General features: G+C 65.9%; 73 protein-coding genes (1 of these 73 cut by a window edge). 24 read left to right on the top strand and 49 right to left on the bottom strand.

The annotated features are described in order from the left end of the window. Positions 1–271: the beginning of a ComEC/Rec2 family competence protein gene (locus ACPDIX_RS03375; protein WP_423430367.1), read on the bottom strand. 2,156 nt of this gene lie to the left of the window's left edge; the window shows 271 of its 2,427 coding nt (coding positions 1–271); it begins with the start codon at positions 269–271; its stop codon lies off the left edge, out of view. A 39-nt stretch (positions 272–310) separates the two neighbouring features. Further along, positions 311–832: a VanZ family protein gene (locus tag ACPDIX_RS03370; RefSeq protein ID WP_423430366.1), complete on the bottom strand. Its 522-nt coding sequence runs from the start codon at positions 830–832 to the stop codon at positions 311–313. Positions 833–1,380: 548 nt separating this feature from the next. On the opposite strand from ACPDIX_RS03370, the gene ACPDIX_RS03365 reads away from it, so the two are divergent. The 4 genes from ACPDIX_RS03365 (at position 1,381) to ACPDIX_RS03350 (ending at position 5,411) form a co-directional block, all read left to right on the top strand. Beyond that, positions 1,381–2,010, top strand: coding sequence for a hypothetical protein (locus tag ACPDIX_RS03365; RefSeq protein WP_423430365.1), 630 nt, complete (start codon positions 1,381–1,383; stop codon positions 2,008–2,010). 359 nt (positions 2,011–2,369) lie between these two features. Further along, positions 2,370–3,500 carry a tetratricopeptide repeat protein gene (locus ACPDIX_RS03360; protein ID WP_423430364.1) on the top strand — a complete coding sequence of 377 codons (1,131 nt, stop codon included), beginning with the start codon at positions 2,370–2,372 and terminating at the stop codon, positions 3,498–3,500. A gap of 24 nt (positions 3,501–3,524) precedes the next feature. After that, entirely contained in the window at positions 3,525–3,950 is a 426-nt protein-coding gene (locus tag ACPDIX_RS03355) for a hypothetical protein (protein WP_423430363.1), read from the top strand. A 3-nt stretch (positions 3,951–3,953) separates the two neighbouring features. Next, the gene (locus ACPDIX_RS03350) at positions 3,954–5,411 is read left to right on the top strand and encodes a sigma-54-dependent transcriptional regulator (RefSeq protein ID WP_423430362.1); all 1,458 of its coding nucleotides are present in this window, start codon (positions 3,954–3,956) and stop codon (positions 5,409–5,411) included. 44 nt (positions 5,412–5,455) lie between these two features. On the opposite strand, the gene ACPDIX_RS03345 is transcribed toward ACPDIX_RS03350, so the two are convergent. Continuing rightward, the gene (locus ACPDIX_RS03345) at positions 5,456–6,331 is read right to left on the bottom strand and encodes a hypothetical protein (protein WP_423430361.1); all 876 of its coding nucleotides are present in this window, start codon (positions 6,329–6,331) and stop codon (positions 5,456–5,458) included. Between the two features lie 390 nt (positions 6,332–6,721). On the opposite strand from ACPDIX_RS03345, the gene ACPDIX_RS03340 reads away from it, so the two are divergent. Then, positions 6,722–8,920, top strand: coding sequence for a tetratricopeptide repeat protein (locus ACPDIX_RS03340; RefSeq protein ID WP_423430360.1), 2,199 nt, complete (start codon positions 6,722–6,724; stop codon positions 8,918–8,920). Positions 8,921–8,924: 4 nt separating this feature from the next. On the opposite strand, the gene nagB is transcribed toward ACPDIX_RS03340, so the two are convergent. The 4 genes from nagB to ACPDIX_RS03320 all read right to left on the bottom strand — a co-directional run bounded on the left by nagB (position 8,925) and on the right by ACPDIX_RS03320 (position 16,188). Further along, entirely contained in the window at positions 8,925–9,725 is an 801-nt protein-coding gene (gene nagB / locus ACPDIX_RS03335; RefSeq protein WP_423430359.1) for a glucosamine-6-phosphate deaminase, read from the bottom strand. Positions 9,726–9,845: 120 nt separating this feature from the next. Beyond that, complete coding sequence (locus tag ACPDIX_RS03330) at positions 9,846–10,856, bottom strand: dihydroorotate dehydrogenase-like protein (protein ID WP_423430358.1); 1,011 nt, start codon at positions 10,854–10,856, stop codon at positions 9,846–9,848. Positions 10,857–10,931: 75 nt separating this feature from the next. After that, positions 10,932–14,546 carry a pyruvate:ferredoxin (flavodoxin) oxidoreductase gene (gene nifJ / locus ACPDIX_RS03325; protein ID WP_423430357.1) on the bottom strand — a complete coding sequence of 1,205 codons (3,615 nt, stop codon included), beginning with the start codon at positions 14,544–14,546 and terminating at the stop codon, positions 10,932–10,934. 196 nt (positions 14,547–14,742) lie between these two features. Continuing rightward, a complete protein-coding gene (locus ACPDIX_RS03320; RefSeq protein ID WP_423430356.1) occupies positions 14,743–16,188 on the bottom strand; it encodes a hypothetical protein in 1,446 nt (481 codons plus the stop codon). A gap of 209 nt (positions 16,189–16,397) precedes the next feature. Between ACPDIX_RS03320 and rfbF the strand changes: the two genes are divergently transcribed. Genes rfbF through ACPDIX_RS03295 form a run of 5 tightly spaced genes read left to right on the top strand, consistent with a single transcriptional unit; the run spans position 16,398 to position 20,970 of the window. Next, complete coding sequence (gene rfbF / locus ACPDIX_RS03315) at positions 16,398–17,177, top strand: glucose-1-phosphate cytidylyltransferase (RefSeq protein ID WP_423430355.1); 780 nt, start codon at positions 16,398–16,400, stop codon at positions 17,175–17,177. Beyond that, positions 17,135–18,304 carry a CDP-glucose 4,6-dehydratase gene (gene rfbG / locus ACPDIX_RS03310; protein ID WP_423430354.1) on the top strand — a complete coding sequence of 390 codons (1,170 nt, stop codon included), beginning with the start codon at positions 17,135–17,137 and terminating at the stop codon, positions 18,302–18,304. The genes rfbF and rfbG overlap by 43 nt, the downstream gene beginning before the upstream one ends. Further along, the gene (locus tag ACPDIX_RS03305; RefSeq protein WP_423430353.1) at positions 18,301–19,521 is read left to right on the top strand and encodes a methyltransferase domain-containing protein; all 1,221 of its coding nucleotides are present in this window, start codon (positions 18,301–18,303) and stop codon (positions 19,519–19,521) included. Before rfbG ends, ACPDIX_RS03305 begins: the two co-directional genes overlap by 4 nt. 4 nt (positions 19,522–19,525) lie before the next feature. Continuing rightward, positions 19,526–20,062, top strand: coding sequence for a dTDP-4-dehydrorhamnose 3,5-epimerase (gene rfbC / locus ACPDIX_RS03300; RefSeq protein WP_423430352.1), 537 nt, complete (start codon positions 19,526–19,528; stop codon positions 20,060–20,062). Next, the gene (locus tag ACPDIX_RS03295; RefSeq protein WP_423430351.1) at positions 20,059–20,970 is read left to right on the top strand and encodes an NAD-dependent epimerase/dehydratase family protein; all 912 of its coding nucleotides are present in this window, start codon (positions 20,059–20,061) and stop codon (positions 20,968–20,970) included. The genes rfbC and ACPDIX_RS03295 overlap by 4 nt, the downstream gene beginning before the upstream one ends. Before the next feature lie 4 nt (positions 20,971–20,974). Here the strand turns inward: ACPDIX_RS03295 and ACPDIX_RS03290 are convergent, their stop codons facing one another. The 3 genes from ACPDIX_RS03290 to ACPDIX_RS03280 all read right to left on the bottom strand — a co-directional run bounded on the left by ACPDIX_RS03290 (position 20,975) and on the right by ACPDIX_RS03280 (position 23,751). Beyond that, on the bottom strand, positions 20,975–21,778 hold the full coding sequence (locus ACPDIX_RS03290) for a class I SAM-dependent methyltransferase (protein ID WP_423430350.1): 804 nt from the start codon (positions 21,776–21,778) through the stop codon (positions 20,975–20,977). Further along, the gene (gene argC / locus ACPDIX_RS03285) at positions 21,775–22,836 is read right to left on the bottom strand and encodes an N-acetyl-gamma-glutamyl-phosphate reductase (protein WP_423430349.1); all 1,062 of its coding nucleotides are present in this window, start codon (positions 22,834–22,836) and stop codon (positions 21,775–21,777) included. The genes ACPDIX_RS03290 and argC overlap by 4 nt, the downstream gene beginning before the upstream one ends. Positions 22,837–23,013: 177 nt before the next feature. Then, complete coding sequence (locus ACPDIX_RS03280; RefSeq protein ID WP_423430348.1) at positions 23,014–23,751, bottom strand: tetratricopeptide repeat protein; 738 nt, start codon at positions 23,749–23,751, stop codon at positions 23,014–23,016. A 501-nt stretch (positions 23,752–24,252) separates the two neighbouring features. Between ACPDIX_RS03280 and ACPDIX_RS03275 the strand changes: the two genes are divergently transcribed. Next, on the top strand, positions 24,253–25,470 hold the full coding sequence (locus ACPDIX_RS03275) for a type II secretion system F family protein (protein WP_423430347.1): 1,218 nt from the start codon (positions 24,253–24,255) through the stop codon (positions 25,468–25,470). Positions 25,471–25,601: 131 nt separating this feature from the next. Here the strand turns inward: ACPDIX_RS03275 and ACPDIX_RS03270 are convergent, their stop codons facing one another. Next, the gene (locus tag ACPDIX_RS03270) at positions 25,602–26,957 is read right to left on the bottom strand and encodes a glutamate--tRNA ligase (RefSeq protein ID WP_423430346.1); all 1,356 of its coding nucleotides are present in this window, start codon (positions 26,955–26,957) and stop codon (positions 25,602–25,604) included. A gap of 185 nt (positions 26,958–27,142) precedes the next feature. On the opposite strand from ACPDIX_RS03270, the gene ACPDIX_RS03265 reads away from it, so the two are divergent. Next, the gene (locus ACPDIX_RS03265; protein WP_423430345.1) at positions 27,143–27,964 is read left to right on the top strand and encodes a type II secretion system protein; all 822 of its coding nucleotides are present in this window, start codon (positions 27,143–27,145) and stop codon (positions 27,962–27,964) included. Between the two features lie 228 nt (positions 27,965–28,192). Here the strand turns inward: ACPDIX_RS03265 and ACPDIX_RS03260 are convergent, their stop codons facing one another. Then, the gene (locus ACPDIX_RS03260; protein WP_423430344.1) at positions 28,193–29,980 is read right to left on the bottom strand and encodes a pectinesterase family protein; all 1,788 of its coding nucleotides are present in this window, start codon (positions 29,978–29,980) and stop codon (positions 28,193–28,195) included. An 850-nt stretch (positions 29,981–30,830) separates the two neighbouring features. On the opposite strand from ACPDIX_RS03260, the gene efp reads away from it, so the two are divergent. The 5 genes from efp to ACPDIX_RS03235 all read left to right on the top strand — a co-directional run bounded on the left by efp (position 30,831) and on the right by ACPDIX_RS03235 (position 34,972). Beyond that, entirely contained in the window at positions 30,831–31,391 is a 561-nt protein-coding gene (gene efp / locus ACPDIX_RS03255; RefSeq protein ID WP_423430343.1) for an elongation factor P, read from the top strand. Positions 31,392–31,552: 161 nt separating this feature from the next. Further along, entirely contained in the window at positions 31,553–32,131 is a 579-nt protein-coding gene (gene lspA, locus ACPDIX_RS03250) for a signal peptidase II (protein ID WP_423430342.1), read from the top strand. 101 nt (positions 32,132–32,232) lie between these two features. Then, a complete protein-coding gene (locus tag ACPDIX_RS03245; protein WP_423430341.1) occupies positions 32,233–33,213 on the top strand; it encodes an RluA family pseudouridine synthase in 981 nt (326 codons plus the stop codon). Positions 33,214–33,218: 5 nt separating this feature from the next. Further along, the gene (locus ACPDIX_RS03240; RefSeq protein WP_423430340.1) at positions 33,219–33,839 is read left to right on the top strand and encodes a CDP-alcohol phosphatidyltransferase family protein; all 621 of its coding nucleotides are present in this window, start codon (positions 33,219–33,221) and stop codon (positions 33,837–33,839) included. A 203-nt stretch (positions 33,840–34,042) separates the two neighbouring features. Beyond that, positions 34,043–34,972, top strand: coding sequence for a polyprenyl synthetase family protein (locus ACPDIX_RS03235; protein WP_423430339.1), 930 nt, complete (start codon positions 34,043–34,045; stop codon positions 34,970–34,972). Positions 34,973–35,026: 54 nt separating this feature from the next. On the opposite strand, the gene mutL is transcribed toward ACPDIX_RS03235, so the two are convergent. The 4 genes from mutL to ACPDIX_RS03215 form a co-directional block, all read right to left on the bottom strand. Next, positions 35,027–37,114: a DNA mismatch repair endonuclease MutL gene (gene mutL, locus ACPDIX_RS03230; RefSeq protein WP_423430338.1), complete on the bottom strand. Its 2,088-nt coding sequence runs from the start codon at positions 37,112–37,114 to the stop codon at positions 35,027–35,029. Positions 37,115–37,354: 240 nt separating this feature from the next. Next, positions 37,355–39,922 (bottom strand): alpha-L-arabinofuranosidase C-terminal domain-containing protein, encoded by a 2,568-nt coding sequence (locus ACPDIX_RS03225; RefSeq protein WP_423430337.1) that lies wholly within the window; start codon positions 39,920–39,922, stop codon positions 37,355–37,357. A gap of 80 nt (positions 39,923–40,002) precedes the next feature. After that, the gene (locus tag ACPDIX_RS03220; protein WP_423430336.1) at positions 40,003–40,884 is read right to left on the bottom strand and encodes a LamG domain-containing protein; all 882 of its coding nucleotides are present in this window, start codon (positions 40,882–40,884) and stop codon (positions 40,003–40,005) included. A 285-nt stretch (positions 40,885–41,169) separates the two neighbouring features. Beyond that, on the bottom strand, positions 41,170–42,531 hold the full coding sequence (locus ACPDIX_RS03215) for an SGNH/GDSL hydrolase family protein (protein ID WP_423430335.1): 1,362 nt from the start codon (positions 42,529–42,531) through the stop codon (positions 41,170–41,172). Between the two features lie 211 nt (positions 42,532–42,742). Here ACPDIX_RS03215 and ACPDIX_RS03210 point away from each other — a divergent pair, with 211 nt between their 5' ends. Continuing rightward, positions 42,743–43,285, top strand: a complete 543-nt coding sequence (locus tag ACPDIX_RS03210; RefSeq protein ID WP_423430334.1) for a nitroreductase family protein — start codon at positions 42,743–42,745, stop codon at positions 43,283–43,285. Between the two features lie 109 nt (positions 43,286–43,394). On the opposite strand, the gene ACPDIX_RS03205 is transcribed toward ACPDIX_RS03210, so the two are convergent. The 6 genes from ACPDIX_RS03205 to ACPDIX_RS03180 all read right to left on the bottom strand — a co-directional run bounded on the left by ACPDIX_RS03205 (position 43,395) and on the right by ACPDIX_RS03180 (position 52,215). Next, a complete protein-coding gene (locus tag ACPDIX_RS03205; RefSeq protein ID WP_423430333.1) occupies positions 43,395–45,386 on the bottom strand; it encodes a hypothetical protein in 1,992 nt (663 codons plus the stop codon). Beyond that, the gene (locus ACPDIX_RS03200) at positions 45,380–47,533 is read right to left on the bottom strand and encodes a peptidase M50 (RefSeq protein WP_423430332.1); all 2,154 of its coding nucleotides are present in this window, start codon (positions 47,531–47,533) and stop codon (positions 45,380–45,382) included. The genes ACPDIX_RS03205 and ACPDIX_RS03200 overlap by 7 nt, the downstream gene beginning before the upstream one ends. Before the next feature lie 7 nt (positions 47,534–47,540). Continuing rightward, entirely contained in the window at positions 47,541–49,415 is a 1,875-nt protein-coding gene (locus ACPDIX_RS03195) for an efflux RND transporter periplasmic adaptor subunit (RefSeq protein ID WP_423430331.1), read from the bottom strand. 7 nt (positions 49,416–49,422) lie between these two features. Further along, positions 49,423–50,217 (bottom strand): efflux RND transporter periplasmic adaptor subunit, encoded by a 795-nt coding sequence (locus ACPDIX_RS03190; RefSeq protein ID WP_423430330.1) that lies wholly within the window; start codon positions 50,215–50,217, stop codon positions 49,423–49,425. Continuing rightward, positions 50,214–51,941 carry a TolC family protein gene (locus ACPDIX_RS03185; RefSeq protein ID WP_423430329.1) on the bottom strand — a complete coding sequence of 576 codons (1,728 nt, stop codon included), beginning with the start codon at positions 51,939–51,941 and terminating at the stop codon, positions 50,214–50,216. The genes ACPDIX_RS03190 and ACPDIX_RS03185 overlap by 4 nt, the downstream gene beginning before the upstream one ends. Before the next feature lie 145 nt (positions 51,942–52,086). Then, positions 52,087–52,215, bottom strand: coding sequence for a hypothetical protein (locus ACPDIX_RS03180; protein ID WP_423430328.1), 129 nt, complete (start codon positions 52,213–52,215; stop codon positions 52,087–52,089). 72 nt (positions 52,216–52,287) lie between these two features. On the opposite strand from ACPDIX_RS03180, the gene ACPDIX_RS03175 reads away from it, so the two are divergent. Further along, on the top strand, positions 52,288–52,845 hold the full coding sequence (locus tag ACPDIX_RS03175) for a YqgE/AlgH family protein (RefSeq protein WP_423430327.1): 558 nt from the start codon (positions 52,288–52,290) through the stop codon (positions 52,843–52,845). A gap of 143 nt (positions 52,846–52,988) precedes the next feature. On the opposite strand, the gene ACPDIX_RS03170 is transcribed toward ACPDIX_RS03175, so the two are convergent. After that, positions 52,989–54,827 (bottom strand): transketolase, encoded by a 1,839-nt coding sequence (locus ACPDIX_RS03170; RefSeq protein ID WP_423430326.1) that lies wholly within the window; start codon positions 54,825–54,827, stop codon positions 52,989–52,991. 461 nt (positions 54,828–55,288) lie between these two features. Between ACPDIX_RS03170 and ACPDIX_RS03165 the strand changes: the two genes are divergently transcribed. Together ACPDIX_RS03165 and ACPDIX_RS03160 are read left to right on the top strand one after the other, a co-directional pair. Continuing rightward, on the top strand, positions 55,289–56,122 hold the full coding sequence (locus ACPDIX_RS03165) for a lysostaphin resistance A-like protein (RefSeq protein WP_423430325.1): 834 nt from the start codon (positions 55,289–55,291) through the stop codon (positions 56,120–56,122). An 8-nt stretch (positions 56,123–56,130) separates the two neighbouring features. Continuing rightward, positions 56,131–57,087, top strand: a complete 957-nt coding sequence (locus ACPDIX_RS03160) for a thiamine-phosphate kinase (RefSeq protein ID WP_423430324.1) — start codon at positions 56,131–56,133, stop codon at positions 57,085–57,087. Positions 57,088–57,103: 16 nt separating this feature from the next. Here the strand turns inward: ACPDIX_RS03160 and ACPDIX_RS03155 are convergent, their stop codons facing one another. The 21 genes from ACPDIX_RS03155 to ACPDIX_RS03055 form a co-directional block, all read right to left on the bottom strand. Then, positions 57,104–59,455: a hypothetical protein gene (locus tag ACPDIX_RS03155; RefSeq protein ID WP_423430323.1), complete on the bottom strand. Its 2,352-nt coding sequence runs from the start codon at positions 59,453–59,455 to the stop codon at positions 57,104–57,106. 197 nt (positions 59,456–59,652) lie between these two features. Beyond that, entirely contained in the window at positions 59,653–61,749 is a 2,097-nt protein-coding gene (locus ACPDIX_RS03150; RefSeq protein ID WP_423430322.1) for an ATP-binding protein, read from the bottom strand. Between the two features lie 255 nt (positions 61,750–62,004). After that, entirely contained in the window at positions 62,005–65,589 is a 3,585-nt protein-coding gene (gene mfd / locus ACPDIX_RS03145) for a transcription-repair coupling factor (protein ID WP_423430463.1), read from the bottom strand. Between the two features lie 58 nt (positions 65,590–65,647). Continuing rightward, entirely contained in the window at positions 65,648–68,476 is a 2,829-nt protein-coding gene (locus ACPDIX_RS03140; protein WP_423430321.1) for an FAD-binding and (Fe-S)-binding domain-containing protein, read from the bottom strand. A 187-nt stretch (positions 68,477–68,663) separates the two neighbouring features. Next, on the bottom strand, positions 68,664–69,095 hold the full coding sequence (locus tag ACPDIX_RS03135) for a DUF6941 family protein (protein ID WP_423430320.1): 432 nt from the start codon (positions 69,093–69,095) through the stop codon (positions 68,664–68,666). Between the two features lie 232 nt (positions 69,096–69,327). After that, a complete protein-coding gene (locus ACPDIX_RS03130; protein ID WP_423430319.1) occupies positions 69,328–74,502 on the bottom strand; it encodes a DEAD/DEAH box helicase in 5,175 nt (1,724 codons plus the stop codon). Beyond that, on the bottom strand, positions 74,502–74,660 hold the full coding sequence (locus ACPDIX_RS03125; RefSeq protein ID WP_423430318.1) for a hypothetical protein: 159 nt from the start codon (positions 74,658–74,660) through the stop codon (positions 74,502–74,504). The genes ACPDIX_RS03130 and ACPDIX_RS03125 overlap by 1 nt, the downstream gene beginning before the upstream one ends. Next, the gene (locus tag ACPDIX_RS03120; protein ID WP_423430317.1) at positions 74,657–75,856 is read right to left on the bottom strand and encodes a TIGR02391 family protein; all 1,200 of its coding nucleotides are present in this window, start codon (positions 75,854–75,856) and stop codon (positions 74,657–74,659) included. The genes ACPDIX_RS03125 and ACPDIX_RS03120 overlap by 4 nt, the downstream gene beginning before the upstream one ends. Then, the gene (locus ACPDIX_RS03115; RefSeq protein ID WP_423430316.1) at positions 75,844–77,139 is read right to left on the bottom strand and encodes a Piwi domain-containing protein; all 1,296 of its coding nucleotides are present in this window, start codon (positions 77,137–77,139) and stop codon (positions 75,844–75,846) included. Before ACPDIX_RS03115 ends, ACPDIX_RS03120 begins: the two co-directional genes overlap by 13 nt. Before the next feature lie 3 nt (positions 77,140–77,142). Continuing rightward, positions 77,143–77,886, bottom strand: a complete 744-nt coding sequence (locus ACPDIX_RS03110) for a hypothetical protein (RefSeq protein ID WP_423430315.1) — start codon at positions 77,884–77,886, stop codon at positions 77,143–77,145. Between the two features lies 1 nt (position 77,887). Further along, positions 77,888–81,619 carry an Eco57I restriction-modification methylase domain-containing protein gene (locus tag ACPDIX_RS03105; protein WP_423430314.1) on the bottom strand — a complete coding sequence of 1,244 codons (3,732 nt, stop codon included), beginning with the start codon at positions 81,617–81,619 and terminating at the stop codon, positions 77,888–77,890. Next, positions 81,616–84,555: a helicase-related protein gene (locus ACPDIX_RS03100; RefSeq protein ID WP_423430313.1), complete on the bottom strand. Its 2,940-nt coding sequence runs from the start codon at positions 84,553–84,555 to the stop codon at positions 81,616–81,618. Before ACPDIX_RS03100 ends, ACPDIX_RS03105 begins: the two co-directional genes overlap by 4 nt. Continuing rightward, positions 84,552–86,882 (bottom strand): helicase-related protein, encoded by a 2,331-nt coding sequence (locus tag ACPDIX_RS03095; protein ID WP_423430312.1) that lies wholly within the window; start codon positions 86,880–86,882, stop codon positions 84,552–84,554. The genes ACPDIX_RS03100 and ACPDIX_RS03095 overlap by 4 nt, the downstream gene beginning before the upstream one ends. A 1,052-nt stretch (positions 86,883–87,934) precedes the next feature. Beyond that, positions 87,935–88,432: a 3'-5' exonuclease gene (locus ACPDIX_RS03090; RefSeq protein ID WP_423430311.1), complete on the bottom strand. Its 498-nt coding sequence runs from the start codon at positions 88,430–88,432 to the stop codon at positions 87,935–87,937. 10 nt (positions 88,433–88,442) lie between these two features. Next, entirely contained in the window at positions 88,443–90,221 is a 1,779-nt protein-coding gene (locus ACPDIX_RS03085; RefSeq protein WP_423430310.1) for an ATP-binding protein, read from the bottom strand. Positions 90,222–90,224: 3 nt separating this feature from the next. Further along, the gene (locus ACPDIX_RS03080; RefSeq protein ID WP_423430309.1) at positions 90,225–91,403 is read right to left on the bottom strand and encodes a DNA double-strand break repair nuclease NurA; all 1,179 of its coding nucleotides are present in this window, start codon (positions 91,401–91,403) and stop codon (positions 90,225–90,227) included. Then, positions 91,400–92,545 (bottom strand): Druantia anti-phage system protein DruA, encoded by a 1,146-nt coding sequence (locus tag ACPDIX_RS03075; RefSeq protein ID WP_423430308.1) that lies wholly within the window; start codon positions 92,543–92,545, stop codon positions 91,400–91,402. Before ACPDIX_RS03075 ends, ACPDIX_RS03080 begins: the two co-directional genes overlap by 4 nt. 470 nt (positions 92,546–93,015) lie before the next feature. After that, positions 93,016–94,548, bottom strand: coding sequence for a xylulokinase (xylB, locus tag ACPDIX_RS03070; RefSeq protein WP_423430307.1), 1,533 nt, complete (start codon positions 94,546–94,548; stop codon positions 93,016–93,018). Between the two features lie 654 nt (positions 94,549–95,202). Next, on the bottom strand, positions 95,203–96,534 hold the full coding sequence (locus tag ACPDIX_RS03065) for a Gfo/Idh/MocA family protein (protein WP_423430306.1): 1,332 nt from the start codon (positions 96,532–96,534) through the stop codon (positions 95,203–95,205). Between the two features lie 85 nt (positions 96,535–96,619). After that, a complete protein-coding gene (locus ACPDIX_RS03060) occupies positions 96,620–99,031 on the bottom strand; it encodes an SUMF1/EgtB/PvdO family nonheme iron enzyme (RefSeq protein ID WP_423430305.1) in 2,412 nt (803 codons plus the stop codon). Then, positions 99,028–101,703: a glycosyltransferase gene (locus tag ACPDIX_RS03055; protein ID WP_423430304.1), complete on the bottom strand. Its 2,676-nt coding sequence runs from the start codon at positions 101,701–101,703 to the stop codon at positions 99,028–99,030. The genes ACPDIX_RS03060 and ACPDIX_RS03055 overlap by 4 nt, the downstream gene beginning before the upstream one ends. Positions 101,704–101,983: 280 nt before the next feature. On the opposite strand from ACPDIX_RS03055, the gene ACPDIX_RS03050 reads away from it, so the two are divergent. After that, on the top strand, positions 101,984–102,520 hold the full coding sequence (locus tag ACPDIX_RS03050) for an NUDIX hydrolase (RefSeq protein ID WP_423430303.1): 537 nt from the start codon (positions 101,984–101,986) through the stop codon (positions 102,518–102,520). Positions 102,521–102,534: 14 nt separating this feature from the next. Further along, the gene (gene tadA, locus ACPDIX_RS03045; RefSeq protein ID WP_423430302.1) at positions 102,535–103,101 is read left to right on the top strand and encodes a tRNA adenosine(34) deaminase TadA; all 567 of its coding nucleotides are present in this window, start codon (positions 102,535–102,537) and stop codon (positions 103,099–103,101) included. A gap of 413 nt (positions 103,102–103,514) precedes the next feature. Here the strand turns inward: tadA and ACPDIX_RS03040 are convergent, their stop codons facing one another. Both ACPDIX_RS03040 and ACPDIX_RS03035 read right to left on the bottom strand, forming a co-directional pair. After that, positions 103,515–103,982, bottom strand: a complete 468-nt coding sequence (locus ACPDIX_RS03040; RefSeq protein WP_423430301.1) for a hypothetical protein — start codon at positions 103,980–103,982, stop codon at positions 103,515–103,517. 308 nt (positions 103,983–104,290) lie between these two features. Further along, entirely contained in the window at positions 104,291–104,545 is a 255-nt protein-coding gene (locus tag ACPDIX_RS03035; protein ID WP_423430300.1) for a thioredoxin family protein, read from the bottom strand. Between the two features lie 1,585 nt (positions 104,546–106,130). On the opposite strand from ACPDIX_RS03035, the gene ACPDIX_RS03030 reads away from it, so the two are divergent. Then, on the top strand, positions 106,131–109,088 hold the full coding sequence (locus tag ACPDIX_RS03030; RefSeq protein ID WP_423430299.1) for an Ig-like domain-containing protein: 2,958 nt from the start codon (positions 106,131–106,133) through the stop codon (positions 109,086–109,088). A gap of 592 nt (positions 109,089–109,680) precedes the next feature. On the opposite strand, the gene ACPDIX_RS03025 is transcribed toward ACPDIX_RS03030, so the two are convergent. The 3 genes from ACPDIX_RS03025 to ACPDIX_RS03015 all read right to left on the bottom strand — a co-directional run bounded on the left by ACPDIX_RS03025 (position 109,681) and on the right by ACPDIX_RS03015 (position 115,101). Further along, positions 109,681–111,174 (bottom strand): sodium:solute symporter, encoded by a 1,494-nt coding sequence (locus tag ACPDIX_RS03025; RefSeq protein ID WP_423430298.1) that lies wholly within the window; start codon positions 111,172–111,174, stop codon positions 109,681–109,683. A 90-nt stretch (positions 111,175–111,264) separates the two neighbouring features. Next, positions 111,265–112,212: a dihydrodipicolinate synthase family protein gene (locus tag ACPDIX_RS03020; RefSeq protein ID WP_423430297.1), complete on the bottom strand. Its 948-nt coding sequence runs from the start codon at positions 112,210–112,212 to the stop codon at positions 111,265–111,267. 120 nt (positions 112,213–112,332) lie between these two features. After that, complete coding sequence (locus ACPDIX_RS03015; RefSeq protein ID WP_423430296.1) at positions 112,333–115,101, bottom strand: T9SS C-terminal target domain-containing protein; 2,769 nt, start codon at positions 115,099–115,101, stop codon at positions 112,333–112,335. Between the last annotated feature and the right edge of the window lie 242 nt (positions 115,102–115,343).

Below are 115,343 nucleotides of genomic sequence, written 5' to 3'. Positions count from 1 at the left end.
CCTGCACAGTCACCAACGCCGGCAGCCGCTCCGCCACCACATGCCGCAAATCCGCCGGACAAACCGGCGTCGTGTCCCGCACCAGGTTCAATGCGCCCACCCCGATGCATAACACGGGAATCAGCCAGGGCCGTGCCCGCGCCCAGAGGACGGAAAGACCCCACACCAGCAACACGGCCACCCAGAGGAGCTCCAGCGGGGGACGCAGCCTGTCTCCCATCCAGATCCCGCCCGCCACACAGAGCGCCAGCCAGACACCCGGACGCTTCATGCAACCCGGCCCGTCAGTCCGGCCGCAAACCCGGCCGCATCATTCGCGTGCGGCGGCTCCCCACGATGCCGGCGACGCGCCGCGCGCCACGGCGCGACCCGATCGCGGCCGGTACCACGCCTGCAGCCAGACCCGGCAAAAAACCAGCCCCAGAATACCGCCCGTCGTGTCCAACAACACGTCCCACGGACTCCCCTGCCGATCCGGCACAAACGTTTGATGATACTCGTCCGCGACCGCATACGAGAACACCACGAGCAGCGTCAAAACCGCCGGACGCCACTGCCAGGGACGCAGCTCGGGCCGGCGCGGACGCCACAAGGCCCGCCACAACAGCACGCCCAACACCGCGTATTCCGTCACATGCGCCAGTTTCCGCACCACCAGGACCACCGTGTCCACCCAGGCTTCGGGCCAATGCGGGAACAACCAGCGCACCAGCGGGGCAATGATCCGCGAGGACCGCGAAAACGACTCCGGATCGGCCGAGGCCGTGAAAATCAGCGCCATCCACACCCCCACCGGCAACCAGTACCCCAACCAAGTGACGACCCGTCGCACACACCCAGAAAACCAGTCAGCCCGCCCACCGGCAAGTGCACCCTCACCAAACCCACACCCCAGCTCACCCGGACACGCGCGCCACCCTTCGATCCACAGACCACCTCCGCCATCGGAAACTTCACATCGGTGCCGTTTTTCCCCTGCTTCTTCCACCGGCCGCCAGACCCCGGTCCGCAGATCCGGCCAGGTGGCAACGCCAGGGGAGACCGGTCCGATCGGTGGGCGCCGCTGATCTCCTCCCATCACCGCTTCCCCCTTCAAGGCGCAGCCGCCCCGAAGCACTTGCGGCAGCCGCGCCGGACCCCGGGCCGGGCGGGTCGGGAGCGGAAAACTTTGCCTGCAGATTTTGCCTCAAGTCCGGGCATGTTTTGCCGATAAATGGTCTGGCGGTACGGAGGCCAGGCATGGGGGAAGGGCCCTGGGCCCGAACAGATCCGGTCCCGACAACGGGCCGGATCGTTGCCCCTTGCTGCCCAAGATTGACCGGCAGGGACGCGGGCATGAACGCCAAGGACAACCACACGAAACGAAGCCGACATCGTCCAATGGCTTGTCGGTGGAACGGCCGCGGGATCTGCTGGGCCGCATGGACGGCGCTGGCGATCTACTTGGCCACGTTACCCTTGCAGGGGACAGGCTACCTATCCACCGTGGGCCCGCCGCCCCTGCGATTTCTAACGATACCTGAAAGACACGATGAGGATTACGAAGGCATAAATATCGTTATTGACCTTCCGGATCGCCAGAGCACGAACCTCACCGCGGAGGCCACTGCCCCTGCCCCTGACGAGGCAAACCTAACCAGCCCCGTCGTCTCCGCCCCGGCAGCCAGCGGCTCGACCAACGGCCCTGCCGTCGCCGCAGCCTCCACCAATGGCCCTGTCGTACCCGCTGGCGTAGCGTCCGCGCCGTCCGCGCCACCGTACGAGTTCGTCTTCGCTGATCCCCTCCTGGCCATCGGCAACACCAATCCCGCTCCCGCCGGCACGAACACCGCAGGACCGGCAAGCGATTTGCTTCTCGTGACACCGCAAATGCTGGTGGAGTTCTTCAAACCGGTACCGGGTGTCACCAACACGGCGCCCCTGCGCGTGGTGGTACCGATGGAGGTGGAGTTTCAACCGCCGTTGGCGCGACCGCCAGCGCCCAGCCAGGCAATCTACCGTTCCCCGTGAAAGAGCGCATGCCACCGGCCCACACTCGGTTGCAGGGCACAGTCAGTCCGTGGCCGAGGCTCGACCCCGCCCGATGGCTGGCCGTTGCGTGTGGGTTTGTGCTCGCGGTCGGCGCCCCTCCGGCAGCCGGGGCTCCCGACGGGCACGCCGCCGCCGGCCACGTGACCGGCAACACCGCCCCCCCCGATCTCGCCGCTTCTTCGACATCGTCCGGTCAGTCAACCAATCTCTCTGCCGGATCGGTCCACACCGTTGCCCCGGCAGGCCAACAGGCCGGTCCGCTGGCGGTTGCGACGGACACGGATACCAATGGTCCGGCCCCGCCGCTCATCTGGCCGCCCAAGAAACCGGAGGTGGCCGTGGCCGCGGAAGCATCCAGCCGGCTCAAACAGCTGGAGGGACAGCTCGAGCTGGCGCGGCACCTGCGATTGACCCGACAAACGACCCAGGCCACACCGCTGTTGGTGGAATTGCTCGCCGAGGATGTCCCCGAAGAAATCCAACGCTCCGCCCTGTTGGAGCTTGCCCTGGTGGCGCAGGACGAAAACGATCTGCCGCGCGCCCAGCAGGTCTACGCGCAATTCGTGCAAAAGTGGCCCGGCGACCCCCGGGTACCCGAGGTGCTGCTTCGGCAGGGGCTCCTGTTTCGTCGCATGGGCCTCAACAACCTCGCGCTCGCCAAGTTTTACAGTGTGATGACGGCGGCGCTGGTGTTGAAGACCGATCATTTCGAGTATTACCAGCGCCTGGTGCTGCAGGCTCAGATCGATATCGCCGAGACCCATTACCTGAGCGGCCGGTTTTCCGAAGCGGCCGAGTTTTACACCCGGCTCCTGCGGCAGAACAATCCGTTTCTCAACCGCCCGTTGGTGCAGTACCGCCTGATCCGGTCGCTCGCAGCGGTGGGCCGGCACGACGAGGCGGCCAGCCAGGCCTACGATTTCCTCGAGCGCTATCCCGATGCGCCGGAGCAGCCGGAGGTGCGGTTTCTCCTGGCCGGATCACTCAAACAACTGGGTCGGAACAGCGAAGCGCTCCAGCAGGTGCTCAAACTGCTGACCGAACAACGGGCACGCACGGCCGACCGGCCCGACGTGTGGGCCTACTGGCAACGGCGCACCGGCAACGAGATCGCCAACCAACTCTACCGCGAAGGCGATTACACCAAGGCCCTGGACATTTACCTCACCCTCGCTCAACTGGATCCCTCACCGGCGTGGCAGCTGCCGGTCCTCTACCAGGTGGGCATGACCTACGAACGGCTGCAACAGCCGCAACTGGCGGCGGAAACCTACCAGCGGATCCTCGATCGTTCCGGCGAGCTCGGGACCCATGCCACCCCGGGGCTCCAGGCCCTGGTTCAGATGGCGAAATGGCGTCTGGATTTCGTGCAGTGGCAGAGCAGGGCGGAGCTGGCGTTGCGCCGGCTGGCACCGCCGGTGCAGGCGAGTGTGACCCCTCTGGAATCCGCCTTGCCGGCCACGCCTTGAACAACCCCAACTCGAAACGGTCCCATGACGGCACCCCCACCCGACGAACTCCGAACCACGCTCCTGGAATACCGGGCCCTCTGCGAAGAGGTCCTGCAGCTCTACCGGGAGGAGCAACAGTGCCTGGGCAACGCGCGGGATTATCCGGCATTTCTCTTTTACAGGCGTAGAAAGGACTTGCTTCCGCGGTTGGAGAAGGCGTTGACTGACCTTCGGCGGTGGCGCGGGCACAGGCGGGACGGCGGTGCGCCGGGCCCCCATGTCTCCACCGAGCTGCGCGCCCTGACCGACGAAATCCAAACCATGCTGATGCGGATCCTCCAGTTGGATCGGGAGAACCGACAGGCCCTGCTGGGCCGGGGATTGCTGCCGTCCGAACACCTGCCGCGGCCGGCCGCCCAGCAGCCGCATTTCGTCGCCAACCTGTATCGCCGCCATTCCGTGGCCTGAAGCATGCCGATCGAGAAGATCATCGTTCTCGAAGACGACGCCATCCTGCGCAACAACCTGGCGCAGACCCTGCGGCGCCGCCGCTACGACGTGGCGCTGGCCTCCACCATCGCCGAGGCGCAAGAATACCTCCAAGCGGACAACTTCGACCTCATCATCCTCGACGTCCGGTTGCCGGACGGCGACGGCACCGACCTGCTGAAGGCGCTGCAACAACGGCCGCAACGGCCCCTGGTGGTCATCACCACCGGCTTCGGCAGCGTCGAATCGGCCGTCGAATGCATGAAGAACGGGGCGTTCGACTACCTCATCAAGCCATTCTCCACCGAACAGATCGAGGTGGTCCTGCGCAAGGCCGAGGAGTTCACCCAGCTCCTCAAGGTCAACCGGTTCCTCTCCCAGGAGACCGACGAAGGCGAGCAGGAGTTGCTCGGCAACAGCCCGGCCATGCAGGAGTTGCGGCAGTTGATCCGCAAGGTGGCCCGCACCCAGGCCACCGTCCTCATCCAGGGGGAAAGCGGCACCGGCAAGGAACTCGTCGCCCGCGCCATTTATCGCGAGAGCCCGCGGGCCAGCGGCCCTTTCATCAAGGTCAACTGTGCCGCCATCCCCGAGAACCTCATCGAAAGCGAGTTCTTCGGTCATGAAAAGGGGGCGTTCACCGGCGCCATTGCCAAGCGGGAGGGCCGGTTCGAACTCGCCCACGGGGGAACCATCCTGCTGGACGAGATCAGCGAGATCTCCACCAGCGTGCAGGCCAAGCTGTTGCGCGTGCTGCAGGAACGCGAGTTCGAACGCGTCGGCGGCACACGCACCATCAAGGTGGACGTCCGCGTCATCGCCACCACCAATCGCAACCTCGAACAGAGCGTCGAACGCAAGGAATTCCGGCAGGACCTCTTCTTCCGGCTCAACGTCGTACCCATCCACCTGCCCCCGCTCCGGGAGCGCCGCAGCGACATCGTCCCGCTGGCCGAGGAATTCATGCGCCGTTTCGGCCGCAAACACGGCGTCCACGTCAAGGGCTTTTCGGAAGCCGCCCTCTCCGCCCTCCAATCCCACTCCTGGCCCGGTAACGTGCGCGAACTGCAAAACGTGGTCGAACGCGCCGTCATCCTGTGCGGTGAAGACGGGCTGATCGAACCCGCCCACCTCGGCCTGGCCACCCCCATCCAACTCCACTCCCGTGCAGAGCCCCGGGATGAATCCGGTGCCGCGCCCGCCGCCCGGCCCGGCCCGGCCCCGGACGGTCACTTCCCCACGCTGGCCGAACTGGAAAAACAGCACATCCTCGCGGCCCTCGAGCATTGCAAGGGCAACCGCACCCACGCCGCCCGTCTCCTGGGCATCAGCATCCGCACCCTCCGCAACAAACTGCACGAAATCCACGGCACCCGGCCCCAGTCCGAAGACGCCGCCGAGACCGATTCGGAAGTCACCACGGCAGACTCCGGAAGCTGACACCTGCCCGCACCGTTTTCCCGCCCGGGCGCCCCGGCCGAGCCTCACGCCCCGGCCCCTGCGGCCCCTGCAGCCCCGCCGAATTGCTCTCGCAACCGCGCCATGTGGGCCTCGATCCGCGCCAGATACTCGTTCGGACCGTCCGGATACGGATCGTTGAGAAAGCGGTACATCCCCAGAAACTCCCGTTCCAACCGCGGTTTGGCCCAGTTCTCCCAGAAGGCGGGTGTCCGACGCAGCAAATCCTCCGGACTCCGGTACGACGCCACGTAACTTTCCGGATCCTGCGCGTAGGCCGCCGCCTCGGCGAACTCAGCGTACAACGCCGGCAGCTTCTCCAGATAATCCTCCGCCGCCATCTGCGCCAGCACATCGGCCGTGCCCAGCGCGCAACCCACCAGACGTTCCTGCTCGTTCTCGAACGGCAACCGCGCCGGTTGCGCGTCCGCCCCGGTGCACAGGATCATGTTCTGCACCGCGCGCACGTCCGCCTCGCCATAGCCCTGCGCTTCCAAAAAGCTCCGTGCGAACTCCGCACTCCGATGAACGTGCACCAGCGTGTACTTCGCCCCTGTCCCCTCCTCGTCACCCTCGCGCTTCAAATACCCCGTGTCATGAAACAACACCGCCAGCAACCCGAGCTCGAAACAACGACGCGTCAGCCGCGGCTCCACCCCGGCCCGATGCCGGCCCAGCAACAGACGCGCAAAACAGAGGGTCTCGCGCAGCGTGTGCTCCAGATCATGGTATTCCGTATCCGCCGGTTGATATCCCGGCAGCTCCCCCCGAAACGCCTGCACCGCCCAGGCAAACCCACGAGAGACAAACAACGGATCCCCATCCGGAAACATCTCCGCATACACCGCCTGCACCACGGCAGCCACCGCGTGGGGATCACCGGAACTGACCTGAACCGGCATGGCGATTCAAAACCTACAAGATCCGCCCCGTTCGCGCACGCCTTTTCCAACCCGACCCCCGGCGCGTCACCCGTCACCTCCCGACTCCCCCCGACCTGATCCGTCCCGTCCCCGCCCTCCCAACCCACACCCCGCCGGCGGTCGCCGCGACCGACCGGATCCGGGCCCCGTCGCCCTGCCGGCCCGGCGGCGGCCGGCTCGCCCCGTTGCTGGCATCGCATCCGGTTCCTCTCTATCCTCCGGCACGTGCAGGCGGGCAATTCGCACACCGCCGGACGCATGAAACACACGGGCGCAAACCGCCGGGGCGTTCAACCGTACGACCGCCCCTTCCCCCCATGGCGGGCGCTCGCGGCGGCCCTGGTCTGGCTCATCCTTCCTGGCTCTCCCATGCCGCGCACCGGCCTCACCTCGCAGGCGCCGGACTCTGCGCCGCGCCCCGCCGGACCCGACCGGGCCGAGTTCGCCCGCTACGCCGGTTCACACGCCTGCGCAAGCTGCCATCGAAGCGCCTACGACGAATGGCTCTACTCCCACCACGCCCGGGCCGAGCGCCCTCTCCATCCGGTCCGGGATGCCGAGGCCTTCGACCCACCCCGGCAGATCGCCCTCTCTCACGAAAGCTTCCTCCTCCGCCTCACCAACGGGGCCTTCAGCCTCACCGTGACGGCGTCCAACGGAGCGGACCGGACCTACCCGGTGCTCCGCGCCCTCGGGGTCCGGGCACTGGTCCAATACCTCGTGCCTGCGCCCGGCGGACGCCTCCAAATGACCCCCGTTGCCCACGATCCCATCCGCCGGGATTGGTTCCACGTCTTCGGGACGGATGAACGGCTTCCGGGCGAGTGGGGGCACTGGACCGGCCGCGGCATGAACTGGAACTCCATGTGCGCACAGTGCCACAACACCGCCGTGCGCAAGAACTACGACCCCGCCACGGATCGCTACGCCACGACCCTGGCCGAACGCGGGGTGGGTTGTGAGGCCTGCCACGGCCCCATGCGCGACCACGTCCTGTGGCAGCAACAACATCCCGGAAGCATGCCGGATCCCACCCTGCCCGCGCCGGAAACCCGCCGGACGTTCGACACCTGTGCCAGCTGCCACAGTCGTCGCACCGAACTGACCGGCACCTTCCGGCCCGGCGGGCAGTTCGAAGACCACTACCTCCCGGCCATGGTGGACGCCCGCGAGACCTTCCATCCCGACGGGCAGGTGCGAGACGAGAACTTTGAATGGGCCGCCTTCCTTGGCAGCCGGATGCACGACGCGGGCGTCCGCTGCACCGACTGTCACAACCCTCATACCGGCCGGGTCCGTCAAACCGGCAACTCACTCTGCCTCTCCTGCCATGCCACGGGCCGGCACCCGCGCGCCCCGGCGGTGGATCCCTTGAAGCATTCCCATCACCCGCCCAGCTCTCCCGGCGATCAATGCGTCCAATGTCACATGCCGGTCACCTTGTACATGCAACGGCACCCGCGTCATGATCACGGTTTCACCCTGCCGGACCCGTGGTTGACCGTGCGCCACGGCATACCCAACGCCTGCAACCGCTGCCACACCAATCAAACCGCCGACTGGTCCCTTCAACACGTCCGAAACTGGTACCGCGAGGAAAGGTTCACCGCCACGCGCCGTCGCACCGGCGCGGTGGTGGCTGCCCGAGCCGGTGAACCCGACGCCTGGCAGGCCCTCCTGGAGTGTCTGCAGTGGGAGACGAACGCCTATTGGCGGGCGGTCCTCGTGCAGTTCCTCGGCCAATACGCCGAACACAGCCCCGTGCAAACCGCACTCTCCCAAGCCGTGTGCGAGGTCTCTCCCCTCGTCCGACTGGGAGCCGTCCACGCGCTGGAACAGGCCCTGGACCGGCGAATACCCGGCACCGAAGGTCTGCTGCGTGCCGCCCTGAACGACACCACCCGCAGTGTCCGCGTGGCAGCCGCCTGGGCCCTGCGAGCGTCTCTCGAGCCGGGCCATCCGGCAGAAGCCGAGCTGCTGGACCACCTGGAATACCACGCCGACCAGCCATGGGGACAGTTCCGGCTCGGCCTCTACTCCTGGGATCGGCAACAGCCGGAGCGGGCCCGACAGGCGCTCGAGCAGGCCGTGGCCTGGGATCCCTCTTCCGTTGCTCCGCGGCTGGCGCTGGCCACCGTCCTGAGCGCACTCGGCGATCCGGCCGCCGCGGTCGCCCACTTGGAAGCCGCCGCGGAACGGGCCCCCACGAACGCCGAGGTCCATTTCCGGCTGGGCCTGGCCTGGAACGAAGCCGGCAACCCGGCCCGGTCACTCGAGGCCTTGGAAAAGGCTGTGAAGCTGGACCCGCGCCACGCCGCCGCCTGGTACAACCTCGGCCTGGCCCGCGCCGCCCACGGCCGGATCGAGGCCGCCCTTCAGGCCCTCCTCCGCGCCGAGAGTCTGGAACCCCGAAACCCGCGCGTGCCCTTCGCCCGCGCCACCGTCCTGGCACGTCTCGGCCGATGGCCGGAGACCCGCGCCGCTGCTGCTCGGGCGAGGGAGCTCGGTCTGGACACACCGGAGGTCCGGGCCCTGCTTCGCGCCGGTCCCGACGCCTCCGGGCCCTGAACCATCAGGGCCGGTCCTCGCGCCGGAACGCGTCCCATTCCGGCTCGTTCTCGAACAGCCAGCGACAGTACTCCTTCAGGGCCAGGCGCCCCCCGGCTTCTTCGTCCAGGATCACGGTGCAACGCGGATGCAACTGCAGCGCCGAGGCCGGCACCATGGAGGTGATCGGACCCTCCACCGCCCGCGCAACCACCTCCGCCTTCTCGCTGCCCAGCGCCAACAACACACACCACCGGGCCTCCAGGATCGTCCCCACACCCATCGTCACGGCACGCCGCGGCACCCGCTCCTCGCCCCCGCACCAGGCCGCATTCTGCCGGATCGTCATCGGTGTGAGCGCCTTCACCCGCGTGCGCGATTGAAGCGAGGACAACGGTTCGTTGAACCCGATGTGCCCCGCCACACCGATGCCCAACAGCTGCAGGTCCACCCCGCCCGCCGAACGGATCGCCTCCTCGTAACGACGGCACTCGGCCTCCAGATCCGGCGCCATCCCGTCCGGCAGATGCACGTTCTCCGGCCGCAAATTGACGTGGCGGAAAAAATGCTCCTGCATCCAGTGCCGGAAAGACCGCTCGTCGGTGGGCGGGACCCCCGCGTACTCGTCCAGGTTGAAGGTCCGGCAGCGGGAGAAATCCAGGCCCTCTTCCCGATGCAGCCGGATCAGTTCGCGGTACACGCCTTCCATGGTCCGGCCGGTGGCCAGCCCCAGAACGAGGTTCGGACGCGCGCGCAGCTCACGAGCCACGATCCGGGCCACCAGCCGGACCGCCGCCTCTGCAGAAGGCCGCAGAATCACTTCCACGAGCCCAGTACAGCAGGGCCGAAGGCGACCGCACAGCACCGAAACCTCCCGGCCCTGCCAGCAAGCCGCCCCGTGCCGGCGGGCTTGACAGGATGCACGTTCCCGTGCGGACCGGATCCGTCAGGAGCCGTGGAACGGTGGGATCGGATAGGTGGTCAGGGCCCGCATGTACTGGGCCCGTTCGAACGCACTGGGATCCGGACAGTTCTTCTGGCTCATGCTGCCCTTCAACTGGGCCACCGATTCGTACTCGTGCTCCTCCAGCCAGGCAATCAGGTCGCGTTTGACCGTCCCCAGATGGCGGTGTCCGTGCCGCAACAGGGCCGAGCACATCATGGTCACGTCGGCCCCAGCCATCAGCAGTTTGATGGCGTCGGTCGCACGGTGCACACCACTGGTCGCCGCCAGGCTGGCGTTCAGGCGCCCGTAGAGGATGGCAATCCAGCGCAACGGCAACCGCATGGCCATGGGCGTGCTCAACAGCACGTTCGGCCGGATTTCCAGCGTTTCCAGGTCAATGTCCGGCTGATAAAACCGGTTGAACAGCACCAGCCCGTTGGCGCCGGCGGCGACCAGCCGCTTGGCCACGTGGGCAAAGTTCGTGAAAAACGGACTGACCTTCACCGCCACCGGGATCGTAACGGCGCTGCGCACCGCGCGCACGATCTCCACATAATCGTCCTCGATCTCGGCCGAACTCCGGTCCGGATCGGTCGGGATGTTGTAAATGTTCAACTCCAGCGCGTCGGCGCCGGCCTCCTGCATCTTGCGGGCGTATTCCGTCCAACCCCCGAGCGTGGAGCCGTTGAGACTGGCAATGACCGGGATTTGCAGGGCCTTCTTGGCCCCGGCGATCAGCTCCAGATAGTCCTCCGGACCGAGCCGGAAATCCGACGGCTCCGGGAAATAGGTGAGCGCCTCGGGGTAACTTTCCACCCCGTGGGACAAATGATAATCCAGCTCCGCGCTTTCGAGCCGCAGCTGTTCCTCGAACAACGAGTGCAACACCACGGCGGCTGCGCCGGCGTCTTCGAGGCGTTTCAAGTCGTCCAGTTTTTCCGTCAACGGTCCCGCCGAGGGCACCAGCGGGTGCTCCAGCGGGATGCCCAGATAGGTCGTCTTCAGGTCCATGGTTTTCCCGTGCGTGGATGGGTTGGCATCGGCGCGGCGGCGCGCCGGCAGGGCGCCGCCGCACCCTCACACCGATCAGGCCGTGGTCGCGGAGACCGCCGCGGGCTCGGGATGCTGGCCGTTGCCGTTGTTGCGACGCGAGGCCAGGTAGGCAAACAACTTCCAACGGGCCTCCACATCGCGCTGCGCCTGTTCGAACAGCTTTCGCGCCTCCTCCGGCCGGCTCTTGAGCAGCATCTTGAAGCGGTTCTCGCTGAGCAGGTATTCTTCGAGTTTCGCACGCGCCGCGGGCGAATCCAGTTGCAGCGGGTTCTCCCCGGCCGCCGCACGCCGCGGATCGTAGCGGTAGAGCAGCCACTGCCCGGAATCGACCAGCAGCTTCTGCTGACGCGCCCCGGCGCCCATGTCGAGCGCAATGCCATGGGCAATGCAATGACTGTAGGCAATGATGATGGAGGGGCCGGGATACGACTCGGCCTCCAGGAACGCCCGCAGCGTGTGCTCGTCCCGGGCGCCCATGGCCACACTGGCGACGTAAATGTGGCCGTAGGTCATGCAGATCAGGCCCAGGTCCTTCTTGGGCATGGTCTTGCCCGCCGCGGCGAACTTGGCCACCGCACCGCGCGGCGTGGCCTTGGACATTTGACCGCCCGTGTTCGAATAGACCTCGGTGTCGAGCACCAACACGTTCACGTCGCGGTTGTTGGCCAGCACGTGATCCAGGCCGCCGTAGCCGATGTCGTACGCCCAGCCGTCCCCACCCACGATCCAGACGCTCTTGTGCACGAGCGTGTCCGCGATCGGCAGCAGCAGGCGGGCCTCCGGTGAATCATGGCCCCGGAGCTTCTCCTTCAGGGCCGCCACACGCTCGCGCTGCTCGTAAATGCCGGCCTCGTCCCGCGCACGACTGCCCTCCAGGAGCTCCCTGACGAGGTCATCGCCCAACACCGGGGCCAGCCTTTGTACCAGCTCACACGCAAACTCCCGTTGCTTGTCCAGACTGACCCGGAAACCGTACCCGAATTCGGCGTTGTCCTCGAACAACGAGTTGCACCAGGCCGGCCCGCGGCCGTGCGCGTCCACGGTGTAGGGCGTGGTGGGCAGGTTGCCGCCGTAGATGGACGAGCATCCCGTGGCGTTGGCGATCAACAAGCGGTCCCCGAACAACTGGGTCAGCATCTTGATGTACGGCGTCTCGCCGCAGCCGGCGCAGGCACCGCTGAACTCGAACAACGGCGGCAGGACCTGTTGACTGCGCAACTGGGTGAGTTTGACCTTGCGCCGGTCCACCTCCGGCAGGCGGAGGAAGAACTCCCAGTTCTCCCGTTCCTGCTCCCGCAACGGCGCCTGCGGCCGCATGTTGATGGCCTTCAGTTTCGGTTCCTGCTTGTTGCGCGCGGGGCAGACCTCCACGCAGAGCGCGCATCCCGTGCAGTCCTCCACCGCCACCTGCAGTGTGAACTTCATCCCTTTCCAGTCCGGATTGCGCGCGTCGGTGCTCTTGAAGGTCGGCGGCGCGTTCTCCAGGTACTTGGGCTCGTACACCTTCATCCGGATGGTGGCGTGGGGACAGATCGCCACGCACTTGGCGCACTGGATGCAAACCTTCTCGTCCCACACCGGCACTTCCAGGGCGATGTTCCGTTTCTCGTACCGGGCGGTGCCGGTCGGGAACGTGCCGTCCACCGGAAACGCGCTCACCGGCAGCTCGTCCCCGCGATTGAGCGCCAGCCTGCCCAACACGTTCCGCACGAACTCGGGCGCGTCATCCGTCACTCCCCCGCGCAGCTCGCGCGTGCTGGTGACCCGGTCGGGAACCCGCACCTCGTGCAGGTTGGCCAGGGCGTTTTCCACCGCACGGATGTTCTTCTGGACCACCTCCTCGCCCTTCCGACCGTAGGTCTTGCGGATCGCCTCCTTGATCTTCTCGATGGCCTCCTCCCGCGGCAACACCCCCGCCAGGGCGAAGAAACAGACCTGCATGATGGTGTTGATCCGCCCGCCCATGCCGCTTTCGCGCGCCACGCGCGTGGCGTCAATGACAAAGAACCGCGCCTTCTTGCGGATCAATCCCTCCTGCACCACGCGCGGCAGATGGTCCCACACCTCGTCCGGGCCGTACGGCGTGTTCAGCAGGAATGTACCACCCTCCACCAGCGGTTCGGTCACGTCGTACCGTTCCAGAAAGACCGGCTGATGGCAGGCCACGAAGTTGGCCCGGCTGATCAGGTAGGTGGACCGGATGGGACGCGGCCCGAAACGCAGGTGCGAGATGGTCATCGAACCCGACTTCTTCGAGTCGTACACGAAGTAACCCTGCGCGTAGTTGTCCGTCTCCTCGCCGATGATCTTGATCGAGTTCTTGTTCGCACCCACCGTGCCGTCCGAACCCAGCCCGTAGAACAGCGCCCGCACCACGTCGTCGCTCTCCGTGGAAAAATTCGGATCGTACGCCAGGCTCGTGTGGGTGACGTCGTCCTGAATGCCCACCGTGAAGTGGTTCTTCGGCACCTCGGCGGCCAGATTGTCGAACACGGCCCTCACCATGGCCGGCGTGAACTCCTTCGACGACAGCCCGTACCGGCCACCCACCACACGCGGCATCCGCCCGAAGTTCGCCCAGCCGTTCTGCTGCGCCTCCAGCAACGCCGCCACGCAATCCTGATAGAGCGGTTCGCCGGCCGAGCCGGGTTCCTTCGTCCGGTCCAGCACCGCAATCGCCTTCACCGTGGGCGGCAGGGCGGCCACGAACCTCCGGACATCGAAGGGGCGGAACAACCGCACCTTCACCAGCCCGACCTTTTCACCCCGCTCCACCAGGTAATCCACCGTCTCGTGCGCCGTTTCACAACCCGAGCCCATCAACACGATCACCCGCTCCGCATCCGGCGCCCCCACGTAATCGAACAGGTGATACTGCCGGCCCACCTTGGCCGCCAGCTCGTCCATCACCTTCTGCACGATATCCGGACACGCCAGATAAAACGGGTTGGCCGCCTCCCGCGCCTGGAAATAGGCGTCCGGATTCTGCGCCGTGCCCCGCAACACCGGATGATCCGGCGACAACGCCCGCTTCCGGTGCGCCTCCACCGCCTCCAGGTCCATCAGCGACAACATCACGTCGTCCGGGATCATCTCGATCTTCTGCACCTCGTGCGAGGTGCGAAACCCGTCGAAGAAATGCACAAAAGGCACCCGCGCCCGGAACGTCGCCGCCTGCGCCACCAGCGCAAAATCCATCGCCTCCTGCACCGAGGCCGACCCCAACATCGCAAAACCCGTCGCCCGCGCCGCCATGATGTCGCTGTGATCCCCGAAAATGGACAGCGCATGCGTCGCCACCGTCCGGGCACTGACATGAATCACCGTGGGCAACAATTCGCCCGCGATCTTGTACATGTTGGGGATCTTCAACAACAGCCCCTGCGAGGCCGTGAACGTCGTGGCCAGCGCCCCGGTTTGCAAGGCACCGTGCAGCGCGCCGGCCGCCCCGCCCTCACTCTGCATCTCCACGACCGTCGGGATCGTGCCCCACAGGTTCCGCCGCCCCTCCGCCGTCCATTGATCACACCACTCCGCCATCGGCGACGAGGGTGTGATCGGATAAATGCACATCACCTCGTTGAGGCGATAACTCACATGCGCAACGGCCTCGTTGCCGTCCACGGTGACAAACTTTTTGGTGCTCATGCTTCGTTCCCCGAAAAAAGCCGCACTCCAAACCGACACCCCGGGACCCGTGCGCGGGCGCCGCACCTGCGCACGGCATCCGCCCGACCTGTCATCCTGCCCTACCCTACCCCCGGACCGGCCGGTGGCCAGTCGTTTTTTGCCAAACAACGACCAAAGTTTGTCGGGTGCCCGGCCCGCGCCCTTCCGCCGGCCTTCAGCGAGTCACCTGACCGGACCGGGGACCCCCCATCAGGAAGCGCCAGTAGGTGGTACCCAGACTGCGCGCGCCCTCCCGCGGCCATTTCCAGTGATTGTAAGCCCCGTGAACCACAAGAGGCGCCAGCACCAGCGCGCCCAACCCCAGCGAACTGAACCGCAGCAACGCAAGCACAAGGGCGAAACTCAACAGGTTCGACGCAATGATCGGCCAGGTGAAGGGTGTCCGATTCTCCGTGCTGATGAGCGTGCCCCAGAAGATGTAGTTCATTTCCAGGAAGCCATGGAGAGCCAGCAGCCCCAACCACGGCATGGGCAACAGCTGCTTGTCCGGGTGCCAACGCTCCAGCAGCCAGGGCACGACGACCATCACCGCCGCCGCCAACCCCGCGTAGGTCAGGTACTGCAGCCAGATCCGCGGCCAGACCACACGCCGCATCCCTTCCAGGTCCTGCCGGATCCGCAACTGCCCCAGATACGGCCATTTCACCGACGTCCATACCTGCGCCATGCCCGAGCAGATGGTCAGCAACTGAAGGGTAAACCCGTAGCGGCCGCTGGCTTCCAATCCCAAAGCCGGCAGGCAGATGAGCGTGTTGGCCTGGCCCGCCAGGTAAAAGCTGAACAACTGCAACCCGACGCGCCAGCTGTTCGGCCAGAGGGTCGCAATCAAGCGCCGGACCGTCACGGGGTCCGCCGCGCCGGGTTCGGGTCCCAAGGTGGCCAGCACCTCCCGCCTCGCCAGTGCCCGCTGGACGAGGGATCCCACCAGCCCCGCCAACGGCACGCTCAACAATCCCCCTCCGGCCAGCAGCAAGCCGCAGCTGAGCAGGATCTTGATCACCTGCGCCAGGGTGATCTGCCGGGTGCTGCTCAGCACCCGGTCCATCCCCCGCAAAAACACGTTCCACCACCCCGTGTAGATCTCCCACAGGATGGACAACAGGGTCAGTCCCCAGGCCAGCCAGGTCACCGCCGGTTGACTCGTCTGCACCACGGCGCGCGACACCGCCCACGTGCCCAGTGCCCCCAGGAAAACCAGCGCCGCCAGGGTCAGCAGCCGGTACAACGCCCGCGTGGTGTGCAACAGCCGCCACAGGAGCTCGCGATTGGGCCCGGCCGCCCCGGGCTCCGGCACGTACCCCTGCGGCCGCAACTCCCGGGCGCCTCCCATGGCGTAGCTCACCGCCCGGCCGATGCTCGTCGAAAACCCCAGATCCAGGATCGGCACCAGCGAGGACAAACTGAGGAAAACGAAGTAGGTGTGGAAATCCGGCGTGGGCAGGCGACTGACCAGCAGCGGCAACACCACCACACCGGCCGTCAACCGCAGCCCGTTCATCACCCACGACCAAACCACGGCCGAGCCCCACAAGCGCCGTGCCCAGCGAACCCACGGCGCCGCGCCCGGCCGGCAGGCCGCATCACTACAAGCCCTGCCCACGGCGGCCAGTGGAAGGATCCGCACTCCGCGGGTCAAGCCGCCCGTTGCCGGCGCAATCGACCCGCCCACCCGGTCACCCGGCCCGGCCCCGCTCCCCCTGCGGGCCCGCCGGACCGGAATCGAAGGTTGTTTCCCCGCCGCCGGCCGCGTATTCAAACAGGGCGAACGGCCCCGGCCGGCTCTCCGGGGCCCGGGAAAAACAACGACGCATGAAAGTGGTGATCTTCTGCGGCGGGTTGGGCACACGATTGAGGGAGGAGACCGAATTCCGGCCCAAGCCCATGGTGCCGATCGGCGACCGGCCGATCCTCTGGCACATCATGAAGATTTACGCCCACTACGGGCACAAGGAGTTCATCCTCTGCCTCGGTTACAAGGGCGAAATCATCAAGGAGTACTTCCGCAACTACCAGTGGTTCACCAGCGACGTCACCCTGCGGCTCGGACCGCGCCCGCGCATCAAGTACCACAACCAACATCCCGAGGAGGATTGGATCGTCACCCTCGTCGACACCGGGCTCCACACCCAGACGGGCGGCCGGCTCAAACGCGCCCTCCGCTTCATCGACGACGACACCTTCCTCTGCACCTACGGCGACGGACTCACCAACAGCGACATCAACGCCTCCATCGCCTTCCACAGACGACAGAAAAAAATCGTCACCGTCACCGCCGTCCATCCCACCGGCCGGTTCGGCGACCTGGAGCTGCAGGGGGATCGCGTGGTCGCCTTCAACGAAAAACCCGAAAAACTGGACGCCTACATCAACGGCGGCTTCTTCGTCATGGACCGCCGCATCGAACGCTACCTGACCGGCGACGACTGCGTCCTGGAACGCGAACCGCTCCAGCGGCTGGCCGCCGAAGGCCAGTTGGCCGCCTGGCGGCATGACGGCTTCTGGCAGTGCATGGACACCTACCGCGAACAGCAGATGCTGACCCAGATGTGGAACTCGGGTCAGGCGCCTTGGAAGGTCTGGAAGCAGTGAATGCCCCCTCCTCCATCTTTGGCGGATTCTACACCGGACGCCGGGTGCTGGTCACCGGCCACACCGGTTTCAAGGGCGCATGGCTCTCGCTGTGGCTCCACCGTCTCGGCGCCGAAATCCACGGCTTCAGCCTGCCTGCGCCCACGCAGCCTTCCCTGCACGAGCTCCTTCCAGCCAACCTCTTTGCCAGCCAAACCCTCGCAGACGTGCGCGACCGGGAGGCGGTCGCCGCCGCCATCCACCGGATCCGCCCGGACGTCATCTTCCACCTCGCCGCCCAGGCACTCGTCCGGCGCTCCTACGCCGAGCCCGTCGAAACGTTCCAAACCAACGCCCTCGGAACCGCCCATCTGCTGGACGCCCTCCGCACCACCGAACATCCCTGTGTCACCGTCGTGGTCACCAGCGACAAATGCTACGAAAACCGCGAGTGGGTCTATGCCTACCGTGAAAACGATCCCCTCGGCGGGCATGACGTCTACTCCATGAGCAAAGCCGCGGCCGAACTGGTCGCCCAGGCGTGGGACCGCTCCTTCTTCCGGCCCCACCCCACCCTGGGCCCCGTGGTCACCGCTCGCGCCGGCAACGTCATCGGCGGCGGCGACTATGCCGAGGACCGCATCGTCCCCGACTGCGTGCGCGCCCTGTTGGCCGGCCGGCCCGTCCGCGTGCGCCGTCCCCATGCCGTGCGCCCCTGGCAACACGTGCTGGAATGCCTCAGCGGATACCTCTGGCTGGCCGCGTGCGTGGCCGGCCAGCCGAAAAACTCGCCCCTCCGGGGCCCGTTCAACTTTGGACCCGACCCCGCCGCGCAACAGCCCGTCCGGGTCCTCGTCGAGACCTTCCTCCACTACTGGCCCGGCCGTTGGGAAGACGTGTCCGACCCGCGCGCCCCTCACGAAGCCACGCTCCTCGCCCTGGCCATCGAAAAAGCCGCCGCACTCCTCGGATGGCGCCCGGTCTGGGATTTCGAACGTGCCGTCCGCGAAACAGCCACCTGGTACCGGCACCGGCACGTCCTCGGCCACAAGGACATGGTCTCCTTCTGCCTCGATCAAATCGCCGCCTACGAAGCCGATGCCCGGCACCGCCAGGTCGCCTGGGCCCGACCCGCCCAACCGTCATGAGCAGCTGTCGTTCTTGCGGACATCCGGACCTCCTACCCATTCTCGACCTCGGCCTTCAGCCGCTGGCCAACAACCTGCCGCGGCCCGAAGACCTCGGAAAACCCGAACCACGGTTCCCACTCTGCCTGGCCGTCTGCCCCGGCTGTTGGCTGATGCAGATCACCGAACTGGTCCCGCCCGTCACCCTCTTCTCCGAGTACCTCTACTTTTCGTCCTTCTCCGATGCCATGCTCAGGCATGCCCGCCTGGCCGTGGAACGCTACATCGCCGAGTTCAACCTCGGCCCCCGGAGTTTCGTGATCGAAATCGCCAGCAACGACGGTTACCTGCTCCAGAACTTCGTCGCCGCACGCATCCCCTGCCTGGGCATCGAACCGGCCGCCAACATTGCCCGGGTCGCCCGCCAGAAAGGCATCGAGACCCTCGAGGCATTCTTCGGCCTCGACCTGGCCCGCCAACTGGCCGCCGAAGGCCGCAGCGCCGACCTCGTGCTGGGCAACAACGTGTTCGCTCACGCGCCCGACACCAACGACTTCGTGGCCGGCCTGGCCGCCGTCCTGCGGCCACACGGCCGCCTCATCCTCGAGTTCCCCTACGGCGTGGACTTCCTCGAACACACCGAGTTCGACACCATCTATCACGAACACGTCTTCTATTTCACCCTCACCCCGCTGCTGCCCCTGTTCGAACGGCACGGGCTGGAAATCTTCCACGTCGAACGCATCCCCATCCATGGTGGGTCCCTCCGATTGTTCGCCGGCCGGCGCGGCGAACATCCGGTCCGGGAATCCGTCGCCGCACTGCTGGCCCGGGAGGAACAGCAGGGCGTCCGATCCCTGGACTGGTACCGCGGATTCGCCGAGCGCGTCACGCGCCTGCGGGAGGAGCTGGTCCGGCTCCTCCGCACCTTGAAACAACGCGGCCACCGGCTGGCCGCCTACGGCGCCGCCGCCAAGGGCAGCACCCTCCTCAACTACTACGGCATCGGCACCGACCTCCTCGATTTCGTCGCCGATCGCAGCCCCTACAAACAGGGCCGCCTCATGCCCGGCGTGCACCTGCCCATCCGCCCGCCCGAAGCGCTCCTGCAGGAACGGCCCGATTACACCCTCCTGCTCGCATGGAACTTCGCCGACGAGATCCTTGCCCAACAGGAGGCCTATCGCAGGGCCGGTGGCCGGTTCATCCTGCCCATCCCCGAAGTGCGCATCGTCTGAACCCATGAAGTTCCAACCCGCACGCCTGCCCGGTGTCTGGATCATTGACCTCGAACTGCGTGAGGACGAACGCGGTTTTCTGGCCCGGACGTTCTGTGAGCACGAATTCCAGCAGCACGGCCTCAACATCCGCTGGCCCCAGTGCAACCTCACCCTCACCCGCCGCCGCGGTACCATCCGCGGGCTCCATTACCAAGCCGAGCCCAAACCGGAAATCAAACTCATCCGCTGCGCCGTGGGCGCCATCTGGGATGTCCTGGTCGATCTGCGCAGGGACTCCCCCACCTTCGGACAGTGGGAGGCCTTCGAACTCACCGGGCAAAACCGCCGCATGCTTTACGTCCCCGGCGGGATCGCCCACGGATTCCAGTGTCTGCAGGACAACTCCGAAGTGTTCTATCACATGTCGGAGTTTTATCACCCCGAGCTCGCCCGGGGCGTGCGATGGAACGATCCCCAACTGGCCATCCCGTGGCCCCTGCCGGACCCCATCCTCTCCGAACGCGATCGCCAACTGCCCCTGCTGTCCGAACTCCCATGAGGCTCCTCGTCACGGGTGCCAACGGTTTCATCGGATCCGCCTGCGTCCGTACCGCACTCGCACGGGGTCACACGGTCGCCGGCTTGAAACGCCCGGGCCGGCCCGTGCCGCCCGACCTGCCACCCTCGGATCGTCTCCTCTGGCTGGAGGGCTCCCTGGCCGAGCCCCCCTGGCCGGCCCTCGAAGCCTTCCAACCCGACACCTGCCTGCACGCGGCGTGGATCGCCACGCCGGGCGTCTACCTGCACTCCCCGGAAAACGACCGTCTCGTGCGGGAAAGCCTCACCTTCGTGGACGGCCTGCTCCAGCGCGGGATCCGACACCTCGCCGGCGTGGGCACCTGCATCGAATACCAAATCACCGGCCAACCCCTCGCCGAGGACGCCACACCTGTTGCACCAGACACCCCCTACGCCCGGGCGAAAGACGCCCTCCGACGCGCCCTCCAAAGCCGTGCCCTGCAGGAGGGCTGGACCTTCACTTGGGGCCGCGTGTTCTATCCCTATGGACCTGGTGAACACCCGGCCCGGTTCTGCTCCCATCTCCTCCGGCAGTTGCTTCAGGGCCAGCCCGTCACCGTCAAGAGCCCCCACGCCCTGAAAGACTACATCTTCATCGAAGACCTGGCCCGCGCCATCCTTCTGACCCTCGAACATCGCTTGCAGGGCGCCGTCAACTGGGGCACCGGCACCGGCGTCACCGTCGGCCACATCGCCCGCACCGCCGCCGATCTCGTCGGCCGACCCGACCTCGTCCGCTATCAGGACCCGCCCCAACCGGACCCGTTTCACCCTGTGGTCGCCGATGCCACACGGCTGCGCCAACTGGGCTGGTCACCCGCGGTGGACCTGCGGGAGGGTCTGCAACGGCTGCTGGCCTCGCTCTCCGGCCGGACCGCCTCGCACTAGTCCTTCACGCCCGGACCCGCACCGCTTCCAGCTCCAGCCGCCGCATGCCCACGGTCACCGATCCGTCCGGTTCCGCCGGCCTCCGGGCCAGATACTCCTCCACCACCGCCGCCACAAAACCGGCCCGCCACGCCTCCGGCACCCGCTGCGTGTAGGGCAACCAGGTGGTCCGAATCCACCCGGCAAACGCCTCCACCCCGGCAAACCGCTCGCACCGGTCCACCTCCGCCAGGTGCACCACCTCGAAACCGGCAGCCACCAGCCACGCACCGTACTCCTCCAAACGGCAAAGCCGCCAGACGCGCGGCAAGTCCCGAAACCACGTCCGCCAGGGCCGCCGCCGCACCACACGCAACACCGCCCCCATCACCTCGGCGGCGTTCCCACGGGCGTTCCCGAACACCGCCAGCCGCCCACCGGGTCGCAGACATCCCGCCGCCGCCCGAAAAAACCCGGCCGGGTCCTCGATCCAGTGCAGGGTGGCATTGCAAAAGACCACGTCGAACGGCCCCAACGAACCGATCTGCCCGGCCGGACAAACCTCGAATCGCAGCCGGGGATGCCGGGACTCGGGAAACGCCCGCCGCGCATGGGCGATCATTTCCGGCGCCGCGTCCACCCCCAGCACACACCCCTGCGGCACCAGCCCGGCCAGCCAGGCGGTCAACCGGCCATCTCCACACCCGACGTCCAGGATCCGTTCCGCCCCGCGCAGTCCCAATCGGATCCCCAGTTCCCGGCCCCACGCCTCCTGCACCGACGAATGGGCCGCATAATCGGCCGGATCCCACCGTGGCAGCCCGCTCACAACAAGCCGGTCGTCTCCGGAAAACCGCACACCAGGTTCAGCGACTGTACCGCCTGCCCGCTGGCGCCCTTCAGCAAATTGTCCTCCGCACTCACGATCACCAACTGACCCGTGCGCACGTCCAGCCGCCAGGCCATCTCGCACACGTTGGTCCCCACCACGTTCTTGGTGTCCGGCAACTGCCGGTCATCCAACAACCGGACGAACGGCTCCCGCCCGTAAGCCGCCCGGTAACAGGCCTCGATCCGACCCGTCAGTTGAAACACCTCCCCGGCGGTGGTCACCGGCAAGGTCGGCCGCACCACGATCGTCGTCAGGATCCCGCGCCGCACCGGCACCAGATGCGGCGTGAACCGGATCAGCACCTGCCGGCCCGCCGCCACGGAAAGTTCCTGCTCGATCTCCGACAGGTGCCGGTGCTTCGGCACCCCGTACGCACGCAGGCTCTCCGCGCACTCGCAAAACAGATAGTCCAACTCCGCCTTCCGGCCCGCCCCGCTCACCCCGCTGAGCGAATTCACCACAATCCCATCCGGCTCAACCAATCCCTCGCGCAACAACGGCACCAGCGGCAACAGGATGCTCGTCGGATAACACCCGGGCGAGGCGATCAACCGGGCCTGCCGGATGGCTTCCCGATACAGCTCCGGCAGCCCGTACACCGCCTGCGACAACAACTCCGGCGCCGGATGTTGGTGCCCGTAGAACGCCTCGTACACCGCCGGATCCCGCAGCCGGAAATCCGCGCTCAGGTCAATCACCACCCGGCCCGCTTCCAGCAACGGCCGCACATACTCCGCCGCCACGCCGTGCGGCAACGCCAGAAACACCACCTCCGCCTCCCGCGCCAGCGCGGCCGCATCCGGTTCCCGAAACGCCAGCTCCCGCGCAGCCGGCCAGTGCGCAAACCGCGGGAACACCTCTCCCACCGTCCGGCCTGCATACTGCCGGGACGTCACCGCCACCAGCTCCACCCCGGGATGCGCCAACAGCAGCCGGACCAGCTCCTCGCCCGAATAGCCCGAGGCACCCACCACCGCCACTCGCACCTTCTTCATCTCCGACATGCCGCCCAGCAAACCAACACCCGCCACACGGTTCAATCCCGGGTTCGCACCGCCCGAAACCATCCCCATCGCCTCCGGACCCCGCCAATGATCAAACCCTCATTCCCCACGCCGGGCACGGCCACTGACGGAATCCCGTTGCCCGCCCACACGCCCCACCCGTCCCGCTCACTGTTCCTGGTCCGATTCCGTGCCGCCGTGCAGACCACCCGACCAGAGCTCACGCACCCTCGGATCGTCCAGGTCCGGCACCGCCTCCACCCGCGCGTAGTACAGGCCCAGATTGTGCTGGGCTGTCTTGTCGCCCTGCCGCGCCGCCCTGATGAACCAACGCACCGCCTCGTCCGTGTTCTGCGGAACACCACGGCCCAGCTCGTAGCACAGCCCCAGATTGCACTGTGCCGGCGCGCATTCCTGTTCAGCGGCAAACCGGTACCATTTCACCGCCTGCCGGTAGTCCTGGGCCACCACCCGACCCTGCTCGTAAAACACCCCCACGTTGAACTGCGCCTGCGGTTCCCCGCGTTCCGCGGCCGCCAGATACCACTTGAAAGCCTCCTCGTCACTCTGCGGCACGCCGAACCCCGTCTCGTAACAGACCCCCAGGTTGAACTGCGCCGCCGGATCCCCCTGTTCCGCCGCCGCCCGAAACCAACGCACCGCCTCCTCCGGATTCGTCGCCACCCCCTGCCCCGTCTGATAACAGTAGCCGAGATAACACTGCGCCCTGGCGTGGCCCTGCTCGGCGGCCCGACGAAACCACTCCACCGCCTCCTCGTGGTTGGCAGGCACGTTGTGCCCGGTGTGCAGGCAGATCGCGTAGTCACACTGCGCGTCCGGGTCGCCGGCCTCGGCAGCCTGCCGGAGCTGTTCGAACGTCAGCCAGTTTTTGACCCGTTTGGGCATGTTGCCAGCCACGGCCCTCTCTCGCCCGGGGACCTTGTTGCCCACCCGGGCCGGGACCGCACCCATACCTTAAAGACACCCCGTCCAATTGCAAGACAGCCGCTCGCCGACTCGTTGGGAATCCACCTGTCAAGCGCCACAAGGCACCCCGCCGCCCAGCACCAAGCCAGTCACCGCCACGGGGAAGGAAGCCGGGCACAAGCAGCGCATGGCGCGGCAATTCCTGCCGGGAGGGCAACCCGACCGGACTTGTCCAATCTCCGGACGTCCCTGCTCGAAATCCCCACACCAGCCCGGACCCGCCTCTTTCCACCTGTTTCTGCACCGTGGGACTTGTCCCCGGATCCGGGCCTTCCGGCCGCGACATCATCCGGGACACGCATTTGGAACGTCTCCTGCTGCGCTCACCGGCCGGAAGCGACGTGTCAGCCAGGTCCGGATCGGATCCGACCCGGCAAGCGGGTCCGGTCCGGCCAACGTCACCAACACGATCGAACAGCCATGCCGGCCTACGTGTATGTGGCCCGGGACAGTGTCACCGGGCGCGAAGTCAGGAGTGTGGTCGAAGCAGCCTCCGAACAGGCTGCCATCGCCGCCCTGTTGAATCGTAACCTGCTGGTCCTGTCCATCCAGGAACGGGTCGGGAAAAAAGGCCGCACCTCCGGTGGCAAGGTCTCCCTCCAGGACCTCGTACTTTTCACCCGGCAGCTGGCCACCATGCTCGACGCGGGCCTGGCCATGGTGCAGTCGCTCCAAGCCCTGGCCGAACAGACCACAAACAAGGTCATGCGCGACGTCATCCGCGACGTCTGCGCCCGCGTCGAAAGTGGCGACAGCTTTTCCGAGGCGCTCCAGAAACATCCCAAGGTTTTCAACCGCCTCTATGTCAGCATGGTGGCCGCGGGTGAAAAGGGCGGCTTGCTGGCCGAGATCCTGGCCCGTCTGGCCACCTACCTCGAAAACACCGCCCGGCTCCGCAAGAAGGTCAAATCGGCCATGATGTACCCCACTGTGGTCACCATCGTGGCCATCCTCATCACCATCTTCCTTCTGGTCAAGGTGGTGCCCGTCTTCGGCGAAATCTACAGCAGCTTCGACGCAAAACTGCCGGGGCCCACCCAGTTCATGATTGACCTCAGCCAGTTCGTCAAAAGGTACATCCTCCTGCTGCTGGTCGGCGGCGTGGCCCTGGCCTATGCCTGGCTCTACTTCATCAAAACGCCCGCCGGCCGCAAATTCTGGGATTCCTACCGCATCCGCATGCCCATCTTCGGCAGCCTGGCTCACAAGATCTGCCTGGCCCGTTTCGCCCGGACCATGGCCTCGCTGGTCCGCAGCGGCGTGCCGATCCTCGAAGTGCTCCAGATCGTCTCACAAACCGTCGGCAACGTCGTCATGGAGACGGCCATCAAGGCCGCCGCCGTGGACATCGAACGCGGGGAGGGCATCTCCACCGCAATCGGCAAACACCCCGTCTTCCCCGTCATGATCATCCGCATGATGACCGCCGGCGAACAAACGGGCAAAATCGACAACATGCTCGAGCGCGTGGCCAACTTCCTCGATGACGAGGTCGAAACCGCCCTCTCCGGCCTCACCTCACTGATCGAACCGATTCTGATCGTGGTGCTCGGCGTCATCATCGGCGGCATGGTCATCTGCATGTTCCTGCCGATCTTCAAGATGTCGGAAATCGTCAGCGGCGCCTCCCGCCGTTGACCCCGGAGGGACCGGCCGGCCCTTGCAGGCGGACGCGACCCACCCCACCTCCGTGGCCCGCCTCATGCCTCCTGCAAGGGAACCCGGTTCTGCAAGGGCAACCCGGCACTTCCACACCCCCGGCAGGGGCTTCAACCGGCCCACTCCGGCCGCGCCAGCGCCCGGTCCAACCGCTCCAGCACGCGCTCCCGGCCCAGCACCTCCATCAAATGATAGAGACTCGGCCCCGCCGTGCGGCCCGTGCACGCCAGCCGCACCGGATGCACCAGCACCGCCGGTTTCACCCCCAGCTCGGCCGCCACGGACTTCAACGTGGCCTCCAGCGTGGCTGCGTCGAACGAGCCCACCTGCGCCAGCGCATCCCGCAACCGCCGGATGCGCGGCGCGTTTTCCGGCACGAAATGACGTCGCACCCCCTCCGCATCGTACTCCAGCTGCCCGCGGAAATAGAACCCGCCGTACTCCGGCAGCTCGCAGAACCGCTTGATCTTGCCGTAACAGGTGTCCAGGGCCGCCTTCACATAGGCCACCGGATACTTCCGCGTGTCCAACCCCGCCTTGTGCAGCGCCTGCACACCCAGCTCATAAAAACGTTCCACCGGCAGCTCCCGCATGTACTCGCCCTGCAACCACAAAAGCTTCTCCGGATCGAACCGCGCATTGTGCCGGAGCACCTGCCCCAGATCGAACCGATCCACCAACTCCTGCAAACTCAGCTTCTCACGGTTGTCCTTGGGCGACCACCCCAGCAGCGCCAGGTAATTCACCAGCGCCTCCGGCAGGTAACCCTCCTCCCGGTAAAAATGCACCGCCGCCCCCCGGTCGCGCTTGCTCATCTTGCTCCCGTCCGGATTCAGAATCAGCGGGATGTGCGCGTAATGCGGCGGCTTCACCCCGAACGCCTCGAACAGGGCAATGTGCTTGGCCGTGTTCGAGAGATGGTCCTCCCCACGAATCACATGCGTGATGCCCATCTCCAGATCGTCCACCACGTTCGTCAAATGAAACACCGGCTGGCCGTCCGAACGCAGAATCACAAAATCCGGGTCCTGCTCCTCCCGGTCGGTCAACCGCCGCACCACCTCCCCCACGATCAGATCGTGGATCACCACCGGCTCCCGCCGCATCCGGAATTTCACCGCCCCCTCATGCTCGTAAGCCAGCCCGCGCGACAGCAACGCCTCCACCCGCCGCAGGTACAACTCCCGCCGCTGACTCTGAAAATACGGCCCCCGATCGCCCTTGCAGGGACCGGTCGCCTCGCCCGTCAACGGACCCTCGTCCCAGTGCAGCCCCAGCCAACGCAAACTGTCCAGGATCACCTCCACCGCCTCCTGGGAGTTGCGTGCCGCATCCGTGTCCTCGATCCGCAACACGAACGTCCCTCCATGATGCCGCGCGAACAGCCAGTTGAACAACGCCGTGCGCGCACCGCCAATGTGCAGATAACCCGTCGGACTGGGCGCAAATCGTACCCGTACACTCATCGCAACGATTTAACCATGCACCTCGCCGGCCGCACAGCGGGAAAATGCCGGTCATCCGACCCGCACCCGCTCAGAATCCACAATCCCGTGGACAGAATCGGCATTGACGGCCGCCATCGGTGGGTTAAGGTTGCCCTGGTGACCCTGGCGGAAGGTCCGCACACACCATGCACGCAGGCGTAATCATGAACCGACCGCCCCGCAGCCGGGCTCGCGGCTTCACGCTGCTGGAGCTGATGCTCGTGGTGGGCATTCTCGCCGCGTTGACCGCCCTCCTCCTCCCCGCCCTCGTCCGCGCCCGCCAACAAACCCAGGGCCTCTACTGCATGAACAACAGCCGCCAACTGGCCTTGGCCTGGCAAATGTACGCCGACGACCACAACGGCCTGCTCGTCCCCAACCGACACGGCTCGGCCGCCCGACACGCCGCCGAGCCCGACAACTGGGTCAGCGGCTGGATGGATTGGACCAGCAACCCCGACAACACCAACACCCTCTACCTCACCGACCCCCGCTACGCCCGCCTGGCACCCTACACCCTGCACGCCGCCCGTCTCTACAAGTGCCCGGCCGATCACTACCGCAGCCGCCAAAACCCCGGCCCCCGCGTCCGCAGCATCTCCATGAACGCTGCCCTGGGCGACGGCAACAAGGTCAATTTCGCCAACTGGGACCCGCCCTTCTTCTTCGCCACCAGACTTTCCGACATCCAAAGCCCGCCCCCGGCCCACACCTGGCTCTTCGTGGACGAGCACCCCGACAGCATCAACGACGGCTGTTTCTTCCTCAACCCGTGGCAGACCGGCGCCAACGCCACCTGGCGCGACCTGCCCGCCAGCTATCACCGCGGCGCTGCAGGGCTGGCCTTTGCCGACGGCCATGCCGAGATCAAGAAATGGACCGACCCCCGCACCCCGGTCCCCGTCCGCATGGCCGACTTCCCCGGCCTTCAGGCCCCCCACAGCCCCGACTACGCCTGGATGGCCCAACGCACCCCACGCCGCTGATCGCCCCGCCGGCCGCGCTCAAGTGCAAATCACCATCACCCGCTCACCACGCAAGCCGGGGTCTCTCCACCAGCGACCGTTGATCCGGGCAACAGGGTTCACGACGCCGGCCGACCCCCACGGGGCGGTCCCACCCTCCGCGCGGGAATCCTGCCAGAGGACCCGTCCGTCCGCGCCGGCCGGCGGCCGACCGGTGCCGATGCCCGGGTCGCGAGCCCTGTCCACCCTTCAGGGCGACGTCAGCAGGTAAAACCGCGCAGATGCACCCGCGGCCTGCCGGTCCTCTACGACCGCCGGCCCGGGACCGAACACGCCGGACTTCACCACGGTCCAGGTGGCCTCGATCGGCTTTTGCAGGAGATTCGTGGAAGACCACAGCCGATAGACGGCACCCTCGGCGCCGGAAATCTCCAGCCGGACCGTGCCATCCGGCAGGACCACGGGCTGCGCGAGACGGGGCCGGGGTTCGGTCACCACGCGGATGACGGCGGGCGGACTCAGATCGAAGCCGAACTCGTTGGTTACAGCCAGTCGGTAAACCGCTCCATCGGCCGGCTGAGCATCGGGGATCGTCAACACGGTCTGGTTCGCGCCCGGGAGCGGCTGATCCTCCCGATACCACTGGCAGACCGGTTCCGGCACGCCTCCCACTGCCGCAGCCAGCACGACGGTCTGCCCCGCGTACACCGTCTGATTGGTGGGCGGACCGGCCACATACGCGGCAAGCGCGGGAGTCCAACCCACCGGCGCGAACACCACGGCCGGGTCCTGCAACCGGGCCGCCAGCTCGTCACTGATCTGCCGGGACCAACGCACCCTCCGGTTGGTCGGAATCAGGTTGGTTCCCGTCAGGTCGGTGCTCCGGTACTCCCAGAAACGCAGGGCGCTCTTGTCCACCAACCCGCCGTCCGACCAACCGAGCGGACTGATGTGCGCATCCATCCGGCAACGGATCCAGGTCACGTTCCCGTACGGATGGGCATTGCCGCCGTCGCGGCCGAGCGTCCAGTTGGACATGCCCGGCGCCGACGCCGTGAGCACACAGTCCACAAACACCAGCCCATAGGTGTCCTGCGGAGTTCTGGCCTGGGTGTAGATGCCGGGCGCATTCCCCGCGCGGCGCATGGCCCGGATCTCGCACCGGTTGAAGTACGCCATGCCCGAGCCCCAGATGAAATCCACGTCGCCCTGGATGAGGCACTTGTTGAAGAACCCGGCACTGACGTACGGGCTGTTTACGAGAATGGTGTCCTGATAACTGCAGAAGTTGCAGTTGTCGAAAAGGATGCGGCTGCCCTGTACCCGGACCGCCTCGGCCTGCGAGCCGCCCTGGGGCGTGCTGTTGGTGAAGGTGAGGTTCTTGAACACGAGATCGTCCCCACCGGCGTAGAACATGCAGCGCGTGGCTGTCCCGGCGATCTCCAGCTGGAAGTTGTTGTTGTTTGCATAGGTCAGGACCGTTTCCCGCCATCCCTCCCCCACGAAGGTGATGCGGTTCTTGCCCGCCGGCACGCGATTGATCTCTTCGTACACGCCCTTTCGAATCCGGACCGTGTAGGAGCGGTCCGAATCGGCCGGGATCCAGTCGATGGCTCCCTGCACGGTGGCGAAATCCCCCGTTCCGTCGGCCGCTACGATCACATTCGTGACTTCCGCGGGATCCGGCAGCACCGCCCTGGTGGTGAACCGCCAGGCCGCCGGGTCTGACACACCCTCCACATCGGCTCCTGCGGCGTCCCGGAAAAAGCCGGTGTCCATCAGAACGTAGTAGGTCGTCTGAGTCCGCAACACGCCCGGATGCGGATACACCGTGGCCTCGTTCCCGCGGAGGATGACCGGATGGGCGTAGTAATCCGCGCCACCGATGGTGCGGATCTGGGCCCCGTTGGACGCGTTCAACCCAAGGTCAATGGTGTCCACGAGCCCGCCGCCGGCATCGTAAATCCGCAGCGTGCCCGCGCCCAGCCGCACATCAGAGGAACTGAACCGGATCCGCAACAGGGTGTCCGTGCACACGTTGGAACGCTGGTTCGGTGACAGATCCGTCCAATGAACCAGGCCGGCAGCCCGGATGACCGGACCGGTTTGGCTCCCGACCGCTCGATCGGAAGCGGTGCCCGGAGCCGGATGCGCATCTCCAACCGGCCGGCGGACCGCTGTCACGGCGGCCGGGCCGGCTGCAGACTGTCCTCCGGCCGGGATCAGGCTGTTCTGTAGCCGCGCCGCCAAGGAAAGACCCGAACCGAAAACGACCAGGGTCCCCACTGACAGGAGCACACGTGTCATGGCAAGGGTTTTCGAGTGCCAAACGCTGTTCCGGTGCGGGGTTCGTCTCCCGCCCTGCGTGTCGGGCAGGCCCGGACATGCACCGGCTTGCGCGACAGGGAGGTTCATCCTGTGAATCAGTCTACCTGTCTCGCCGCCTTCGCCGTACCACGAAGTTTTGCACGACCAACTGAAAAAGTTGCAGCGGGCCCTCGAACCCGGCGGGCGATGCAGTCCGAACACGGGCGAACAAGCCGGCGCGGGAGGGCCGCGGGACACCCGCAGGAACTTTTGAACCACCAAGGCGCGGTCGCCGGACACAACTCGCAGGCAGGGCCTGAGCAAGGCGGACCCAATATCAGAAAAAGCACCAAACCTCCGGATCCCACCGGGCCGTCAGGCCGACGCCCGCACAGCAGGATGACGGTGTCAGGGAGAGCACCCCGGCACGCGCAGGCGCGGATCCGGGCAGGAGGCAGTCGGCGGCGGCAGTTTGGTGGACGTGAATGCCCGGGCTTGCATCGAAGGGCGTTCGGTGTATGCTGATGCTTCCCCACCGGCAAGGCGGTTGGGGCTCAGCAACGATTCGCAGAGACTGACTATGGCAATTGCAGCAAACGACCTGCGCCGCGGCATGGCGATCGACTACAACGGCGACATCTGCGTCGTGCTGGACGTCCAGCATCGCACGCCCGGCAACCTGCGCGCCTTCGTCCAGGCCACTTTGCGCAGCATTCGAACGGGCAAATCGTCGGACGTCCGGTTCGGCTCCACCGAGAAGGTCGAGACCGTGCCGTTGATCAGCCGGCGCATGGAGTTCAGTTACAAGGACGGCGAGGATTACGTCTTCACCGATCCGGAGACATTCGAGACGGTCACGCTCCCGCCCGACCTGGTGGGGGATGCCCGGCAATACCTTGTGGAGAACGGTCCGGTCACCGTCACGTTCGTGGAAGACCGCGCCGTGATGGTCGAGCTGCCGCCCAGCGTCGTGCTCACCGTCACCGAGGCGCCCGAAGGCGTTCGCGGGGATTCGGCCAACAACGTGATGAAACCGGCCGTGGTGGAGACCGGTCTGACCCTGCAAGTGCCGCTCTTCATCAAGGCCGGCGAAAGAATCCGGGTGGACACCCGCACCGGCAAGTACATCGAGCGGGCCTGAGCCCGGATCCGGCATGGCCCGGCCCGGGGTCGTGCACCCTCCCGAAGCCCGGATCGCAATTCGGTCATGACGGCTGCGGCCGCCGTCGTTGTCCCTTGGGCGTGCCCGGGAAAATGTTTTCCCGGCGTCCGCGCTTGAGTACATTCCTGCCAGTGTCCGGGATGGCATGGGCAAAGCGACTCTGGGCTACACCGGGACGCCGGACCGCCACGGTGGCGGCGGGGCTCCTGGTCTTGGACCAGCTGACCAAGGCGGCCATCCTGCGCCGGCTCCATTTCGGGGAGGAACAGGTCGTCGTGGAGGGGTTCTTCAAGCTGGTGCACTGGGGCAACACCGGGGCCGCTTGGAGCCTGTTCCGCGGTTACAACGATCTGTTGGCCCTGGTCGCCCTGCTGGCCCTGGCCCTGCTCTGGTGGTACCGGCACCATTTCGAGGTCGGGTCCCTCCCCGGCCAGGTCGCCTTCGGCGCCGTGTTGGGCGGCATCGCGGGCAATTTGCTGGACCGCCTCCGGGTCGGGCACGTGGTGGACTTCCTGTACTTCTACCTGCCCCGGCCCGACGGCCGCGAGTGGGGGTTCCCTGCGTTCAACGTGGCCGACAGCGCCATTTGCATCGGCGTGGCCACGCTGTTCTGGCTTTCCTGGCGCGCAGAACCGAAGACCCGTTCCGCGCCCGCAGCCGGGGCGCCCGCGGATCACGGTCCCCGGCCCCCGACCCCGCCCGCGCCGCCCGACCCATGAAGCGGTCCTCCCCCATCCTGACGCGACACTTCCATCCGCCGGCGGCAGATTCCGGGACACCGCCGGATACCCCGGCTTGAACGCCACGACCGGTGCCCACCATGCCCATCCTCGAAACGTTCACCGTCGAACACTCGGCCCCGGGCGAACGATTCGACGTCTATCTCCGGCGCCGGTACCCCGCCCTCTCCCGGTCGGCCATTCTGCGGCTGATCGAGCAGGGCGCCGTGCGTGTGAACGGGCGGCCGGTCAAACCGACGCACAGCCCGCGGGCCGGCGAGGTGGTCGAGCTCGAATGGCCCGACCCCAAACCGGCGACGCTGGAACCGGTGGACATCCCCCTGGAGATCCTCTACGAGGACGACTGCCTGCTGGTGATCAACAAACCCGCGGGGCTGGTGGTGCATCCTGCCGCCGGCCACGAGACCCACACCCTGGTGCACGCCCTGCTCCATCACTGCGCCGGCCGGCTCAGCGGCGTGGGAGGCGTGAGCCGGCCCGGGATCGTCCACCGCTTGGACAAGGACACCAGCGGCGTCATGGTGGTGGCCAAGACGGACGCGGCCCACCTGGCGCTGGCACGACAGTTCGCCGACCGCCGGGTGCTCAAGGTCTACCACGCCCTCGTCTGCGGTTGCCTGCTGCACGACTCCGGCGAAATCCGCGCGGCCATCGCCCGGCACCCGTCTCATCGGAAGTGCATGACCGTCTGCGAAGAACGCGGACGCCTGGCCCATACCAGCTACCGCGTGCTCGAACGGCTGGCAGAGGCCGCCCTCGTGGAAGCGCGGTTGCACACGGGTCGAACCCACCAGATCCGCGTCCACTTCCAACACCTCGGGCACCCGCTGGTGGGCGATCCCGTCTACGGGCGCCGGGCCAATCGCCGCCTGGCCGATCGCATCGGGTTCGAGCCTCCCCGCCAGATGCTGCATGCCACCCTGCTCACCCTCGCACATCCCCGGACCGGCGAGCTTCTCACCTGGGAAGCACCCTGGCCGGCAGATTTCGAGGAGACCCTGCGCCGCCTCCGCACCCCACCCGCCTCCGAACGTGCCGCGCCCGCCGGGGAGGACATCTGAGTTCCATGTGGACGTTACCCAACCTGCTGAGCTTGTTCCGCCTGGCGTCGGTGCCGGGGCTCCTGTTTCTGGCGGCGCACGGATTCCGACGTGCATTCTTCACCCTGTTGCTGCTGGGACTGCTTTCGGACGCGGTTGATGGTTACCTGGCGCGGAGGTGGAACCAGCACAGTGAGCTGGGCGCCCGACTCGACAGTTGGGCCGATCTGACCACCTGGCTGGCCCTGCCCCCGTGCGGCTGGTGGCTGCGGCCGGAGGCCTTTGCCGCGGAATTCCCGTGGCTCTGTACGGGATTGGCGGCTTATCTGCTTTCGGTGGGGGTCGGCTGGGCGCGCTTCCGCCGCCTCATCGCCTATCACACATGGGGCGCCAAGGCATTGAGCATCCTCGCCAGTGCCGCTGTCATTTTGTTTTTCGCGAGCGGTCCGGGATGGGTCCTGCGGGCCCTGGTGCCCTTCGTCGTCCTCTCCGCGGCGGAGGAAATCCTCATCACCTGGCTGCTGCCGCAATACCGGTCCAATGTCCCCACCGCGTGGCACGCGTGGCAGTTGCGCAGGGCCTCCCTGCGCAAGGAGGCGTCCCTCCTCCGCGCCTCCGCCGCAGCGCCGGGATCCGAACCGCGCTGAGGACCGTGGCAGGGATCGCCCGCGCACTCGGCGGCCACGGCCTTCACGTGCAGGCCCCGCCAGCCTGATCAGGGCGGGCTCCTGTTGATCACCGGTGTGCACCACCCGGCCGTCGCGAGGACGCGGACATCGGTTGCCGGAAGGCCGTCGTCCCCCGCCGGAAACGGCTTGCCCCGCTGCTACCCCGCTCATTAACTGGGGTCATGAGCGCACAGTGCGTGCGGGTGGAATCTTCATCGTCCGACGGATCGTTCCCGCTCCAGGACTATCTCAAAGAGCGGAGCCGTTGGATTGACCGCGGCCTCCGAAAGTTCCTGCCGCCCCCGGGTACACGCCCGGCAACCATTCATCGGGCGATGCACTACTCCCTCTTCGCCGGGGGCAAACGCATCCGGCCCATCCTCTGTCTGGCGGCCGCCGAGGCCTGCGGAGGAAATCCCGTGGAGGCTCTGCCCCTTGCCTGTGCCATCGAGTGCATCCATACCTACTCGCTGGTCCACGACGATCTGCCGGCCATGGACAACGACGATTTTCGCCGGGGCCGTCCCACCTGTCACAAGGTCTTCGGCGAGGGCATCGCTGTGCTGGCCGGAGACGCCCTGCTCACCGTGGCATTCGAGATCGCCGCGCAAAGCCGCGGCTGGCCCCGCTACCCGCATCGCCAGCTCATCCTCGAACTGGCCCGTGCAGCCGGTTCCCGGCAGTTGATCGCCGGTCAGGTGGCCGACCTGGAGAGCGAAGGCCGGTCCATCCCACTGCGCGACCTCCGATTCATTCACGAACGCAAAACCTCCGCCCTGCTCTGCTGCGCCGTGCGCCTCGGCGGCATGAGCGCCAACTGCACACCCAAACAACTGGATGCACTCACACGCTTCGGCACCCACGTCGGGCTGGCCTTTCAGGTGATTGACGACATCCTCGACATCACGCAGACGACGGAAAAGCTGGGCAAGACAGCCGGCAAGGATCTCAAAGCCCGGAAGGCCACCTACCCGGCGCTGGTCGGGCTCGAACGTTCCCGTCAAATCGCCGAGCAACTGACCCGCAAAGCCTTTGCCGCCCTCGAACCGTTCGGGCGCCGCGCCGCCGCATTGCATGCCCTGGCCGAGTACCTGCTCCGGCGGGACCGTTGACACCTCGGGGCGCCCGCCCGTGCCGGCGGGCGCGGGCACGTGCCGGCGCATCCATCAGGTGGCGCGACCGAACTTCCGTTCCAACTCGCGGTAGCTCAGCTCGATCAACGTCGGGCGGCCGTGCGGGCACGTGTACGGCATCCGACAGCGGCGCAACGATTCGAGCAAACTCAGCAACTCCGCCTCCGACAACGGATCGCGGGCCTTCACGGCGTGACGACACACCGTTTTGGCCACGACCGGTTCGCCCAACCGCAGTGTGTTCAGTTCCCGACCGGCCGCACGCAGCTCGTCCAACAAATCCAACAGGAACCTGCGCGGATCCGAAACCTTCACGAACGGCGGCAGGGCGTCCAGCAGGAACGAGCGCGTGCCGAACTCGCTCACCCCCACGCCGAGCCGGCCCAATACCTCCAACTGCTCGCGCAAAAACGCGGCGTCCCGCGGCGGCAGTTCGATCGCCTCCGGCAACAGCAGCTTCTGTGACGGCGCGCGACCCTCCCGTTCCAAACGGTCGAGCATCTCCTCGAACAGGACCCGCTCGTGCGCCGCGTGCTGGTCCATCAGCACCAGGCCGCGATCGGACTCGAACACCACATACAACCGTCCCACCACCCCCAGATAACGCAGGGGGACATCCACCAATGGCACCGGCCCGGCGGGCCCGGCATCGGCCCCGCCCGACCGCACGGGGGCCGTCGGTCCGCAGGCAACCCGGGCCGGTTGCGCCTCACCACGCTCGGAAGCCGCGGTCCCGTCAGCCGGTCGCACCGCCCGTTCGGGCTCCGGAACCGCCGGCGCCGCCGACGCGATTGACGTACCGGACACCCGCTCGGCCGCCGGTGCACCAGCGGGTGCCGCCGGAATCGTCTCTCTGCGGACTTCCGGTCCGGCAGACCCGGCCGCGCTCCGGCCGGCCACGCCGCCCGATGCCGGGCCCCTGCTCCCACCGGGGCCTCCCCCTTCGACCGGCAACCCCGGGAGTCCGGGCTCCTGCGAAACCGGCGGGCGCGAATCCGAAGGCGTCCGCGCCGTGCCGGGGGCGTCTCGCGCCGCAGCCGGGCGGGCGTGAAAAGCCAAAAGCGTCTCCCGAACGGCGGCGGTGACCGCCCGGCGCACCGCCCATTCCCGATGGAACTTGACCTCACGCTTGGCCGGGTGAATGTTCACGTCCACGGCCGAGGGGGCGATTTCCAGGAACAGGCAGCAAACCGGGTAACGGCCCTTCATCAGGGCGGTGTGATAACCTTCCAGGAGGGCGTGATTCAGCGCGCGGCTCTCCACCGGCCGGCGGTTCACGAAAAGGTGCTGGTCCGCACGCGTGGCCCGGGACACACCCGGTGCGCCGATCAATCCCCAAATGCGCAGACCCGCACCCGGTCCCAAGCCGGCACCCGCCGCCCCCGGCTCTTCACCGTCTGCGTCCGGCTCGGCATGGTCCACCACCAGGAAGGATTCGTCCGTCCCGTAGAGGGCGCGCCAACGCTCGCGCAGCGCCGCCAGCCGCTCCCGCGGATCCGGCCCGCAAGGGACGGCCGGCAATTGCCAGAGTGTCCGGCCGTCCTTCACAAAGGTGAAGGCCACCTCCGGATGCGCCAGCGCAGCCAGCAACACCGCGTGCTGGGCATGGGCCGATTCGGTCTCGTCACTCCGCAGGAACTTGCGGCGGGCCGGCACGTTGAAGAACAACTGACGCACCTCCACGATCGTGCCCGGGGCCGCTCCTGCCGCCTGGACATCCACAATTTTCCCTCCCTGCACCACGATGCGCGTGCCCTCCGGGGAATCGCTGCCCCGTTCGCGCGTCGTGAGGGTGAACCGACTGACGCTGGCAATGCTCGGCAGGGCCTCCCCACGGAATCCCAACGTCCGGATCGCAAACAGGTCCTCCGCCGACCGAATCTTGCTGGTGGCATGCCGTTCGAGCGACAGCAAAGCGTCGTCGCGGCTCATGCCCGTGCCGTCATCGGAAACCCGGATCAGGCTGCGTCCGCCAGCCTGGATCTCCACCACGATGCGCCGGGCATCGGCGTCGAGCGCGTTCTCCACCAGCTCCTTCACCACGCTGGCCGGGCGCTCAATCACCTCCCCGGCCGCGATCTGGTTGGCCACCGTCTCGGGTAACAGCCGGATGCGATTCATGCGCCTGGGACGGGAAGCCGGTCGGGCGAAAACCGTGTGCCATTCGATGCCGCCATTGCCGGCCATTGTAAGGTGCTCCCCTCCCGGGTAAACACCAGACCGGTCAGAACCACCGGACCGCGCGGCCGGCGCCGGCCAGGCGCAGCCCTTCGTGCCGTGCGCGAGGCAAACGCGCGCCCGCACCGGCCCATCGCCGCAGAACCGTCCCCTGGAGACAAAAGGCAGGGAGAAGTCTCCGGGTCAACGTTCCACCGGAACCCGCAGCACCACCAGGGCGTGCGAGGGCACGGTGAGCTCGGCCCGGGGCGATCGGATCTCCACCGGCCAGTCCCGGGGCGCCACGCGCTTCGGGTGGTCGAAGTCGTTCTCGTCATCCAGCGTTTCGCCCCGCAGGATGAGACCGCGGCTGCCGGGTCGCACCTGCTTGACCCCTTGGAGGTCGATCCGGACCGGCCGCTCGTAGGGCGCGGCATTGACCAGCTTGAGGATCACCTCGCCGGCGGCATCGTCGGAGACGGCACTGGCATAAAACCCGTCCTGAACGGGCACCGGCACCTCCACCGCGTGAATCAGACGGTTGTCCAGATAACATTCGATCCGTGGCCCGCGCAAAACCACGCGAATGTCGTACCACCGGCCGGTCTCGATCGAACCGGGCTCCCGGGTGACCAGCCGCTCCTGCACGCCCAACCAGGATTGTATGCCGTGCCGGGTATTGCCCCAGCCGCCCAGGTTCCACTGCACGCGGGTGTTCTGGAAGGCGTCGCGGAAGACGATCAGAAAACCTTCGTCTCCGGCGATCTTCCGGGCCTTGACTTCGAGGGTGTACTCGGTCCAGTCCGGCCCGCCCACGAACGCGGTGCTGACGGCCCGCGGATCGCCCTGGCGCAGCGCGCCGTCCACGGCTTCCCACCGGCCCGCCGACGGCCAGCGCCAGCCCTCCGGCAGCTTCGAGAAATCGCCACGATACAGGATCTCGTCGCCGCGCCGCACCACCAGGTCCTTGAACTCCGCCGCCGTGCGGTAGGTCCCCAGCCCGATCCCGCCCCGGGCTAGCGCCGGCGCCGCCACGTCGCCGGACAACCGCACCGGCAAGACGTGATCGCCGCGGTGATGCGAAAAGACCTGCTGCACGTAATAATTCGGCGTCCCGTAGACGCGGAGGTTGTCGAACCAGATCAAATTCGGCCGCCACTGCCAGCCGTCCACATGCCCGAACAACGGCGCATAGGCAGCCATTACCACCACCGCGGCATTGCGTTCCATGCCGGTCATGAAGGCCGCCTCGGACAACGCGCACTCCCAATTGTTGCGATTGTGCACGCTGACGATCCGGTCACTCTGCGCGGCGTACTCGCCGAAGAACACCTTGGGCCCGGCCGGATCGTAGGAATCGAACCGGTCCGCACTGCTGAAAAACCAGATCGGGTTGGCGTAACAGTGCTGGTCCACAATCTCCGCCTTCATTTCCACCAGGCGCGGCCAGAGGAAGTCGAACCGTTCATCGTGCGGCGAGGGACCCGAACTGGAAACCAGCACGATCTCCGGATGCCGTTCCTTCAGCACCCGGGCAAAGGCGGCGTACCGCTCCAGATACTGTGGACCCCACTGCTCGTTGCCGATGCCGATGTACCTGAGGTGAAACGGTTCGGGATGCCCCATGGCCGCCCGGCGCGCCCCCCACGGACTCTCCACCGGTCCATTGGCAAACTCGATCAGGTCCAACGCATCCTGGATGTACAGCTCCAACTGGTCCATCGGCACCAGTTCGCCGCTGTTGAACTGGCAGGCCATGCCGCAGTTCAGGATCGGCAGCGGCTCGGCCCCCAGATCCTCCGCCAGCTGAAAATACTCGAAGAACCCGAGGCCGAAGCTCTGGTAATAATCAGGCGTGGGCCGGTGTTTGAACTCGTAGTTCCAGCGGTTGATCAACAGCCGGCGCTGCTCCACCGGACCGATCGTGTTCTTCCACTGATAGCGCTTGTCCAGCTCGCTTCCTTCCACGATGCATCCGCCGGGGAACCGCAGGAACCCGGGCTTCAAATCGGCCAGCATCTGCACCAAATCGGCACGCAACCCACCCGGCCGCTGTTTCCACGTGCTCCGCGGGAACAACGACACCACGTCCACGTCCACCGTGCCACCACCCTCCACCAACACGTTCAACCGGCCGCGTGCCGCCGTCCGGTCGGGCACCAAACGCAACGACCGCTTCTCCCACGTTTGAGGCAGATCCCCGATCCGACCCTCCGCCAACGTCTCGCCCTCGTCGTCAACCAGCTCGATCAACAAGCGCGGACGACCCGAGACCCGCCGCACGCGCAACTCCAGCACATACTCCTCCCCGGCATGGAAGCCCATGCCCCGAAACCCCTCGTTGCTCAAGCCCATCGCCGTGGACGCACGCGATTCGATCCGCGCGTAATGCGGATTCGCCGGGTCAAAAGGCTCCTCCGTCCGGATCTGCACCTCTCCCCGGCCATGGCTGGTCCGGAGCATGAACCAACCCAACATCGGATCCGGAAACTCGAACCCGCGGTTCTTCACCAGCTCGGCGTACAAGCCGCCGTCGGCCCCCAGGTTGATATCCTCGAAAAAGATCCCCCACATGGTAGGCGAAATCCGCGCCCCGGCACGGTCCACCTGAACCGCAACCTCCACCGGCCCGGCCCACACGATCCCGGCCCGGCCCAACCCCACCGCGGCCACAGCCGCGCAAAAGATGCGCACCATCGCCTTCACGGCAGAAGCCCCGGAACCCATCCCCCAGCGGAGCGGCCCCGACCCTGTCTCGAACGGAGTTTTCATCGCTCTGAACCTTTCCCGGGAAAAACGAAGGCAGGCCGAAGCCTGCCTTCGCGTCCTCAACCAACTCACGAGACCTCGCCTCAGTTTTGGAACCGACGCGGCCGGACGAACAGCGCCAGACCGCCCAGTCCCAAAAGCGCCAAAGCCGAAGGTTCCGGAACCTGGAGAAACTGTGCCGGCGTCAGAGCCTCGTCACTGAACCGGATGTTGTCCAGGTTCCCATCGATGTGATCCACGAACCCACCGTTGAACCAGCCGCGGCCGAACGTCCACGTGCCGGTGGCCATCAGCCGGTTGTCGTTGCCCGGATTCAGGGCCAGTGAACCCGCCAATTGGAAGCCGTTGCCATCCAGTTTGTCGGCCCACAATTGCAGCGTGCTTCCGTCGCTGACCGCCGCCAGGTGATACCATTTGCCCGCCTCGGCCACGAAGTCCGAGTCCAACGAATAACGAATGCCCCCGGCCGACATGAAGTTGATGCGGAAGCGGTCATCGATTCCGTTGTTCTGAAAGTAGAATGCCGCCGCCACATCACCAGAGACACCCGTCGACCCGTCCCGGCCGATCATCGTGTTCCAGCCGGCCAGGTTGTTGAGCCGGACCGACAGCTCGATGGTCCATCTCAACGGAGACCACTGAACCAACCCCGCGGACGGGACGTAGCCGTCGTCGTGCCCCGCGTGCTGGGAGCTGAAACCCACTCCGGTGGGCGTATTCCCTACCGCCGACCACTCAGGGCCCCAGTAATTGTCCCAGGCAAGCATGGTGTAGCCGTTGCCGGAAAGATCGGGAATCGCAGGAACCCCTCCGGAGCCGCCCTGCGCCCAGGAACCCAACGGAACAGGCGATCCGTTCACTGCACTGTCGAAGTCCCACCAAGCCACGGTCGCGGCCCGCGCCGTCAGCGCCAAGCCGACCAACCCGGCCACCAACAGCCCTACGCAAGGTCGGGTCTTTCGCATAGTGTTCCTCTTCGCGGTATCCAGGTTTTTTACGCTGCCACGGCGGCATCCATCGTGCCCGCGGACACTGAACGGGGCCATCATGACCAAGCGACCCCTCCTTCGGCAACGCCACTTTGCGTCTTTCGATCGCCATTTTGCGAACGCCGCAGACACCTCCTCACCTGCCAGCCACGCTGAAGTCGGGTAAAAGGGCAGGCATACCCGGCTGATTCCGGAGAGAACAAAGGCGTTCATTTGCGGCTCACCCGGGAGACCGAAACTCGGAGGTGGCGCCTTTGGAGGTCATTCGGGTCGCCAGCGCACCCGAAAGAAAAGCGGTCCGGGGCCGGAATCCGGCACGGCCCACGTGGCGTGGGTGCCGTCGCCCGGGCCGGCCTGCACGAGGGTCCATGAAGCAAGATCGGAAGAGGCCCACAATTCATGAACCAGATTGGACCGTGTGGCCCACTGCAGGTGTACCCCGCCGGCACCGGGCACTGCCCGCAGCCGCCGGTCCAACCGTAGCGTGCCCCAGCCGAGCTCGCGCCAGATCAGATCGGCCAGCACGGCGTTCCCTGTGTCACTGAGGTGAAGCGCGTCCACCAGATAGCCCTGGGCACGCATCCACGAGTAGGACACCATGGGGGTCATCCCGTCCACGTAACAGCGGCCGTGCCGGGCGGCCAGGGCGCGGACCAGCCGGTTCTGGGGTTGGGTGACCGGAGTGCCGGCTTCATCACGCGCTTCGTAAGGTGTGCCGAGATACACAACGTCCGCCCCGGGCACCGCCGTTTGCCAGAGCTCTTCCAATCGTTCGAGATCGTTGCTGAGGGCCGTTTCCGCCGCTGCCGGCCCCACGAGGTTCCAGTAATCCGCCAGTTCCTTCATGTGCCAAAGGATCAGGTGGGGCCGGATCTGGCGGATGATGGGTTCCAGAACGGAGCGGGGCGTTTGGAACACCGCGCGCAGATGCAGTCCATCCCTTTGCAGCCAGACGGTTCGGAGCCCGTTCGAACCACTCAACCAAAGCTCCTGCCAGAGGACGAGGTTCGTGCCACTGCGCGCCTGGACACGTACCCGGTACAGGTCGGGCCGCAGCACGGCCTCGACAAACCGGCCTTCCGGCGCCGCCGCCCAGCCCGAGAAAGTCCGCACCGTCTCCCACTCCTGGCCATTTCCGGAGACCTGCAGCCACAACTCCCCGCCCGGCGGCCAGGCCACGTAGTACAGCCCCGCACGATCCGCGAGCAGGGATCCACCGGCCGGGTACCCGCGGTTGGTCCAAAACACGGCCCCGCCGGCCGGCACAAGAAAATGTTCCAGGAACCAGTTCGTCCGGGCCCACGCGGTGTCCGCCGCCCGCGTCGTCAGGGCGCCGCCTTCCAACACCGGCGTCGACACGGGCGGATATTCACCATCGAAAGACCGACCCGCCTGCCCCAACAGTCCGGCCAGGCGCGGAAACAGGAACTTGGGAACGGACCGATACGTCGCCTGCAACGAATCCCCAAATGCCACCACCGTCACCGGGCCGGTGCCCGACTCGGCCCTCGCTCGAAACCGCTCACACCGGTCCGTATTCAGCGAGGACCAGTCCTCCCGGGCCCCGCCGGTTGTCAGCCCGGCGCCCAACAGGAAGATCACCACCGCGGTCCCGCCCCTCACGCGGTGAATCGTGTCCGGGCCCGTGCCCGGAGGTCAACGCCCCGTTACCGCCATGCCGGCGGCGCACCGGACCGCGCACAGGGGAAAAAGAACGCGCCCCGGGCGCACGCGTGCTGACACCCACCCCGGCATCGTACGGGGCAGCGTCCTTCTCGAACCCCCAACGATTTCGCATTGCCCCGGCGGAGTCGGGCCGGGCACTTCTCTCGACATGAGCGAGGTTTTTGATCCTCGGTCACGAGAAAAGTTGGACTTCATTTCCGGGCGGCGGAGTATTCGTGCCCACCGATCCGATCCTGTCCCGGACTCGTACGTGCGGATTGTACTGGAGGCTGCCATGGCGGCGCCGTCCGCGGCGGGCCGGGATCCGTGGCGCTTCCTGGTCCTGCGGCAGCGGGAGCGGCTGCATGCACTGGCGGACGCACTGCCGAACGGCGCCATGCTGCGCGAAGCGGCTCTGGGCATCGCGGTGTGCGGGGACCTCGAGACGGCCCATGATCGCCAGCTCGGTTACCTGGTGCAGGATTGTGCGGCGGCAACGGAAAACCTGCTGCTGGCCGCGCACATTTGCGGGCTGGGGGCCTGCTGGCTCGGGATCTACCCGCGCGAAGAACGCATGCGGAAGGTCCGCGCCCTCCTGCGGTTGCCGGAGGCCGTGATCCCGGTGTCCGGCGTGGCGATGGGGTGGCCCGCGGAATGGAAGGAACCGCGCACCCGCTTCCGGGAAAGCTACGTGCACCACGACCAGTGGTGAGGCGGTTGGGTAGGGGCCCTGCGGGATCTTCCGCGGCCGGGCAGGAAGGGAGGCACGAAACCGCCGTGCCCGCCCCTCCCATCCGACCGACCACACGGCGTCAGCGGCGTCACAACCGTTCGGGGGGGACGAAACTGAGCGATTCGTCCAGCCAGGTGTCGTACCGCAACACCCGCAGGCGCTGGCGGTACGCCTCCCGCGCGGCCCGGCGCTGGGCCAGCGCACACGCGGCCGCAGCAGCGGCTTGTGCGCCCGGCAACTGCTGCCGGATCATCCCGGCCAGGGCCCGCCGGACTGCAACAGGCAGAAAACGGCGGAACAACTCGTCCTCCAGACTCAGGAAACATCGTGCGCTGCCGGGGTCGCCCTGCCGGCCGGCCCGACCGTAGAGCTGGCGGTCAATGCGCGGGCTTTCATGTTTCTCGGTGGCGATCACGTGCAGTCCGCCCAGGGCCGCCACGCCGGGGCCCAGTTTGATGTCCGTGCCGCGTCCGGCCATGTTGGTGGCGATGGTGATGCGACCCGACTGCCCGGCCTGCGCCACGATGGCGGCCTCTTCACGGTGACGGGTGGCGTTGAGGAGGTTGAAGCTGAACCCCGCCTCCTGGAGCCGCCGCGCCAGTTCCTCGCTGGCAGCCACGCTGCGCGTGCCGACCAACACGGGCCGGCCCGTGGCGTGGACACGGCCGATCTCCTCCACCACCGCCCGCCACTTGGATTCCGCATCCGCGAACACCCGGTCCGGCCACTGCTGCCGGATGCAGGGACGGTGTCGCGGGATCACCACCACCGGCAGCCGGTACAGGTGCCAGAATTCAGCCGCGGCTTCGGCGGCCGTCCCGGTCATCCCACACAAATGGCGGTACAGCCGGAAAAACCGCTGGAAACTGAGCCGGGCCAGCGTTTGATCCGGAGGCGTCAGCCGCAACCCCTCCTTGGCCTCGATGAGCTGGTGCAGGCCCGCGCGCCAGCGCCGGTGCGGCATCAGGCGGCCGGTGAATTCATCCACCAGGATCACCTGACGATCCTGCACGACATACTGCACGTCCCGGTGGAAAAACTCGCGGGCCACGAGCGCCTGACGCAACAATTGTTCACGGCGCAGAGGGTGGCGCCAGTACTGTGGCGCGTCGTTCCATGATTCTTCCAACGCGGCCCGCGCCGGCGGCAGCAGTTCCACCTCGCGATGCCTTGGGTCCACCCGGTAGTCGCGGCCCGGTTCCAGTTGGCTGGCGAGTGTCCAGGCCCGGCGGTAAATCTCCTCCACCAGGGGCGTGTCGGTTGCGGCCGAAATGATCAGCGGGGTCACCGCCTCGTCAATCAATACGCTGTCGGCCTCGTCCACAATGGCCGTGTGCAACCCGCGTTGCACACAGCGGTCCGCAGGACCGCCGCCGCCCAGCAGTTGCCGGAGCCAGACCCGCACCGGATGCACGCCCAGTGAACCCAACTGAAGCCGGTCCCGGAGAAAATCCGCCACCACCTCCTTGCTCGTGGTGTAGGTCACGTCGCATGCATACGCCCGCCGCCGCGCCGGCGCGTCCATCGGGGCAACCACGCATCCCACCGTCACCCCGCAAAGGTCGTAGAGCGGTTTCATCCAGGCCGCGTCGCGTTCGGCCAGGTAGTCGTTCACCGTGACCACGTGACAGGGCCGGCGTGTCCAGCCGAACAACACCCCGGCCAGGCCGGCGGTGAGCGTTTTCCCCTCGCCCGTGGCCATTTCCGCTAGAAACCCCCGGTACAATGCCAGGGCGCCCAGCACCTGCTCGGGAAAGGGTTCGAGTCCCAGGGCACGTGAGGCCGCCTCCCGCACGGCCGCCAGCGCCCGGTGCAAGAGCGGTTCCTCCACCCGTACCGGCCGTCGAAAGCGTTCCCGGAACAGCTCCAGTTGGCCCCGCAGGGCAGCGTCCGTGCAGGCGCGGAACTCCGGGGCAAGTCCGCACACCTCCTCGGCCGCGGCGCTCAATTGGTGCAATCGCGCCCGCCGCCGCCGCCAGCGTCCGATCCAGCGGTCCACCTGCGCGTCCAGCCCGGTAGGCAGCGGGGGCAGGTGTGCCGGCGTCCATACCGGCATTTGCAGCGGGGTTGCGGTCACCATCCGTACTCGCGTTGCAGGAGTTGATGCAGGCGCCGGAACCACTGCGCCAGCAGCGGCCGCGCCGGCAGGTCGTAACGAATCTGCCCGGAACGCCCGTGCAGCAGCACCGCATCGGGATGCGCCTGCAGCAAGGCGCGAACCAGGAAGAACGGCTCGGCCGCCCGTTCGCCCGTCGGATCGTCCAGTGCCACGGGGATGTCGCCACCGCCGCGCCAGCCGAGCGCCGGCGAAGGCAGGCGCCGGTGCTCGGCCGGGACGATCCGCTGGCGTCCCACAAGCAGCTCGCATCCGGCCTGACCGCGCAACCGCACGGCGGCATGTTCCAGGGGCTGGGCGAACAACCAGGCCGCCTCCCGCTGGGTCACCACGGCCTCGAACATGAAACGTTCCTCCTCCAACACCATCCCCAGCGTGGTACCACGAGGCACCCATCGGCCCACCGCCTGTTCCAGATCCGGCGCCACCCAACGACCCGCATGAGGCGCGCACACCACCTGCGCCGCCCGCTCTTCTTCGATCTCCTGCAGCCGCTTTTCCAGAGCCGCGCGTCGGGCCGACAAGGGACGCAAATCGGCCGTCGCGTCGTGCAGCGCCCGGCGTTCCCGCGCCACGGTTTCCTCCCACTCGGCCTCCACCTGGAGGCGTTCCAGCTCCAGCTCACGGTTCTCGAACCGCACCAAAGGTTGCCCGGGCTCGACCCGTTCTCCGGGCCGCGTCAGCACCTCCGCCAACCGCCCTTCGAGGGGCGCGGCCAGCAACGTGTAACGCTCCGCCCTCACCACGCCCTCGGCACGGAAATGATGGGGGAAGGGCACCACCCCGAGGAGCACGAACCAAACCGCCAGGCTGCACAAGGTCACGGCCCAGGCCCGCCCCCGACAACGTTCCAACCGCGGGCTCGTCGCCAGATAGGCCAGCGCGCGGACCAGTGGCGCGATCACCCAGCCGACCAGGCAGACCACCGCCATCAACAGGCCCAGGATCAGGAAGCGCTTGCCCACAAAGAGCAGGATCCCCCCAAACACCACCACCCGGTATACATGCCCGCACACCGCATACAAAGCCAGCCAGAACGCCTCGCGCCGGCTTCGGGCCGGACTCACCGCCGCCCGGCGCCCGAAGGCGTATCGTTCGATCCAGTAGCCGAGCATCTGGTTGGCCCGCCCGTACAGGTTGGGAATGTCCAGCAGATCGGACAGGATGTAATAGCCGTCGAACCGCATGAGCGGGTTGGCGTTGAAAAGCAGGGTGGAAACCGAGGCCACGAACATCATGTTGAAGGCCAGGCTGTGAATCGTGCCCGGCGCCGTGCCCGCCCAGACGAAGGTCATCAGCGCCGCCACGAACAGTTCCACCCACACGCCCGCGGCCCCCACCCAGATCCGATCCCGCCGATTCCGGAACCCCCACGCCGAGGTGACGTCCACGTACGGCACCGGCGTGAAGATCAGGAACATCACACCCATCGTGTGGACCTCGCCACCCAGATGACGGCACACGTAGCCGTGACCGAACTCGTGCACGATCTTCAAAAGGGCAAAACCGGCATAGAGAAGGAACCAGTTGTCGGGCGCCAGGATGCGGTCGGTCTGCCGCATCAACTCCGGTGCATGGTCCACCGCCACCTTCACGGCCCAACCCACCGTCACCAACCACAGGGCCCAACCCGCCGGCCCGAAAAACCATCGCACCCACGGCAGGCTCCGCTGCAGAAACCGATCCGGATCCAACAGCGGGATGCGGGCGAACATGACCCCCAGCAGCCGGGCCTGCCACTGTTTGCGCTCCCGGCGGCGCATCCGCTCGAACAGCCGGGCGCTGTCCGGCGGCTGATCCGACTGCAGCAGGTTGGCCTGGTGCAACTGCGCCAGAAGCCGGACCACCTCCTCCTGAGACGGCGCGGTGTCGGGTTGGGCCCGCACGCAATCCTCCCACGCCTCCTGCACGGTGCGCTCGGGCCGTAATCGGGCCACGAATGCGTAAGCCCCGGAAGGCAGGCGGAAGAACTGGTTGGTCAATGGATCCTCCAGCACGTACCAGAGCTCGCCCCGGAAAAACTGGCGGCGCACCCGCACGTCAGGTCGGAGCGTCAACCGTTGATCCGCCAGCCGGTGCCAGCTTTCGCTCGGGATGCTGCCGGGGTCCATGACGGCTTCAGATCCAGAAGAACATCCGCAGGAAGTCCACCGTGCGATGGGTGAGGATCCAGAAGAAACTCCTGTGCCCCACCTCCAGTTTGGCCACCCCGGTCATGCCGGGTCGCCACCAGTCCGGCGGCGGATCCGTGCTGGTGCACCGGACCAGGAACACGTTTTCTCCGTCGTGGGTTTGTGCCACGGGTTCAATCCGCTCGATCCGCACCGGGAACTTCAGACGCGGCCGGCTGAGGAAGGCCACCTGCCCCTCCGCACCGGCGCGCAGCTCGTGCACGTCCGTCTCGCGCACGCGACACTGGAAATACAACCGGTCCAACCGCGCGACGCGGAACAAGGGATCGCCGGCCCGCACCGGCGCGCCGAGCCGCTCTTTCAAATCGCCCTCCACCACCACCCCCTCGAACGGACTGCGCAACACCGCCTGCGCCAACCGATGTCGCACCAGGTCCAACCGCGCCCGGGCCTGCCGGGCCTGGGCCTCCGCCACGCGCATGTCGGCCAGCGCATCGGCGGCCCGCGCCTTTTCGGCCTCGCGCAGGGCCCGGTCCAGATCCGCCAGTGCGGCCGCCTCTTCCAACATCAGGTCCCGCGTGTCCAGTGCCAGCAACGGCTCGCCCGCCGGCACCACATCCCCCACCTCGTGGTGCACCCCGGCAATGTAGCCTGCAAAGGGCGCCGTCAGCACCGCCACATCTTCCGTGCGCACTTCGAAGGGGGCCTCCACGCGGTAGGTCATCCCGCCGAAAAACAACACCCCCAGACCCACCGCACCCGCCAGGGCGCCGAGCTTGGCCCACGTGTGTTCCGGACCCAGCCACCTTGCCAACCGCTTGCGCAACGCCGTTGCCGCTCGGGCGCCGATCCAACGGTCCGCCTCGAACCGTTCCGCCAGCCGCCGCACCACCAGCTCGGCCGTGAGGGCCAGAAACTGCTGGTCCGCCTCGGTGAACGGGCGCGCCGCCCGCTCGCAGGTCAACACCCCGACCACCCGTCCCTCCAGGCGCAAGGGCACGGAAATCACGTGCGCCACACCCTGAAACGAAGCCAGCGCCGCGTGTTCACGCGTGACGCGCGGGTCGGCCGGATCGGTCGGCCACACGATCAGGTCATTCTGATCCATGGCCTCTTCCATGGCCTGCTCCAGCCGGCGCACCGCCTCCATCTTTTTTTCGAACCGGTCGGTGTGACTGATGGCCTGAAGCCGGATGTAGGGACCCGTGCGCCATCCCAGGCCCACCCGCGTGCAGGCCAGTCTGCCAGCCAGCTCGTTCACCAGCACCAGGGCCAGCGCCGGAAAACGGTCATGCGCGTTCAACAGGGCCACCAGATCCGTGGCCGACGCCAGATGGGTCAACGTGCCCTGGGCGTCCTGGACACGGCGGCGCAACTGGTACAGCCGGGGCGTGTCGGCAACCAGTCGCAGATGCCGCAAGGCCGCGGCCGCCTGCGCTTCCGTGGCGGCCTCCAGATGAAATACCGAGACCAGCCGCGGCCCCGCCTCGGCCGTTTCCCACCGGATCGCCAGCGCATACGGCGCCGGCCCCTTGGCCACACCATCCAACGGCGCCAGCGCCGCCTCCCGGTCGGCCGCCGCGCGGGCCACCTCGGGCGCAGCCCGCCAAAACGTCTGTACACCGGGCTGCACATGCGCCGCGTCGGGCCACTCCCGGACCCGCTGCAGCGGACCGCCATCGTCCTGCCGGAACAACAGCCCGACGCGCGCCCCGGCCAACAAGGTCGCCGCTTCAAGAAAACTCGTCCAGAACTCCTCCGGCGCGCCGCTGAACCGGCGCACCTGTTCGAGCCGTTCCAGACCCGCTTCAAACCGTTCCGCTGCCGAACCGGGAGTGCCTGAACGATGCGTCGTGCTCATCCTTCCCTCACGGTTGAACCGGACCGCTCACAGCCGGGCCAGCACCGATCAGCCGGCCCGCCACGCCGGGGGCCACCGCACCGTCCGGATTCTCGAACCAAACCTCCACCCGGCGGAGGCCGCTGGCCGGATCGGCCACGGGCGAGACAAAAGCCACCCGGCCCCGCACCCGCACCGGCGCAGGCGCGGCGTCCAGCTCCACCGTCACGGTCTGGTCCGGACGCAGGCCGGTGCACCATGCCGGCTCCACATTGGCCACGAACCGCACCTGCCGCGTGTCCACCAACCGGATCAGCGGCTGGTAGGCCTGCACCGCCTCGCCCACCTCGGGCCGCACCTCCACCACCACACCGTCGCACGGCGCCACCAGCCGGCGCCGGCGCAGTTGTTCCTCGGCAATCTTCAATTCGGTCTCGGCCACCTGATAATCCGCGCGGGCCTTGTCCAGTTCCTCCTTCTTCACCGAAATGCTGTTCTGCTCGAACAGGCGCTGCAGCGCCTCGTAATCCATGCGCCGCGTCTCCAGGATCAGCCGGCGGCGTTGCACCTCGAGTTCCTCCAGGGTGCTGTCCAGCTCCAGCAGCACATCACCGGCGCGGACGCTCGCGCCCTCCCGGCTCGGACATCCGGTCACGATCCCCGCCACCGGCAGGCTGAGCGTGCCGTCGTATATCGCCTCCGTGATGCCCGCAGCCGGCTCCAGTGCCCGGGCCGGCACAACGAAAACCCACAGCCCGAGCACCCATGAGAACACCGGCCCGCACGCCGGGCCTCTGCGGTGAAAACGGTTGATGGTCATCATGGTTGCCTTTCGGATGAACGTCGGAGCACCTCCAACGCCCGGCGTTGCGCAGGGCTTTCCCGACCCGCGGGCGCGGTCGCCTCCCGCGCTTCATCCCCCGTGGAGGCCGGCGCTGCGGCAAGTTCGGCACCCTGCATCGTCCACCGTCGCACACCGGCTGCCAGCAGGGCACGGTCCGGTTCGCATCCGCGGGTCTCCAGAAGCCGCCCGCTGACCACCTCCAGCTCCAGCAACGCCCGCTGCCGCTGGACCAGCATGTCCAGAAGTTGATTGCGTGATTCGAACAGGTCCTCCTCGATCTCCAGCACCTTGCGACTGTCCAGCTTGCCCACCTCCAGCCGCGCCAGGGCAGAATCCAGCAGCGTGCGGTTGAAGCGGACCAGGGTGTCGTACCCTGCCACGGCCGCGCGGGAGGCGCGCAGCTTCTGCCGGGCCACCTCCAGCGCGTTGGCAATCTGACGTTCCAACTCCCGCAAGCTCAGCTCGGCCGCCTCGTATTGCAGCCGCGCCGCACGCAGTTGGTTGCGCGCCTTGACGCCGCCGCCCACCGGGAACCGCAGCTCCAACCCCAGCGACCAGCTCGGGTACCCGCCATCCTCCACCACCGCCCACGAATCGCCCGGGGTCTCGCCCAGACCGTTCCAACCATAGCTGCCCACCAGGTTCAACTCCGGCAACCGTTGGTTGCGCTGGTAACCCACCCGGTTCGCCTCCTGCATCAACCTGAGCCGTTGAATCTGATAGTCCGGGTTCATCTGCCAGGTGGCCTGCCAAAGCGACAGCAGGTCGGGCTCGTTGACCTCCGCCGGCGGGGCTTCCACCGCCCGGACAGGCGTCCGCAACCCGGCGGTCGTCTCCGAACAAAAGGCCAGCACGCGGGCCACCGCTTCCTCGTGTTTCTGCCGGGCCTCCTCCAGCCGTGCCCGGCGCAACGCCACGCCGGCCTCCGCTTCCAACACCTCCAGTTCCGAACCGCGCCCGGCCTCCAGACGCTTGCGATTGTCTTCCAAGAGTTTCTCGGCCGTGGCGAGCGATTCCTCAAAAAACCGCACCTGTTCCTGAGCCATGTACAGGTTCCAGTACGCATCCTCCGCCTGGGCCAGCGTCAGCATCAACTGGCGCCGGTACTCCTGAAACGCGATGTCCGAATCCAACGCCGCGATCCGCAACGCCGCCAACGTCGCCGCCGGCCCCGCGTTCTTCAAAAGCGGTTGCGTGACGGACACACCCACGAACGTCACAAACTCGCCGTTGGTCAAGCCCCGCGACACGAACAGCGGCTGACTCTGCAGATTGTTCTTCAGGTCGCGCAGCGTGTAGCCGAGCCGGATCCGCGCGCCACTGGGCAGCAGCCCTTCCAACCCGCCCTCATAGATGTTGTTCCGCTCGCTGAACACACTGCTCAACGTGCTGCGTTGCTGCTCCACCGTGTTGAGTCGCTCGTTGATCTGCCGCTGGATGGAGGCAAACAGTTCCGGCTCGAATGTGCCGCGTTCGGCCCGCGCGCGCCGCCAGGCCGCCACGCTTTCCAACCACCGGGCCTGCAGGGTCTCGTTGTCCTCCAGCACCGCCTGCAGGTAGGACCCGAGCGTCAGTTCCCACACCTTCCGCTCACCAGCCTCGCGTCGGCGGTCCGACTCCGCCCCCGCAACGCCCGGGCTCTCCAACACCCCCGCCACACACACACCCACGGCCAGGATCCATCCGATTCGCGTTCGCTTCACGCCCCCGCAAGCTACCAACCCCCACCCATCCCGCAAACTTCGGTCCTTTACGGAGGGCATTTCCGAACCTCACGGGACATTGCCTGCGGGACCGCCCCGGGAGCGTTCCCCCGAATCGGACCCGACGAACCCGATCGCCGCGAGCTCACCGCGCCGGGACCCAACCCTGACCCGGACGATACTCCCGGGCCCCGCTCTCACGACAGCAACGGCAGCCGGTCGCCACTGTCAACAACACGACCAGCCCCAACAGCCACACCCATCGCGTTTTCACGCCAGCAATGTAAACCGGGTTGTCAGACGCACAAGGTTGCGCGACATTCGAACCGGAACGACACACGTCGCTATGGCAGTGGGCAAATCGTTGCAAGGCTATCTCCTGCTGGACAGCGGACAACTGAGTGGCTCGTTCTTCGCCCGGACGGTCATCCTGATCTGCCGGCACGACGAAGACGGCGCGTTCGGCCTCGTGTTGAACCGGCCCACCGGCACGCGCGTCGGCCAGGTCATCGTCGCCGACCTCCCCGACGCCCTGCGCGAACAACCCCTCTACCTCGGCGGGCCGGTCGAACCCACCACCGTCTGTTACCTCCATTCCGATGCCTGCCTGCCGAACGCCGACGTGATGCCCAACCTCAGCCTGGGCCATTCCCTCGATCAACTGGTCGAGATCGGCGAGTCGTTTTCCCCGCAGAAAAAACTCAAGATCTTCGCAGGTTACTCCGGCTGGGCCCCGGGTCAGTTGGAAAGCGAACTCCGCCGAAAGGCCTGGATCACCCACCCGGCCTCGCTGGACATCGTCTTCGCCGAGGACACCGACACCCTGTGGGCGCGTGTGCTCCGCAAAAAGGGCTGGCGCTACCGGCTCCTGTCTCAAATCCCCGACGACCCCTCCCTGAACTGAGCCGCCCCTGGCGACATCCTCCCGCAGGCGGCGGCCCGGTCCCGAAAAAACCGGCGACGGAACCGCACGGACCTCCCGCGCCGTTCCGCCGCTCCAGAAACCGCGACCCGATGGCCGGGGCAGATCCCCGGGCCCGGCCGGGCTCAGGCCAGGGCCCTCACCTTGGCCACGATCGCATCGGCGTCGATCCCGTAACGCGCCAGCAGTTCTTGAGGCTTGCCAGACCGCGGCAGCTCGCGCACGGCCAGCTTGTGAACCTGCACGCCCTGCGCGCTCAGTTCGCCAGCCACCGCGTCGCCCAAACCGCCCTCCGCATAGTGGTCCTCCACCGTGACCACCAGGTTGCGCGTCCGCCGGGCCGCCTCCAGGATCACCTCCGCCGCCAACGGCTTGATGCTGTACGCGTCAATGACCGTGATCCCCACACCCTCCTGGGCCAGGCGATCCGCGGCCTTCAACGCCTCGTGCAGCGTCACGCCCGCGGCCACCACCGTCACCCGGTCGCCCTCCTTCTGCCGCAGGACCTTCGCGCCACCGATCGGGAAGGCCTCGTCATTGCCGTAAATCACCGGCGTCTTGGGCCGCGAGGTGCGCAGATAACACAACCCACGGTGCAACGCCATCTGCTCGACCAGCTTCTCCGCACTCACCGCGTCGGAAGGATACAACACCACCGAGTCGGCCACCGCCCGCATCATCGCCAGGTCTTCCAACCCCATCTGCGACGGGCCATCCTCGCCGATGCTCACCCCGACGTGCGACCCCGCCAGCTTGATGTTGGCCCGCGAAATGCCGGCCACCCGGATGTGGTCGTACGCACGCGTAAAGAAACACGCAAACGTAGAGGCAAACGGTACGAACCCGCGCGTGCTGAACCCCACCGCCACCGCCACCAACGTCTGCTCGGCGATGTAACACTCCGTGTAGCGGTCGGGGAATTTCTTCGCAAACTTCTCGGCAAAGGTCGAATTCTTCGTGTCCCCGTCCATGGCCACGATCCGGAGATCCACCTCGCCGATCCGCGCCAGCGCGTTCCCGTACGCCTCGCGCGTGGCCACCATCTGCCCGGGCTGATACTGAACGGGCGGATAACTCGCCGGTACCGGCCGTTCCGGCGGCTGCTTGTCCGACGGCGCCGGAATGCTCACCCCGGAAGCCGGCCGTGCCGAGGGCACCAGCTCCGCAATCGCACGTGCCGCCTCGTCCTTGCTGAGCGGTTTGCCATGCCAACCGTCCTTGTCCTGCAGGAACGACACCCCCGCGCCTTTGTACGTGCGGGCCAGGATGCAAAGCGGTTGCTCGCCCAGCCCCACCCCGCTCAGGACCTCGAGGATCTCCTCCAGATCGTGTCCGTCCACATCCTCCACCCGCCAGCCAAACGCCTCGAACCGGCGCCGGTATGTCGCCAGATCATGACCGAAAGCCGTCGCCTCGCTCTGACCCAGCCGGTTGACGTCCACAATCCCGATCAAATTGTTCAGCTTCTTCACCCCGGCCAGCGAGGCCGCCTCCCACACGGCCCCCTCGGCAATCTCGCCGTCGCCCATCAACACGTACGTCCGATAGTCCAGCCCGTTCTGGCGCGCAGCCAGCGCCATGCCCACCCCGATGCCCAGCCCCTGGCCGAGCGATCCGGTCGCCACATCCACAAACGGCAGCCGCGGCGTGGGATGCCCCTCCAGATCGGACGTGATTTGCCGGAGTTGACCAAGCTGTTCGACCGGCAGGAACCCGGCCTCCGCCCAGGCCGCATACAACAGCGGCGCGGCGTGGCCCTTCGAAAGGATGAACCGGTCGTTGTTCGGATGCTTCGGATTCTTCGGGTCAAACCTCATGTGCCCGAAGAACAGCGCCGCCACCAGATCGGCCGCCGACAGACACGAAGTGGGATGCCCACTGCCGGCCGCCGTGGTCGCGGTGATGCAGTGAATCCGCAACTGATTCGCAATTCCCCTCAGCAGTTCCAAGTCGGTCTCAATCATGCGAGCTGCGAGCATAAGCAGACGCCCCCCGCAGGGGAAGCAGGAAAAATCTCCCGGCCTGCGCCGGGCAAGGATCACATCGCGCGGCGTGCGCTCCCCGACGGCGGGGCCCCGGCAAATTGTCATTTCGGTTCGTCAGCGCCCCGGGAATCTCCTAAGTTGCCGTGCGGCCCGGACGGGGCCTCCGTCCGTGCCGTGTGCGGGCCCCGGAAAAAGCGTCCCGCATCCACAGCGGCCGGATGACCGTGCTCCGGCACGGCCATGAAGCCAACCGGATGACCGGCCGGTGGCACATGAGACGGCCGTTCCCGGACAAGTTGCAACGCCCATGACGATGGGATGCCGACACACTCCGCAAGCCCCGGCGGCGCCCCCGCCGGCAACACGATAAAATGGACCGCGCCTGTCCATGGTCCGGAGAGGCACTCATCCGCCTGTTCGCGGCTGTGCTGACCTGTGTCATGATCGGATCCTGGGCCGGCCTGCTCACCCGCGAAGGCCCCGGCGCCGTCCCCTCGCGGGTTTTCTGGCTGGCCGTACCCGGTCTGCTCGGCCTGATCGCCGCGCTCACCTTCACCCTTCAGCAATGGACCTGGGAACGGTTTCGCCGCCAGCTCATCGGGTTCACCGTCACGTTCTATCTGGGGCTGATCTGCCTGAGCATGGCACACCAATGGGCCGGGCCCGCCGAACGACCGTCCGGGTACCGGCAGGTCCTGTGGGCCGGGTTGAGTTTCCAGGGTGCCGCCCTGATCCTCATCACACGGTTTCTCCACCAGCATGGCACCACCTGGAGCGACGCCTTCGGCCTGCGCGTACGGCCCGGACGCGCCCTCCTGCTGGGCCTCGCCGCCGCGTGCGCGGTCCTGCCCGCCGCCTGGGCTCTTCAGTTGCTGAGCATGGCCCTGCTCCAACAACTGAACCTCCCCGCGGACGTCCAGGTGGCCGTGCAGGTCCTCCAGGAAACCACAGATTGGCGCCGGCAACTCGGCCTGGCCGTGGTGGCCCTCGTCCTGGCACCGCCGGCCGAGGAAGCCCTCTTCCGCGGCCTGCTCTTCGGCACCCTGCACCGCGCGGGCCATCCGCGCCTGGCATGGATCGGCACCACGCTGCTCTTCGCCCTCGTGCACGCCAACGCCGCCTCCTTCCCGGCGCTGGTCTTGCTGGCCCTCCTGCTCACCTGGCTCTACAGACAGACGGCCAATCTGCTGGCACCCATCGCCGCCCACGCCGTCTTCAACGCCCTCAACTTCCTCGCCGTCCAGTTCTATCAACAAACCTGGGCCGGACCCTGAAACCTGCCATGGACGAGTTCGCACTCATCGAAAGCCTCCTCCCACACCTGCCGCAACGCTCCGAGGTCATCGTCCCCCCAGGAGACGACTGCGCCGTGCTTCGTCCCCGGGACGGGGACCACGACTGGCTGTTCAAAACCGATGCCGTGGTCGAGGGCGTCCATTTCACCCCGGACGCACCACCCGAAAAAATCGGTCACAAGGCCCTGGCCCGCTGCCTCAGCGACGTGGCCGCCATGGGCGGTCAACCCTTCGCCGCACTGGTTACACTCGGCCTGCCGGAGCGACCCGACCCGGACCGCGTCCACCGCATCTATGCCGGCCTGACCGGGCTGGCTCGACGCTACGACGTCGCCGTGGTGGGCGGTGAAACCACGCGCAACCCGGGCGGCCTCTTCCTCTCCGTAGCCCTCTGGGGCTGGGTCCCCCGCGGCCGCGCCGTCCTCCGATCCGGCGCCCGGCCCGGCGACGCCATCTTCGTCACCGGCGAACTCGGCGGCGCGGCCGAAGGCAAACACCTCGAATTCGAACCCCGCCTGAACGAGGCACGCTGGTTGACCCAACACTTCCCCATCCACGCCATGATTGACCTCAGCGACGGATTGGCCGGCGACCTCCGACACCTGCTCCGCGCCAGCGGCGTGGGCGCCGAATTACTCAAACGCGCCATCCCCATCAGCCGCGCCGCCAGACACGCCGCCCTCCGCTCCGCCACCGCCAAACCACCACTCGTCGCCGCCCTCACCGACGGCGAGGATTTCGAACTCCTCTTCACCGTCGCCCCGCGCGACGCCGTCCCCCTGCTCGACGCCTGGAAACAAACCTTCCCCAACCTCCGCCTTTCCTGCATCGGAAAGATCCTCGCCGAACCCACCCTCCTCATCCGCGACCGCCACGAGGTCCAACCCCTCACACTCCACGGCTACCGCCACTTCGCCGAACCCGAACCGGGTGGAGAGCCGTGAAGCCCGGACCGGCCGGTCAGTCCCGGATCCAGGCCAGGTCCCGGAACTCGTAACGGACCGGGCCCCGACCGTTCCCACCCACCTTCAACACGCGAACCTCGCCCGCGTCCAACCGCCCGTTCGGATCAGGCGGGCTCCAGCCCGAGCCCAACACCCCCTGCTCGAACCACACGTACACCTGCCGCCATTCCCCGGCCGGCACCTCCTCCAGATCCAGCACGTAGGCCGCACCCGACGCCTCCTCCGCTATCACACGGTACACCGCCTCGCCGCCCTCACGCCGAAACCAGAACGACAAACCCCGCGCACCCGCAGGCGCGTACTCGTCCGGCCCCAGTCGCAGCTCCGGATAAAACCACGGATCCGCCCCGCCCGGCGCCGCCACGACCCTCACACCATCCGACCCGCCGACCACCTCGCACCGACCCGGACCCGACACCCGCGCCGCCCAGCGCCCCGCCTCGTCCGCCCCCGGCAACCGCTTCAGAACCGCCGAGTCCGGCATCGGCACCGGCATCAACCGAAACGACAACAGCGCGTCCGGCTCGCCATCCAGACGCGCCACGATGCGCACCGGCCGGATCCAACGCAGCCCGCCCGCATGCGCCGTCAGTCGCAGCCGGTGTTCCTGCATCTCCCCCGGCCGCAACACCAGGTCGCCCGCAAACCGCGCCTCCCAACCTTCCGGCACCTGCACCACCAGCCGACCACGCACCGACCGCTCCCCAAAATGATACAGCCGCACCGGCACCTCCACCGGTCGACCGCTCTCCACCCGGTACGCCGACTGCGCCAAATCCACATCCTCCACCGGCCACAACGCCTGAAGCACCACCGGCGATGCCCCGCCCGGCCGCCAGACCGGCCGCGCCGGCGGACCCTCGTCCACCCAGGCCGCGCCCTCCCCGGACCGAAACACCACAAACAACGGCGCCTGACCCACCCTCAAGGTACGCGTAACCGGCAGACGCCGCCCCAGCCCGTCCCGAACGGTCTCCGGCCGAACCGGCAGTTCCAACGTGCGTTCACCGGATTCGCTCCACACCACCCCCACATCGCGCGCCCGCCCACCGGGCCGGGACCGAAACATGTACACCCGCACCCCCTCCGGCCCGCCAGCCAGCCGGCCCAGCGGCCGCGCACCCGCCAACCAACGACCCACCGCCGCCAAAGCCACATAACCCGGACGCGGCGTCAAATCCCGCCGCAACAACCCGAATTGCGTGGCCCCCTCCACATAATGCGGCAACAAAAAGTAAAACACCGCATCCGCACCCTCGAACAGCGCGCACGCAAACGTCTTGACCACCCGCTCCGCCTGCACCCTCAGATCCTCCTCCGCCGGTTCCTGCAACCGCGGGTCCCCACTCCAACGCACCGGCCACGCACATTCCGTCACCCAGATCGGCCGCCCGGCCGAAACCGCCCGATGCCTGGCATACAACGCCGGATACCGGTCGAACGGCTCGTAATGGTGAAAGTTGTACGTGTCGAAGTACGGCCACACACCGTTGGCGTCCACATCCGCCAGATGCGGCATGCGCGCCCCCGCAAAGACATTCCAGCACACCCGCGTGTCGGATGACCCCGATCGAATCCCCCACCAGGCCGCCTTCTGATACGTGGCCATCTCCGAACCCGTGTGCCCGCCGAATCCCCGGATGTCCGCCTCGTTCCAAGGCTCGAAAGCCCGGACCTGCCCGGACCACCGGCGCGCCATCGCCTCCCAGAAACGGTGCACCACACGCAAATCGTCGGGAAACCGGCGCGGATCCGGCCCCGCCCAGGGCGGGGCATCATGCACCACCTGCAACACCTCCAAACCGGCCGCACTCTGCACCCGCGCCGCCGCGTCGTACCGGGTCGGGCCCGCCCACCCGCCCGGCTCAGGCTCCAGCTCCGCCCATCGCATCCGATCCCGCACCCGCACCACCCCCGCCAACCGACACAGCCGCGCAACCGATTCCATACGCGATTCGTCGTAAAACCACGACATCGCCACGTCCACGCCCACAGGCGAATCCGCCGCCGGCGGCTCACCCATCCGCTCCAGCACCGCCAACGACACCCACCGCGACGGCGCATCCACCGACCGCAGCCGATAGAAACCGATCGGCAACCGCCCCAGCTCCACCACCGAACCTTCTCCTCCTTCGACCCGGCGCAACGCCCGCCCCTCGTAATCCTCCAACACCCACGCCGTCGCTTCCCCACTCAGACTCGCCCGCACCGGTTCCCCCTCCAAGAAGACCTGTCCGGGCGGCACCCGCTCCCCCGCCTGCACCCACGGTACACCGAACAGGAACCAGGCCAACAACCGCCCACCCAACCCCACACCCATCCGAGCAGGCTTCCACACGCAGTTCATGGCGAAACTCTCCGGGCACCCCCTCCCATCCGCCACCCCAACCAAACGGCGCAGCCCTTCGAACGCAACGCGCCGTCCCTTCGCCGCACGACCCTGCCCCACCACACGCCCTTCGAGCCCCACCCGTGCGCCCCGCGCACCCACCGGCGGGCGCGCACCTCCAGCCCCGACTCAAGCGGCCGCCCGCGTGCCCGCCTTCAAGCGCCCGTGACTTCCGCCAGCGGCAGCGTGATGCGAACCACACCCGCCGCCGGTTCGGCAGCCGGTACCACCTCCAACCGACCCCGGTGCGATTCCACGATCCGGCGCGTCACCGCCAGGCCCAGACCCAGGCCCACGTTCCGCGTCGTGAAGAACGGTTCCCCGGCCTTCTGGGCCGTCTCGGCATTGAACCCGCTGCCCTGATCGCGCACCTCCAGCGCCAGCACCGGATGCCCCGTCCCGTTCGTCTGCGTCACCAGTTGCACCTGCACCTTGGCCTCCTCCGGCCCGGACTGCAGCGCGTTCAACAACACCTCCGTCAACGCATGACGCAACGCCGTCCGATCACCCCGGACGAACACCGGCCGGCCCGGATCGCGAAACTCCAGTTCCGCGCGGCTTTGCGGCACGTGCTTCCGCGCCTCCTGAAACGCCTCCTGCACCAACGGCACCAACGGCACAGGCTCGTCCCCCAGCGCGGTCTCGGCCGCCAGAAACCGCATCTGCTGCAGCAACCGGCTGATCCGTTGCACACCCGTGGCCAACGCCTGCTCCAGCGAACGCCGGAACTCCGGATCGTCGAACCGTTCCGCCATCAACTGTTGATGCGTCGTCAGCGGCACCAGGGCATTGCCGATCTCGTGCACCAGCCGGTCGGCCATGCTCCGGATCAACCGCAGGTGCGCCGCCTCCAGCTCCAACTTCTGCAACCGTTCGGCCTGCGTCCGATCGTCCGCGATCAACAGGGCCGAGGTCAGTGCATCCCCGGAGCCCTGGCTCCGAAACGGCACAATGCTCACCATGTACACCGTCCCGGACTGATCCTCGGGCGTGTAACGGAACGTCGGCAAACCCGCCCCCGTCCGGAGCACCTGATACACCTTCGCCCCCAACGCCGCCGGCAGATCCGAAAAATCCGGCTCGCCCGTCCGCCGACTCCCGCTCCGGAACAATCGCCGGGCCGCACGGTTGGCGTGCAGGATCGTCAGATTCGGCCCCACCACCACACACGCACTGTTCAGCTCCCGCAGGATCTCGGCCAGCATCTGGTGATTGGCCTGCAACTGATCGTGCAACCAGATGTTCCGCAGCGCCAACCCCACCTGCTCCAGCAGATGAAACACCAGTTCCAGCTCCGCATTGCTCAGCGGCTCACCCGTGATGTGCCCGTCGAACATCGCCACCCCCAGCAGATGCTCCCGGTCCACAATCGGCACCGCCACCTGCATGCCCAGCAGCTCGAACTCCTTCTGCGCCTCCGGATCCTGCAGCAGCTCCGGACTGTTCCGGCGCAGGATCCGACCCCACTGCTGCAACGCACCGCCCAACCCCGCCTCCAGCGACAATTCCACCTGTTCCACCAAACTGCCCGGCATGCTCAACCAACACGCCGCCCGCAAACGCTGCTCGGAACCCTCCGCCGGCAGACCCACCGCCGTCAGCGCCGGCCGCCGCAAAAACACCACCGCACGGTTCACACTGAACAGCTCCCGCAACAAAAACAGGAACTGCCGCAACAAACCCTCCGCATCCAACGAATGCGTCAAAATCGCCGAAAACTTCCGCAGGATCTCGAACCCCTGCCGGCCGGCGGCAGCACCCCCCGCCGCATCCCCCGCCACCTCCGCCAGCGTTCGCGCCCCACTCAACGGCACAAAATCCGTCCCCGGCGAGGGCTTGGCCGACAATCGGGCCGTGTGCCCGTTGGACGGAGCCGGCTCGGCCGGCGCCTTCCCGCCACCGGCCAACCGTTCCACCACCGCCTGCAGCAGACGCGGCCGCACCGGCTTGCTCACCACCTGGGCCACCCCCTGCAGCACCGCCTCCTCCTCCCACTCCGGCTGGCGCGCCCCGGCCAGCACCACCAGCGGACACTTCGCGCTCCGGCGCCGGATCCGCTCGATCATCCACAACGCCTGCACCCCCGTCAGATCCGCGTCCAACACACACAACTGCACCAGGCCATGCGCCAGTAAAGGCTCCGCCTCCTCCAACGAAACTCGATGAACCACGCGGTATTCCTGGGGATCCAACGCCGCGCGCACTGCCTCGGCCGTATCCGGATGATCCGCCAGTACAAGAATGGTTTTCATCCCGTCTCCACACCGCCAGGCGGTGCCACTGCCCGATTCGCCGCCCGCGCACCCGGCAACCTGGCCCGACGCCCCTCCGGGGACCGGAGCCACCGCCACTGGATGCTTGCTGTCAGCTTTGCAGTTAACCGCCTTCGCCGCAGGCCGTCAATGCTCCGACATCGTATCCCATGCACTCCCGTTCCCCCATCGGGCCCCACCCGAAACCACGGCTCCAATCCTCCACGGACCCGCCCCGGGCCCACCCCGGGTCCCTCACCCGTTTCGCCCCGGGACCGGCCCCGCCGCGCCTGCCCCGACCAGCAGACCCGTGGTCACCTCCGGCAGACCCTCCAGGAACTTCAGGATCTCCCTCAACCGCGCCCCGGGCGACTTGCGCGTCAACCGCGGAAACCGCCCCTCCCATTGGAGCCATTCGCCCTGCCGGCTCAACATCAACCGGCCCTCCCGCACCTCCACATGCGTGATCCCCCGCGCCGCCGCCGCCAGCCGGATCCGCACCGTCATCAACAACCACTCCACCGGCTCCGGCAACGGACCGAACCGATCCCGCAACTCCGCCGCCAGCGCCTCCAACTGCCCCCCATCCGTCACCTGCGCCAGCCGGCGGTACACCTCGATCCGATGCCGTGGCTCCGCCACATACCCATGCGGCAGATACGCCGCCGGACCGCCCCCTTCACACGCCCCGCCGGCCGCCACCTCCAAAAAATCCAGGCGCAACGCCACCTCCACCCGGCGCGGCACCGGCCGGCCCTGCAACGCCGCGATGCTCTGCTGCAACAGCTGACAGTACAGCTCGAACCCCACGGCCGTGATGTGCCCGCTCTGCTCCGGACCCAGCAGGTTCCCCGCACCCCGGATCTCCAGATCCCGCATCGCCACCTTGAACCCGCTGCCCAACGACGCATACTGCCGCATCGCGCTCATCCGCTTGCGCACCTGCATCAGCAACCGCCCGTGCCGCGGCAGCAGCAGGTACGCATACGCCTGATGCTTGTAACGCCCCACCCGCCCCCGCAGCTGATACAGATCGCTCAAACCGAACCGGTCCGCCCGGTCAATGATGATCGTGTTCGCGTTCGGAATGTCCAATCCGCTCTCGATGATCGTCGTGGACAACAGCACGTCCGCCTCGCCGTTGATGAACCGCGTCATCACCTCCTCCAGCGCCTCGGCCTTCATCTGCCCGTGCCCCACCACAATCCGCGCCCCCGGCACCAGCGTCTGCAACCGCGCCCGCATCGTCTCGATCGTGCTCACCCGGTTGTGCAGGAAATACACCTGCCCGCCCCGGTTCAACTCCCGCAAAATCGCCTGCCGGATCACCTCCTCGTCATACGGAATCACGATCGTCTCCACCGGCAGCCGATCCTGGGGCGGCGTCTGGATCAGACTCAGGTCCCGCGCCCCCATCAACGCCAGATACAACGTCCGCGGGATCGGCGTCGCGCTCAACGTCAGCACGTCCACCTGCGTCCGCAGCTGTTTCAACCGCTCCTTGTGCAGCACACCAAACCGCTGCTCCTCGTCCACCACCACCAGGCCCAGATCCCGGAACCGCACGTCCGGCTGCAACAATCGGTGCGTCCCGATCACGATGTCCACCGACCCACTGGCCAGCCCCTCCAGCACCCGGCGCTGCTCCCCGCGCGTCCGAAACCGCGACAACAACTCCACCCGCACCGGATAATCGGCCATCCGATCCCGAAACGTGTTGTAATGCTGCTGCGCCAGCACCGTCGTCGGTACCAGCACCGCCACCTGTTTGCCGTCCATCACCGCCTTGAACGCCGCCCGCAACGCCACCTCCGTCTTCCCAAAACCCACATCGCCACACACCAGCCGGTCCATCGGCCGCGGCCGTTCCATGTCCGCCTTCACCTCCGCAATCGTCCGCAACTGATCCGGCGTCTCCTCGTACGGAAAGGCCGCCTCAAACTCACGTTGCCACGGCGTGTCCGGCTTGAACGCATGCCCCGGCTGCGCCGCACGCGCCGCCGCCACCGCCAGCAACTCCGCCGCCACATCCCGAACCGCCCGCTCCGCCTTCTCACGCGCCACCCGCCACCGGTGCCCGCTCAACGTGTGCAGCGGCGGCCGCACCCGGCCCGCCCCCACGTACTTGCTCACCAGATGCGCCTCGCTCACCGGCACGTACAACCGCGGCGGCGGCTGGCCCGGCTCCTCCGGCGCATACTCCAGCACCAGACACTCCATCCCGCGCGACCCACCGGCACCCCCCTCCGGCAGCGTCTCCAAACCCAGGTACCGGCCGATCCCGTAGTTCAAATGCACCACCAGATCCCCCACCTCCCACTCCGAGAAATCGATCTCGAACACCGACCGCATCGCCGCCGCATGACGCGACTTCATCCGCCGCGGCCGCGGGATGCGCGTCCGGCCGAACACCTCCGCGTCGGACACCACCACCAACCCCGCCGCCTCACACCAGAACCCCCGCCGCAACGCACCCGCATGCACCTCCGGCCGCAACCCGTCCGCCCCCGCCTCCCCCGGCACCCACTCCCGCCACAGCTCCTCAAACCGCTCCCGCTCGCCCGCGCTCGGACAAAACACCACCACCGCCTGCCCCTGCCGCAGCCAGCGATGCATCTGCTCGAAAAACTCCCGCCGTTGCACCTCCGCCACCTCCGCCGGCGGCGGCCGCTCCGGCAACGGCCGAAACGCCTCCAGATCCTCCCAAACCCATGCACACCCGGCCCCCTCCTCATCCGCCGCCACGGCCACCCAGGCCGCTCCTTCGCCACATCGCCCTCCACCGCCGGCCACCTCGCCCCGTTCCGGCGCACCCTCGCCCATCCACACCTTCGGCCCCGCGTGCGACGCCAGTTCCCGTTCCACCTCCGACCACTCCGCCCACAGCGGGTCACCGCCCGCCCCGCCCTGCAGACACTCCCCCACCCGCAACCGCACCTCATCCGCATCGCTCCACACCACCACCGTCCCCGCCGGCCAGTGCGCCGCCGGCACGCTCAACCCCGGAACATCGCCCTCCCCCGCTGCCGCACTCCGCAATGCCCGCCGCAAAATCCCCAGCTCGCCCGCCGGCCCCAACACCACACCCCCCAGCCGCCCGCGCGAAACCTGCGTGAGCGGATCGAACACCCGCACCGACTCCACCGTGTCCCCAAAAAACTCCAGCCGCACCGGCCAGGGCTCCGTCGGCGGAAACACGTCCACAATCCCCCCGCGCAACGCCACCTCGCCCTTCTGCGTCACCTGCACCTCCGGCTCGTACCCCTGCGCCTCCAACCACTCCACCAACTCCAGCGGATCCACCCGGCCCCCACAACCCACCACCCGCAACCGCCGCTCCAGCTCCCGCGGCGCAAACGTCCGCTGCACCAGCGCCGCACCGCACGTCACGATCACCGGCGCCGGGCCCGCGCCCGACCGCACCTGCGCCAGCCGCACCAACACCTCCAGCCGTTCGCTGATCGTGTCCACATGCGGCAACCCCTCCTCCACCGGCAACAACTCCCACGCAGGAAACACCAGCACACCCGCAGGACCCACCTCGCCCCCGCCCGCATCGCCATCCGCCGGAACCTCACGCCCCTCCAAAACCCGCAGCCAGGTCTCCAAATCCTGCTGAAACCCCTCCATCCGGCGCGCATCCGGCGTCACCACCACCAGCGGCCGATCCGGAAAACAACGGTGCAACCACGCCACCAGAAACGGACGCGCCGGTTCCGCCACCCGCGGCAAACCCAACACCCCGCCCTCCTCCACACGCCGCACCAGCGCCCGTGCAGCGGGAGTGCCTTCCCACCGGGTCCAACCCGGCCTCTCTGTCCCCGCACCGACCTTCTCCACCAAAAACCTGCCGAACCTCCACCGGGTCGCCCCACCCGTCAAGTCGCCCCGGCACCAATCACCCCTCCACCAGCGCCCCCGCCAGCAGCTGCGCCATGTGCATCACCGGCACCGCCGACAAATACGCCACCTGCTGCCGGCAACTCGTCCCCGATGCCACCACCACCGTCCCGTACGGCGTGTGCACCACCTGCTCGATCAACGGCTCCGCCACGCGCAACGACAACTCGTACGTCGCCGCCATCGCACCAAACGCACCCGCCATCCCGCAACAGCCGCTCTCCAACAAACGCACCCTCCGACCCGGCAGCCGACCCGCCAACCGCGCCATCAACGGACCCCAACCCTTCACATGACAATGCGCATGCACCAACACCCAACCCCGACCCGGCTCCCACGCCACCCGATCCGGCTCCGCCTCCAACGCCCGCTCCACAAACTCCTCGAACAACACACACCGCCGCGCCACCTCCGCCGCACCCGCCAAACCCAACTGCTCGTAATCCTCCGCGAACATCGTGTAACATGACGGCTCCAAAAACACCACCGGCACACGCGGATCCTCCCCGCGCAGCAAACCCAGATTCCAACTCCCCAGCTCCCGCGCCCGGTCCAGATCCCCCTGGCTGAACGCCGGCCGGCCGCAACACCGCCGGCCCCGCACCAGCTCCACCTCGTACCCCAGCGCCTCCAACACCCGCACCGCCGCCCGTCCCACACCCGGCTCGTGATACCGCACAAACGTGTCATCCCACAGCCACACCCGGCCACGGTCCCGCGCACCTCCCCGGCGCCGCCGCGCAAACCAGCGATCGAACCGCTCCCGCGCAAACGCCGGCAACGGCCGCTCCGCCGCAATCCCGAAAAACCGTTCCATCCCCCATCGCACCCAACCCCATCGCAACACCGCATTCGCCAGCCTCGGAAACCGCGTCCCCCACTCACCCCACCGGTCCACCCGGCCCACCAACCATGCACCCGCCGGCATCCCCTCCGCACGATGCCGCGCATGCAGCAAATCCACCTTCAACAAACCCAGATTCACATTCGACGGACACTCCACCACACACCCCCGGCACCCCAGACACGTCTCCACCGCCTGCCGCAACTCCTCCGAATGCCACAAGCTCCGACCCTCCAACCCCCGCCCCTCCAACGCCGCTCGAATCAGGTTGGCCCGGCCCCGCGTCGTCAAACCCTCCCACCCCGTCACCGGATACGTCGGGCACATCACCGGCGTCGGCTTCCGGCACCCGCCACACCCGTTGCACTGCTCCAGATTCCCCACCAACGACCCGTCCCGCGGCAGATACGACAGCACCGGCTGAAACGGCAGCTTCAACTCGTACCCCGGCCCCTGCCGCAGATCCCGGTCACACGCATACCGCCCGTCCGGAATCACCTTCCCCGGATTGAACAACTGATGCGGATCAAACGACCGCTTGATCTCCCGCATCGCCTCCAGCAAATCCTCACCCAGCTGCTCCGGCATGAACTCCGTCCGCGCTATCCCCACACCATGCTCCGCCGCCAGCGACCCCCCGAAACACGCCACCAACCGCGACACCCCCTCTGCCACCTGCCGCAGCCGCCGCACATCCTCCGCCCGATGCAAATCCAGCACCGGCCGCACATGCAGCAGGCCCGAACCCGCATGCCCGTAAAACGACGCCTCCAAACCCAGCTCCCCCAACAACCCCTCCAGCGCCTCCACGTACGCCGGCAACCGCTCCGGCCGCACCGCCGCATCCTCGATGATCGTCGCCGGCTTGGCCGGCCCCTTCCGACCCGTCAGCAACGACAGACCCGCCTTCCGCAACGACCACACCAGCCCCATCTCCTCCTGCCCGCGCAACACCAGACAACCCCGGCCCAACCGCCGCTGCTCCAGCGCCGACAGCTTGTCCCCCACCGCATCCAGAAACTCCACCACCAACAACGATTCGCACCGCCGCTCATCCAACCCCAGCAGCGCCCGCGCCCGCGCAAAGGCCGGCTGACCCCGCGTCTGATCCAGCAACAACCGGTCCAGATGCTCCACCGCCGCAGGCTTCAAATCCAGCAACGCCACCGCCGCCTCCATCGCCTCCCGGCGCGACTCGAAAAACAACACCCCCAACCCCTTCTCCGAAGGCAGCGGCACCACCCGCAACACCGCACTCAACACCCCCGCCAGCGTCCCTTCACTCCCGCAAATCAACTGCGTCAAATCCCCCGGCCGCTCCAGATACCGGTCCAGCGCATACCCCGGCCACCGCTTCAACAAACCCGGCGGCATCCGCTCCCGAATCCGCAACCCGTGCAACTGCACCACATCGTCCGCCACCCGCCGCTGCACCGGCAACGTGTCCTCGCCCGGACGCAACCACCGAACCCGCCCGTCCGACAACACCACCTCCACCGCCACCACATGATCCGCTGTCGTCCCGTACCACGGCGCCCGCGCACCCGACGAATTGTTCGCAATCATCCCCCCGACCGTCGCCCGGTCACTCGTCGCCACATCCGGCCCGAAACAGAAACCGTGCGGCCGCAAAAACGCGTTCAACTGATCCAGCACCACCCCCGCCTCCACCTCCACCGTCTGCGTCTCCCGATCAAACCGCCGGATCGCCCGCAAATACCGCGAAAAATCCACCACCACACCGTCGCCCAACGCGCCCCCCGCCAGACCCGTGCCCGCCCCGCGCGGAATCACGCTCAAACCGGCCTCCTGCGCCGCCTTCACCACCGCACTGGCCTGCCGGCTGTTCCGCGGAAACGCCACCGCCGCCGGCTCGATCCGGTAGATCGAAGCATCCGTCGCGTACAACTGACGCGTCACATTGTCGAAAGCCACCTCACACGAGGTCGCCGACAACACCGCACGCTGTTGCGTCGTGGCCATTCTTTCCGCGCCTGCTGATGCCGTTTCCAGACATCCCCCGCACCCGGGCCGGAACCGCGCCCCCGCCATGCCCGCACCTGCCGCCCCCCACGCACACCGACAGACACCCCGGCCCCACGCCAGCCCACGCCCATCCCGCGCCGAACCAGCTCCGGCAACCGCCCCGCCAACGGCAGCCCCCGCACCGTCAGGACGAGGCCGAATCCTGCGGATCCGAATCGCCCGACCCCGACAGCTTCCGCACCTGCAACGGAATGCTCACCAGCGCCTCGCCGTCCATCCGGATGTCCACCGCGTACAGCCCCGGCGCCGGAAACGACACCTGCTGCATGTTGAAGATGAAATTCCGCGTGGCAAAGTGCGTCTCTTCCGGCAGGTAGATCTCGAACCCGATCTCCAACGGCGGCACGATCGGCCGCCCGTCGGCGTCCATCAGATTCAACTGCAGTCGGTGCGCCCCCTCGTCGGCCGTTGTGAACGTCAGACGCAGCGCCACGGCGCACTGGGGGTGCACCACCGGCATCCGCGGCGCGCAGATCGTGTCGAACGCCCCCAGCAGATTCAACTTGCCGCGATCGTCCGTGGCGGCATCGCACAACACGGCCACCTGCACGTTCATGGCCCGAGTCTACAACCCCGCCCCCCGCTGCACCAGCCAGAGCTCACCCCCGCGCCACTCCCCGCCGCAGGCCCACCCCGGCCCCCGCCCACGAAACTACCCCCGCACCAGGCTGATCTCCACCCGCTCCCCCAGCCCGCCGGCACACAGCCCACGCGGCCATACCTGCACCGCGCTCCCCCTATCCACCTGCAGGGTCTGCCGCCACGGACCCCGCCGCACTCCGAACCCCTCAGGCCGTCACCGGTCTCCCAAACACATCGGGGTACCTCGCCAGTTGCTCCGCCAGATCCTGATCATACCGAATCACCACTACCCGGTAACCACGCGCAACCAACTCCGACCGGATCTCGCGGTCCCTGGCCGCCTGCGCCGGCTGGTCGTGGACGGCACCGTCGCAGAAGACACAGACATTGGGCTCGTAAAAGAAATCTGGAATGCATGCCGGCACGGCGATCGGCTTCTGCGCCTCGTCGGGCAGCCGGTAACGGCCCTGGGCGAGGACCTCGAGGAAGCGCCGCTCGAGCTCCGAACGGGAGTCGGTGAGCAAGCGCAACCAGGCGAGGTGCTCCTCTCGGGAGCGGCCTTTCACACGCGGCTCCGTGCAACTTTCGGCCAAGGAAATCAGAACCTCTCGGATGCGATGCCGGTCGAGTTTCAGCGCTTCGTGCTGGTTCGCGAAGCTGAGCAGGCACTCGTAACACGCGGCGCGGCAGTCTGGGTAGAGGTCATTGCCGGCAGGGCCGAAGTGGCAGATTTCAAGTGCACGTTGAGCCACTTCTCCAAGTGCATTGGGCTCCTCCACCAGCCGCCTCAGCACACCGGCCCCGCCCTCGGTTACCTCGTAGAACAGGATCGCCTGGTGCTCGCCGGATCCGATCCGTTCCGCAGCCAGTTCACTCTCCTCGAGTTGAAAGGCTTCTTCGATGCCCCGCTTGAGCGCGTACTGCAGGGTGGTCATGAGCGCAGAGTCGTTCCGCCACTCCGATCGAAGGGGGCGCAAAAGCATAAGGTTCTGAGTGGAGGTAACCGCCAGACGTACCCGCTCCAATCGTCTTGTTCTGCCTGAGTGGCTTCGGCTGTCTTCTGCTGAGGATAAGACTTCGCCGCTTTCAAAATCCACCAGAAATCCTTTGAAGCTGGCGCCCTGCCAGCCGTGATTGAGCCGCAACACCGTCGCCGCCGGCGCGTAGGTAAGGCGCATGACTTCCCTTCCCTGCACTACGACGTCGGCCTCCTGGACACGGTAGCCTGCCCCTTCGGGGGCGAACTGGAACAACGTCTCCATCTCGTAGCCTCGGCGCCGCCGTTCTTCCTCGTCGGCGGTGATGCGACCGCGCCGGCGCATCCGCACGTTCGGCATGTCCAGTGTGGTGACGATCAGGCTGTTCTCCCCGTCGAACCGGGTTCGGCAAACCGCGCAAAGATCCAGGTGGGGTTCACAAAAAGCCCCGCAGGTACGGCACAGGCGCCGCTGGCTCTTTCGTTCGTCCAGTCCTCCGGGCGGTGCCTGAAAAGCCACCGACTCCCACAGGGCGCCCTCGTGGTAAAGGAAGTTTTGGGGTGCAAACTCCCGAATGGCGAGGAACCGCGGTCGGGCAATGAATTCCCCCTCGCCCCGTGGCACCCAGGCGCGCACGGGAAGCGCGGGGAAGTTGTAGCCGGGCAGGAAGCCTTCACTGGCGAGATAGCGATACGGGTAGAAATCCCCCTCTTCCCGCGCCACATCCACTTGAAGCAACAGGTTCAACTGGTGGCGCGCTTCATCCTGCCGTTCCCTGGCTCGCCATTGCTCCTCCCGGGTGCGTGCCCGGTCTTCCTCAGCTCGGGCAGCGTCCAGTTGCCGCCTCGCCGCCCGGTAGAGTTCCCGCCACCGGTCGAAGGCACGGTCGAACTCGCGTGGCGCTTCCTCCACAACCTGTTCGATCCAGCGGTCGCTGAACCACCCCGCCGATGCAAGGGTCCCTTGGTCTGCGGCAAGGATCTGTCGCACGCGCGCCACGATTTCAGAGCGCCCGGCTCCGCCAAGCTGGATCTGTTCAGCGGCGTTCTCCCGCAGCGGCAGCTCGTCCTGGTCAGTATCAATCACTTTCTCGATCGAGTGACCGAGCGGCAGGCGGACATGCGCCAACCACACCGCGTGGATGTGGGCACGGAGCAGCGCCTCGTTGGCGAGATCGAGCCGCGGAGGCCGCACGCTGCCGGCTACCATCTCCGCGCGACGCCGAAAGAAGTATTGGTCGTGGCTGTTGAAGGCGCCACAGTAGGTCACGATGAGACCGGGCTGACCTTGACGGCCGGCGCGACCGCTGCGCTGGGCATAGTTTGCCGGCGTGGGCGGGACGTTCCGCAGATGCACCAGATCCAGGTCCGCGATGTCCACGCCGAGTTCCATGGTGGGCGAGCACACCAGGTATGGAAGGCGGCGTCCGAGTTCAGCCTGTTTCGTGCGGTCGTGCTCATCCCAGCGGAACCGCCGCTCCCGCCGCTCTCGCTCACCGGGGGCGACCACCTGCGCGGTGTGTTCCCGGGCTTCCAGGGCGGCAAGGCTTGCTGCCGATTGCTCGTAGAGGCGCTGGAAGAACCGATTGACCGGTGGAGTTACTTCCGCGTAGCCACCCCCGGTGGCGCGACGGGAATAGAGCGGATCGGGAGGCGGGGGAGACCCGTCACCCAGGCACCAGCAAAGGCAGGACGCATCCAGCTGGTATGGCTGATGGCCGTCTATGGGAGCCAGTCGAACCAGGAGCCCATGCCTCACCAAGAGGTCAAGCAGTCGGTCCAGAACTTCCCAGTACTCGTCACCCGGCACGCCAAGTTGACCGCAGAGGAAGCGACCGATGCGGCTCCGAGCGCCGAGGCTGAAACCGTCGATCGGTCGGGATGGACGTCCCGGTCGCACGAAGCGGTTGCCGGTTCGCAGCACATCGTGGTCCGGATCCAGTCCCCAGAACTCGTTCAGATGCTGCTCCGCCCTGCGGCGCAGTTGCTGCTGAAACGTCTCCTCCAGCACCCGGGCGCGAATGGCGAGTTTGCGGCGAAACTGATCTAAGATAACCCGCAACAGGCGCTCCCGCTCTTCGGGAGCGCTTTGCGCGAACCAGGGATGAACCTTCGCCAGTTCCCCGCCTTCGCACAGCGCCTGCAATCCCCGATATTCGATGCGGAGCAGCCCCACCTGTTCCAGATTGGGATGGACAATCCGCCAGCCTCGCCGCAGGTCTTCGTACAAGCGATACTCGGTGAGCTCGGTGAAGACCTTCCACACTTCGCGTGCAGCCTCCGAGTTTGGGTCCAGTTCCACGTTCCTGGCGATGTCGGCGATCGTCAGCCCCGATGCCTGCACCACCTCGGACGCCACCTGATAGAACGTGAGCTCTCCTGCCTTTTGGAGTGCTGCATATAGAGCGGCGCGCAAGAGCGCGACGTGCACGAAATCGTTGAAGTGTCCTGCCTGCAGAGAGGCGTCCTGCCGGTTGTCGGTGAACGTAAGCACTTTATCCCGAGCAGTCCCCGTCTGGGCGGCATGCCGCAGGAGCGAGGTTGCCAGAATCGTGGTGGCGCTGGAGCGCCCTTCGCTGGAAAGCGAGGCAAGCTTGATGAACTCCCGTTCGCGTGCCGTATAAAACTCGCCGCATGCCAGACACAACGAGAACGGCTCCGGCTGCCACCACATTTTCAGCGCACCTGGGACTTCCGTCTCCGAAAACCGCCCATCTGGGCGCACCCATACCGGTTGCGGCACCCGGTCCCTCCAAGGGCGCTTGAGCCTGCCGTTCGTGTCGTACCACTCCTCGGGCAACTGGTCGGGAGACCAGTCCTGTTCACGGGACGCCAGCATGAGATATCCTGCCTGGTCTCCTTCTTCCTCGTCGGGCTCGATCCCAACCGGATGGGGGAGGAAGCGGTCTTCCCTCCGCATGACGTGGTAGTAATCCTGACCACATTGCCGGCAGAACCTGATCGGCAGAAACAATTTTCCCTCCCCCGCCAGAAGCTGACCTTCCAGAGAAAACTCCCGTTGGTTGGCTTCCTCGAGGGTTGCGTACAACGCGCGGCCCTGGCTCACGAACTGATGCAGCTTGAAGGCGAATGCCCGATTACCCTCCGGTCCGGGGAGCGAGCCGCCACGAACCAGCACCTCGCGGAGCCGTTGCTCACAGATGTCCCGATCCGCCCCGGTCGCCTCCGCAAGCCGCTCCGCCACCTCCGACAGCGGGCGCGGCACACGGCGCTTGAGGCGTCCATCAGCCTCTTGTTCGATTCCCAGTTCGTACCCCACCCAGCGCACGAGGGGATGGTGGCGAAACGCCTCAAAATCATCGGGGATCGGCGTCTGAAGTGCCGCGCGAAGTTCCTCGCTCGAGGGCATTCCCCCCTCGCTCAGGGGTGCCAGCGTCTCTTCCACCACATCATCGGGTGTGAAGGGGTGACCGAAAAACAGGCTTGCGAAGTCGGCTACCGCCTGCCGTCGTTCCAGGGAGGTGGCGTCCGGTCGGGCGATCATCGTGGCGCTGGCTCCGATGTGGACCAAGTCGGGTCCCGCACAGCGCTCCTTGAGGCGACGAACGAGCATCGCCACATCTGCCCCTTGACGCCCACGGTAGGTGTGAAGTTCGTCGAACACCAGGAAGCACAACCCAGAGGTCGCCAATGGCGAATGGCGTGATTCGGCGAATGGCGAATGGCGAATAGCGAATGGTGGTCCGGCATCATCTTCCATTCGCCATTCGCTATTCGCTATTCGCTCCAAAAAGCGCTGGTCTTCGGGCCGAACGAGCAACAGCTCCGCCATCACGTAGTTGGTCAGCAGGATCTGCGGCGGCCGGCGTCGCATCTCTTCCCGCTCCGCGTCACTGGTGTCGCCGGTGTATTTGGCAAAAGTCACTGGGAATGGCTTTCCCGTCCGCTGCTCGTACCGCTTCTTCAGGGCCACGAGCGCCTGAAACTGGGAGTTCACCAGGGCGTTCATCGGGTAGATAACCAGGGCGGCAACCCGCTCGCCGGTGTTGGGGTTGCGGATCAGGCTGTCCACGATGGGCAGAAAGTAACACAGGCTCTTGCCCGAGCCGGTGCCTGAGGTTACCACGAAACTTCGGCGTGCCAGTGCCTTCCGGATTGCCTCTTCCTGGTGGCGGTAGAGGTGGAAGGGGCGTCCGTCGCGCAGTCGGAAGACCGCTGCCGTCTCCGCTGTGATCAGCCCCTCGCGTGCAAGGTCGTCCACCGTCCCTCCGAGGGCGTAGGCGGGGCTGAGTTGCACCAATGGCTCAGGCCAGAGCTGTCCTTCCTCCGCCAGCACCCGTTCCACAAACTCCCGCGCCCGCTCGTCGGCGATCAGAAGGAACGAGCGAACGAAGTCGCGGTAATCCGCCAGCGCCCGCTCATGAAGGTCAAAAATCGTGCTCATCAGGCTTCCTCCGTTTGCGTACGCAATAGCTTGCCCGTTTGCTTCGCCTCCTGCATGGCATCGTACAGCTCCAAAATTACCCGCTTGTTGTGGCACTCGCCGGATTGGTGCAGCTCTTTATCTTTCAGCACTCGGAAGGTTTTGCCGGAGCCGTTCATGGCTCTATTCCCGTTGCTTTTTGTAACCGTTTTATCACCAGACTGATAACTACCAATTGGTCAAGTGCCTCGTAAGGGTCAATTTCGACCCAGGTTTTGTCTTTCGGTTGATGCCCTTTAGGGTTACGAAATGCCAGGAAAACACCAGTCACTAGTGACGAAAACCCTCTCTGTTCATCCAGTTGTGAAATAAAATCTGGAGATTCTTTTTTCAACTCATTTATTTTTACAGGTGGAGCTGAGAAGTTTTTGGAACCCATATCTGGTCTGCCAAGCACCTCTTTGACCAGATCGACACCTATCCTCGTGGAGTCAGATACTTGTTTCAGGTAATCTTCTAGTACCTTACAAGCTTCAAATACTGCACCAAAATAGTTACCCTTCTTGAAATCTCCTTCGGCAATCTTCTTGATTCTGGGATGTAACGGGTGATAGTCAAATAACATCATTGGATCAGGCTGGCTGGTTTGACGTATGAGAGCTTCATAGAGCATCGCTAATTCCCATTCCGATAACACACGCCTGGTATCGAATTCTTTTATCCTATCAAGCAAAGCGGTGTCGGCGATACCTTCGAATCGCGACCAATAAAGGTGTTTGTCCGTTCCTTCACCGTATCTTTCTGCCCACCACAATTGCGCAAGGACATCGGTGACATCGGCTGGCTCCGCTGAAGGAAGCCGGTTCTCCTTTCCCAGTTCTCTGAGCGCCGCGATGAACACAATCTGCCGCGCCAGCGCCCCTCTCGTTTGTGAAGCAAGAATTTGGGCACACTGCTCTCGCAGTTCATCTCGTTCCAGGGTTGAAATCCCCAACGCTATTAAGAACACCTGCTCTGGAAAACGAAAAGGGGAAAACTTCTCATCTACGTTCAGGCGCAAGCGGTCGAACATTTGCGCCGCCTTTTCAGCATAGATTGCCTCTAACTCAATACCTTGCTTCTTGCGTAGCCAGACAAGAAAAAAGAGTGGACCGATATTGCGCCGTGACTGCCAAACATCCTCTCTTTGCGTCCAGACTTCCAGACATTGAGAAAGTTCTTCAAGCAACAAAGAATGCGAGCTATTTTCGCAGACAAACGCATAGGCTAGCCAAGAGGCCACCATCGGGTCCCATTCGAGATCCAGGTCATTTTTGCGCGCAAGCAAAGCGCGTTTTACCTCATCCTTGTACTGGAATATGTTTAGAGAAACCATGCCTTATCTGCCAATCGTCCAAGTTGACCAATCGCCTGGCTCCAATTGTCAGCACCAATTTCGGCAATCATATTCGCAATCAAGCGTGAGTAATTGAGCGTTGCTGGAATGGTTTGAGCATTGAAACCGCGCCAGTTAACCGAGGAAAACTCGTAAATCTGGCGTATCAATCGGGGAAATTCGTTCACCTCCATTGTAGACCTGCGGTCAAAACCAATCTCAAATAAACGGGGAAGGCCTCTTCTGTTGCGGATTTCCTCCCCTGTTCTGAAATCCTTTTTGCGGCCATCCAGAAACAGCAGCGCATCGGTATCGGACAAGGTTACTTTGATACCGGGTCGAGGGACATAACTAGAATGCGCTGTATCGAACAAACGGTAATTGCTGTATTCATTCAGATACAAAATGGCATAACGGAGATTGCCCCCAATGATTTTCATAGCCTGCTCTGCTGCCGGGAACTCACGAAATTTGCTTGGCTTTTTACATAAATGAACTACAATCTCATCGGGCTGTCCATTGCGAGACGAGTAATCTCTACATGCCTCTACAATGACATCAGCTAATGCCTCTCGATAATCCTCCGGTTGATCCCAATAAACGGGTTTGGGGGCAATCGTAGAAAAGAACAGGTAGTCCCCATCGCTGCTAAAGAGGGTCACAAAGCCCACAACCAGCCTCTTTTGCGTATCCTGGGCGCGGCCTATGCCTAAGACCAGACTCTTTTGCTTCTGTGAAGATAACACCGTCCAAGGCGTTCCGCCAATTTTGGCATACATTTGCAGGGCAACATTTTCTAGCAGCCAAGGCAGTTGCGAGGGGTTTCCCAGTTTTTCCTGCGTGATGAACTGGCTGGGAATGCCATTCCCCAGCAAAATGGACTTGGCTTTTGCATAATAAGCCGGATTGCGCGTGGAGGCAAAGATAAGGACAATGTCTGGTGTGCTATCGCGCAACAAGTTTGGAAGCACAGCGTTTAATTGTTCCGGTGTTTCTGTGGCGATGCTACGCTCACCGCAAATCGTCAAAGGAAGTCGAAACAGTTTTTGGAAACCCGCAAAAGAGCCGTTGCCATTCTGCAAGCCGCTGACGACGGTTTGCTTTGCGCGTTGCAATCCGCTGGGGTAAACGACCACGCAGTTGACCTGGTTCTTCGCTAACGTCATCCCATCGTATGGCCCATAGTTCTGAATGCCACGACGCGGGTAGTAATCCCGCTGACTGGTTGAGGAAACGCTGAAACGCAAAGCTGGGGGGGACAGTTGTTCGCCAACAAAGTACATGCCCTACCTCCCTAAAATGACTGAGAACGGTTCGAGTTTAAGATGCGCTTGCCCGCCGCACGGCAGAGGAATGGTATGAAATTCTTGAGCGAAAGGAAGCAAATAATCGTGCATGCGAATTTGGGAAATCTGTAAGTTGAAACGATTCGTTCCGCGCAGATATTCCTCTTGAATCACCCATGCCTCATTCATCGCATTTTGACCTCGCATCTTTGGTGTGTTCAGCGGCATTCCGTTCTCATCCTGGTAAGTCCAAATCACGTCTACAACCAGGCCAAAGGACTCTACCGTCGGGTAATATGCACAGCGCAAGTCGTAGCCAGCGAAAACTTTGACCCTGCCTTGTGTCGTTGTGCCCTTTGGCTCAGGACGAAAAATCTCTGTTCTGGCTTCCACTCCCTTGAGCGACATTTTCCATCTCTGCCAAAACCCTTTTTCCAGCGCCAGGTCAATCACCCCTTGTAGCACCATATGTGCCGTAAGTGCGGGAACTTCCTGGAAAGACACAGTGGTTGGACTGAAGCCTTTGGTCGAGAGAAAGGTGTTGGCCCCTTGACCGTAGCCGTAAACATGGTCTTTGTAAGCATACACATGGACGCGCAAATTGGCCCGCTCAATTTCCTCCCTTAAAGCGCGCAGGTCTTGCGCAAGGGAACGCTGGATTTCCATCAATGTTACCGGCTCAGCAGGCAACACAGCGGGGAAGATGTTGGTGTAAATACCGGGTTGAAGTTGCACGCCAACCATTTTACTTGTTCTCCTCCGCAATCTTCTGATTCCAATCCAGCAACCGCCGCAGCAGCTCCCGCCGTGCCTCGGGCGAGACGGTGTAGCGCATCTGACCACGGTCGTTCTGGTAGAAATCATGACGCAAATCTACATCCTCCCAGCCGTAGCAGGCAAGGATGGCGCGGTCCATCTCGGTGTGCATCTCCCGCAAACGCACGATGTCCCCATCCGTACAGGCAGGGTCGTGGAAGAGGTTGTAGGTCTTGGTGAGGCCGCGGCTGCGGGCAAGCATGATCTGCCGGCGGTGCTCGTGATATTCAGCGCCCACCTGCGCCGCCCGCTGAAACGCCTCCGGCATCCCCTCTATTCGCCATTCGCTATTCGCCATTCGCTCATACTCCTCTGGCGGAAACGGAAAGGTGTCAAAGCAGTCGGTGGGTGTGTAGCGAACGTCGGTGCGCAGGCTGGACGCTTGCTTGCGAAGCCACACCTCGTGGACGCCGGATTGCAGCAGGGCGAAGTGGTAATCGTCGTCGAAGGCGAAGACGATGAGCATGTGCGAATAGACCCAATCCTTCGGTACAAACGACACCATGTGCAGTTGGCTAACCTCGGCTCGCACCAGCACCCGGCGCAGGTGGGCGATGGCGCGGCGCATGCCGGCCCGGTAAGCGCCGAACTGCCACCAGTATTGCCGATTACGGGCGTCGCCCGGTCCCCGCAGGCGCTCGCGCTCGGGTTTCACCCGCTCCTCTACGATGCGCAAGAGGTCGGGATACTGCTTGGCGCGTTCCAGGCTCCAGTCGTGGAAGCAGATCACATAGCGGCTGGGCTTTTGCTCCGGATGGCTGTTGAGGTCCTCGCCGTTGAGATAGGGGAAGAGGCAGTCGGCGTTGCGGGGGTCTTTCGCCAGCAGCGCTTTGGCTTCGTCGGGGTCGAGAACGAAGCCGATGCCGCGCACGATGTCGCCCTGAAACGCCTTCGCCTCGTTTTGCGGCAGGCGTTTGGGTTCGCCCTCAGGCTCGGGGTCGAGGCGGGAGGAGATGAAGGGGACGGGATGGCCATCGAGGATCGGCGAGTGGCGAGTAGCGAGTGGCGAGTGGTGGGGTTTGTGGATGGCAACGAGGTTCACTTCCACATTGGCGGCGCCGGGCCACTTGATGAAGCGGCGGGCAAAGGTGATGACGCCGCCCTGGCGGAGGATAACTGCGAGGCCGCTTTCGCGGGTGTCGCCTTGCCCAATGGTGTTGGTGGCGACCATCCCCATGCGCCCGCCCGGCTTGAGGAGACCAAAGACACGGCGATAGAACGCTGCACAGAGGTCGGCCGTCCCGCCGTAAGGAGCGTACTCTACTTCCAGCCAGCGGCGGTATTTGTCGCCGAAGTTGCCGCTGATTTTCAGCCCGCCCATGAAGGGCGGATTGCCGAGCACCACATCGAAGCCGCCCTCGGCAAACACTTCGGGGAACTCGAGCGGCCAGTGGAAGAAGCGGTGCTCGGCGGCGAGCGCTTCGGCGTGGGCGACGGCCTGGGGATCGGAACGGCCCGCGAGATGGTCGGTGACGACCTGCGTGGTAATGCCCTTTTCCATTCGCCATTCGCTATTCGCCATTCGCTGAAAAAACGCTGCGGTCCAGAGGTTGCACGCCTGGAGTTGGCGCAAGGCAAGCGGCGAGCAGCGAGCCGAGTCGAAGCGACGCTGCTTTTCTTTGACGTGCGCGGGGGTGTCATCGGGAATGTTCTCCAGTGCGGCGTACTCGGTGGCAAGCTCTGCGACCGCGCTGCCAAAGTCGAACGACATCGAAAGTTGCCCAGTCTCCAGGTCGCGCCGTTCGCTGCGATTGCGTTTTTTCAGCTGATTTGCAACCGTTTTGTCGTCGCCGCTTGCGGGCGTGAAGGCTTCGTCAGGGATGCCCTTTTCCAATACCTTGAGGTCGAAGACGCCGACCAATGAATCGCCGCAGCGGATGCGGTGGTCGAGGAAGGTGAGCGGTTTGCCTGCGCAGTGGGCCTCGAGCCACAGGGCCACGCGGCAGAGCTCCACCGCTAAGGGGTTTTTGTCCACACCGTAGATGCAGTGAGCAACCACATCGCGGATCGCCTCGCGCACCTGCTCCGGGGCGGGCTCGTCCTCGCCGGTGCGGATCCTCGCGAGTTCTTTCCCCAGCCTGCGGGCGGCGGCGAGCAGGAAGTGGCCCGAGCCAGCCGCCGGATCGCAGACGCGGATGGAGAGAATCGCCCGTTCTTTTTCCTCTGACGTGCGAGCAGCTTTGAGTCGCTCTTCGATGACGGGTTCCAGCGCTGAGCGAATCAGTTCCGCTACCAGCTCCGGCGGCGTGTAGTAGGAGCCTGTGGACTTGCGCTCCGAGCCAGGAGCGAGCGCGAACCTGGGGACGGTGCCAGAGGTATCCACCTGCGGGTGGTATTCGAGGAGGCTCTCGTACACCGAACCGAGTTCCTCCACGTCGAGGGCGGCGTAGTTGACGCGGCGGGGCGGCTGGGAGGGGCTTTCGCGGTAATACGCCAGGTGCCAGAAAGCTTCCAGCAGATCCCGGTTGGTGATCGTGCAGTTGTCGAGCGCAATCGGCTCAAAGAGTTCGCCGTTGAGCGGCGCCGCGCCCAGCAACCTGGCAAGTTTCTCGTCAGAGAGCACTTTCCAGAGGACGCGCAGGCTGCACCAGAGGTCGTCGTGCTCGGTGTAGGCGCTGCGGCGGTCGAGCAGGCGCCTGAGGCGAGCGATGCCGTAGTGCTCGCGGTAGAGCGGATCGGCACTGATGAGCCCACGATCCTCCGAAACGAGGAGGAACAGGAAACGATAGACCAGGCGCAGGAGCTGTCGGTAGAACTCTTCCGGGGCGAGTGGGGAAATAACCAGTGGGGAGTGACGAGTGTCGAGTGGTTGTTCCTCCTGACCACTCGCTGCTCGCTGCTCGCTACTCGCCAAACGGGTTCGCAGCCCCCCATTGTCCGGATGTGCCAGGAATCCGTTCGCCAAGCGCTTGATGCACTCCTCCACGCCGTCGCGCAGGTGCTCGCGCACGCGCCCGCCCTGCTCGAGCGCGTGCTGGTGGTACTGCTCGAGGAGACAGTCCCGGGCATCGGCTGCAGTGCGCGGCAGGCGCGTGCGGTGCAGGAGGCGGTAGAGAACGGCAAAGTCGTTGAAGCGCTGCTCCTCGAAAATCTGACGGAGGTCGAATTCCACGTACGCCTGGCGGCGGATGTAGGTCGAGTCGCGCAGGAGTCGCAGCGTGAGCCCGTTGGTGACGATGCCCCAGAGATGCTCGCTGCGGTTCAGGAACTCCTGCAGGAGCGAGTGAGGCGCCAGCCGGGGCCGCCCGCTGGGCGCCACGCGCCCCAACTCTTGCCGTGCGCCGACGATGTGCACGGGCGGGGCGTCTTCAGCCTCCCCTGCCCGGTGGGAGATGGCAAAGGTGGCGCTATCCACCTGGTAGGCGCGCGGGTTGTATCGGACCTCGTAGCCCAGCAGACTCAGGAACGGAATCATCCACGCATCGCGCGTGACTGAGGTGCCCGGGTCCCCCTCCAGCAAACGCTCCAGCCGGCGCTTGAACACCTCCCACTGGGCGCGCGCATCGGCAAAGACGCTGGCAATCTCGTCAGTGAGCGTTCGCCGCCCATCCAGTCCGAAGTCGGATGGCCTCTGCCCCGGAAGCTCCCCGGCGAGGATTTGGTCCGGGGTGTCCGGACCGAGTAAACCGCCTTCAACGCGAATTCCGGGAAACGCGCTCATGGCTGCACCACCGGTTGCAACACCAGAATTCCCAGGAGATCCGGCGGGAACTGCGGCTTGACCTCGAGCCCGCGCACCTTGAGCGCCACGGTCTGGCGGATGCGCTTGTGCGATTTTTCCAGTTCCGAAGCCCGCTCTTCGATCTTCCTCGTGATCCCCGCCAGAATCCCATCCCCTCCACTCGCCACCCGCCCTTCGCTACTTGCCCTTCCCCACTCGCCCAAGGCTTCCAGGCCGCGTTTCACCAACTCTCGCTTCTCCGCCATCGGGATGTTGGCATCGGGCTTTGCCTCCGCGAGCAGCCGCAGCGCCTCGTTGCCCTCGAGCCACTCCACCTCGTTTTTCCCACGGTCGCGATACCCCACCACGAGCACCTCTTCGGAAAGCAGCGGTCTCCTCTGGGGCTGTTCGACCAGGTACCGCACGCGCAGCAGAAGGATCGTTGTAAGAGCTGCCACTGCACGTGTGCGGATCACCCCACAGCGACTGACTCTCTTGTCACTACTCGCCGCTCGCCACCCGCTACTCGCTCCCCGCAGCGCTTCCTCGAAAAGGAACCGCGCCAACGTGGCCACAAGGCGGTGATTGCGCCCCACATACTCGGCACCTTCGGGTGTGGGCGAGTCGAAGCTGATAAGCCAGTGGGAGGGCGAATGGCGAATAGCGAATGGCGAATGGGGAGACAGGGCAAGGCGGATGGGTTCGGGAACGGTCGCCAACGCTTCCGGTGATATGGCCACGCGAAACACGCCGGCACGGCGATCCTTCGTGATCGACAAGCCCACGCGCTGGGCGACCGCAAGCACGAACTCACGCACGGCGGCCGGGTCGCCGAGGACCGCGTCGGTCGCCTCGAGTTCACGTTGGACTTCCTCGGGCTTGAGCGCCCGCTGGGCAAAGCGGGTGCGGTTGATGCGCTCGCGTTCTGCATCCCGTTCCCACCGCTTGTGGAGTTCGGCCACCTCCGGGACCCCGAGGTCCAGGACCAGCTGCTGCGCGTCCCGCCGGTGCCGCGTGCGAAGGAAGAGCGCTTCGAGCACGGCCTGGAAGACGCTTTCGCTTTCCTCGGGCACGGGCACGTGCGTACCCAAGGTGCGGTGGATCTCCCGCGCCTTGTCGAGAAGAACCTCAATCACCACGCCGTCCACGGGGTTGTCCCGCCCGAAAAACCGCACCGCCTTGACCCGTTTGGCGCGCTGGCCGTAGCGGTCCACGCGCCCTTCGCGCTGCTCGAGGCGGTTCGGGTTCCAAGGGAGGTCGTAGTGGACGACCGCCGTGAACTTTTCTTGCAGATTCACCCCTTCGGAGAGGCAGTCGGTCGCCACCAGCACCCGCGGACGCTCGGTGTCGATCTCCTCGATCTTGGCTTGACGCTCGTCATCGCCAAGGCGCCCGGTCACACAGACCACTTGCGTGTCATCGGACAGAGCTCGTCGTAAATGCTCGGCTACATATTCTGCCGTGGCGATGTAACGGCACCAGAGGATCGGGTGGAAGCCTTCTTTGAGGAGTCGTTGCACGAGTTCCGTGGCCCGGGCGAGTTTGGTGTCGTGCGCCGGCCCATGAAGGTCAACAGCTAGCCGTGCGAGATCGCGCAGCCGACGGGTTTCGGCCTCAGCGAGGGTAACCTCGGCGGCTTCGACCGGCGGCGTGGGTGATTCGTCCTCGGTGCGATCGTCCGCCGCCTCGAACACGAAGGGGCGAAACGCGGCTTCGTCTTCCCCCTCCAACGCCACTTCGCCCTGCCGTTTGGCGAGTGCTGCGGTTGCCGCCGCCGGGCTCGACATCACGCAACGCAACAGAGCCAGCGCGCCCCAGTAGCGCACGCGCCGCTTGCGCTCCTCGAGCCGCTTGCCGGTCTCGACGATCTCGGAGCAAAACTCGTAGGTGCGCTCGAAAAGTTGACGGTAGCGGGGCGACAGTTCATAGGTCTCATCCTCCGGTTCGCGTTGCGGAAAGACGCTGCCCGCCTCCCAGCCTTGTTCGATATCCCGCCGCGTCCGCTGGACGAAGTGGCGGGCGAGCTCGATGCGCTGCTCTTCGTTCAGGTCCGCGATGTTCCAGTTTGCAAACTCAGGTCGCAGCAGACCAAGAAGGGAGCGGAACGCCTCTTCGATTCCCGAGTGCGGTGTGGCCGTCAGCAAAATCAAGTGCCGTTCTGGTCGTTTTGCCACCTCGCGCAAGAGCGCGTGGCGCTCCTGCTGGTTGCGTCCTTGAGCGGCTGCGGCGCCGTGCGCCTCGTCTACGATCACGAGCTCGGGACAAAACTGGAGAAACTGGTGACGGTTGCGGTCGGTCTTGATGAAGTCAATGCTGGCCACCTGGACCGGGAAGTGTTCGTAGATGCTTTTGCCGGGTGGGACCTGACGCTCCAGTTGGCTCACGGTGCCGGAGCGAATGACTACCGGCTCCAGGTTGAACTTCTCGGCCAGCTCCTTCGCCCACTGCTCGCACAGGTACGGAGGGCAGAGCACACAAAAACGGCGGATCTCGCCCCGATCGAGAAGCTCCCGGGCGATCAGTAGAGCCTCGATTGTCTTACCCACACCCACATCATCCGCGATGAAAAGGCGCACCGGGTCGAGCCTGAGCGCCATGAGCAGCGGCACAAACTGATAGGTGCGCGGGCGAATCGAGATGCGGCCGAGCGAGCGGAACGGGGTGGCTGCCTCGCGCAGCGTCAAACGCGCAGCTTGCCAGAGCAAATGCGCACCGGCGGCATCGGCAATGTCGTCTGGTGTGGGCAGGGGAAACGACGCCGGCGTGACGCGCTCGAAGGGCAGCTCGTAGCCGACGACACTCGCCAGGCGCCGGTGGACCTTGACGACGTCGTCAGTCGTACCGGTGAGGGGCCGGAGCACGAAGACCTCGTCGGTGTCTGCCGGCAGCAGGACCCATTCGCGGTTGCGGCAGCGGACGATTGATCCGGGAATCATGGAAACACCTTCTTCGTGTCGTTCTCCAAGCGGGGCACATAGCGCCCTCCACCGATGCGGGTACGAACCCCGTCCCCCGACTGCTCTCGATGGTCGCTCGAAAGGCGAACATCACCCCTCGCAACCCAGCGAGGGGTCGCCGTGCCCACCCACTGTGACGATGTCTGATATGAAGCCGATGGATCTTCTGGTCCCGCACACACATTTGCCGTATGGACATCCTCTCTCGGCGACAAGCTCTGCGACGCCCCGCGATCGGTTTTTGCAGACTTCCTCTCAGCGATCAGCCGCACCAGCGGCACGTCCTCCAGCCACTCGTCGATCACGTCGTAGACCCGGTCGGACCCCATCTGCTCCCGCATGACGTCCAGCTTCGAGAGAACCTTCTGCAGAACCGCCCCCTCGCGTGTGTTTTGGGCGACCAAATTGTAGACCCAGACGTCGCCGGCTTGACCGTACCGATGAATGCGCCCCATCCGCTGTTCGAGCCGGTTCGGGTTCCACGGGATGTCCCAGTTGATGAGGTAGCGGCAGAACTGGAGGTTGATGCCTTCGCCAGCAGCGTCCGTGGCGACCATGATCTTGGCCCGTGTCCTGAACTGTCGCTGGGCCTGCTTGCGGGATTCAACATCCATGCCGCCGTGGATCGTGGCCACCGTGTATCCCTTCGCCTCGAGCCGCCTGGCCAGGCTCTCGAGCGTGTCGCGGTGCTCCGTGAAGATCAGGAGCTTTTCGTCCTCGTCCCGGATGACGTCGGAGGAGTCGAGCACGGCGAGCAGTTCGGCGAACTTCGCTTCCGTGTGGTGCTCGAGACTCTTTGCCAGGCGAAAGAGGCGCTCGACTTCGTCCCGTTCCTCCTCGATCTTGTCCGGGTCATCCGTCAGGACTTGACGGAAGATCCGCTGATCGATCCGCTCGCGTTCTTCTTCGGTCAGGTCCTCGTATTCCGTGATGTCCTGCGGATCGCTGGGATCGGGGGTCCCCCGCAAGAGCCTCTTCTTCTCCGCGTCCGATCGGCTGGGATCCCGCAGGATGGACAGGACCTCCTCGAGGGCGCGCAGCCGGTTTTCCAGTGTCCGCGTGATCGCATAGAGGCTCGAGGCCAGCCGGCGCTGCATGACCATGAGGGTCAGCTCGACGTTCCGATTCTTCTTCGCCCTGGCCTCCTTGCGCATCGAGCGGACGTAGCGCGTCACCTCGTCGTAGAGGATCTTCTCCTCTGGAGTGAGGTCGTAGCCGATGGTCTTGGTGTGCCGGGGCTTGAAGAGGGGTTGCCCGTCCCAGTCGACCATCTCCTCTTTCAGGCGGCGCAGGAAGAATCGGTTGCGCGCCTTCGTGATCGGTCGCTCGTCCTCGAAGTCCTCCTCGTCCGCAGCCCCGTAAGGCGCGGCCTGCTCGCGGACACGGTCAGCCACGTGTTCATCCTTCTGGAAGAGGTCCTCGTCGAGGAGCAGGAGCAGGCGGCGGAACGTGTCCTTCCGTCCCCGGTGGGGAGTTGCCGTGAGGAAGAGGAGATGATCGGTCTGGCGGGCGAGCGCCTTCACCGCCTTGTACCGCTCGCTTTCCTCGAGCTTGGTGCCGTACTCGTAGGCCGAGAGCTTGTGGGCCTCGTCGACCACCACGAGGTCCCACTGGGTTTCCGACGCAGCCTTGAGACAGCCCTCATTGCGCGCCAGGAAATCGATGGACGTGACGAAGATGCCCTCTTCGTAGCGGGAGAACTGGCCGGGCTCGGCTTCGAAGGACGCTCGGTTCACGAGCCGCGCGTGGAGGCCGAACTTCTCCTGGAGTTCCTCTTCTGCCCACTGCTTCGTCAGGCCGCCCGGTGTGATTACGAGGATCTTCTGAATCACTCCCCGGAAGAGCAGCTCTTTGATGAGGAGGCCGGTCATGATGGTCTTACCGGCCCCCGTGTCATCGGCGAGCAGGAACCGGATTCGCGGCAGGGGGAGGAGGTAGCGATAGACCGCTTCCACCTGGTGAGGAAGCGGATCAACGATGCTGGAGTTGACCGCGAAGAGCGGGTCGAACTGGTGCGCGATGCGGATGCGCTCGGCCTCCGCGCCGAGGAGAAAAAGCTGAGCATCGCCATCGAAGGTGTGCTGTTGGCCCCGCACCTTGACGAGGCCGGCCAGCTCCTCGGCGGCGAGGGGCCGCTTCACCAGCCGATGGGACTGGAGCCCGACGCCTTCGACCAGTGTCTTGTTGCCGAAGGGGGCCACACGCCGGATCTCGACCAGCTCGGAGGGTTCCAAACCCGCGACCACGTCGCCCGGGGCCAAGTTGTTGTCGCCGTTGCAGGGGGACATGGGCTCGTTCCCTCTCATGCCAGCCAACCCTGTTGCTGTACGCGAAGGACATCCGCATCGTCCCCGGGATGGGCGCCAGATTCCAGACGCCGGTCCTCGCGCGCCCCTTGCCTGCCCCCGCCCTTCAGGCCGAACAGCGGAAGGGCGAGTAGGTCGTCCGCTTTGAGGTCCGGGAAGCGGTCGTTCAAGAGCGACGCGCCCTGATCCAGTTCCGCCTTCGGCTGTCCATGGCCCGCCCGGAAGGCTCCGGGATGTAATCGAGGAAGATGTGGCGCAGAACGACCTGCTGATACTCGGCAGCATTCGAGGAGCCACCCAGGGCGCGGGACGTTTGCCCAAACCGGGCCTCGAAACCCGGCTTGGTGGAGGTTGGGGTTGTTTTGCCTGACCATGCCCCTCTCTTCTTCTCCAGTGGCGTGCCGCCGCAAACTTTAAACGGATCTCCCCTCCCCGACAAGATGTCTCTCCCACCCCCGCTGCTCGGGCCTGCGTCCTTTCATCCTCACGGGCTGCGCGGGCTCGAAGGCGCAATGTCCTGCGCTCAGAGACCTCCCCTGAACCTCGGCGCGCTGGAAACGACACTTCCGTCACCAACCTTGGCCGCCGGATTGCCCGGCGGGCGGGCTCGAACCCTGCCAACAGTGTTCCCCGGCCCTGCAGGACCAGCCGCGGACAGCACCCCACCGACTCGACCACGCCGGCACGATAACAACTGCACCGCCACCGGCTTTCGTCCAGATAACTCTGGACCAGCAACAACGGATGGCCCCACCGCTGTCGCCAGTCCTCATTGAACCGCTTCAGACACAGCCCCAACGCCCGGGAGGCCACGCTGGGATGGCAACCCCGGTCGGTCAGAGCCAGGCATCGGCACTTGTTGACCACCAGATGCAGGCGCCGGGCCCGTTGCCGTGGCGTCGAACCGATCTTCCGCTCGCGGGCCCTGGTGTGCGGGGCCGCCCCGCCCACGGCGGTGAGGGCCACCCACTCGTCACCGACCTCGGCCACGTGGCACGGGCTGCGCCCGCCCGGCCGGGCACGGTACCGCACTTGCGGTCCTCCGGCTGGTCTCACGGATTCCATCCCGTCTGGGCAGCCTCGATGAGAATACGGGCGCAGGCCTCTGCGTCGGAATCGGCCCGGTGATGACAGAGAGGGATGCCCAGCCGCGCGCATACGTTCGGCAGCCGCGTCGGGTGGATTCCCCACACCTGCCGCGCGAGCTTGACCGTGCACACAAAGGGTAAGCGGGGAGCAGGGAGCTGCCAGGCCCGGCAACAGCTCAGCAGGACACGCCGGTCGAAGGGGGCGTAATGCGCAGCCAGAAAGTCGGCCCTCATCATCCTTCGCTCCAGATCGGGCCAGAGCTGCGCGAAAGTGGGAGCTGTCCGGACGTGGGCCCAGGTCAATCCATGGATGGGAGTGTAAAGGAAGTAGGTCGTCCGCGGGCGGATCAGGTGGTGGACGCGGTCCACGATTTGGCTGCCTTCCACCACGACGAGCCCGACGGCACATGCGCTGGCGGGATCGGGATTGGCAGTTTCGAAGTCAATGGCGACGAATCGCATCGCGCCGGGTTCACCTGGGGAGTCGGTTGGCTGTGAGGAACTCCTCAACGGAGTTGAAGGCGTTGAGGAACAGCGGGGTGCCGGAAAACGACAGCGGGCTCACCGGCCCGATGGTCATGAAGGAGTACTGACGGCTTCTGGCGTCAAATGCCGAGTGCGGGTCGCGGAAGAGCTGGTACAGGTCCAGGGCCGTACCGGAGGTCCCCACGAGTTGGCGGAGCGACTGGAACTCCTGGCCCAGCCCGAGTCCGAACCCGAAGAAGAAGATACGGAGTTGCTGAAGGATCTCCGGGTGGAGGCTCGAGAGTGTCTGGCTGATGAACAGCCAACCCAGGCCGTACTTCCGGGTGGTGCGCGCCGCGTCGATCAGGACGTTGCGGACTCCGCGGGCCGCGTCGTCATCGGTCGGCAGGTCGCGGGGGGCCAGCCGGTGCGCCTCGTCGACCACGACCAGGGCGTTGAGGCTCTGGTTCTCTTTGTAGAAGTACTCGGCGGTCTGGGAGAGCCCGTCGAGCAGTCGCTTGATGACGAGTGACTGAATCGTGTCGTTCCAGAACAGGCCCTTGGCCTGCTCCTTGGAAAGATCGATTACCAGAATCGGGCGGTTGGAGCGGACGGAGCCGTCGGTATGGGTCAGAGACAGCAGCCAGGCGAGCGCCCTGTTGATGCTCTTGGCGTTCTGCCGGTCCTCGCGGAACAGCTCGGCAACCGGAGACCAGTAGTCCTGGAAAAACTCGTCAGGGTTCGAGTTTCTGAGCGCGTCGCTGAAGCGCTCACGAGGCTCTTTTGCGCGGTAGAAGACGCGCTGGACATTGTCGTCGTGGAGGAGGTTCCATGCGCGATCGAATGACGCGCGCTGATGCAGGTCCTTGAGCTGCACACCCGCCTTCTTCAGTTTGTCCGCGAGAATGTCGCAGGCCAGCTTGCGGTTCTCGCCCTTGGGTATGGTGAGGCGCTCGAAGAACTGCGACTCGAAGAGAATCTGCTCGAACAGCTCCCAACGGTCGAGGACGAGGTTACGAACCGTCAGCACCACGGGCCGCTTGCCCAGTTTGTCCGCCACGACGCCCAGGGGCAGCGGGAATCCGCCGCTGCCGCCGGTCGTGCGAATATCCCGCGCAAACTCTCCCTGCGGATCGATCACCAGCAGGGCCATCTTCGGATAGCGCGCGTAGGCGAGCAGGATCATCTTGGCGAGCACCGATTTACCCGAGCCTGTCTTCCCGAAGATCCCCAGATGGTAGGCTTCGCCGGCACCATCCGGTCCGCGGTCGAAGTGCTTGAACCAGAGCGGCAGCTTCGGTTTCGAGCCGTAGACGTGCCCGAGGTAGAAAATCTGGTCCCTGTAAGGGCGCAGGAGCTCATGCAGCACGTCGTCGGTCACAAGATGCACCGGTGTACCGGTGGGAGGGACGGTTCCCAGGATACTCGGCTCGTATCCGGCCGGTCCGCCCTGACGGAATACGGCGCTGATCACCATCTGGCCGAGGTGCGTGTCCTGGCGCTCGCTGACCGCGTCCACGCGCCCGCGTTGACGGATCAGGCTGCGCATCGTGGGGTCCTCGTGCCAGATGTTGCGGAGCTGTACCTCGGTAATCTGCCCGAGTGCGTAATGCGGGCTGGCATCCTGGACAAACCGGAACAGGGCGAGCTCGCCGACGAGCTTCCGCGCGGCCGCCGGTCCCAGAATGTCCAGGGCGAGCTGGGCGGTCGACGAGGGCGAACCGACCACGCCCACACGTTCGGTTCGTTCCACCATCCTCTCCAGATCATCGCGCACGTTCGTCATGGCCTACCTCCCGCTCTCGCTCCGATAGCCGTGCAGGGCAAAAAACACCTCGCCGATGTCCCCGTCATAGCGCTCGGAGACCCGCTGGGTCGTCACCTGGCGAAATGCGGGGATCGCGCGTGCGAGGGCTTTGGCAGTGCGGTCGGCGAGGTAGATCGGATAGGGCTCCAGGATCGATGGCGTTGCGCACTGGTATTTGAGACCCTGGACAACGGTTGCCAGCCGATCGCGGTTTGACGCAATGCCCGCGGCGATCTCGACCCGTAATGCCGGAAGCCAGTCATGGGGCTTGTAGTAGAATACCAGCACCGACTGCAGCGCGGAAACAACCTCGTTGGCAAGCTCAGCAGCCCGATTCTTCAGCTCGGGCGGCAGCGCGCCGGTGTTCAGATGCCAGGTGACGTTGCCGGCGCCGTTGCGCGGGTGCTCAAGCTCAAGCGGGACCGTGAGCTCACCGGGCTTGAGCAGGAGCGTGAGCAGCCCGCGATCGTCGTGATCCGCCGGCCAACCAAGGCGTGTGCCGATCTCACGCCGCGTGGAGTACTTGGGCAGGGCGATGTACTGTTTGTCCGACCGCTTGGAGCACAAGATCTCGAGGTAGGCGGTCAGGTATTCGAGGCAGTGTTCCAGGAAGTGTGCGGAGCATCGCAGGTCCTTTGTGTCCGGAGCCTTGTTCAGAGCCTGGTTGAAGTAGATGACGGGCAGGGTCAGCGTGCCGTCCAGCATCACGACGTCGTGTGGTGCCGCAGTGGCCAGTCGGAGTTCCTCCCCGAGCATGACGGCCCTGAGAACGGTGGCCGTGTCCTCGAGGTGCGGTTCGGCGGCAATGAAGGTGTTGTGGTGTGGCAGTGCCCAGTGCCGTTTCTCCGAGGGTGGTGTGAGCCCTTCCACGGCCACCGCCGCGGCCGCGGCGAGGTCGGTGCTCAGGAGCCTGTCGATTGCGTAGGAGCCGTCGGTGCCACATGTGGTGGGCAGCGGCGGGTACCCGAGCGAAGACTCCGTGGTCACAAGGCCAGACTTCTCGAGCGTGCTGCGCAATTCAGCGCGATCCTTTCTTATCTTCTGGAACGAGGCAAGCAGGTCCTTCGCCACGGCCTCCGTCTGACTCAGCACCTCCTCGACGAGTGCGGCCGGCAGATCGGCGAAGGGACCGGGTTCCCTGGATTCGGGGGATGCGTTCACTGCGACCTCCACAGGCGGTAGCTTTCAGGATCGAACGTGCGATACGAAGGGTCACGCCCGGCCCGCGGCAGGAGCCAGCGTTCGCGGAACCACAGAAAGAGTTCCTCCGCCGACCGGTTGTAACACTTCAGTCGCTGATGTTCACCACGAAGAAACGCTGCAGCATTAGCTGCCAGCGGTGCCACGAATATCTCGCGTTGCACGCCGTGGTAGACCAGCTCCGGCGAAAGGCCCAGCAGGGGAAGGGCCTTGCGCAGCACCTCCCGCTTGTTGCGGAAACCGTTGCCCCATCGGCCGTGTTTGGCGGTGGGGCTGCAGTGCTCCCACGCCAGTTGGCGCAGCTCCGCATAAAATCCGTTGCTGAAATGAAACTCGCCCGAGCCGCGTGTAAAGCCCACGCTGTGAAAAACCCGCTGCCCGCGAAACGTAAGGCGGTTGTAGATTGAGGATCTGCCCAGGGCCGAGGTCGTGGTGAGCAATGCAAGCCGGCCATCGAGAGGTTTCCGCCGGATGAGCGAGGTTTCGCCGCCATATTTTTTTCGAAAGGCCTGCTGCACCTCGCGGCTGGTGGCCAACAGGGCGATCAGCTTGCCGCACAACAATTGCGAGTAGGGTGGAACAGCGCCGAGGACGAAGAGATCCATGACGCACTGCAGGCGCCGCTTCTTTTGCGCCAGGTCCCAGCCGATCCAATGATCACGAGGACCAAGCGCGAAAACCGGATCGCCAAGACCAAACAGACCGATGAGTTTACCGTTGGATTCATCAAACACCAGAAAGCGCAGGCGCCGACCGTAGCCCGCAGAAACGGGGATGCTCCAATGAAGGCGGGCGTAACGGAAGAGGAGCTCTTCGTCGGAACCGGGTCGAACGCAAACCAGCCGGGGATGGACGTGTTCCGGCACCACCTCTGTCCCCCGGGCAATGAACCGGAGCAGGCGGTTCTCGTGCCGCTCGAGCCCCGCGCGCGCCTGCGCCACCCTGTGCCGCACGGCTTCCTCGTGGAGTCGCCGGATCTGATCCTTGTCGTTCGGGTCAGGAGGCATCAACCTGCCGTCGCGCAGCCGAAACCCCTGCTTGTGAAGGGATCGGATGACCCGTTCACGGAGCTGTTCAGCCCGAGACTGCGCCCGCGTGCTCATTGGTTGACCGGTCCACGCCCCCCACCGTGCAGTTGGCCCGGCGACCCACTGCAGGCCATGGCAGCCAGATTCCGACAACCCTCAAATCTCATGGCCCGCCGGGCAGGCGCAAGGGCTGTTTTACAGCGCGCCGCTGGCCGCCGCTGTGGGACCGGCCCACGTTTGCGGTGGGCCACGCTCTGCTTTCTGAAAGTCCTTCTTACCAGTGGAGAAATCAGAGCAGGCCGCATGAACGCCTTTCAGCCCGCATCATGCCCCGGCTCAAAGCATTGTCGAGGCGGAAGTTGTGAGCCCGGCCGTACGGGTTCGTGCCGTGCTCAACAGGCTTTCTGCCCCGACCGGCACGGCGGCCCGGGCGTCGCTCTCCCGTGGCCCATGCACCGCCCGGGCCGGTGGCGCAAGCAGGTCCCCGCGGCTCGCTCAAAACAGTGGACAAGCTCCTGTTTGGGCCGGCCGGTGGGAGGTGCCTCTCACCCGTGCCGGAGGACGAATTGGCGGTGCAGCGGGAAGAGCGGTCGCAGGCGGCGCGACAGTTCGTCCTGCAGGGCCTGAAGCTCGCGATAGACCGCCACGGCTTCGGGCCGGGGCCGGGCGCTTTCTGCCGGGTTGAGTTTCACGAAGGCATCGGTGATCTCGTGGATCGCCACTTTCTCCCCCTTTTGCAGACGCCAGCACCAAAGGGCCTGCAGGGCCGCGCCATAGGCCGCGCCCTCGCTGACCTTCAACGTGACGACCTCGGCGTTGAAGACGTCGGCCATGATCTGGCGCCAGAGCCGGGATTTGGACCCGCCGCCGGTGGCGCGGATCTGGTCGGCGCGCACGCCGAGGCGGATGAGTCGTTGGAGGCCGTAGTTCATGCCCAGGGTAACGCCTTCCATGGCGGCGCGGCAGTAGTGGCTGGCGCTGAAGGTGCGGGGGTTGATCCCGATCATGACGCCGGTGCCGTCGGGGACGTTGGGGGTGCGTTCGCCCTCCAGGTAGGGCAGCAGCAACAGACCATGGGAGCCCGGCGGAACCCGGGCGGCCTTTTTCTCAAACTGCGTGTGGGTGTAGCCGAAGTCCTGGCGCATCATCTCGGTGGCCACGGTCACGTTCATCGTGCAGAGCAGGGGCAGCCAGCGATTGGTGGAATCGCAGAAGGCGGCGATTTCGCCGGAGGGGTCCACGACCGGTCTTTCAGAACAGGCGTAGATGGTGCCGCTGGTGCCGAAGCTGGCGGTGACGATGCCCGGCCGGGTGTTGCCGGTGCCGATGGCGCCCATCATGTTGTCGCCGCCGCCGGCGCTGACGAGCACGCCGGGCTCAAGACCCAACTGCCGGGCTGCCTCGGGCCGGAGCCGCCCCGCGGGTTGATCACTGGGGATCAGGGGCGGGAGTTTGCCGAGGAGGTCCGGGTCAATGGCGCGGATGGTGGCCTCGCACCAGCGGCGTTTGCGGATGTCCATGAGGGCGGTGCCGCTGGCGTCGCCGTATTCCATGACCCGTTCGCCGGTGAGCCAGAAGTTGAGATAATCGTGCGGCAGGAGAACGGTGGCCAGCCGGGCGTAGTTTTCCGGTTCGTGTTTTTTGAGCCAGAGGATCTTGGAGGCGGTGAATCCGGGCAGGACGGCGATGCCCTGGAGTTTGAGGGTGGCCTTGAACCCGCCAAGGGCGGCCATGATTTCCTCGCATTCGGCGGCGGTGGAGGTGTCGCACCAAAGCTTGGCCGGCCGGATGACCTCGCCGTCCTTGTCGAGCGGAACGAAACCGTGTTGTTGACCGGAGACGCCGATGGCCACGACCTCGGCAGGCCGGGCCTTGGCGGCCCGCAGAGCGGCGCGAACAGCCTTGATGGTGGCATCCCGCCAGGTGTGGGGATGCTGTTCCTTGGCGCCGGGGGGCAGGTTGGGGATCAGGTCGTAGGCTTGGGCGGCCGCACCGAGCACGCGCCCGTTGCGGGCGTCCACGACAAGGGCCTTGGTCGATTGGGTACCACTGTCGATGCCGATGAGAAGTGCGCGCATGCCGACGTCATAGCGGTGCGGCGGCGGCAATTCACGTCTTTTTTGCAGGGTGTCCGGCTACTTGGACGGCCCACGACTGGTCAGGCCGGAGGCGGGCGACCCGGCAGGGTCGGGTGGTTAATCTTGAACCTGTGGATGGGGTCAAACTTTGCCGGGTTGGGCAAACCGGTACAGGTCGGACCCTCCGGGATGGCGGCCGATGCACCGGCCCAAAATTACCGGCGGCCGGCTTGCGCCGGCCGCCAGCAACCAAACCCAAGTTCAGAAGCGCGCGGGAGGGCAATGCCCTCACGCAGAGGGATTTAGATGGAGGGACTTGTGTCCCGGGCTCGGAATACCCGGGACGGCGTGGGACATCGCAACCGGTTCGCTGTGCTGCAATGTCGTTTTCACGGTTCAAAGGAAGAGCACGTCACGTGCCAGCAGGCTTGGAGGGAGCAAAACAGGTCTTTTCGCTTGGTTGGGCAGGGGTTTGGGGGTGGGTATCGGAGGCATCCACCCTGTTATCGGGCGTTGCAGGGCGGTGCGGCCGTGTCCCGGTTTGGGACAGGTGGCGGTGAGGGGGCAGGGAGGAAGGGATTACCGGCAGAAAAGGAGCGGCCCGCCCCCAGGAGGAGCGGGCCGTGGGAAGCGAAGAGCCCGACGTGACCGCCGTCAGACGGTCGGGACCGAGGGCGGCTTCTTGAAGATGTCGTGGATGCCCGGCATGGGCGGCTTGAGAGTCCGCCACGGGCCGAAGGTCATCTTGGACGAATCCTCGTACATGAGGTCGGGACCGTATTTGAATTCGGACTTGAGGATGTCGTCCCACTGGACGAGTCCGCCGCTGTAGGCGGCTTCGCGTCCCATGATGGCCGTCAGCGTGCTGTCGGTGACGTTTTTGGTTTCGTTCAGCTCGGTGTCGTTGATGATGGCCTGGATGAGGTCCACGTGTTCCTGCACGTAGGGGTTGCGGGCGTTTTCGGGCCGGATGCGGACGCGGCGGTCGCCGTTGACCTGGATGGAGCCGGCCGGGTTGGCGGTTCCTTTGGTACCGACGACGGCCTCGCTGACGGAGCTCCAGGAACGTTTGATCTGGCCGCAGTAACTGTGCATCCGCACGCCGTTGCCGTACTCGAACTCGACGGCGAAGTTGTCCCAGATTTCACCGGACTTGTCGCCCAGCTGCTGGCGCGCGCCCATACCCCAGGCACGGACGGGGTGGTCCTTCATGATCCAGTTGCAGACGTCGATGTTGTGGACGTGCTGCTCGACAATGTGGTCGCCACAGAGCCAGATGTAGTGGTACCAGTTGCGAATCTGGCGTTCGATGTCCGTCTCGCCGTGATCGCCGCGGTGCCAGATGGGCCCGCCGTTGACCCAGTAGGCGCGCAGGGCGGTGACGTCGCCGATGACGCCGTCCCAGATGCGTTTGATGGTTTCGTTGTATGCCGCGTCGTGGCGGCGCTGGGTGCCGGCCGCGACCTTGAGGCCCTTGCGCGCGGCCTCTTCACCGGCGGCGTACATGAGCCGGCAGCCGGGGCCGTCCACGGCAACGGGTTTTTCCATGAACACGTGGACACCGCGCTCGATGCAGGCCTTGAAGTGGGTGGGCCGGAACCCGGGTGGCGCGGCCAGGATGGCGTAGTTGACGCCGGGTTGTTCAAGCGCCTTGATGTAGGCGTCGAACCCGCTGAAGCATTTTTCCATGGGCACGCCGAAGTGTTCATTTCCGCGCCGGGCCTGCTCGGGGAACAGGTCGGCCACGGCTACGATGCGGGCCTCGACGCCCGCGATTTTGGCGGCCTCGAGGAAGTCGCCACCGGCGCCGCCGCCGCGTCCGCCGATGCCGATGATGACGGCGTTGAGGGTCGGCTTGGCCTGGGCGCGCAGCACATGAGGGAAGGAGACCGCAGCTGCGGCCGTGGCAGCGGCCAGGGATGTGTGTTTGAGGAAATCCCGGCGGGTGAGGGCCGGGTGGTTGGGTTGCGAACGTTGTTCGTTCATAGTGCTCGATTCCGGTTGTGTGCCCTGCGGGCGTTTTTGATGCAATGGACGATACGGAGGTGACAAGCCTTCATGCAGAGGAGGGTCAATCGCGTTCGGTCCCGCTGATCCAGTATTTCTTCATCTCCTCCGGCGGCGGCACTTTGAGCGGCCGGACAATGCGAAAGCCCACGAAGGGCGCGTCGGTGAGCCACCAGATGGATTTGGGCAGCTGGGGATCGCGCATTTTCCAGGAGGGATCGGAGGGGCGCCTGGCGGCGCTGCGCAGGCGCCAGGGCGGGTCGTCGTAGGATCCGCCGCGGGTCACGTGCGGGTAGGGCCGGGTGGCGCGGTTCCACGGGTTGACGAGCACCTCGGTGCCGGGGGCCAGGAGTTTTTCGTAGGGTTCGTACTGGTCGAGGCACCACTCGGCCACGTTGCCGTGCATGTCGTAAATGCCCCAGGGGTTCGGTTTCTTCGTGCCGACCTTGTGGTAGCGGAAGTCGCTGTTGTCCTCGTACCAGGCGTACTGGTCGAGCAGCTCGGGATCCTCGCCGAAGGACCATTGGGTGGTGGTGCCGGCGCGGCAGGCGTACTCCCATTCGGCCTCGGTGGGAAGGCGATAGAAATGGCCGGTCTTGGCGCTGAGCCACTGGCAGTACTTGTTGGCGGCGTGATGGGTCATGCTGATGGCGGGGTAACCGTCCTTGCCCATGCCGAAGCTCATTTCGGTGTAGGGCTTGGAGGGCCGGGCCACCGCATCGGCGAGGGGATCGGTGGGGTTTTGCAGGCCCAGCTCCTGCCTCAGGCGTTGTTCGTCCTCGGGATACATGAACAGTTCGAACTCGTTCCAAGTGACCTCGAACATGCCGATCCAGAAGGGATCGACCCTGACCTTGTGCGGGGGGCGTTCATCCGGCCGGCCCATGGGATCGTCGTCACGACTGCCCATGATGAACTCTCCGCCGGGAACGGGGATCATGACGTAGCGGACCTGTGTACCGGGGATGGTGTTGGTGTAGGGCTTCATCTCCGCCTCGGTCCGGACGTCGAGGTTGCTCATGATGGCCTGGTAGATGGCGGGGATGGTGTTGACGTCGCTGTCGGCCAGCGAGGGCAACAGACCGACCGGTTGGCCCTCGGTTTCGCCGGCGGGGGTGCAGAAGCGGTAGCGCCAGCTCGGTTTGTCGTTGGTGGGCGCCAACAGCAGGAACACGCCCTCGGGCACCGCCAGTGCTCCGCTGAACCGTTCGGTGCCGGGGGTCAGTTCCTTGATGATCCCGAGCGTGTTTACGCCCTCGAGTTTCACCAGGGCGGCATGTTGGCCGGCGTCCGAAAGGATGAGCAGTCTTTGCGGAGCCGGCCCGGGCAGGGCAAAGACCTGGTCCACGGGACGCGCCCATTCCAGGCGTGTTTCGGGGCCGAACTGCACGGCATGACGGTCGGCATGGGTGATGGGACGCAGGGAGAGCCCGGGCTGGCCCGGCTGGAAGAGCAGGAGGTCCGGCAGGGGCCGGTCATGCAACCGTGCCAGGAGATAGCCCGAGCGGGCCGGCAGGCCGGGCAGATTGCCGAGCTGCTCCGGTTGACCGGAATCGAACCGGCCCAGGACCAGTTCATTGGGCGGGTCGCCGACCATGCCGATGGCCACTTCGGGCAGGTCGGGGCCCAGGGCGATACGGTTCGGCCGGGAGGCGGGCTGTTCGAGGGTGATTGGGGTCAGAGGTTTCCATTCGGTCCCGGTATTGCGCACGATGCTGAGCAGGTTAGGGTCCGGACTGTTGTAGATGCTGACCACGAGGAGGTCGGCCAGCGGAGTGTTGTCCGGGCCGCCGACGTCCATGGCCAGGACGGCGCTGGGGCCCATGACATCGAGCACGAGCTCCCTGGGTTGGGTACCCATTTGCGGGGAGGGCGATTCCAGGATGGCCAGCAAATTGGCGTCGGCTGAGGTGATGGCCAGGGCATCGTGGTTGGTGTGGGTAAGGCGGCCCACCGTGACGCCGGTGACGCCGCGGACGCCGCTGGGCCGGTTGTCCTCGGCCCAGGTGTACCGGCCCGGCTCAAGCTGGTAGGCAAACCGGCATTTGCCGCTGGACTTGTCCACGATCACCAGGTCGGTCCGCCCGTCTCCGTCGAAGTCACCGGAGGCCAGGAATTCGACCGGCGTTTCGTACACCCACGGATGTTCGGCCGCGCGCATGTCCACCGCGCCGATTCGGTCCGCCTGGAAGGCAAACAGGACAAGGAGGTGCGCAAGGAAGACCGAGGAGCCCGAAACATTCACGCGCCGGTTGTCCGAACGGAAGAGGCCGATCCGATCACACATAACCCGCATCAGACTAGAGGCAGAGACGGAAAAGTCACCAAAAAAGCTCGCCACGCGCGACTGTTCACGCGGTTCGAACGTGGCAACGGCGCGCTCCTGCATGGCGGCGGGGCGCCGAATCCATTTGCCGGCGGAGCCCGCCGCGGGCAAGCCGGAGAAGGTCCGGTGATGGGTTCGTGGTCGTCTCATGACAGTTCCCGTGTGGTTGAAGGCGCATCCGGCACCGAGGGTTTTGCCGGCGGCTCCGGCAGGGCGAACGGAGATTCGGTCCGGGCCGCCCGCCGTTCCGCAGTCCTTCGCCACCGGGCAGGAAAGGTAAACGACCCGCGCGGTTTTGCCGGCGTTTGGATCCAGGGAAGGCGGATGAGCTCGTGCGTCCGGGCAAACTCGTCCAACGCAACGGCCAGCCGACTGCAGGCGCGCCGGGCCTGGATGTGGAACCACCAGCCCGCAATTGCGAGCACGGCCGCCACGGTGGCCGCCGCTGCGTACAACGAGGGTTTCACCAACCCGATCCCTGCCAGACCCAGCAACCCCGCAAAGGCCGTGCCCCACCACATGCCGAGGCTCGGGGCCGCCCGCAATCGGAGGCGGAGCCGGCGTTTCCCACCCGGATGAGCCTCGAGCGCAGACACCACGCGCACGAGGACCCAGGGCGGCTCGGCCACCTCGAAGTCGAACGGGCACCAACCGGTGTCCGGGCGCAGGGGCCAACCCCGGCCTTCGAGCCAGGCCATCAGGGACTGAAGCAAGGCAAGACGTTCGACCGGCCGTTCGCTCCACAAGTCGACGCGGTCCAGCCGCACCCGGCTGCGCCGCAACGCGACGGCTTCCAAAGAATCCGCTGGAAGGCCGGTGCGCCGCCGGATCGCCAGCCGCTCACGATAACGCGCCCAACCGCGCGCGATGGGCTGGAGAAAATACAGCAGGGCAATCAACGGACGCGACCACCAGCGGCGTTTCCCCCGCGGGAGGGGCGCGCGCGCCGCCGCGAGCGCACACGTACCGATGCTCGAGAGGACGGCGGCCAGGGCCGGCACGCGCAGCCATGGATGGGCAACGCCCAGCAGAATCAGCGGCAGCGTCACAAACAGGTGAAACTCAAGGGCGGTGGTGAGCAGGAGCCAGCCGGCCGGAGGCGGCGAGTAGAGGGTTTGAAACCACCCGGTGCCAAACGGGCCGTGGTAAATGATCGGCCGGCCCAGGTGCAGATCGGGAAAGGAGGTCCCGTAGATCCGGCCGCGCCAGCGACTGCCCCCCCAGAGATTGAACTGTTCCGGGTGTTTGCGCAGCAGCAGGGCCTCCGCCTCGCCGTAGCCGGACTGCTGCCTGAGATACGCCGGGACGGTGGAACGGCGATAGTGCCAGACCACCGCCGCCGGGGCATACACCAGTGAATGACCGGCCTGCAGGAGGCGCCAGCAGATGTCCACGTCGTCGCCAGCCCGACGGAACACCGGATCGAATCCGCCCACGGCCTCCAGAGCCCACTTGTAGAAGGCCATGTTGCAGCCCGGGATGTGCTCCGCCAGCCGATCCGTCAGCAGCACGGCCGCCGGTCCACCCGGAGAAGCCATCACGGCGGCCGCCAGCGGGGAATCCTCCGGCGGCAGGAAATTGGGTCCACCCACGCCCACCGCGTCGCTCTCCAGCAAGGCACCCACCAGGTGATGGAGCCAGTCTTCGTCGGCCCGGCAGTCCGCGTCGGTGAAGGCGACGATTTCCCCGGTGGCGGCGGCGATCCCGGTGTTGCGGGCGGCCGAGAGACCGAGGTTCCTCTCGTGCCGCAGCAGGCGCACGGAAGGAAACCGCGCCGCGATTTCGGCCGTGTGGTCGGTGGACCCGTCATCCACGAGGAGGATTTCGTACTCGGGATAGCGGAGGCGTTCGAGCGAGGCGAGACAATCGGCAAGGGTGTGCGCGCCGTTGTAAGATGCCACCACCACGGAGACCCTCGGCGTGCGCGGCAGCGGGAAAGCGGGGGCGCGACGAAACTGGCGCTGCACAACGTGCCAGGCGGGCTTCGGCTGGCGATCGCGGGTGGTCAGGCCCATGGCCCAGTCGAGCACGGGCGCGCCGCCGCGATGCCAGTCGTCGGTAAAGCTGAAGATGGTGATCCCGGCCAGACCGGCCCGGAAGGCCTCCTCGATCTGCCATTCGAGCAACTCGGCCTGGCGCTCGAGTCCCTCGCGCAGGCTGTCCACGCCGCATTCGGCCAGCACCAGCGGGCGATCGTCGGCCAGGATCTGGAGCCGGGCCAGGTAATTGCGAAACGCGCGCCGATCGTGCAGGTACACGTTGAACGCGACGAAATCGAGGTTGCGCGGCTGGAGATATTCCGTGGGCGGGAAATTGGCGTAACTGCAAAGCGCCTCCGGGTCCACCTCTTTCACCGCCTCGACCAGTTCCTCCAGAAACCGCCGCACGGTTCCGGGTCCGATCCAGCGGACCACGTCGGGGGGGATCTCGTTCGCGATGTTCCAGGCAAAGATGGCCGGGTGCCCGGCAAGACCGCGCACGGTCTCGCACACGTACCGGCGGATCTCCGCCCGCTCCGCCGCGGTCTCGAAGCAAAGATGATGCGGCCAGGGCAGGTCCACCCAAAGGACCAGTCCGCGCTCCGCAGCCAGGTCGGGCAACCACGGCGCCGGCGGCGTGTACAACCGCACCACGTTGGCACCGAGAGCGACCATGAGGTCCAGATCCCGCGCGGTCACTTCCGGCGGTGCAAACGGCCGGCCCTCCCCGTCCGGGGCCAACGGGCCGTAGGTGATCCCGCGGACGAAGAACTTCTCGCGCCCCTTCCGGAAGGATTTGCCATCCGGCCGGATCCGCGCTGCCCTGACCTCGGCGTTGTTCATGTCCCTCTTTGGACGCAAACCGTTCGGCAGTTCGTCAACAGGTCCGGAATAACAGGCCCGCCCGCCGGAGGGCAACGACGGACGCAACCGCACGCCGGTCATGTCCCCGTGGTCGAGTGCCACCGGCCGGGCCGCAAACGGGCATGCCGCCCTGAACCACTCCCGCGACACGCCACGGTGACCCGGAGCAGCTTGGGAACCGTTGAAACAGCGGGCGCGCGGGACCGGAAACCGTTTTTGCATTGACCCCGGTGAACGCGTTCGGGCCAGTTGATGGGGCATGGCGATGCCGTACCGGATTTCGACCCTGCTCTACTGCTTCAACGAGCAGGACGAACTGCTGCTGATGGAGCGGACCCGCGAACCGAATCGTGGTCTGTGGAGTCCCTGCGGAGGCAAATTGCGCACCGAGATCGGCGAATCGCCCTACGCATGCGCCTGCCGCGAGGCTTGGGAGGAACTGGGACTGCGGCTCACCCCGGCGGACCTGCACCTGACCGGGCTGGTGAGCGAACACGGTTACCAGGGACAAGCCCACTGGTTGATGTTCCTGTTCGAAGTCAAACCGCGTTTGCGCGCCCTGCCTCCACCGCACGAAGAGGGCCGCTTCGCCTTTTTCACATGGGAAGAGCTGATGCGGCTGCCCCTGCCCGAGACGGACCGTCAAAGCATCTGGCCGTGGTTCCGGCAACATCGTGGCGGTTTCTTCGCCGCGCACTGTCACTGTCACCCGGACGGCCGCAACGAATGGATCCTGGAAGAGTCGTGCCCGGCCCCCGCCGCCGCCGAAACCCCACCCCCCCGCCTCCCGCGGTAAACCCGTGCGCCATCATGGACGAGCCGATCCCGGACCTGCACAGCGATGACTGGTTCATGAGCGAGGCCCTGCGCATGGCACGCCGCGCCCTCGCGGCCGACGAAGTCCCGGTGGGCGCGGTGGTGGTGCGGGCCGGCCGGGTCATCGCCCGGGCCCACAATCAGGTGGAACTGCTCAAGGATGCCACCGCCCACGCCGAAATGCTGGCACTCACACAAGCCGCGGCAGCCGTGGGTGACTGGCGTCTCTCCGACTGCACCCTCTATGTGACCAAGGAACCCTGTCCCATGTGCGCAGGCGCCATCGTCCACGCACGACTCGCGCGGGTCGTTTTCGGCGCGCCCGACGTCAAGGCCGGCGCGGCCGGAAGCGTGCTGAACCTCCTCCAGTTCCCCACCTTCAACCACCGCTGCGCCGTCACGGGCGGCGTGCGACTGGAAGAGTGTCGGGCCCTGTTGCAGGAGTTTTTCCGGCAGAAACGGCGCGAAGCAAAGGAAGGTGGCTCCGGCCCACCAGCCAGTGGAAACGGGCACCGTCCACCGGACGGGAACGAACCCGGACCGGCGGGGACCGAGCCTTGAACCGCGGGCCGGACGCCACGGCCGGATACGGGGACGAACACGCCGCCGGAAGCGCCATCCCCCGCCCCAACAGAACCATCCGAGCCTCCCTTTCACGGTGCGGTGTGGATCAACCACCATCCGGCCAGAAGGACCAGTACCCCGCACGCAATCCACACGACCCGCAAAGGCCGCGCCGACCCGTTCCACCCCAGAAACCTTTCCACCGCGCGGGTAAACGTTCCCGCCAGGACAATCACTGAGCGGTGACCGATGCCGCAAGCACCCAACAACGCAAGGCCCACAACGGCTGCGTGCTTGAAAGACCCAGCGCCACCCCCAACACGCGTGTCATGCAAGCAAAACTGCATGAGCACAGGGCGATCCCAAAAACCAAGTCCCACACAAATGTCGCCAACGGCCCGCCCCGGCAGTCAGGACGCCGACCCTCCAAGGGTGACCAGGATGCCCAGGGCAAAGAGCGCCGCAGTGGCAAATGCCCTCCCCAAAGCCGGCCGAGGCTGCCCACTGATGAACCCCACGATGAGCGGAATGCCTGCCGAATGACAGGGACTCAACACCAGGTTGAGTACGCCCGGGCAAAAGCAGCGCCCAAGGGCAACCCGGGGGAAAGATCCGGGCGCAGCCACCGAGGCATGGTCGCCGCCGCATCCAACTGCCGGCCTTTCCAGATCGAACCCCAGTTCACGCCACCTGGCCAGGACGTCCTCCCCAGGCATGAACCCCTCGTGCGGATAGAGCTCGCGGCCGTCCGGAGCGAAAACGATCCGAGTCAGGATGACACTCACGCGGCCTCTGGCACCGGCCTCGGTGTCCCGCGTCAAATCAATGACCTCCACGATCCACCGGCCATGAAAAGTCACGCCCAGCTCCTCGAGCATCGGAGCCATCATCCGACAGGGAACGCAGCGGTTCGCTCCCGGAGCCACCCGCCGGGGGGCAGAGGGGCGGAGGCCGCGGCCGTCCGGTCCGACACGGCGTTCTGCGCATCCGCGGTCTCCGCCCGTCTGTGTTGCCGGAGCGCCATGACGCCCCCGCGACGGCCGCCAGCACGATGCCAACGATCAGCCAGCGGGGCAGGTTCTTCATAAACGGGTACGGGTTCGAACGGATAACCGAAATCGGTTCCCACCCTCACCGGCACCGGTTGCCGGCCGATCCAACCTCGGATCGGGTCGTGACCTTCGCTTCAGGCGGTTTGGATGGCCGATTCTCGCAGAATCTGTTTCAGTTCCTCCACAGTGGGCACCCTGCCCGAGACCTTGATCGCTCCATTCACGACCAACGCAGGGGTCATCATCACGCCCAGGGCCAGGATCTGTTGGAGATCGGTGATCTTGCGGAGTTCATAAGCCAGGCCCAGTTCCCGGGCCGCCTCTTCGGTTCGCTGGGCCAGCGTGCGGCACTTGCCACAGCCAGGTCCGACGATCAGGAGCGTGTTCATATCCAACTCCGTTTCCTTCCGGGCCCGGGGCGTGCGGAGGAGCCGGAACGCTTTTGCGGTCCACTGCCGCGCACGCCTCCGGCGCGCCCGACCCGGTCGCGGTCGGCTATTTGTTGTTTAGCAAAACAGCTACGAACGGTCCAGCCCCTTTCCCGGGCCGCGCACAAGAAAGTCCGCCTCCCACACGGCGCCTCTCCCCTACCGGTCTTCGGGACCCGGCACCGCCTCGACGAAAGGCCGGCGGACGGGACGCACCAGCCCAGCACGTGCGCTCCCCAGCCCTCACTTGACCAAACCCTTGCCACTTCAAACCGGTTCACCCAACCCGAAAGCACCGGCCTCACACCAGCAAACCGCGGACGGCTCACCCCTCCACGGACGAAACGTCGTCTGGTCCCGATCTCATGCAGCGTACCTGCGGCCGAATTCGTCATTTTGTCCCCGACCGAGCCGGAAAGGCAGGCCCGCACCCGGCCAGAGATGGAAGGGCGAGACCTGGCGCGTGAGCAACCCGCCCGACCGGCCAGACACCTTCCCTGCCCGTCAGCCCTGCCGCCCGGCCGGCCAACGCCCCACCGCAAGGCACGCGGCACGAGGTCCTCCACGCCCGGCATCAAGATCACCGAGGCACCAACCGACCGGACCATCCGGATGGGCACGCCGTTCATGCCATCGCATGCACGGGGTCTCACCCGCGCAGGACGGCGCGCTCGAAAGGGCGACAAAGAACGTGGTCGTCTCAATCCTCCGAACGAGCCGGGTCCGCCGGCGCCGGTCCTCGCTCCACCGAACAGCGTGGCGCTATTCGGGCCTGCCGGAGGCTTCTTCACCGCCAGGTGGATCGTGTCGCGCTTGGGCCCCGGACGGTCCGCCTTTCAAGGTTCGCAAAATCAGGTGCCCATCCGAAGCGTGCCGGATCCACCGCGTGGGTCCGGGAAACCGCGACGCCTCCGCCCTCGGTCAATGCGCCGTCCCGGCTGCTCAAGAAGAGCCCGGAACCGCACGCCGGTCGTGCCAGCCCTCGTTCAGGTGGCGCAAAACCTCGCAATGACCCGGACGGCGCCAGACTTCCCGGCCCGCGCCAGCGCATGGCGAGCACGGCTTTGCCGGCGCCACAAGCAAGCGGCACCCTCCCCTGGCGCGACGCGCCCTCTCGTGCAACGCGACCCGCCACCTGGCCGGCGGTTGCCGCATCCCGGCGGATCTTCCAAGGTCGTCCCGCCCGCGTTCAGTTCCGCAACAGAAGCGAGCTCCGCACCCTCTGCCAGACCGCGCCCGTACCGGTCTCGGGCGGCGCATGCGGTTGTTGAACGCAACCACCGCAACTCCCTCTCATCCGCGGTCTCGAACGTGCACATTTTTCAGACTCTTTTGCAAAACATGGGGGTCGCACTCCCCGGAAACCGGCCTAGGATGAGGCTTGAAATCATCATGAGCACGGCAGCCAAACCCATCCGTTGCCGTTCGTCGTGGTGGGTCCCCGTGGGCGGGGCACTAGCCGCCCCACTGACCGGGCGGCGCTGCCACGACGCAGGACAGCGGGAGGCGTCGCTTAATTTCAACGTTCGTCCAACCCCATGAGCTTATGAAAAACACCGGTACCCCCACCCTGATCACTGGCGCGCGCGGCGCCGCGCGCTGGTTCGCTGGTTGCGCGGTCGCGCTGGCGCTTCTCTCGAGCACGGGCACGGCCCCGGCGGCCAAGATCGCTTACGTGCACGACGGCCAGAACAAGCGTGACACGGTCAAATTCATCAAGATCCTGCAGGCTCAGGGACATGACGTGACGGTCATCGCCACCCCGCCTGCCGCCAACGTGCTCACGGCAGCCGAGTTTGCCGCGCAGGGCTATCAACTCCTCATCGCAGACGAAAACATCAGCTCCGGCAACGTGGGCAACAAGTGGCGCAACCCACCGATTCCGGTCATCACCTGGGAGGGATTCCTTTACAGCGGCAACCGGAGCGCGTTGAACGCCGACTCCGGCCTGACGGGCGGCACCTACAACACCGCCGCCGACGCCGCTGCCCAAAACGGCGGCGCCGGCGCTGATTACGGGCAGGTGATCAACCTCACGGCCATCGAGATCGTCAGTCCGAACCACCCTCTGGCAGCCGGGTTGCCAGCCGGTCTGGTGAACGTGTTCGATCCCAACTTCGTACCCTCCGATCCGAGTGAAGGCAGCGGTGTCATCACGTTCGTCGGCAATCGGACCCTCACGCCGGGCGCGGTGGCCGTCGCCACGGTGCCCGGTTTCCCCAACGGTTATGCCATCATGGCCGTGGACGCCGGCGTGCAGAACGCCGACGGCACCACCACGCAGGCCCGCTGGGTCCACCTGCCGTGGAACGACACCGATCCCAACCGGCGCGTGATGATCGAGCCCAGCTTTTTCCTCTTCGAGGCAGCCGTGGCCTGGGCCCTGGGTCTGCCCTCCCCCACCAAGATCCATGATTTGCAGCCGGAGCCTTCCGGGTTCCTCGCCACCAACACGACCGTGTCCTTCTCCGTGGAAAAAACCACGGCCAGCGGCAGCAGCGTCCCCAGCTCCGGCATCCGCCTGACCGTGAACGGCGTGGACGTCACCGCAGACGCCACCATCACCGACGGCGGCGACCGCTGGAACGTTCTCTACAACCGGCCGTTCGCACCGAACAAGAACTACGTGATCGTGGCATCGGCCACCGCGGCCGATGGCGGCTTCAGCGCGCGGCAAACCGAGTTCGACACCTTCGACCTGGACAACTACACCTTCGAGGCCGAGGATTTCAATTTCACCGACCCCTATCCGGGCGGCACACCCGGCCAATACTTCGACAACCCCATCCTGTGTGACACCATCGGAGGCGGCACGCCCGGTTGCTACTTCGACCGCGTGGGCACCCAGGGAATCGACAAGAACGAGATCAACAACGTCGTGACCGTGATCACGCCCGCAACCAACGAGGTGTACCGCTACGGCCCCCAGATCGCCCTCCGCGACGAATACATGGACACGTTCGTCAGTGCCGACCCGGTACGCCGCCCGAAATACGTTCAGGCCGGTTTCTCCGAATACGAAGTGCGCAACCTGGTCAACGGTGAATGGATGAACTACACACGGACATTCCCGGCCGGGACCTACAACATTTACGCCCGGCTCTCCTCACCGGCGCCGTTCACCGTGCAGATGGATTTCGTGGACAACCCGACCGTCGAGAATCAAAACCTCACCAAGATCGGCCGGTTCGTCGGCAACGCCACAGGTGGTTACATACTGGTGCCCCTGACCGATGACGCCGGCGCGGCACCGCTGGTGGTCGAGTTCGATGGCACGCCCAAGACCATCCGCGTCACCGCGCTTTCGGACGGCGTGGTGCTGAACTACTTCATGCTGGTGCCCACCGAGGCCCCCGTCAATCAGGCGCCCGCCGTGGCCATCACCAACCCCGCCGAGGGGGCCCAACTGCATGAGGGTGACTCCGTCACCATCAGCGCGGAGATCACCGACGACGGAACGATCACCAACGTCCAGTTCTACGCCGGCACGGCCGAGCCGCTGACCCTGCTGCGCACACTCACCCAGCCGCCCTACACCCTGGACCACACACTGCCCGGTCTCGGCGGCGTGAACACCTACATCATCCGCGTGATCGCCACCGATGACGGTGGTCTGACGGGCCAGGCCGAGGTCACCGTCAAACTGGTGGATCCCACGCTGCGATTCGTCTCCACGGCCGTCGGCAACGGTGCGGACGCACAGCTCAATGAATTCAACAACACACCGCTGGACACCGCGTCCAACGGAGCCCAAATCAACGCCCGCACCGCGGCCACCGTCAACGAGGTGATCGCCCTGCGGTTCGATCTGACCGGTCACCCGATCGGTCAACTCCGCGACGTAACCCTGAACCTCATCAACTTCAGGAACAATGGCCAGCGCCTGCTTCACTTCTACGGCGTCAAGGACGGTACCGTGGGCCTGGACAACAACGGTGTCACCCCGGGCTTCACGGACAACACGTGGGACGAGGCCTCGCCGGACCTGCGCTTCTCCACCATGCCCGGGCTGTACTACAACGGTGAGCCGGACCAGGGGTACGACACCAACAATGTGGTGGACCTGGGCACCCTCACCATGCACGGCACCAAGGCGAAGCCCGAGGTCTTCGTCTCCCAGGCATTGACGGACTTCATCAACCAGAGTCCGGATCCGCTGATCACGATTCTCGTGGACGTGGACACCCTGAGCACCGGCCAATCCCGGTTCGCCTCGAAAGAGGCCACTGCGCTGGATGGTGGCAGCCCCACGGGCGAACCCGGTGACTTTGCGCCCTACCTGAGCTTCCGTGTGGGCGCCGCCCCGGCACTGGTCATCGAGGCCTTCTCCCTCTCCGGTAACCAACTGACACTCCGGTGGTCGGGCGGCACCGGTCCGTTCTCGATCCAGCAAAAGACCCGTCTGGACGAGCCCTGGACCACCGTGCAGTCCGGGATCACCCACAACAGCGTAACCCTCACCATCACCGGCAACAGCGGTTTCTTCCGCGTGGTCGGACAGTAACGTCCGCAGGGTTCGGGTAAACAAACACGGGCGGGTGGGCCATCCAAAGGCCCACCCGCCCCTCTTTTTGTCCCCGAGAAGATCGTCCCTCGCATCCACCCGGCCGAGCCAACCCGGCAGCGGCCCGGTTTCTAGGGCGCAAACGGTCTCTCGAACGCACCCTTCAGGTAGAGCCACCAGACAGCGAACTGACTGAACATTCCCTCCCTGCCGGACGGAGTCCACCGACGCCGCGCCGCGTGGTACGCTCTCACCGCCCGGTTCCTTGCGCCCGGGGCCGGGGCAAAGAGCTCCCCTCCACTTGGGATCGTCTTGCAAAAGGCCGGCCCCGTTGCCCGTCCAACCGCCGGGGCCTTTGCCTGCATGAAGGGCCGGGCTGAAGACCGTCGCACCGAACACATGGCTCACACAGGGACGGAGGCGCTACTTCTGAACGGGGCAACCGCGCAACCCGCGCCTTCCACTGGCTCCGCACAACGCTCCCTCAACATACTGCCGGGGAGAGTTTCGCGTCCGGTCGGACCCTGACGGCCGGCTGACCGCCGTCCATGCTGGGCCGCAACGGCCCGGTCCTGGGATGCCACCTCACCGATCACCCATCCCCGCCGTGGCGCCGCCGACTGCACAACAGGCCCACGCAAAGGATGGTCAGCGTCCCGACCACCACGGCCAGGAAGGGATGCAAGGGGCTGCGCCAACCCGACCATGACTCGGGCAATTGGCGCGACAGACTCATCCAGGCAATCACCACGACCCCGGCCAGGACACCGCTCACCGCCGCGGCGGCTCGCGCACCTCGTGCGATCTGTCCCAGCAGGAACAATCCCAGCATCCCGCCGCTGAACACGCTGGCCAGCTCCCACCACGCATCCAGCGCGGTACGCACGCGGATCATGGCCAGGGCCACGCCGATGCCGGCGAGTCCGTAGACCAGCGTGGCCCCGCGCAGCACGCGCAGGGATTCCCGTTCCGATGCCTGCGGCCGGAGATACCTTCGATAGCCATCAACCAGGGTCAGGGTGGCACATCCGTTGATCGAACTGGACAGGGTGGATTGAGCAGCCGCGAACAATGCCGCCACCACCAGGCCCGTCAGTCCGGTGGGCAATCCTGTTCGCAAAAAATGGGGAAACACCGTGTCCGGCCTCTCCATCCATGATCCCTCACCCGTCCAGAGCTCCGGCTGCACCGTGTAACGCACGAACAAGGCGGTGCCGATCCACAAAAACAGTGCCGAGGTCGGCAGATACAACCAGGCGCTCAGCCAGACACTCCGGCGTGCCGCGCCTTCGGATTCCGCCACGGCGTAGCGCTGGACATAGTTCTGGTCGATACCGAAGTTCTGCAGGTTGATGAACAATCCGTACAGCAACACAACCCAGAACGTGGGTTCGGACAGGGTGAAGGAGAAGCTGCCCAGGCTGAATTTGTCGTGTTCGGCGGCCACCCGGATCATTTCCGCAGGTCCCCCGGGCAGTTGCACCACGAGCAACACCGCACACGCCACGGCTCCCAGCAACAGCACCACGCTCTGGATGACATCCGCCCAGACCACCGCCTCGATCCCTCCCAACCAGGCGTAGACCAGGGTGATGAGCCCTGTCAGCAAGATCAGAAGCGGGACATTCCAACCGGTCAGCGGAGCCAGTGCCAGCGCCACCAGGTAGAGGATCGTGCCCATGCGCGCCAGTTGCGTCAGGATGTAGCAGATCGCGGCGTATGAACGGGCCCACGGGCCGAACCGCTTCTCCAAATGATGGTAGGCGGACACATCCCCTTCCCGGCGGTAAAAGGGTACGAACCAGCGGCTTGCCACCCAGGCAGCCAGGGGCAGGCTCAAACTGAACGCCAGCGCGTTCCAGTTTTCGGCCACGGCCTTGCCCGGCAGGGCCAGGAAACTGATGCTGGAGACATAGGTGCCAAAGATCGAGAGCCCGACCGCCCAGCCCGGCACCCGGCCGCCTGCGCGCATGAAGTGGTCGCTCCCGGTCACCCGGCGGCCGATGCCGAACCCGAGTCCCAGCATCCCGGCCAGGTACAGCACCAGCACCACCAGGTCCGCAGCGGGCAATCCTGTCTCGTTCATCGTGGTTCCGACTGTGCCATGGTCGGGCCCGATTGCTCCAGCGTCATTGGGAACACGGCCTTTCTGAGGCTTCGCCGACCGTTTGTGGTGTCAGAGCGTGCCGGACTTTTCGACCGGTTCTTTCTCCAGCAGGCCCAGTTCGACCAGCACCGCGCGGACCCGCTCGCGTTCCGGGTCCCGGAACGGCTCGAATGGAGGAGCCATCTCGTCCCGGCAGACGCCCAGCCACGCCAGCGCGCATTTCAGCCCTTTGACGACCGCCGAGGCATGTCGGCCCACGGTGTAGATCCGTCCCAACTGCCGGATCCGGTTCTGCAGCTCCTTCACCCGCGCGCGGTCCCCCCGGCAATGCGCGTCGTACAAGCCCGTGAACCACGCCGGCACGATTTGCGCGCCACCGTTGACTCCACCGTGGCCGCCCAGCTCCAATGCCTCCGCCAGCCATTCCTCCGGTCCGATCCAGACGCGCCAGTCCGACCGGGCCCGCGCCAGTTCGACCGCACGCCGGAAATACTCAAGGTCTCCCGAGCTGTCCTTCAGCCCCACCACGTTCTCGATCCGCACCAGCTCCGCCAGCGTCTCGGGTTCGAACCGCACCTTGGTCATCTGCGGCATGTTGTAAAGGATCAGCGGAAGGGGTAGCTCGGCCGCCAGGAGACGGACGAAGTGGATGAGTTCGGGCTGGCCGGCCGGGAAATAATAGGGTGGCGCCGTCACCAGGGCTTGCGCACCCGCCTCCGCCGCGCACCGGCCCAGCGCAACCGCCTCCGCCATGGCGGTGTCGGTGATCCCCACCCAGACCGGTACACGCCCGCGAACCTGTGCACACACCCGCTGGATCAACTCGCGACGCAACCGGTAGCTCAGGCTCGGCGCCTCTCCGCTGGTGCCCAGGATGAACAGTGCGTGAACGCCACCTTGGACGACCCGTTCCACCAGCCGTTCCAGCCCCGCGACATCCAGGGCATCCGGCCCCGCCAGAGGCGTGACCAATGGCGGGATGATCCCTTCAACAGGTTGCCAACTCTTCCCACTCATTCGCTGGAAACCACCCTCGCATCCAGGTTCCTACCGGTGGTCACATGTCGGTCCATGCCCTCTCCGGACGCAAGGCAACCACCCGCCCGAGCTCCGGTTCTCTGCCCGGGACGCTCCGCCTCAGCGGATCACCGCGCGGAAGAAGAGCGGCGAACCGGTCGGCGGATCGGGCAGTACGATGGTGATCCCGCCCTGGCCGCCGACCACGTTGGTCCACGTGGTCCAGTTCCGCAGATCGGCACTTTGTTGGACCTCCACAGCTTGTTCGGCCGGGGCGCTCAGGTCGAGTACGGGCCGGCCCCGGACCAGCCGGATGCCCAACCACGGCCGCTCCACCGCGTGTGCGGCCAGCAAACGGAGGTGGACCCGGTTGGTGAAGGTATGTCCGTCGGCGTCCAGGACCGAGAACCAGAATGCCCCCAGCGCGTTGGTGGCGACAGACGACACGAACCGAGCCCGGCCGGGGGCAACCAGGTCAACCGTCCCATTCTGTGCGCCAAACACGTGATACACCGGCGCACGGTTGGTGAACCCGCGCGTGAACGCGGTAAGATCGATCTCGATCGGCACACCGTTGGTGCACTCGAAATGCGGCCGGGCCAGCCAGTCGAGATATTCCTCCAGATTGGTGAACTCGTCGCCGTCCAGATCGCCGTTCGCGTCGGAGAAATCCCCGGGCGGCGAGTGCGGGTTCAGACCGTGGATCTCCTCCCACCAATTGGGCAGGCCGTCGTCGTCGGTGTCCCAATCGGCGGGCCGCCGGACAAAGGGATAGTCTTCCCAGCCGCCCACGTCGTTTTGCGAATCCGGCAGGCCGGGATCCCCACTGATGCTCCCGCGATAGGTGAAGGTGCCGTCGAGCACCTCGCGGATGATCCTTTGGTCCATGTCGTCCGGACGCGGCAGGTTGCAACCCACGTCGGACAACACGATCTTGTAGGCGTTGGTCACCTCGTGGATGGTGGCGTGGGACGGGAAGAATGGCCCATCCACCCAGGGGCTGTAACTGGTGGGGACATATCCGCGAGCACGCCGGGCCTGTGCCTGTTGATTGGTCTGGTAATAGCCCGGCATCACATTGCCCGCGAAATAGTACTGCTGTGTGCCGGGAAAATTGTCGTAATCGGCGGTCAGGATGTAGAAATGACGGGACGCCGGTCCCGGCTTGTAGAAGTTGTTCACGAAATTGACCTGGTGCGCCCCGCCGTCGGTGGTACGGCCGCCCCAGTTGTACACCACGTTGTTGAAGATATCGAGTCGGCCGGCGAAATATCCTTCACCGTCCAACCCTCCTGCCAGACTCCAGTTGCGGCCCTCGCAGTGGGCCAGCAGGTTGTGGTGGAGGCTGGCAATGTCCCCTCCCACGCTGGCGGCGTAGCCATGCCGCGTACCGGGCGGGTAATGATCGTGCCCGGCAATGTTGAGTGCCTCGGCGATGAGGGTGCGCTGCAGTGTGACGTTCCTGGCCCCGCGGGTACTGACCACCTCGTCGATCCCCCAGCTGATCGAGCAATGGTCCATGATGCAGTGGTCCACGCCCGCCATGCCGCAGGCGTTCTGGGTTTCGCCGCTGATGTCCCCCACCCGCACCCGGAGGAATCGTACAATGACGTCCCGCGCCCCGCTGAGACCGAACTGATGTTTGCGGATGCAGATGCCCTTTCCGGGAGCCGTCTGACCCGCCACGGTGATGCAGGGGCGTGCGGAGTTGATGATCAGGTCCGATTCCAACGTGATCAGTCCCCCGACGTCGAAGATGATCGTGCGCGGGCCGTAGTCGCCCTCGATGGCATCGCGAAGGCTGCCGGGGCCGCTGTCGTTCAGGTTGGTCACTTTGACAACCACGCCGCCGCGGCCGCCGATGGCGAAGCGGCCGGAACCCTCGGCCCCCTCGAACGCGACGCGCCGGGCCCGGAACATCCAGACGTCCCCTCGCGTGACCACACCGGCTGCATCCAGCTCGTCCACGCGCCAGTAATACCGGTGCATCCGGCTCACCGGGGACAGCAGGTACCGGGCCTCCTGCACCCGGCCGCGATACTCCGGAGAGCTGTGCGTGGCTTGACGCACAACGTTGCTGTCGGTGCCCACATACACGTCGTGGGCGACCGCGTTTGTGGCGGCGTTCCAGCGCAACCAGAGTTCGCCCGCGTCGGCATCCACGTGCTCGTCCTCGTGAGCGGGCACCGGCTGGGTGGCACGCCGGTCCGGCGGGGCGGTGTCCAGTTCGAACCCGTTCAAGTAGACGTTGCGGATGGCCGCCCCGCTGTTGGTGTCCGCCGCGAACAGGATCACGGCCTGCCCGTCCCGACCCACTTCGAAGGAAAAATAGGCGGTGGCGGCTTGCAGGTTGTTGGTCACCCGAACGGTGGGTGTGACCCCGGCAACGGCCGGCATTCCGTTGACGAAGATGTTGACCGGGGCCACCGAGGTGCCGGCGTGATTGTCCCAGTCGTTGTGATACGTCAACAGGGTGTGCACGCCGGGTTCCAACCCGGTGAGAAGCATTTCGATCTGAGCGCCCGTGTCACCGTTGTCCACCTTGATGCCGTCGGAGACCAGCTTGGCGTCGTAGGCAGCGTTCTGGACACCCTCCTTCCAGTAACCGGGGCGCAAAGCCGTGCCCACCGGGCCGACCCGGCGCAGGGTCACGCTCACACTTCCGAACGTGCTGGAGGTCACGTCGCCTCCCGGAAACCACGACGTGTTGGTGGACCAGGCGGTGTACCCGGCCTGCAACCCTTCGGCCAGTGGCCGGTTGTTGTTGTTGATGTCCACCTTCAGCTCCCGGGCAGCCACCGGCAGAAACGCCGCCAGGGCGAGTCCGACCATCCGGCAGTGTGTCAGAAACCGTCGAGGCAGACAAAGGTACTTGCGACCGTGACGCATGGACGCACTCTTCCACCGGCGTTTCCCGACATCTTTCGCCCGGTTCCCCGGGCTTGGCATCGCCCCCATGGCGCCAATCGGTTTCTTCGCCGGGGTTTTCCCCGGATCCGACGTCCTTTCTTCTCCTCGCATCCCATCCGGGGAAAGCCGGCCCACGGTAGACCTCCCAAACCTCGTTTCAGGATGGAGCCCGCATGCGCACTCCCACAACTGGCATTCCTGCCAAAAACCTTGTTATTGCT

The sequence above is a fragment of the Limisphaera sp. 4302-co genome (assembly GCF_049537155.1).
In the GTDB taxonomy this organism is placed as follows: domain Bacteria; phylum Verrucomicrobiota; class Verrucomicrobiia; order Limisphaerales; family Limisphaeraceae; genus Limisphaera.
This window is presented reverse-complemented; position numbering and strand designations above follow the sequence as displayed.

Bases quoted from the DNA above. Each gene is read 5' to 3' on its own strand.
- ACPDIX_RS03365 (WP_423430365.1), top strand. From the start codon at position 1,381: ATGGCTTGTCGGTGGAACGGCCGCGGGATCTGCTGGGCCGCATGGACG.
- ACPDIX_RS03355 (WP_423430363.1), top strand. From the start codon at position 3,525: ATGACGGCACCCCCACCCGACGAACTCCGAACCACGCTCCTGGAATAC.
- ACPDIX_RS03350 (WP_423430362.1), top strand. From the start codon at position 3,954: ATGCCGATCGAGAAGATCATCGTTCTCGAAGACGACGCCATCCTGCGC.
- ACPDIX_RS03345 (WP_423430361.1), bottom strand. From the start codon at position 6,331: ATGCCGGTTCAGGTCAGTTCCGGTGATCCCCACGCGGTGGCTGCCGTG.
- ACPDIX_RS03340 (WP_423430360.1), top strand. From the start codon at position 6,722: ATGCCGCGCACCGGCCTCACCTCGCAGGCGCCGGACTCTGCGCCGCGC.
- ACPDIX_RS03330 (WP_423430358.1), bottom strand. From the start codon at position 10,856: ATGGACCTGAAGACGACCTATCTGGGCATCCCGCTGGAGCACCCGCTG.
- nifJ (WP_423430357.1), bottom strand. From the start codon at position 14,546: ATGAGCACCAAAAAGTTTGTCACCGTGGACGGCAACGAGGCCGTTGCG.
- rfbF (WP_423430355.1), top strand. From the start codon at position 16,398: ATGAAAGTGGTGATCTTCTGCGGCGGGTTGGGCACACGATTGAGGGAG.
- ACPDIX_RS03305 (WP_423430353.1), top strand. From the start codon at position 18,301: ATGAGCAGCTGTCGTTCTTGCGGACATCCGGACCTCCTACCCATTCTC.
- rfbC (WP_423430352.1), top strand. From the start codon at position 19,526: ATGAAGTTCCAACCCGCACGCCTGCCCGGTGTCTGGATCATTGACCTC.
- ACPDIX_RS03295 (WP_423430351.1), top strand. From the start codon at position 20,059: ATGAGGCTCCTCGTCACGGGTGCCAACGGTTTCATCGGATCCGCCTGC.
- argC (WP_423430349.1), bottom strand. From the start codon at position 22,836: ATGAAGAAGGTGCGAGTGGCGGTGGTGGGTGCCTCGGGCTATTCGGGC.
- ACPDIX_RS03280 (WP_423430348.1), bottom strand. From the start codon at position 23,751: ATGCCCAAACGGGTCAAAAACTGGCTGACGTTCGAACAGCTCCGGCAG.
- ACPDIX_RS03275 (WP_423430347.1), top strand. From the start codon at position 24,253: ATGCCGGCCTACGTGTATGTGGCCCGGGACAGTGTCACCGGGCGCGAA.
- ACPDIX_RS03270 (WP_423430346.1), bottom strand. From the start codon at position 26,957: ATGAGTGTACGGGTACGATTTGCGCCCAGTCCGACGGGTTATCTGCAC.
- ACPDIX_RS03265 (WP_423430345.1), top strand. From the start codon at position 27,143: ATGAACCGACCGCCCCGCAGCCGGGCTCGCGGCTTCACGCTGCTGGAG.
- efp (WP_423430343.1), top strand. From the start codon at position 30,831: ATGGCAATTGCAGCAAACGACCTGCGCCGCGGCATGGCGATCGACTAC.
- lspA (WP_423430342.1), top strand. From the start codon at position 31,553: ATGGCATGGGCAAAGCGACTCTGGGCTACACCGGGACGCCGGACCGCC.
- ACPDIX_RS03245 (WP_423430341.1), top strand. From the start codon at position 32,233: ATGCCCATCCTCGAAACGTTCACCGTCGAACACTCGGCCCCGGGCGAA.
- ACPDIX_RS03240 (WP_423430340.1), top strand. From the start codon at position 33,219: ATGTGGACGTTACCCAACCTGCTGAGCTTGTTCCGCCTGGCGTCGGTG.
- ACPDIX_RS03235 (WP_423430339.1), top strand. From the start codon at position 34,043: ATGAGCGCACAGTGCGTGCGGGTGGAATCTTCATCGTCCGACGGATCG.
- mutL (WP_423430338.1), bottom strand. From the start codon at position 37,114: ATGAATCGCATCCGGCTGTTACCCGAGACGGTGGCCAACCAGATCGCG.
- ACPDIX_RS03225 (WP_423430337.1), bottom strand. From the start codon at position 39,922: ATGAAAACTCCGTTCGAGACAGGGTCGGGGCCGCTCCGCTGGGGGATG.
- ACPDIX_RS03220 (WP_423430336.1), bottom strand. From the start codon at position 40,884: ATGCGAAAGACCCGACCTTGCGTAGGGCTGTTGGTGGCCGGGTTGGTC.
- ACPDIX_RS03210 (WP_423430334.1), top strand. From the start codon at position 42,743: ATGAGCGAGGTTTTTGATCCTCGGTCACGAGAAAAGTTGGACTTCATT.
- ACPDIX_RS03205 (WP_423430333.1), bottom strand. From the start codon at position 45,386: ATGGTGACCGCAACCCCGCTGCAAATGCCGGTATGGACGCCGGCACAC.
- ACPDIX_RS03200 (WP_423430332.1), bottom strand. From the start codon at position 47,533: ATGGACCCCGGCAGCATCCCGAGCGAAAGCTGGCACCGGCTGGCGGAT.
- ACPDIX_RS03195 (WP_423430331.1), bottom strand. From the start codon at position 49,415: ATGAGCACGACGCATCGTTCAGGCACTCCCGGTTCGGCAGCGGAACGG.
- ACPDIX_RS03190 (WP_423430330.1), bottom strand. From the start codon at position 50,217: ATGATGACCATCAACCGTTTTCACCGCAGAGGCCCGGCGTGCGGGCCG.
- ACPDIX_RS03175 (WP_423430327.1), top strand. From the start codon at position 52,288: ATGGCAGTGGGCAAATCGTTGCAAGGCTATCTCCTGCTGGACAGCGGA.
- ACPDIX_RS03170 (WP_423430326.1), bottom strand. From the start codon at position 54,827: ATGATTGAGACCGACTTGGAACTGCTGAGGGGAATTGCGAATCAGTTG.
- ACPDIX_RS03165 (WP_423430325.1), top strand. From the start codon at position 55,289: ATGATCGGATCCTGGGCCGGCCTGCTCACCCGCGAAGGCCCCGGCGCC.
- ACPDIX_RS03160 (WP_423430324.1), top strand. From the start codon at position 56,131: ATGGACGAGTTCGCACTCATCGAAAGCCTCCTCCCACACCTGCCGCAA.
- ACPDIX_RS03155 (WP_423430323.1), bottom strand. From the start codon at position 59,455: ATGAACTGCGTGTGGAAGCCTGCTCGGATGGGTGTGGGGTTGGGTGGG.
- ACPDIX_RS03150 (WP_423430322.1), bottom strand. From the start codon at position 61,749: ATGAAAACCATTCTTGTACTGGCGGATCATCCGGATACGGCCGAGGCA.
- ACPDIX_RS03140 (WP_423430321.1), bottom strand. From the start codon at position 68,476: ATGGCCACGACGCAACAGCGTGCGGTGTTGTCGGCGACCTCGTGTGAG.
- ACPDIX_RS03135 (WP_423430320.1), bottom strand. From the start codon at position 69,095: ATGAACGTGCAGGTGGCCGTGTTGTGCGATGCCGCCACGGACGATCGC.
- ACPDIX_RS03130 (WP_423430319.1), bottom strand. From the start codon at position 74,502: ATGAGCACGATTTTTGACCTTCATGAGCGGGCGCTGGCGGATTACCGC.
- ACPDIX_RS03125 (WP_423430318.1), bottom strand. From the start codon at position 74,660: ATGAACGGCTCCGGCAAAACCTTCCGAGTGCTGAAAGATAAAGAGCTG.
- ACPDIX_RS03120 (WP_423430317.1), bottom strand. From the start codon at position 75,856: ATGGTTTCTCTAAACATATTCCAGTACAAGGATGAGGTAAAACGCGCT.
- ACPDIX_RS03115 (WP_423430316.1), bottom strand. From the start codon at position 77,139: ATGTACTTTGTTGGCGAACAACTGTCCCCCCCAGCTTTGCGTTTCAGC.
- ACPDIX_RS03110 (WP_423430315.1), bottom strand. From the start codon at position 77,886: ATGGTTGGCGTGCAACTTCAACCCGGTATTTACACCAACATCTTCCCC.
- ACPDIX_RS03105 (WP_423430314.1), bottom strand. From the start codon at position 81,619: ATGAGCGCGTTTCCCGGAATTCGCGTTGAAGGCGGTTTACTCGGTCCG.
- ACPDIX_RS03100 (WP_423430313.1), bottom strand. From the start codon at position 84,555: ATGATTCCCGGATCAATCGTCCGCTGCCGCAACCGCGAATGGGTCCTG.
- ACPDIX_RS03095 (WP_423430312.1), bottom strand. From the start codon at position 86,882: ATGAGAGGGAACGAGCCCATGTCCCCCTGCAACGGCGACAACAACTTG.
- ACPDIX_RS03090 (WP_423430311.1), bottom strand. From the start codon at position 88,432: ATGCGATTCGTCGCCATTGACTTCGAAACTGCCAATCCCGATCCCGCC.
- ACPDIX_RS03085 (WP_423430310.1), bottom strand. From the start codon at position 90,221: ATGACGAACGTGCGCGATGATCTGGAGAGGATGGTGGAACGAACCGAA.
- ACPDIX_RS03075 (WP_423430308.1), bottom strand. From the start codon at position 92,545: ATGAGCACGCGGGCGCAGTCTCGGGCTGAACAGCTCCGTGAACGGGTC.
- xylB (WP_423430307.1), bottom strand. From the start codon at position 94,548: ATGCGCGCACTTCTCATCGGCATCGACAGTGGTACCCAATCGACCAAG.
- ACPDIX_RS03065 (WP_423430306.1), bottom strand. From the start codon at position 96,534: ATGAACGAACAACGTTCGCAACCCAACCACCCGGCCCTCACCCGCCGG.
- ACPDIX_RS03060 (WP_423430305.1), bottom strand. From the start codon at position 99,031: ATGAGACGACCACGAACCCATCACCGGACCTTCTCCGGCTTGCCCGCG.
- ACPDIX_RS03055 (WP_423430304.1), bottom strand. From the start codon at position 101,703: ATGAACAACGCCGAGGTCAGGGCAGCGCGGATCCGGCCGGATGGCAAA.
- ACPDIX_RS03050 (WP_423430303.1), top strand. From the start codon at position 101,984: ATGGCGATGCCGTACCGGATTTCGACCCTGCTCTACTGCTTCAACGAG.
- tadA (WP_423430302.1), top strand. From the start codon at position 102,535: ATGGACGAGCCGATCCCGGACCTGCACAGCGATGACTGGTTCATGAGC.
- ACPDIX_RS03040 (WP_423430301.1), bottom strand. From the start codon at position 103,982: ATGCTCGAGGAGCTGGGCGTGACTTTTCATGGCCGGTGGATCGTGGAG.
- ACPDIX_RS03035 (WP_423430300.1), bottom strand. From the start codon at position 104,545: ATGAACACGCTCCTGATCGTCGGACCTGGCTGTGGCAAGTGCCGCACG.
- ACPDIX_RS03030 (WP_423430299.1), top strand. From the start codon at position 106,131: ATGAAAAACACCGGTACCCCCACCCTGATCACTGGCGCGCGCGGCGCC.
- ACPDIX_RS03025 (WP_423430298.1), bottom strand. From the start codon at position 111,174: ATGAACGAGACAGGATTGCCCGCTGCGGACCTGGTGGTGCTGGTGCTG.
- ACPDIX_RS03020 (WP_423430297.1), bottom strand. From the start codon at position 112,212: ATGAGTGGGAAGAGTTGGCAACCTGTTGAAGGGATCATCCCGCCATTG.
- ACPDIX_RS03015 (WP_423430296.1), bottom strand. From the start codon at position 115,101: ATGCGTCACGGTCGCAAGTACCTTTGTCTGCCTCGACGGTTTCTGACA.